This window comes from Vibrio marinisediminis, assembly GCF_014050145.1.
Taxonomy (GTDB): Bacteria; Pseudomonadota; Gammaproteobacteria; order Enterobacterales; family Vibrionaceae; genus Vibrio; species Vibrio marinisediminis.
The window spans coordinates 1-115343 of the sequence record NZ_JACFYF010000011.1 but is presented as its reverse complement, the minus strand read 5'-3'; the positions used below and the strand labels follow the sequence as shown (position 1 = coordinate 115343).

The 115343-nt window shown below is 42.4% G+C and carries 101 protein-coding genes (1 of these 101 running past the window's edge); 34 read left to right on the top strand and 67 right to left on the bottom strand.

Translation table 11 applies throughout. The features are described from left to right. Together H2O73_RS15830 and H2O73_RS15825 are read right to left on the bottom strand one after the other, a co-directional pair. Positions 1-76: the start of a GGDEF domain-containing protein gene (locus tag H2O73_RS15830; RefSeq protein ID WP_182109886.1), read on the bottom strand. It extends 794 nt beyond the left edge of the window; 76 of the gene's 870 nt are visible here — the first part of the coding sequence; the start codon lies at positions 74-76; the stop codon falls past the left edge of the window. 528 nt (positions 77-604) lie between these two features. Then, complete coding sequence (locus tag H2O73_RS15825) at positions 605-1390, bottom strand: helix-turn-helix domain-containing protein (RefSeq protein WP_182109884.1); 786 nt, start codon at positions 1388-1390, stop codon at positions 605-607. Positions 1391-1494: 104 nt separating this feature from the next. On the opposite strand from H2O73_RS15825, the gene H2O73_RS15820 reads away from it, so the two are divergent. Then, complete coding sequence (locus H2O73_RS15820) at positions 1495-2757, top strand: MFS transporter (protein WP_182109882.1); 1263 nt, start codon at positions 1495-1497, stop codon at positions 2755-2757. A 149-nt stretch (positions 2758-2906) separates the two neighbouring features. On the opposite strand, the gene H2O73_RS15815 is transcribed toward H2O73_RS15820, so the two are convergent. The 5 genes from H2O73_RS15815 to H2O73_RS15795 form a co-directional block, all read right to left on the bottom strand. Next, positions 2907-4034, bottom strand: coding sequence for a hypothetical protein (locus H2O73_RS15815; protein WP_182109880.1), 1128 nt, complete (start codon positions 4032-4034; stop codon positions 2907-2909). Next, a complete protein-coding gene (locus tag H2O73_RS15810; protein WP_182109878.1) occupies positions 4035-5447 on the bottom strand; it encodes a DUF6844 domain-containing protein in 1413 nt (470 codons plus the stop codon). A 49-nt stretch (positions 5448-5496) separates the two neighbouring features. Continuing rightward, entirely contained in the window at positions 5497-6099 is a 603-nt protein-coding gene (lpoB, locus tag H2O73_RS15805; RefSeq protein WP_182109876.1) for a penicillin-binding protein activator LpoB, read from the bottom strand. Positions 6100-6108: 9 nt separating this feature from the next. Next, on the bottom strand, positions 6109-7491 hold the full coding sequence (locus tag H2O73_RS15800; protein WP_182109874.1) for a COG3014 family protein: 1383 nt from the start codon (positions 7489-7491) through the stop codon (positions 6109-6111). Positions 7492-8134: 643 nt separating this feature from the next. Beyond that, entirely contained in the window at positions 8135-8581 is a 447-nt protein-coding gene (locus tag H2O73_RS15795) for a GNAT family N-acetyltransferase (protein ID WP_182109872.1), read from the bottom strand. A 759-nt stretch (positions 8582-9340) separates the two neighbouring features. On the opposite strand from H2O73_RS15795, the gene H2O73_RS15790 reads away from it, so the two are divergent. The 3 genes from H2O73_RS15790 to H2O73_RS15780 all read left to right on the top strand — a co-directional run bounded on the left by H2O73_RS15790 (position 9341) and on the right by H2O73_RS15780 (position 14395). Beyond that, positions 9341-12076: a bifunctional diguanylate cyclase/phosphodiesterase gene (locus H2O73_RS15790; RefSeq protein ID WP_182109870.1), complete on the top strand. Its 2736-nt coding sequence runs from the start codon at positions 9341-9343 to the stop codon at positions 12074-12076. Between the two features lie 162 nt (positions 12077-12238). Beyond that, positions 12239-13615, top strand: coding sequence for an NfeD family protein (locus H2O73_RS15785; protein WP_182109868.1), 1377 nt, complete (start codon positions 12239-12241; stop codon positions 13613-13615). A gap of 9 nt (positions 13616-13624) precedes the next feature. Continuing rightward, positions 13625-14395 (top strand): slipin family protein, encoded by a 771-nt coding sequence (locus tag H2O73_RS15780; protein ID WP_182109866.1) that lies wholly within the window; start codon positions 13625-13627, stop codon positions 14393-14395. A gap of 71 nt (positions 14396-14466) precedes the next feature. On the opposite strand, the gene H2O73_RS15775 is transcribed toward H2O73_RS15780, so the two are convergent. From H2O73_RS15775 to ectA, 6 genes are all read right to left on the bottom strand, one after another. After that, positions 14467-15462, bottom strand: a complete 996-nt coding sequence (locus H2O73_RS15775; RefSeq protein WP_182109864.1) for a succinylglutamate desuccinylase/aspartoacylase family protein — start codon at positions 15460-15462, stop codon at positions 14467-14469. Positions 15463-15571: 109 nt separating this feature from the next. Then, the gene (yfcC, locus tag H2O73_RS15770) at positions 15572-17104 is read right to left on the bottom strand and encodes a putative basic amino acid antiporter YfcC (protein ID WP_182109862.1); all 1533 of its coding nucleotides are present in this window, start codon (positions 17102-17104) and stop codon (positions 15572-15574) included. A 360-nt stretch (positions 17105-17464) separates the two neighbouring features. Beyond that, positions 17465-18898: an aspartate kinase gene (locus H2O73_RS15765; RefSeq protein ID WP_182109860.1), complete on the bottom strand. Its 1434-nt coding sequence runs from the start codon at positions 18896-18898 to the stop codon at positions 17465-17467. A gap of 77 nt (positions 18899-18975) precedes the next feature. Next, positions 18976-19362: an ectoine synthase gene (locus H2O73_RS15760; protein WP_182109858.1), complete on the bottom strand. Its 387-nt coding sequence runs from the start codon at positions 19360-19362 to the stop codon at positions 18976-18978. A gap of 14 nt (positions 19363-19376) precedes the next feature. Then, a complete protein-coding gene (ectB, locus tag H2O73_RS15755; protein ID WP_182109856.1) occupies positions 19377-20645 on the bottom strand; it encodes a diaminobutyrate--2-oxoglutarate transaminase in 1269 nt (422 codons plus the stop codon). Between the two features lie 34 nt (positions 20646-20679). Further along, entirely contained in the window at positions 20680-21213 is a 534-nt protein-coding gene (ectA, locus tag H2O73_RS15750; protein WP_182109854.1) for a diaminobutyrate acetyltransferase, read from the bottom strand. A gap of 616 nt (positions 21214-21829) precedes the next feature. Between ectA and H2O73_RS15745 the strand changes: the two genes are divergently transcribed. Continuing rightward, on the top strand, positions 21830-22939 hold the full coding sequence (locus H2O73_RS15745; protein WP_182109852.1) for a GGDEF domain-containing protein: 1110 nt from the start codon (positions 21830-21832) through the stop codon (positions 22937-22939). Between the two features lie 150 nt (positions 22940-23089). Here the strand turns inward: H2O73_RS15745 and H2O73_RS15740 are convergent, their stop codons facing one another. After that, positions 23090-24283 carry an acetate/propionate family kinase gene (locus tag H2O73_RS15740; RefSeq protein ID WP_182109850.1) on the bottom strand — a complete coding sequence of 398 codons (1194 nt, stop codon included), beginning with the start codon at positions 24281-24283 and terminating at the stop codon, positions 23090-23092. Between the two features lie 456 nt (positions 24284-24739). Between H2O73_RS15740 and cueR the strand changes: the two genes are divergently transcribed. Then, complete coding sequence (gene cueR, locus H2O73_RS15735) at positions 24740-25126, top strand: Cu(I)-responsive transcriptional regulator (protein WP_182109848.1); 387 nt, start codon at positions 24740-24742, stop codon at positions 25124-25126. A 142-nt stretch (positions 25127-25268) separates the two neighbouring features. Here the strand turns inward: cueR and vctC are convergent, their stop codons facing one another. From vctC to H2O73_RS15710, 5 genes are all read right to left on the bottom strand, one after another. Next, complete coding sequence (vctC, locus tag H2O73_RS15730; RefSeq protein ID WP_182109846.1) at positions 25269-26024, bottom strand: iron chelate ABC transporter ATP-binding protein VctC; 756 nt, start codon at positions 26022-26024, stop codon at positions 25269-25271. Positions 26025-26031: 7 nt separating this feature from the next. Continuing rightward, the gene (vctG, locus tag H2O73_RS15725) at positions 26032-26982 is read right to left on the bottom strand and encodes an iron chelate uptake ABC transporter permease subunit VctG (protein ID WP_182109844.1); all 951 of its coding nucleotides are present in this window, start codon (positions 26980-26982) and stop codon (positions 26032-26034) included. Next, positions 26972-27907: an iron chelate uptake ABC transporter permease subunit VctD gene (vctD, locus tag H2O73_RS15720; RefSeq protein WP_182109842.1), complete on the bottom strand. Its 936-nt coding sequence runs from the start codon at positions 27905-27907 to the stop codon at positions 26972-26974. Before vctD ends, vctG begins: the two co-directional genes overlap by 11 nt. A 65-nt stretch (positions 27908-27972) precedes the next feature. Further along, a complete protein-coding gene (locus H2O73_RS15715) occupies positions 27973-28878 on the bottom strand; it encodes a siderophore ABC transporter substrate-binding protein (protein ID WP_281364239.1) in 906 nt (301 codons plus the stop codon). Between the two features lie 264 nt (positions 28879-29142). Beyond that, positions 29143-29652, bottom strand: a complete 510-nt coding sequence (locus H2O73_RS15710; RefSeq protein WP_182109839.1) for an RNA-binding S4 domain-containing protein — start codon at positions 29650-29652, stop codon at positions 29143-29145. 328 nt (positions 29653-29980) lie between these two features. Here H2O73_RS15710 and H2O73_RS15705 point away from each other — a divergent pair, with 328 nt between their 5' ends. After that, positions 29981-31759, top strand: coding sequence for an EAL domain-containing protein (locus H2O73_RS15705; protein WP_182109837.1), 1779 nt, complete (start codon positions 29981-29983; stop codon positions 31757-31759). A gap of 17 nt (positions 31760-31776) precedes the next feature. Here the strand turns inward: H2O73_RS15705 and H2O73_RS15700 are convergent, their stop codons facing one another. From H2O73_RS15700 to H2O73_RS15675, 6 genes are all read right to left on the bottom strand, one after another. Next, a complete protein-coding gene (locus H2O73_RS15700) occupies positions 31777-33363 on the bottom strand; it encodes an ABC transporter ATP-binding protein (RefSeq protein WP_182109835.1) in 1587 nt (528 codons plus the stop codon). A gap of 2 nt (positions 33364-33365) precedes the next feature. Further along, positions 33366-34406 carry an ABC transporter permease gene (locus H2O73_RS15695; RefSeq protein WP_182109833.1) on the bottom strand — a complete coding sequence of 347 codons (1041 nt, stop codon included), beginning with the start codon at positions 34404-34406 and terminating at the stop codon, positions 33366-33368. Then, entirely contained in the window at positions 34406-35494 is a 1089-nt protein-coding gene (locus H2O73_RS15690) for a microcin C ABC transporter permease YejB (protein ID WP_182109831.1), read from the bottom strand. Before H2O73_RS15690 ends, H2O73_RS15695 begins: the two co-directional genes overlap by 1 nt. 10 nt (positions 35495-35504) lie before the next feature. After that, positions 35505-37322 carry an extracellular solute-binding protein gene (locus H2O73_RS15685; RefSeq protein WP_182109829.1) on the bottom strand — a complete coding sequence of 606 codons (1818 nt, stop codon included), beginning with the start codon at positions 37320-37322 and terminating at the stop codon, positions 35505-35507. 169 nt (positions 37323-37491) lie between these two features. After that, complete coding sequence (locus H2O73_RS15680; RefSeq protein ID WP_182109828.1) at positions 37492-38010, bottom strand: NUDIX hydrolase; 519 nt, start codon at positions 38008-38010, stop codon at positions 37492-37494. Positions 38011-38191: 181 nt separating this feature from the next. Next, positions 38192-40552, bottom strand: coding sequence for a Lon protease family protein (locus H2O73_RS15675; protein WP_182109826.1), 2361 nt, complete (start codon positions 40550-40552; stop codon positions 38192-38194). 213 nt (positions 40553-40765) lie between these two features. Here H2O73_RS15675 and H2O73_RS15670 point away from each other — a divergent pair, with 213 nt between their 5' ends. Next, positions 40766-41260 carry a hypothetical protein gene (locus H2O73_RS15670; protein ID WP_182109824.1) on the top strand — a complete coding sequence of 165 codons (495 nt, stop codon included), beginning with the start codon at positions 40766-40768 and terminating at the stop codon, positions 41258-41260. 29 nt (positions 41261-41289) lie between these two features. Here the strand turns inward: H2O73_RS15670 and H2O73_RS15665 are convergent, their stop codons facing one another. Beyond that, positions 41290-42189, bottom strand: a complete 900-nt coding sequence (locus tag H2O73_RS15665) for a LysR family transcriptional regulator (RefSeq protein WP_182109822.1) — start codon at positions 42187-42189, stop codon at positions 41290-41292. A gap of 161 nt (positions 42190-42350) precedes the next feature. On the opposite strand from H2O73_RS15665, the gene H2O73_RS15660 reads away from it, so the two are divergent. The 3 genes from H2O73_RS15660 (at position 42351) to H2O73_RS15650 (ending at position 45380) form a co-directional block, all read left to right on the top strand. Further along, positions 42351-44042 carry an L-lactate permease gene (locus H2O73_RS15660; RefSeq protein WP_182109821.1) on the top strand — a complete coding sequence of 564 codons (1692 nt, stop codon included), beginning with the start codon at positions 42351-42353 and terminating at the stop codon, positions 44040-44042. A 242-nt stretch (positions 44043-44284) separates the two neighbouring features. After that, positions 44285-44905: a PGAP1-like alpha/beta domain-containing protein gene (locus H2O73_RS15655; protein ID WP_182109819.1), complete on the top strand. Its 621-nt coding sequence runs from the start codon at positions 44285-44287 to the stop codon at positions 44903-44905. 136 nt (positions 44906-45041) lie between these two features. Then, a complete protein-coding gene (locus H2O73_RS15650) occupies positions 45042-45380 on the top strand; it encodes an ArsR/SmtB family transcription factor (protein ID WP_182109817.1) in 339 nt (112 codons plus the stop codon). Positions 45381-45477: 97 nt separating this feature from the next. On the opposite strand, the gene H2O73_RS15645 is transcribed toward H2O73_RS15650, so the two are convergent. From H2O73_RS15645 to H2O73_RS15625, 5 genes are all read right to left on the bottom strand, one after another. Next, positions 45478-47508 (bottom strand): EAL domain-containing protein, encoded by a 2031-nt coding sequence (locus H2O73_RS15645; protein WP_182109815.1) that lies wholly within the window; start codon positions 47506-47508, stop codon positions 45478-45480. Between the two features lie 288 nt (positions 47509-47796). After that, positions 47797-48651: a mechanosensitive ion channel domain-containing protein gene (locus H2O73_RS15640; protein ID WP_182109813.1), complete on the bottom strand. Its 855-nt coding sequence runs from the start codon at positions 48649-48651 to the stop codon at positions 47797-47799. 63 nt (positions 48652-48714) lie between these two features. After that, positions 48715-49182, bottom strand: a complete 468-nt coding sequence (locus H2O73_RS15635) for a DM13 domain-containing protein (protein ID WP_182109811.1) — start codon at positions 49180-49182, stop codon at positions 48715-48717. Between the two features lie 52 nt (positions 49183-49234). Continuing rightward, positions 49235-50464: a peptidase T gene (gene pepT / locus H2O73_RS15630; protein ID WP_182109810.1), complete on the bottom strand. Its 1230-nt coding sequence runs from the start codon at positions 50462-50464 to the stop codon at positions 49235-49237. Between the two features lie 194 nt (positions 50465-50658). Continuing rightward, a complete protein-coding gene (locus H2O73_RS15625) occupies positions 50659-51867 on the bottom strand; it encodes a NupC/NupG family nucleoside CNT transporter (protein WP_182109808.1) in 1209 nt (402 codons plus the stop codon). Positions 51868-52389: 522 nt separating this feature from the next. Here H2O73_RS15625 and H2O73_RS15620 point away from each other — a divergent pair. Together H2O73_RS15620 and H2O73_RS15615 are read left to right on the top strand one after the other, a co-directional pair. Next, a complete protein-coding gene (locus H2O73_RS15620; protein ID WP_182109806.1) occupies positions 52390-52611 on the top strand; it encodes a hypothetical protein in 222 nt (73 codons plus the stop codon). A 332-nt stretch (positions 52612-52943) separates the two neighbouring features. After that, the gene (locus H2O73_RS15615) at positions 52944-53453 is read left to right on the top strand and encodes a MerR family transcriptional regulator (RefSeq protein ID WP_182109804.1); all 510 of its coding nucleotides are present in this window, start codon (positions 52944-52946) and stop codon (positions 53451-53453) included. 149 nt (positions 53454-53602) lie between these two features. Here the strand turns inward: H2O73_RS15615 and tdh are convergent, their stop codons facing one another. From tdh to H2O73_RS22140, 9 genes are all read right to left on the bottom strand, one after another. Next, positions 53603-54634: an L-threonine 3-dehydrogenase gene (gene tdh, locus H2O73_RS15610; protein ID WP_182109802.1), complete on the bottom strand. Its 1032-nt coding sequence runs from the start codon at positions 54632-54634 to the stop codon at positions 53603-53605. Between the two features lie 165 nt (positions 54635-54799). Beyond that, positions 54800-55993 carry a glycine C-acetyltransferase gene (locus H2O73_RS15605; RefSeq protein WP_182109800.1) on the bottom strand — a complete coding sequence of 398 codons (1194 nt, stop codon included), beginning with the start codon at positions 55991-55993 and terminating at the stop codon, positions 54800-54802. A gap of 474 nt (positions 55994-56467) precedes the next feature. Further along, positions 56468-56839: a VOC family protein gene (locus H2O73_RS15600; RefSeq protein WP_182109799.1), complete on the bottom strand. Its 372-nt coding sequence runs from the start codon at positions 56837-56839 to the stop codon at positions 56468-56470. Positions 56840-56864: 25 nt separating this feature from the next. Then, the gene (locus H2O73_RS15595; RefSeq protein WP_182109798.1) at positions 56865-57713 is read right to left on the bottom strand and encodes a DMT family transporter; all 849 of its coding nucleotides are present in this window, start codon (positions 57711-57713) and stop codon (positions 56865-56867) included. Positions 57714-57758: 45 nt separating this feature from the next. Further along, a complete protein-coding gene (locus tag H2O73_RS15590; RefSeq protein ID WP_182109797.1) occupies positions 57759-58550 on the bottom strand; it encodes a PhzF family phenazine biosynthesis protein in 792 nt (263 codons plus the stop codon). A gap of 90 nt (positions 58551-58640) precedes the next feature. After that, on the bottom strand, positions 58641-59339 hold the full coding sequence (locus H2O73_RS15585) for an aspartate/glutamate racemase family protein (protein WP_182109796.1): 699 nt from the start codon (positions 59337-59339) through the stop codon (positions 58641-58643). Between the two features lie 14 nt (positions 59340-59353). Further along, positions 59354-60112 (bottom strand): carbon-nitrogen hydrolase family protein, encoded by a 759-nt coding sequence (locus H2O73_RS15580; protein ID WP_182109795.1) that lies wholly within the window; start codon positions 60110-60112, stop codon positions 59354-59356. A gap of 34 nt (positions 60113-60146) precedes the next feature. Further along, on the bottom strand, positions 60147-60896 hold the full coding sequence (locus tag H2O73_RS15575) for a metallophosphoesterase family protein (RefSeq protein WP_182109794.1): 750 nt from the start codon (positions 60894-60896) through the stop codon (positions 60147-60149). 82 nt (positions 60897-60978) lie between these two features. Further along, positions 60979-61329, bottom strand: a complete 351-nt coding sequence (locus tag H2O73_RS22140; protein WP_246335951.1) for a hypothetical protein — start codon at positions 61327-61329, stop codon at positions 60979-60981. 317 nt (positions 61330-61646) lie between these two features. Between H2O73_RS22140 and H2O73_RS15570 the strand changes: the two genes are divergently transcribed. Both H2O73_RS15570 and H2O73_RS15565 read left to right on the top strand, forming a co-directional pair. Continuing rightward, positions 61647-62129 carry a putative pterin-binding protein gene (locus tag H2O73_RS15570; RefSeq protein ID WP_182109793.1) on the top strand — a complete coding sequence of 161 codons (483 nt, stop codon included), beginning with the start codon at positions 61647-61649 and terminating at the stop codon, positions 62127-62129. Further along, positions 62113-63228: a GGDEF domain-containing protein gene (locus tag H2O73_RS15565; RefSeq protein WP_182109792.1), complete on the top strand. Its 1116-nt coding sequence runs from the start codon at positions 62113-62115 to the stop codon at positions 63226-63228. Before H2O73_RS15570 ends, H2O73_RS15565 begins: the two co-directional genes overlap by 17 nt. Here the strand turns inward: H2O73_RS15565 and H2O73_RS15560 are convergent. Together H2O73_RS15560 and H2O73_RS15555 are read right to left on the bottom strand one after the other, a co-directional pair. Beyond that, a complete protein-coding gene (locus tag H2O73_RS15560) occupies positions 63225-63662 on the bottom strand; it encodes a low molecular weight protein-tyrosine-phosphatase (RefSeq protein ID WP_182109791.1) in 438 nt (145 codons plus the stop codon). The two genes, H2O73_RS15565 and H2O73_RS15560, sit on opposite strands and share 4 nt — an antisense overlap. Then, on the bottom strand, positions 63655-65061 hold the full coding sequence (locus H2O73_RS15555) for an O-antigen ligase family protein (protein ID WP_182109790.1): 1407 nt from the start codon (positions 65059-65061) through the stop codon (positions 63655-63657). Before H2O73_RS15555 ends, H2O73_RS15560 begins: the two co-directional genes overlap by 8 nt. Before the next feature lie 192 nt (positions 65062-65253). Between H2O73_RS15555 and H2O73_RS15550 the strand changes: the two genes are divergently transcribed. Beyond that, positions 65254-66216, top strand: a complete 963-nt coding sequence (locus tag H2O73_RS15550; protein ID WP_182109789.1) for a porin — start codon at positions 65254-65256, stop codon at positions 66214-66216. Between the two features lie 95 nt (positions 66217-66311). Here the strand turns inward: H2O73_RS15550 and H2O73_RS15545 are convergent, their stop codons facing one another. The 16 genes from H2O73_RS15545 to H2O73_RS15470 all read right to left on the bottom strand — a co-directional run bounded on the left by H2O73_RS15545 (position 66312) and on the right by H2O73_RS15470 (position 84530). Then, on the bottom strand, positions 66312-66752 hold the full coding sequence (locus H2O73_RS15545; RefSeq protein WP_182109788.1) for a hypothetical protein: 441 nt from the start codon (positions 66750-66752) through the stop codon (positions 66312-66314). A gap of 98 nt (positions 66753-66850) precedes the next feature. After that, entirely contained in the window at positions 66851-67507 is a 657-nt protein-coding gene (locus tag H2O73_RS15540; protein WP_182109787.1) for a hypothetical protein, read from the bottom strand. Continuing rightward, positions 67497-68588 carry a hypothetical protein gene (locus H2O73_RS15535; RefSeq protein ID WP_246335946.1) on the bottom strand — a complete coding sequence of 364 codons (1092 nt, stop codon included), beginning with the start codon at positions 68586-68588 and terminating at the stop codon, positions 67497-67499. The genes H2O73_RS15540 and H2O73_RS15535 overlap by 11 nt, the downstream gene beginning before the upstream one ends. Positions 68589-68777: 189 nt before the next feature. Continuing rightward, positions 68778-69860 carry a glycosyltransferase family 4 protein gene (locus tag H2O73_RS15530; RefSeq protein ID WP_182109785.1) on the bottom strand — a complete coding sequence of 361 codons (1083 nt, stop codon included), beginning with the start codon at positions 69858-69860 and terminating at the stop codon, positions 68778-68780. Continuing rightward, complete coding sequence (locus tag H2O73_RS15525) at positions 69857-70819, bottom strand: glycosyltransferase family 2 protein (protein WP_182109784.1); 963 nt, start codon at positions 70817-70819, stop codon at positions 69857-69859. Before H2O73_RS15525 ends, H2O73_RS15530 begins: the two co-directional genes overlap by 4 nt. Next, entirely contained in the window at positions 70816-71853 is a 1038-nt protein-coding gene (locus H2O73_RS15520) for a glycosyltransferase (RefSeq protein ID WP_182109783.1), read from the bottom strand. The genes H2O73_RS15525 and H2O73_RS15520 overlap by 4 nt, the downstream gene beginning before the upstream one ends. A 9-nt stretch (positions 71854-71862) precedes the next feature. Next, positions 71863-73029 carry a nucleotide sugar dehydrogenase gene (locus H2O73_RS15515; RefSeq protein WP_182109782.1) on the bottom strand — a complete coding sequence of 389 codons (1167 nt, stop codon included), beginning with the start codon at positions 73027-73029 and terminating at the stop codon, positions 71863-71865. Between the two features lie 38 nt (positions 73030-73067). Then, positions 73068-74000, bottom strand: a complete 933-nt coding sequence (locus tag H2O73_RS15510; protein ID WP_182109781.1) for a glycosyltransferase family A protein — start codon at positions 73998-74000, stop codon at positions 73068-73070. Between the two features lie 12 nt (positions 74001-74012). After that, positions 74013-76226 carry a GumC family protein gene (locus H2O73_RS15505; protein WP_182109780.1) on the bottom strand — a complete coding sequence of 738 codons (2214 nt, stop codon included), beginning with the start codon at positions 76224-76226 and terminating at the stop codon, positions 74013-74015. A 44-nt stretch (positions 76227-76270) separates the two neighbouring features. Then, positions 76271-76885, bottom strand: coding sequence for a polysaccharide biosynthesis/export family protein (locus H2O73_RS15500; RefSeq protein WP_220457618.1), 615 nt, complete (start codon positions 76883-76885; stop codon positions 76271-76273). 3 nt (positions 76886-76888) lie between these two features. Continuing rightward, positions 76889-78289 carry an undecaprenyl-phosphate glucose phosphotransferase gene (locus H2O73_RS15495; protein ID WP_182109779.1) on the bottom strand — a complete coding sequence of 467 codons (1401 nt, stop codon included), beginning with the start codon at positions 78287-78289 and terminating at the stop codon, positions 76889-76891. A 525-nt stretch (positions 78290-78814) separates the two neighbouring features. Further along, complete coding sequence (gene pstB / locus H2O73_RS15490) at positions 78815-79564, bottom strand: phosphate ABC transporter ATP-binding protein PstB (RefSeq protein ID WP_182109778.1); 750 nt, start codon at positions 79562-79564, stop codon at positions 78815-78817. Positions 79565-79604: 40 nt separating this feature from the next. Continuing rightward, a complete protein-coding gene (gene pstA, locus H2O73_RS15485) occupies positions 79605-80468 on the bottom strand; it encodes a phosphate ABC transporter permease PstA (RefSeq protein ID WP_182109777.1) in 864 nt (287 codons plus the stop codon). Positions 80469-80482: 14 nt separating this feature from the next. After that, the gene (gene pstC / locus H2O73_RS15480) at positions 80483-81415 is read right to left on the bottom strand and encodes a phosphate ABC transporter permease subunit PstC (RefSeq protein ID WP_182109776.1); all 933 of its coding nucleotides are present in this window, start codon (positions 81413-81415) and stop codon (positions 80483-80485) included. Positions 81416-81576: 161 nt separating this feature from the next. After that, the gene (locus H2O73_RS15475) at positions 81577-82398 is read right to left on the bottom strand and encodes a phosphate ABC transporter substrate-binding protein (protein WP_182109775.1); all 822 of its coding nucleotides are present in this window, start codon (positions 82396-82398) and stop codon (positions 81577-81579) included. A gap of 263 nt (positions 82399-82661) precedes the next feature. Beyond that, positions 82662-84530, bottom strand: coding sequence for a PTS fructose transporter subunit IIBC (locus H2O73_RS15470; protein ID WP_182109774.1), 1869 nt, complete (start codon positions 84528-84530; stop codon positions 82662-82664). Positions 84531-84762: 232 nt separating this feature from the next. Here H2O73_RS15470 and H2O73_RS15465 point away from each other — a divergent pair, with 232 nt between their 5' ends. Further along, the gene (locus H2O73_RS15465; protein ID WP_182109773.1) at positions 84763-85062 is read left to right on the top strand and encodes a PTS fructose transporter subunit IIB; all 300 of its coding nucleotides are present in this window, start codon (positions 84763-84765) and stop codon (positions 85060-85062) included. A gap of 12 nt (positions 85063-85074) precedes the next feature. Continuing rightward, entirely contained in the window at positions 85075-85851 is a 777-nt protein-coding gene (locus H2O73_RS15460) for a PTS sugar transporter subunit IIA (protein WP_182109772.1), read from the top strand. A gap of 23 nt (positions 85852-85874) precedes the next feature. On the opposite strand, the gene H2O73_RS15455 is transcribed toward H2O73_RS15460, so the two are convergent. Beyond that, the gene (locus H2O73_RS15455; protein ID WP_182109771.1) at positions 85875-86714 is read right to left on the bottom strand and encodes an AraC family transcriptional regulator; all 840 of its coding nucleotides are present in this window, start codon (positions 86712-86714) and stop codon (positions 85875-85877) included. 375 nt (positions 86715-87089) lie between these two features. Between H2O73_RS15455 and H2O73_RS15450 the strand changes: the two genes are divergently transcribed. The 4 genes from H2O73_RS15450 to H2O73_RS15435 all read left to right on the top strand — a co-directional run bounded on the left by H2O73_RS15450 (position 87090) and on the right by H2O73_RS15435 (position 92749). Next, a complete protein-coding gene (locus tag H2O73_RS15450) occupies positions 87090-88997 on the top strand; it encodes a PTS fructose transporter subunit IIABC (RefSeq protein WP_182109770.1) in 1908 nt (635 codons plus the stop codon). A gap of 80 nt (positions 88998-89077) precedes the next feature. Further along, entirely contained in the window at positions 89078-90295 is a 1218-nt protein-coding gene (manA, locus tag H2O73_RS15445) for a mannose-6-phosphate isomerase, class I (RefSeq protein ID WP_182109769.1), read from the top strand. A gap of 241 nt (positions 90296-90536) precedes the next feature. After that, complete coding sequence (locus H2O73_RS15440; RefSeq protein ID WP_182109768.1) at positions 90537-91349, top strand: crotonase/enoyl-CoA hydratase family protein; 813 nt, start codon at positions 90537-90539, stop codon at positions 91347-91349. A 611-nt stretch (positions 91350-91960) separates the two neighbouring features. Further along, the gene (locus H2O73_RS15435; protein ID WP_182109767.1) at positions 91961-92749 is read left to right on the top strand and encodes a hypothetical protein; all 789 of its coding nucleotides are present in this window, start codon (positions 91961-91963) and stop codon (positions 92747-92749) included. Positions 92750-92791: 42 nt separating this feature from the next. Here the strand turns inward: H2O73_RS15435 and H2O73_RS15430 are convergent, their stop codons facing one another. After that, positions 92792-93712 carry a LysR substrate-binding domain-containing protein gene (locus H2O73_RS15430; RefSeq protein WP_182109766.1) on the bottom strand — a complete coding sequence of 307 codons (921 nt, stop codon included), beginning with the start codon at positions 93710-93712 and terminating at the stop codon, positions 92792-92794. A gap of 192 nt (positions 93713-93904) precedes the next feature. On the opposite strand from H2O73_RS15430, the gene H2O73_RS15425 reads away from it, so the two are divergent. Further along, a complete protein-coding gene (locus tag H2O73_RS15425) occupies positions 93905-94885 on the top strand; it encodes a DUF1254 domain-containing protein (RefSeq protein ID WP_182109765.1) in 981 nt (326 codons plus the stop codon). Positions 94886-95333: 448 nt separating this feature from the next. Here H2O73_RS15425 and H2O73_RS15420 read toward each other — a convergent pair whose 3' ends face one another. Further along, positions 95334-96791, bottom strand: coding sequence for a DUF3360 family protein (locus H2O73_RS15420; protein ID WP_182109764.1), 1458 nt, complete (start codon positions 96789-96791; stop codon positions 95334-95336). A 363-nt stretch (positions 96792-97154) separates the two neighbouring features. Between H2O73_RS15420 and H2O73_RS15415 the strand changes: the two genes are divergently transcribed. From H2O73_RS15415 to H2O73_RS15400, 4 genes are all read left to right on the top strand, one after another. Further along, complete coding sequence (locus tag H2O73_RS15415; RefSeq protein WP_182109763.1) at positions 97155-99716, top strand: DUF294 nucleotidyltransferase-like domain-containing protein; 2562 nt, start codon at positions 97155-97157, stop codon at positions 99714-99716. Positions 99717-100083: 367 nt separating this feature from the next. Next, positions 100084-100524, top strand: a complete 441-nt coding sequence (locus tag H2O73_RS15410) for a PTS sugar transporter subunit IIA (protein WP_182109762.1) — start codon at positions 100084-100086, stop codon at positions 100522-100524. A gap of 11 nt (positions 100525-100535) precedes the next feature. After that, positions 100536-101936, top strand: coding sequence for a PTS fructose transporter subunit IIBC (locus H2O73_RS15405; RefSeq protein ID WP_182109761.1), 1401 nt, complete (start codon positions 100536-100538; stop codon positions 101934-101936). Positions 101937-102219: 283 nt separating this feature from the next. Further along, positions 102220-103599 carry a helix-turn-helix domain-containing protein gene (locus H2O73_RS15400; RefSeq protein WP_182109760.1) on the top strand — a complete coding sequence of 460 codons (1380 nt, stop codon included), beginning with the start codon at positions 102220-102222 and terminating at the stop codon, positions 103597-103599. Positions 103600-103691: 92 nt separating this feature from the next. Here H2O73_RS15400 and opgC read toward each other — a convergent pair whose 3' ends face one another. The 4 genes from opgC to H2O73_RS15380 all read right to left on the bottom strand — a co-directional run bounded on the left by opgC (position 103692) and on the right by H2O73_RS15380 (position 107717). Further along, positions 103692-105251: an OpgC domain-containing protein gene (gene opgC, locus H2O73_RS15395; protein WP_182109759.1), complete on the bottom strand. Its 1560-nt coding sequence runs from the start codon at positions 105249-105251 to the stop codon at positions 103692-103694. Between the two features lie 298 nt (positions 105252-105549). Then, entirely contained in the window at positions 105550-105783 is a 234-nt protein-coding gene (locus H2O73_RS15390) for a hypothetical protein (RefSeq protein ID WP_182109899.1), read from the bottom strand. A 198-nt stretch (positions 105784-105981) separates the two neighbouring features. After that, a complete protein-coding gene (locus H2O73_RS15385) occupies positions 105982-106722 on the bottom strand; it encodes a sulfite exporter TauE/SafE family protein (protein ID WP_182109758.1) in 741 nt (246 codons plus the stop codon). Between the two features lie 152 nt (positions 106723-106874). Then, complete coding sequence (locus tag H2O73_RS15380) at positions 106875-107717, bottom strand: DUF6279 family lipoprotein (protein ID WP_182109757.1); 843 nt, start codon at positions 107715-107717, stop codon at positions 106875-106877. 217 nt (positions 107718-107934) lie between these two features. Between H2O73_RS15380 and H2O73_RS15375 the strand changes: the two genes are divergently transcribed. Next, on the top strand, positions 107935-108297 hold the full coding sequence (locus H2O73_RS15375) for a cystatin domain-containing protein (protein WP_182109756.1): 363 nt from the start codon (positions 107935-107937) through the stop codon (positions 108295-108297). Between the two features lie 202 nt (positions 108298-108499). Next, entirely contained in the window at positions 108500-108862 is a 363-nt protein-coding gene (locus H2O73_RS15370) for a hypothetical protein (protein WP_182109755.1), read from the top strand. Positions 108863-108961: 99 nt separating this feature from the next. Here H2O73_RS15370 and H2O73_RS15365 read toward each other — a convergent pair whose 3' ends face one another. Further along, on the bottom strand, positions 108962-109609 hold the full coding sequence (locus tag H2O73_RS15365; protein WP_182109754.1) for a DUF8692 domain-containing protein: 648 nt from the start codon (positions 109607-109609) through the stop codon (positions 108962-108964). Between the two features lie 351 nt (positions 109610-109960). Next, positions 109961-110161 (bottom strand): restriction endonuclease subunit S domain-containing protein, encoded by a 201-nt coding sequence (locus H2O73_RS15360; protein ID WP_182109753.1) that lies wholly within the window; start codon positions 110159-110161, stop codon positions 109961-109963. A gap of 472 nt (positions 110162-110633) precedes the next feature. On the opposite strand from H2O73_RS15360, the gene H2O73_RS15355 reads away from it, so the two are divergent. From H2O73_RS15355 to H2O73_RS15335, 5 genes are all read left to right on the top strand, one after another. Next, positions 110634-111590, top strand: coding sequence for an AAA family ATPase (locus H2O73_RS15355; protein ID WP_182109891.1), 957 nt, complete (start codon positions 110634-110636; stop codon positions 111588-111590). A gap of 9 nt (positions 111591-111599) precedes the next feature. After that, positions 111600-112517 (top strand): DUF58 domain-containing protein, encoded by a 918-nt coding sequence (locus H2O73_RS15350; RefSeq protein WP_182109752.1) that lies wholly within the window; start codon positions 111600-111602, stop codon positions 112515-112517. A gap of 4 nt (positions 112518-112521) precedes the next feature. Continuing rightward, positions 112522-112983: a DUF4381 domain-containing protein gene (locus H2O73_RS15345; protein WP_182109751.1), complete on the top strand. Its 462-nt coding sequence runs from the start codon at positions 112522-112524 to the stop codon at positions 112981-112983. Then, positions 112984-113955, top strand: a complete 972-nt coding sequence (locus H2O73_RS15340; protein WP_182109750.1) for a vWA domain-containing protein — start codon at positions 112984-112986, stop codon at positions 113953-113955. Beyond that, a partial coding sequence (locus H2O73_RS15335; protein WP_182109749.1) for a VWA domain-containing protein occupies positions 113948-115343 on the top strand: 1396 nt, incomplete at its 3' end. The genes H2O73_RS15340 and H2O73_RS15335, both read left to right, overlap by 8 nt.

Sequence of the window (115343 nt, the reverse complement as noted above, 5' to 3'; positions counted from 1 at the left end):
GTTGGCTATCTCTAATGCTTAAGAAACCTGGGAATGATTCGAAAAAGTTCCTTTGCAATTGTTTACTAAGTTCCATTGAACCCTCAAGTTCTATCAAAACGAATCTGCAATGTTTGCAACCGTTAATTTACTACTTACAAATGATTATATTCAGTAATCGTTTAGTCCTGTTAAGACCATTGCCCCTCTCTACGAGGGAGCGTGTTCATTCCCTTGATCCATTTATCTCAGAAATAACGGCTCACTTTTCCATTTAGTCGACTAGAGATGTTGCGTCCAATGCTCTTGATATCTTGCTTATATCCTCATCACGACCCGACCTATATGGCGATGAAAATACACAACTACGCCTTGTAGTAATGATTACCACTAGATACGCATCTACCAATTAGAATCAATATACCAAGAGTGTGATTTTATACCAAAAAACCGAGTAACGTTGATTTCCTTTTCACAAAAAAACGTTAATTATCCGATGTATACCTCAATAATCTATTCAGTGTGGCTAATGCCGTAGCATTAGATCGGCAGCGTCATCTGCAGATGAGCAAATGCAGCTAATTTTACCTTTAAACGCGGCGACGTTAGAGAAGTGACATGGGCTTTACACTAGACGACTTCGAAGCGAATCATCTACTCGCGGAATCGCTGCTAGCTGCTCATGGAACGCACCTTTTGCTGCCATAAAACCAAACGTATAAGGCTGAGTGTTTAGCCCTTGCCGAGAACTCACGGCTTGACTCTCTTTTAACTTGTTAAACATCCACTCGTCTAGCTGGTCATTAATTTCTTGAAACTCTTCAGCGGTCAGCTCGGCTTTCATGCTCAGTAAAAATGCACTTCTGTCATTCGCTTCTATATTTAGCACCCTATCTTTTAGCCGAGATAGCACATCCTCGACAAAGAATACTGGGTACTTAGCCCCTCTCTCAAACGCTGTATGGCTTGGTTTTATCAATTTACAACGATTACCGCTGTCCAACTCAATAAGCTCCAAATGCTCTAACTTTCGCAAATAAATATAGAGTGAAGCCGGATCTAAGCCATGACGGTCTGTAATTTGCTCAACTGTTCTCTGCTCTGCCAACTCACTCCATAACGTAAATAACGGTGGAAACTCAAAAAAGGCGTCATCTTGCTGCTCAGTGAAGAAACTTAACTGATTAACGTTTTGTTCGGCTTGAGAGATCAGCTTTGATAAGGAAAGGTCTAAATGAGCGGTCACAGCCAGTATTCTCTGTAATGAAATTGCCTGTTGCCCATTGAGCAGCCGTTTTACACTGACTTCAGAAATATTCAGTACCAGCGCAATGTCTCGATACGCCATATTGTGTTTCTTAAGCTCAACTTTTAGCAATCTTGTGATTTCATTCAGCAGTTGTATTTCCATAACCATCCACGACCAGACACCTTAAGTATCACTATACTACCCATATTTTAAATATCTTGCCATAAGGGTGCATATAAGACACTTTTTCCTTAAAGGAGTCTCATATGTCTAAAGAAAAACTGACACTGTTGTATGCAATGCACCAAGCATTTCATTGGTTTATTGTTGGCTTAACCATACCCGTCATCATTTTACTGTATCAATCTCGCGGTTTAACGCTCTCAGAGATAGGCATTGTTATGACCGTTTGGGTGGGATGCAGCGCATTACTAGAAGTACCCTTAGGTGGTGTAGCTGATCAATACGGCCGAAAACGGGTCTATCAAATCTCTTTGGTAATTACGATACTTGGCTCTGTTGTGACACTCTATGCCAATAGCTTTATCAACTTGATGCTTGCTGCGGCTCTATTGGGTTCCGCTAGAGCCGTTTATTCCGGCACATTAGACGCATGGTTTTATGATGAATTCCATAAGCTAAAGGGAAACCTCACCTACCACCAAGCCTCAGCAAAGATCAACGTCTTGCTTACCTTGGGTATTGGTATTGGCTGCTTTTGGGGAGGGCAACTACCGTTTGTTTATCAAGCATGGTCAACCACCGAGAGCGAGCCATTTAATGGCAACGTGATCATGACTATCTTGCTTTCGTTGGTCCTTCTGGTACTCACTAAGATCGCCATTCACGAATCTGACGTCAAAGCAGATAGCATTATAAACAAAGCTTCTTCACATCAGACTGGTGTAATCAAGCACTGCATCATTACTCTACAAGCAAGTCTGAACCACGATACGTTAAGACCATTGCTTTTGACTGGTTTCGTGTATGGCTTAGTCCTCAGTACAGTAGAAACCCTATGGCAACCTCAGCTTATGTTGTTGCAAGTGAATACAGAAATCGCTCGTTTTGGGCTTATTTCATCGCTTTACTTTGCCATGGCGGCATTGGCATCGTTTAGCTCCGTCAAAGCCGTCGCTTGGTTTCAAGGTTCACATCGCTATTTGCTTTTTTCCTCACGAGCCCTTGCTGGAGCCGTGCTATTGCTTCTTTCGCAGACACGCTCCCCTGAGGCTTTCACTCTACTTTATCTGTTATTTTTCTTTCTATTCACCCTTGGATATAACTCTGAGCGGATCTTAATAAACCACGCCGTTGAATCAAAACAGCGCTCAACGCTATTGTCTTTGTACTCCTTCACCATATCAAGCGGTGCTATTTTTTCAGCCGGGCTACTCAGCTATATTGCTGATATTTATTCAATTAGTACCAGTTGGACCATTGCGGCGACAGTGCTGATCATGAGCTGCTTTTGGTATTTAAAGATGCCGCAATCATCTACTTCAACCAAAGAAAAGTTACTCAACTAATATTTCGTTAGCACTGGAGGATTTCAACAAAACACAGTATAACGCTATATTAAGCCGCTGAATTTCCCAATTTCAATTATTAAGCAGTCAAAAGAAAAGCCCCAGCCAATTAAGGTCTGGGGCTTGGATTATTCTCTTTGGATCAAAGCCTACAAAATGATTCCGACCGATTTCTCTTCCACCGGTGCCGCCTTAGGTTTTGGCTTGCTTGACGAAGTTTTCTTCGTAGCAGGACGATAAGATGACTTACGAGCAATACTGTTCGTTTTAACAGCAGAACTCTCACCTTTAACCACTTTTACGTATGATAGCTTAGACAAAACTTTCGTTACTTTTACCGTTGCAACTTTGCTTTCATCACGCCCTAGGCTTTCTTTGGTGATAGGATCAACAAACTTCTCGCCCAAGGTAAATACATCGTAGTACTCACCCGTTTTGACCGTCTCACCACCGGAGTTCAGCACTATCGAACCATTGTCTCCAACCAAAACAACTAAAGGATAAATGTTATCTTTAAGCTGATTGAATACCTTCTTAGCTGCTAGGTCGACCAGAAGAGAGAGGTTGTTACGGCTCGAAGTCGTTGGAATTGTCGCAGACCACTTAATTTGATTGTGCATCACATCAAGGATTTTAAACTCAATAACAACTTTAGAGTTGTAATAGGTTTTCACATCTTTGATTTCTTCACCAGTCAACTCGACGGTACGAGAATTATCAACAACTCGCTTATGAGTATTGGCAGTCACGACTTTACCTGTTACCAAGTACTGAAGTGAAGGGTCTGACTTGTCGTTCAGCACCTTAAACTTACGGTCTTGTACCAAAAGGTCTTTCACTTTATTAGTGATAGTCGCTCCCTTTGGACCGGTGAAGTTGCCAACAGCGATCGTTCTACGATTTGCGTTTTGATCTTTAACTTTATCTCTTGGGTCAACTTTTACGCTAACTTCCAAGCGAACGTTGCAAAAATCATTTAAACACTTCTCGCTCAGTACACGGTACTTAACGTCGCCCTTCGCCGACATATGCGTACCATCGATCATCGCTTCCTTGGCACTACTACCTTTCTCATCTGAGCTATAAGTCGTAGTGGAAATCCGCGCACTATCGATAGACACGCCAGAAACTTGCTCAACAGCACGGCGTAGACCGACATCAATTGCCTGATCAAGTGTCTCACCTTGTCCGGTCGTTACCACTGTCTCATAGCTGGTCGCCATAGCCATTGAAGAAAACAAACATAACGCCGCTGACAATAACAGTTTTACTTTCATTTAGAAGTCCGCCGCGTCAAACATATCTTCTGACTCCGCAGAATTGATTGAATCACTTGGCTCCGCCACTTCCATATCTAATTGCGCTTCACTCTTACCGGTGGCAAGGTTAATCGCATTAGTGACTTTCTTAGGGTGCCAAACTAAAACGGTTCCAACCATTTCATGCCCAGTAATTGGGTGTTTGCGGCGCCATTCGAACTCAGGGCTTACGCCTGTCATGTTTTGGATAGACGAGGTCATTGCAGTGCGCTCGTTCAACTGCTCAATCAAATTCTCAGTAAGACCCGTTGAAGTCTGACGCACAGAGTCAACGATAAGCTCAAACTTCTCACTTTCGCTTACTTGATTTTGGGTTGATGTTGTTGATTTAAAGTCACCACTTAGATTGTAAGTTCTTGCTAAGTTAGCCCACGCATTATTAGTGGCAAATTTCTTAGCTACTTTGCGTTCAATCTTTTTCTTAGCCGATGAGCTCGAATAAGTCACACCAGATTGACCATATGCAATGATCATCGGGTAACCTTCTGCGTCATACATAATCTGAGTACCTGACTTTAGGTACAAACTGTCTTTCTGTGCAGCAAGCATCGCATGAATATTACTAAATTTCGCGTTCGCTTTATCAGCTTGTGCTGGAACTTGCCCATCCGATTCGATCATCGCTCTAACTTGGTCACGCTTATTTGCTGACAGCACCATTGCAACACCAATTGTGCCCTGACCCGAATCACGAACTTCTTCAAATACTTTCACAACCATCATACCGGCTAGGTCGCCATATGAAGTTCGCTCTGTTTGGTCAACAACCGACTGCTTATATAAGTCACGCTTGATGTGCGGAGGCGCAGCTTTGTATTGGTCTGGGTTAATACCCATCTCTTCCAGTTCTTTGTCTAATTTACCATCAACTACCGCAATAATTTTGTCGATAAAACTTGCAACTTTATCATCAGACTTAAAATCCGAAACGGTCGGCACTGGTAAGCCATTATTGTATGACATTGTCGAGATAGTACTGTTTTCAACGCTGCTGTTTAGCGTTTCCAAATACTCTTTTCGAGCATTAAATACCGCTTCTTCTAAAGCACGTTCACGTTTTTTCGACCAATTTGGGTCATTGACGTCAATGCTCAAATCTGCGGTGCCAGAAAAAACAAACACTTTATGTTGCTTACCCTGTTTCTCAAGGCTTGCTTTGACTTTACCTACGTAAGCATCCAGCTTACTTTCCACCAAATCTAACGTGTCAGCCTCAGGTTCTGCTTTGACTACGTCTTGGTCCGATTGTTGACCAATAACCTCTTGAGAGACTTCCGGTTCTTTTGGTAGTTGTGATGTTGTTTCAGACGCGAGTACTTGAAATGAACATCCCGAAATTAGCATAGCTGCCAGTAACTTATTTAATTTCATTTTGTTTTCTCATATAAACAATGGGCAGCGAGGCTGCCCATTTAATTCATTACCAGCTAACGCTGTCGCCGTCTGCAACTTTGCCAACTACACGCTCACCTTCCCAGTACGCCAAACCATTTTCAATGTTTGTCATCGACATCTGGAAATAGTACTCAATACGAGTATCGCCGCTGTCTAAAGAAGCATTACGTTGCATAATTTTGCCAGACAAGCTGAAATCAGGTGCAAGAACTTGATTATTCCCTTTTACGCTTGATTGCTTAACCATTTTCGAATCTTTCAGCTCACGCATTTTTGTCGTAGCGTCGTCTTCACCAAATGCTGTCGTAATTAGGAACTTTCCTGATTGCAGCAATTTCACTCGTACAGATTTAGTTAACTGATCAGTATCTAAACGTTGCATGGTGTCATTTTCAATGTTGTTTACATAAACAATGTAACGACCACCAGCATCTGCCTGTGGATGAGTCATCAATTTACTTGCGATGATCTCATCTGCCAATTCATTTGCGGCTTTATTAAAATCCGCATAAGAAAGAGCCGCTACGATATTGGTTTTGTCATCAGCTGCATCAATATAAGCCGTCGTTGTTTTACAACCAGCCAGTGTTGTCGCTGCAATTGCGAGTGCTAGAGCGTATTTTTTCATGTTTGCCTCTTAGATATTTACAACTTTAATAGTTGGTTCAATGACTGGAGATACAGATTTCACATAGATAATGTGCTTTTTAGAATCTTTAGGTAACTCTACTGGCATGTCGAAGTTACCTGCTTTTATCGTAACCTTGTTACCTTTTACATCAACGCGAGTTGCTTGATATTCACTTGGTAAAGCTGAAAAAGAACGAATATCTGCACCGGTTGTTGCGACTTGCAGAACTGCAAACACATTACCTAATAATTCGTTTTCATCTTTAATTTGCTTTTGCGCAATCGTTTTAACTGTTGCACGAGTTATTTCACGAGCAAGGATATATGGGAACTCTTGGTCAAATTCAGCACCAATAATTTTGTCCATATCAGCAATTGTTTCAGTTTTAACGTTATTTACAGAAATATTGTTAAAAACAGTTCCACGCTCTTTTAGTGTTGGTAACGCAATACCAGAATAAGCTACGTTATCTGAAAGAAGGAAAATTGGTAAATCCACTCGCTTCTCTTCTTTAACAACAGATTGACCATTCTCAAAAATAACCCAAACTTTATTGTCTAGCTTTTTAGTCGTCGTGCCTCTTGCCAATGAACGTGCTAGTTCATAGTCTTTTTTAGCAACACTTGAATTGGTCATTGAATAAACACGTTTAAAAGAATCAGCCGCTTTTTGGAAGTCTGATTTATTCTTACCTGTTAGCATTACATGAAGGGCATAACTGTACGTAGTAAAAGGGTTTACATAACCTTCATATGGCTTCCATTGACCTTGTTCAATACCTGCTTTTGCTAAAGCAGTTTTCGTTTGATCAGACTCAACGCTTTGCTTAACTAAAGCACCAGACTCGCCAGCTTCTTCTTTTAATTCATCACGACGTTCTTTAATCACATCGGCAAAGTGTTGTGCGGCGCGGCGTTGGCGCTCTTCCGCTCTATTAAACTCTACGCGGGCGTTTTGCATGTCGTTTTGTGCAATAAAGTTCCAAGCTTTAATGGTATTAGTCATTACACCATCATACTGAGCTTGCTCATAATCAAGCATGGCATCATTACCCGCAATCGAACCCACGAGTTCAGCAGTTTCAGTTACCGTGCCTTCAGTATCTTCACTCTTCATCATGTGCTCAGTAGAGTCTAATAACTTTGTAGAAAGCTCGTATTGACCAGCATAATTTAATGTTGCGCCTGCCTGAAGAGTCCAAAGAAGATCATCTGTAGTACCCTCTTCTTTATCATAACCTGCGTGCTCTAATGCCACTTCAGCAGCACCATCAAAATCACCGGTATTAATCTTACTGTTAAATGCATCAAAGTCATTTTTTTGCATCATACTAGTACAGCCAGAGAGTAGAGTAACCCCAACCAAAGAACTAATCGTTTTTAATTTCATTTTATCGGCTCATATAATTAATTAGTATTATTTAGAGAGCGCGAAACTAGCAGATAAGCACTACCCCCTCAACTGATGAATTACAAAAATAAGATTTATTTCAACATCAAATTAGTGATAAAAATAACGATTACAAATCGAGACATTAATTAATCCACAATGCAACAGCCACCACCAAAATAACACCGCAAAACATCACAACTATACATCACCAGACTGACAAAAACATCATTAAGATTAATAATACAGCAAGTGGCGTAGCTCGCAAATCTACGTAAAAAACACCAAATAAACATTAATTTTCCATGCAGACTTAGATGCTATTTAAATCACAAAGTAAATTTATTGGTAAGAAATTATAATTTTGTTAATAAACAGAAACACAAGTTTAACGGATGAAATTTGAACTAATAGAGGAAATAGAGATATAGCCTCCAATATGGTCATTAGAATTTTGCATTTTAGATATAGGAAGAAAGGTGTGTTGCGAGTAGAACAAACCTGTCTGATTACATCAATAATCGAATTTCAAAGCTTTGTTGCTTTTAAAATAGAGGCGGTCAAGTATTCTTATTTCAATCAATCATATTGTTGAACAGCCTTTATAGAGTATCGGTTTCCCCATACCAGTAACTCAAAAAATTTAAGAAGAAGCACATGACTCTTGCTGTTTTAGCCAAAAACGCATTTGGCAAAAACCTCCGCGGCTTTTTCCATCACTTTGTTCTACATGTGCAAAACCTATATGTTGAAAAAATGTTTTCAAGTTATTGTTCGCATCAATATCTAACTGTCGCGCCCCTTGTCGACGAGCGTATTTGATCAAGTTATCAAACATAAAGCAGATGTTCTCCTCTACTCGATATTTGTCGATGATATCGAGTCGTATAAGCGTCACGCATCCCTCTCGAAATATAAGATGTGCGGTTGCTACTGGTAACACTCCCTCATAAAGAAGTGCATATTGAGATGAATCCTCATTCGAGCCTTGCTTAATCCCAGGGGTAATCGGTTGATCGATCGATACTTGCTCTGTAATCCACTTCGATTGTTCAATAAGTAAAGAGTCACATCCTATGACTAGATTCATAATAAGTCCGTTCTTTCTGTTGGTGGTCGTTCTATCTTGTCGTCTTAAGATGTGCTACTTGTTCAGACTCATCAGTATTCTTCTAAATGCACTGAATTGCATTAGACTCCCTCCATCACGCCACAGAATGAGTATTCTCTCAATTCAGGTATTGGTGACGTGTAATGTAATCTAGCCGACTAAATTAAATCGCCAGTAGGAACCAGCAAGAGAAGAAACTAAGTAATATTGATAGCCAAACCGATAAAGTTGCACAAATGTTAAAAGCAGACGATACCTTGACTTGGAAAGGGACACCAGAGAAATATATATGCTCAGTTCTCAAAAGAGCCAAATGAACAGTGCCACTTGCCTCTTCAGATATCGATGATAATGCCTAAGAAACACCGAACAAACGATATACCCAAGTAATTTCACCATATGAGATAAAGTCAAAAATAGTTAGAAAGACAGCGGTGATGATGGCCAACTTGATCAAACGTTTTACAATAAACATACGACATTCCGATTATTTACTACCGAACAGAGCATAATGATTAAACTCTGATAAACAACCCACTGCAGATAAATGTTAGTAACAAAAAGTATCTAACCACATTTTTACCGTACATTTTCGCTAAATATACTCAATTTGGAAAAAATCTGGTTGTACCAGCAGTTTCAGTCGCCTTTATGTATTCACATTTAGACACATATCAAAACTATGGTAGAAAAATATCACTAAAATTCATTATCAGAACAATAAAAGATTTCTATTAAATGCATTCATTTCGCCTTTTTAACTCAAATTTGCGCTACAAGACCGTCATGTACTTCAGTTTGGGTCTAGCTGGTATGATCATCAGCTTCTTGTTTATCAGTCGATACTTTTTTTTGTACAGTCTCAATGAACTTGAAAATATGGAAATCAAACGGGCAAGTCATCAAGCTCAATCCGTCATTCAAATGATGGTTCACCAACAAGAAGAACGATCTTATGACTGGGCAGCGTGGGATGAAACCTACTACTTACTTAAAGACCATGATGTAGCGGCTTATCGAGCTCGTAACTTGTACATCGAAACCCTCGATACACTTTCGGTCGACCTAATGGCGTTTGCCACATTAAATGGCGAAGTGCTGGACTACATATCACGAGAAGACATTCTTGGTAGTTCAACAGCAAGATTATCCTCGTTGATGAATAATCAACATATTGCCAATCACATCGAAGAGATGAATGCCGGTGCAGATCATCTTCGCAAAAGCCTATCGGGTTTATTTAAGGTTAACGACGATGTGTGGGTAGTCAGCCTTACTCCGGTAAGAAATAGCGAAGAAACTCTTCCCTCTTCTGGATGGCTACTTTGGGGCAAAAACCTGACTTCTCGTTTTCCTGGTGATTTTCAGTCAATACTCACCACGAACAATGCCTTAGTCTTTAATCTTCCTGGCAAAACATCCTCGCTACTGGCAGCATCACGCAATAATGCGTTGATCTTAAGAGAAGCTGAACAAATCACTTTGTTAACCACTATTCATGGCATCGACAATGGTACGATAGCCTACCTAAAAACCGACATTCCTCGTGAACATTACAACAAAGGTAACTCTCTTTTTTCTTATCTTTTTGCCGCCGTTGGGTTAAGCACAAGCCTAGTGGCGGGCTTAACCTTTTTTATGTTTAGAAAAGGGGTCACAACACGCTTTAATACCTTTGAGCAAGGTATTAATCGTTTGGCTAGCAAATATCAATTGACCGCGCCGTCCAAAGGTCAAAACGATGAGCTAGACCGAGCCACGCAACTGGTCGAATTGCTCTCCAATAATGCTTTGATAGCCGAAGATATCGCACAAGACACTCTGCAAAAATACAGTGCGCTTTACGATAGCCGATCGATTGGCGTATTCATCATCCTCGACGGCTTAATTATGGATGTTAACCACAACGCACTCGAACTTCTTGGCTATTCCAAAGAAGGGCTAATTGAACACCCATTGTCAAAACTTTGTGCTGGAGATGACCCCAAATGCCATGTGGATCAGATGTACCAGCAACTCAATCAAGGGCAACTCAACTTCGAAGCCACATTACTAGCTAGCAATGGTGAAGAGATTGAATGCCATCTTGAAGCCGCAGTGATTCAACAAAATGGGCAAAGCGCTTTAATGCTGTTGATACACGATCTAAGAGAGCAAAAAGAACAGTTAAAGCTAATTAGAGAACTTGAAGGACGAGACCCAGTTTCAGGGTTAAATAACCGCCCAGCAATTCTAAATAGATTAAGAGACTTAACGGATACAAAGCCGAACAAGTTTTCTTTTATGTATATCTCAATAGGTGCTTTGAAGCAGGTATCAGAAGTGTATGGACATCTCATATTTGATGATGCTATCCGCCATATATCCAGCGTATTCATGCAGCAATTACCACACTATGAAATTGGGCGAATTAGCGAATATGAATACATCGCAATCGTTCCAGAAAATAGTGATGTAACAAGTGCTCTCAGGTCAGCCAATAAGCTGATCGACAATTTTTCTATCAAGACGGAAATCTCTGGTTTATCAATTGACCTAAACTGCAAAGTTGTTCTAGTCGATTCAAAACTGACGCACAACTCACTCGAGTATCTACTGCAAGCCGCCTACTACTCGTCACAAACTGAATTGGACTCTCAATGTGATGAAGTTCTTTTGATGGGTGAACAGCTTTCGCAACAAGCACAGATATCTCTCGTGATCAGTCGAGAGTTAAATTCAGCGATTGACTCAGGGCAGATTGGTGCCTACTACCAACCAATTGTGGATACTCAAACCGGAGAAATTAACGGTTTTGAAGCTTTAGCTCGCTGGTTCCATCCCTCTTTGGGCATCGTCTCACCCAACGTATTTATACCGCTTGCTGAACAAAACCAACTGATTGTTAAACTTGATGAAAGCATTCTTTATCAAGCCTGCGAGTTTATTAGCCAGCTAAATCAACGTCGTGCAAAAGAGGCAATGAAAACACTGTCCATTCACGTTAATTTAAGCGCAAAGCATTTCTACCATGCTCAATTGACCGAACATCTAAAAGAGGTAATGGCTAAATTTAATATTGGTGCTGGGCAGTTAGTACTTGAGTTAACGGAAAGCATGTTGATGGGGGTCGAGACAGAGACCATACACCGAATGAATGAAATCAAGAAGCTCGGCGTCCAACTGGCACTGGATGACTTTGGTACAGGTTATGCCTCGTTTGGTACTCTTTGTGCTTTTCCTTTAGATGTGGTCAAGCTCGATAAATCCTATATTGACCAGGTTGAAACCAATGATCGTGCTAAAACGTTACTTAGAAGCATCGCCAACATGGCTCATGAACTGGGGCTAGCTACGGTTGCTGAAGGCGTAGAAACCTCAAGCCAAGTGCGCAAATTAAAGGTGTGGAATATTGATGAAATCCAAGGCTACTACTTCCATAAGCCCATGAGTAAAGAAGATGCATTAAAGCAGTTTTCAGCGTTGAATTCTTAGTATCACTTTTTGATCAAAAGCTATGTCGAGCACTGTGTTTCGGCGTAGCTTTTTATTTGCCTGACAAACTCCATCCTTCACAAGCCTGCCGGTTAAAGTAACTAGGTATATACTTTAAACAAAGTGTTTAACTATGCGTCAGTCACTCCATAAGGAGGCTGTATGAAAAAGTTATGGATATTGTGTCTTTCTTTCCTGTTTTCTAGCTTTGTATGCGCTCAAACAGTTTGGATTGTGCCGCTTAAAGGCGCGATAGGTCCAGCAACCAGTGATTATATTAGCCGTGAAATAGAACTTGCCCAAAACTCGGGGGTAAGCCTTGTCATTTTAAAAACGGACACACCCGGAGGGCTTGATAGCGCTATGCGTGACATCATTCGAGCCATCACCACATCTCATATCCCTGTTGCTACTTGGGTAGGACCTTCAGGTGCAAGAGCTGCCAGTGCTGGTACTTACATTTTATTGGCAAGTCATATAGCCGCAATGGCTGAAGCCACCAACTTAGGGGCGGCAACGCCCGTGCAACTCGGAGGTGTAAGCCCAACAAAACCGAACGACAGTGCGCCTACGGACTCCGATAATAAAGATACCGCCTCGCAAGATTCAACTGAAAATTCAGACAAAGTCCCTGCTAAAACTGCGATGGAAAAAAAAGTCATTAACGATGCGAAAGCGTATATAAAAGGGCTAGCCAAATTACATGGTCGAAACGCTGAGTGGGCAGAAAAAGCGGTGAGCGAAGCGGCAAGTCTTGACTCTACTGAAGCGCTCTCTCTGAATGTTATTGACTATATTGCCTCTTCGCCGGAAGAACTGGTGAGTTTAATTAATGGCAAAACCGTATCGCTCAACGATAGCCAAAAACTTCTTACATTCGACACCCCCATATTTGAACAACGGCACCCTGACTGGCGTGCAGAGATGCTTGCCGTCATCACCAACCCGAACGTCGCTTATATTTTAATGTTGATCGGTATTTACGGTCTATTACTTGAGTTCTACAACCCCGGCGTCGGCTTGCCAGGCGTATTGGGGGGCATCTGTCTGCTTCTTGCCATGTACGCTCTACAAATGATGCCTGTTAACTATGCAGGTCTAGCATTGTTATTGCTCGGAATCGGGTTAATGGTTGCAGAAGGCTTTAGCCCAAGCTTTGGCATATTAGGCCTTGGGGGCATTGTGGCATTCATTTTAGGTTCGATCTTTCTTATGGACAGTGACTTACCTAACTTTCAAATTGCACTGCCGTTGATTTTTGGTATCGCTGCGACCTCCGCACTGCTGATCATTTTAACCATTGGATTGCTGCTAAGAATACGCAAAAAAGGGGTCACTACTGGCGTCTCCACCATGCTGGGTAAAATAGCGACTGTCACTGACAATTTTATGCATGGGAAAGGACGAGTACAGCTCAATGGCACACTTTGGTCTGCCGTCAGTGAGAACGAAGAAGCACTCAATACGGGAGACAAGGTGGAAGTCATACAAATTCACGGCTTAACTTTAACGGTTAAGCGACAACGCGCTAATGACTAGGAGGCGCTTATGATGCTTTATACTATTGCGGTTGTAGTCGTTCTATTACTGGCTCTTGCGACCCAAGTTTTCAAAGTACTACGCGAGTATGAACGCGGCGTGGTTTTTTTCCTTGGGCGCTTTCAAGAAGTAAAAGGACCGGGTTTGATTATTTTGATTCCCTTTATTCAACAAATGGTTCGCGTTGATCTTAGAACCATCGTTTTAGATGTACCAACACAAGACTTAATCACCCGCGACAATGTTTCTGTGCGCGTCAATGCGGTGGTCTATTTTCGAGTGGTCGACCCTCAAATGGCCATCAACAACATAGAAAGTTACAACGACGCCACCAGTCAACTGGCGCAAACCACACTACGATCAGTACTGGGTCAGCACGAGCTTGATGAGTTGCTAGCAGAACGAGAAAGACTTAATAAAGACCTGCAAGCGATACTTGACCAGCAAACTGATGATTGGGGGATAAAAATCGCCACCGTCGAAGTGAAGCATGTTGACCTGAACGAAAGCATGGTTCGCGCCCTCGCAAGACAAGCAGAAGCAGAACGTAATCGCCGAGCGAAAGTCATTCACGCTACTGGGGAGTTAGAAGCATCAAGTAAACTAAAAGAAGCGGCAGAAATGCTCAATGAAGCACCCAACGCCCTTCAATTGCGTTACATGCAAACACTCACCGAAATCGCCAATGAGAAAACATCCACGATTGTCTTCCCTATGCCAATGAACTTAGTGGAAAGCCTATCAGAGTTAAGCAAAGTCAAACTCAGTGATGACAAATAACTCAAAAAATAAAGGTCTAAGCATGCTTAGACCTTTACCATTTAATATTGAACACTTCATTTTAGGAATGGTTAGTTGATCAGACGTACAACCAACGAGCCTGGTGCGCGAATTGATTCAATATTGTGGCTCAGTACTGTGCCTGCAACTGGTGCATAGTAACGCATTAACTCATCACCAAAACTGTCGTATTGAATCGCGACAAGTTGTTGCTTTTCAACTTTATCCATCATTGCAACTTGCGGAATGACAAAACCACCGATTTCAGCACGAATGCTGACGATGTCCTGCCCTTCTAAGCAAGGCTCAATCGCATCGACATCACCAGTCAATACTTGATGTCGTTTTAAAATATTCAAGATGCCGACCACAGTACGGTCAATCAGGTTTTGCTCGGTATAGCGCCCCATTCCAACTTCAATCGTAATGCTTGGAATACTATGACTGTTCCATACCGTCTCAAGAACACCGGCATCACCTGGATCATTCAAAATAGCATCTGGGTTTACCAAACGCGCCATCTCAAGCGCTTGCTCTAAACGAAAATCTGCAAACACATACAATGGGTAAACCGTACCAGATGTTTGTGTATGAAGATCAATCGCTAAATCTGCATTCGCTTTTAGCAAACCATTCCAAAGAGTATGAATAAATCGATTTGCTTCATTGCCATTTGCATCCCCCGGGAAAAAACGATTCAAATTGCATGGCGAAGCGTCAGGGTCAGCAGAGAAAAAGTCTCGGCTATGATTAAGCATACCGGTTAAATTGATCATAGGAACAATCGTCACTGTTCCCGCCAACTCTTTGTTGACCAACTCACGTGCCGTTTTTTGTGCCGCAAGCACCCCATTGTATTCATCACCATGAACACCAGCCGTGATGATGATTTTTTTACCCGGTTTCACGCCTTTAAATACGAGTACAGGCAAATGCTGCCACTGCGAAATTGCATTTGTTGCGATTTGGAACATAAATTTATGTTCGCCCGCAGGTAAGTCCGCTACATCCAATGATTGGATAACACGGTGACCTTGAAGTACGTCATCTAAGAATTGTGTCGCCATATAAATGGTTTCTCCAGAACAGTTGAGCAATCCCAATGGAAAGTAAAATAGAGAGCAATAAAAAATGGCGAGATTTTACTCTCGCCATCGTTTCAATAACGCTTGTCGGTTATGAGAAGCCCATCAACTGAGCAACAATCACCACAACACTTGAAATCGCGAACAACACCAACATGAAGCGCCAGCAGAATTTCGCCCAATCACCCCAATCGATACGGCACACACCCAGTGTCGCCATCAATGGTGCTGAAGTAGGTACGATTACGTTAGTAAAACCATCACCAAGCTGGAATGCTAACACGGCAACTTGACGGGTCACACCTGCAATATCAGACAATGGTGATAGTAGCGGCATAGTAAGCGCTGCTTGACCTGAACCTGATGTCACGAAGAAGTTGAATACCGATTGGAACACGTACATTAACCAAGCAGAAGCCACTGCAGGTAGACCACTCAACATACCACCGGCACCGTTAAGGATCGAGTTAAGTACACTAGGCTCTTCTGAAGAACCGCCACCAAGCAGTAGTAGTACGCCTTTCGCACAACCGACCAACAATGCTGGTGCTAGCATAATACTCGCACCTTCTTTGAATGCGCCAGCCGCATCATTTAGCGTCATGCCATTTAATCGGAAAAGTGTACCGATAATTGCTACCACAAAGCCCATTGTGAAGAACTGTGATGCAATTTCTGGAATGTACCAAGCGTGTGCAACTACACCCCAAACAACCCACGCTGTTGAAGCAATAACCGTCAAAATAACTAACGTATCACCTAGATTCCAACGAGATGCTGTTTCAGACAGCTCTTGTGAGCGGAAATGCGCGTCAGTACGGCGGCTGTAAGACAATTCTGGGTTTGCTTTGATTCGAGCAGCGTACGCCATAGTAAAGCCGATACCAAGCAGAGTGAATCCCGCCCATAGGCACATACGCACAGTCATACCAGAAAGGACTGGAACACCGGCAATACCTTGAGCAATCGCGACTGAGAATGGGTTCATCCAAGACGTTGCAAAACCAATCTGGGTTGCAATGTAAGTCACCATTACCGTTGTGATACCGTCGTAGCCAAGTCGAACCATAAGTGGTGCGATGATTATTGCAAAGGCTACCGCTTCTTCACCCATACCAAATACAGCACCACCGAGTGAAAACAGTAAGAACAATACCGGAATGAATAACGATTCATTGCCTTTTGTTTTATCGATCAAACGTAAAATACCGTTATCGATAGTGCCCGTGCGCATAACGACGCCGAACGCACCACCAATCACAAGCATAAACATAATTACGCCGATCGCACTGCCCCATTTAGAACCAGAAACAAGACCTTCAAACGGGAAGTTCATCAGTCCAATGCCGCCGCCTGACGCAAACAGACTAACAGTATTGTAAACGAGCTCGCCTTTGTCATCGGTTGCATAAGCAAATGAATTAGGGTCAATAACCGTACGTGTCTTTTCAGCACCATCGACCATGTATGTCACCTGCTGGCTATCAAAAGAACCTGCAGGGATTAAGTAAGTTAGAATCGCAGCAAAGATACCAACAATAAATATTAGGATCAGGGTATCTGGCATTTGCCAAGATTTCTTCGTTACAGCCGCATCCGTTGGCTGTGCATGTGTATGAGACATAACCATTTTAACACTAAGAATTAAGATGCGTGGAATATCGCAAAACACAGCATAAAAAGTCAATATAATAGTTAGTTTTAGACTATAAATTCACTACTGACGCATATGGTGGGCATAATTTAAACAGAAGCGTATAAATTAAGTTAATTAATCTGACGCAATATTAATCTGCATAACAATTTTCTTACGTTAATAATTCACAGCAAAATATATCAATATTACTGCGCCTTTAAGTACACCAAAAGTGCACCAATTTTCGATAATAATCAGTACAGTGAATCTTCGAAGTTTTGCAAAAAAAGACAGGCACCATCATAGGCACCTGTCTTCAATATATTTAGCGCGCTTTAACGATTTCAGCTAACAGACTTTTTTAACCACTAAATCACTGTCTTTTTTAACTGTTTGTTTGCAAAAAACTTTATGCAAAGCTCGGATAGACTGTTGATACTCACCGTCCGTCACCACAAATTGGACATTCACATTGCGCATCGATGAATGGACCGCAATTGGCGTTACTTCATCTTCCATTAAAGATAGTACCCCTTTGGTTAGGGTTTTATTTGTATCGATCTGCGACCCGATGACCGAAATCAATGCTACCATTCTTCCTTTAATAGAAGCATTAGGGTAACGTTTCTCGGCGCGATACAAGACTTTATTCAGTGCATCTTCACTACCGCCTAGATAATAGGTAATCGAGTTGGCGTTCATCTCCTTACCGATCAGATTAACTCGAGCTTCAGCGATAATTTGCATTAGGTCGTAGCTGACATTATCTACTTGTCCTACCATGGTTTGGTCAAACAAATGCAACGCAAATACCTTCTCTTTGCCTGCAATTATCTCAATCTTATCGGTTTCTGGGCTGTAATCTGATGAGATAAGTGTACCTTGATGTTCTGGCTCGAAGGTATTTTTGATCTGCAGCTCAATACCACTTTGTCTTAGACCTGCCGCCGCATTGGGATGAATCGCCTCCATACCTAAACTGGCTAGTTGATCCGCAACATCGTAATTAGTACGCCCAATTGGCAATACTTCATCTGTTCCCACAATTCGAGGGTCCGCAGAGCTTAAGTGGTACTCTTTATGAATAACCGCCAAATCTGCTTTCGTAATAGAGGCAATTCGGCTGAAGGTCATTTCGCTATAGCCTCTATCATAGGTTTTCATTAATCCATCTTTGGTATAGGCGTAACCCGTCACAATTGGCAGCTCTTGAGCAACATTAATATCAACGAACGCTTGTTCAATGGTTTCATCCAATGACAATGGCTGTTTTGAGTCCCAACCAGAGAGGTCAACAAACCTAGAATTAATGCCCATCGTTTTAAGCTTTAACGCCGTGTTGTAAGCACTGTGAACTTCACCGATGGAAGACAAAAACTCTCTGATCTGTGGCAAGTAATGACGCAGGGAGAACTGCCCATAACGGCACGTATCTAATATATTGCTAATGCAATTCTTTGCTTCTGCAATACGAGAGCGAATGTACTTATCAGCGCGCATACGGTTCATCGGATCAGCAAAAATATTCTCATTGACTAATAACATCTGCCTTTCAACTTGCGCCAATGCCTCACCCCATGTGTCATCGCGCTTCGCAATGAGCTGATACACACCTGGCTTATTGGTTTTCTTATTTTCAAGTAACACATCGGTCATACCGCCATAAGCGGATACTACGAAAACGCGATTATAAGGCTGTTTAGGTCGAAGGATGATGTTGTCTAGCACTGCATCAAATGCAGACATAGAAGTACCGCCGATTTTTTCTACGGTATAAGTCATGGAAATTCCTTGGTCGAAATGAGTTGCTGGTAGCTGAGCGCAGAAGAAGGCGGGACAAGCGCCCCACCTAAGCATGATTAATCAACAAGCGGGTAAACGCCGTTCTCATCATGGATTTCAGCGCCAGTAATCGGAGGGTTAAATACACACGCCATTACCATTGGCGTATCTTTGTAAGCGCGTAGATAATGCTCATCGTGCTTATCAAGGATATACAGCGTGCCAGGTTCAATTTGATAGGTTTTACCACCAATCACTTCAATCTCGCCAGTACCACTCATGCAATAAACTGATTCCAAATGATTTTGGTAATGGATATGCGTTTCGGTATTCTCGAAAATCGTAGTGATGTGGAAAGAAAAACCCATATTGTCGTCTTTCAACAACATGCGAACGCTTTCCCACGTTTCAGATGCTACACGTCGTTCACTATTACGACACTCTTCCAACGTTCTAACAATCATGCTACTTCCTTGTCCTAAGATGCTTTTTTGAAGTGTTTTTCTGCAATTTTTTCTACAGCTTGTTCAAATATCGTTAATCCTTGCTCCAGCTCAGATTCTGTGATGGTGAGCGGACAGAAGAACTTAACCACCTCATCATTAGGTCCTGCCGTCTCAATAATCATACCGTTGGCAAAACACGCCTTCGCGATATCACCCGCTAGCGCACCATTTTGGCACTCAATACCAATCATCATGCCTCGCCCTTTCAGCTTGACAAATAGTTGGGGAAAACGACTCACGCACTTATCAATTACGTTGGCTACCTTGTCCGAGCTATTTTGAATATGTTGCTCGAAATCATTGTTAGACCAATATATTTTCAATGCTGTTGCGGCTGTAATAAAGGCATGGTTGTTACCACGAAACGTGCCGTTATGCTCGCCAGGCTTCCAAATATCGAGTTCTGGTTTAAGTAAAACCACTGCCATTGGTAATCCGTATCCACCAATAGATTTTGAGAGGGTTACGATGTCAGGCGTGATGCCTGACGGTTCGAAACTGAAGAAGGTGCCAGTACGTCCACAACCCGCTTGTATATCATCCACTATCAGTAGAATATCGTGAGCTTTACAAATCTTACTTAGACGCTGTAACCATTGATTAGAAGCAACGTTTAACCCACCTTCACCCTGTACCGTTTCCAGCAAAACAGCAGCGGGTTTGTCCATTCCCGCAGAGTTGTCATCTAGCATGGTTTCAAACAGAGCCAAGCCATCAACGCCAGCATACCCCTCAAAAGGAAGACGCGTGATACCACTTAACGTTCCATCAGGAGCACCCTGACGATGATGCTGGTTACCTGTCGCGGCAAGTGCCCCTGCGGTACAACCATGAAAACCATTGGTAAAGGCGACAACGCTGCTTCGACCCTTGACCTTTCTCGCTAATTTAAGCGCAGCTTCAACCGCATTCGTGCCTGTAGGTCCAGTAAATTGTACTTTGTAGTTCAATTTTCGTGGCTCAAGGATGTACTGATTCAAAGCGCTTAAAAACGTCGCTTTTGCTTCAGAATGCATATCAAGACCATGGGTAATGCCATCCATCTCGATATATTCAAGCAATGCTCGCTTCAATACAGGGTTATTGTGTCCGTAATTTAAAGAACCCGCTCCAGCAAGGAAATCCAAGTAACGCTCACCATTATCAGTTTCTAGCCAGCAACCTTTTGCTTTTTGAAACACAACTGGAAAACTATTCGAGTACGAACGAACTTTAGATTCTTGCTTGTTAAAAATGTCCATAATAAGACCGTATATTTCCTATTTGATTTGGAGGTTATTTGGTGGGGATACGATAGAGATATTCAGTATCGTGCTTACCATTGAAATGCGCGTGTTGGTCTAAAAAAACATCAACGTCGCCTTGATTTCCTCTGGTCGCATCGAATTTTTCAAATAGCGCCCATGACGCTTTATTTGACTTAGTAATGGTGGTTTCTATCGCTTTAATATTCTGCAAATGGTCCCTGTCTAACAGAGCATTTAGCATGCGGTATGCAAGGCCTTGACCTCGGCAATGTGGAGATACGGCAACCTGCCATACAAATAGAACATCATCTTCATCGGGTTTTCTATAGGCTGAAATAAAACCACCAACCTTGCCGTTATGTTCTACCAATACGCACGTTGCGCTAAAGTGTGTTGCCTGAAGAAAGTTACAATACGATGAGTTGAGATCCAGTGGCGGGCATGCCGCAATCAAACTGAAAATACTGTCGCCATCGGTAACTTTGGGTTCACGAAAAATCAATTCTTTACTTAAGTTGGCTTCGGCATCCGGTGAAGCAACCCAAGGTTCAATCGTAATCATGTTAGAAACTTTCCTTAGAGTTCTAATCAAAATTCCATTTATTATGAGCATTTATCGTTACTGAAAATCAACGAATAGATTCAACCATCCCTATTAATGTGATCCAACTCGCAATAACACAAGTAATTTTAGTTAGAACTCTAACGTAAATTAAGTCTAAATCATCCAAACACGTTGTCAGTATTCGTCATTGAACACCACTTTGATGGCTTCGCCACAGAGTATGAGACAACACGCACAAATGATGTAATAACCTATCAAGCCGTAAAAATGTCCAGTTCAAGCCGTATTGATCACTATCGATCAAAGAGCTATTCGTTAGTTAAGCCACTTCTTTCTGCTATTTCTCGATACAATCATGTTGATTCAATTGCTTTGTGGGAACGCGCAAACTTCACCAAAAGGTAAGCGATGGTTCTGTATAAAACTCCAAACTTTCCACGCGTTGAAATTAAGTGACGTAGAGCACATTTCAACTTCAATTTTTTTGAATTGATATCACGAAATCCTGAAATTAATTTAATCTATACCTGCTATGAAAATAGATACATAGCTTGCTGTTTATTTATAAAATATAAATTAATTAATAAAATAAGAACCAGTTAGGTCAATTTTCATGAGTACAATAAAAACTCATTACAATAAACAAATAGATGTTTTGCATGACATCGCTTACCTATTAGGACGAGCGAAGTCCAATGATGAAATGTATAAAACGGCTGTTGAGCAATCAATAGTAAAACTAAACATCGATAGAATGGCTATATTCCTAATCACCGGGGAAAATTCAGTGCAAGGAACCTATGGCACTGACACCGAAGGCCATGTTGTCAATGAAAGTTACTTTAGGTCGACAATTACCGAGCACGCCTTTGCGTCGGAGATGATCAGTAATCGAACTTATATTGGCTTTCAGAAAAAGACCGCATTACTGCACAACTTTAGCAATGTTGGCATTGGTTGGAACGGTTACGTGACTCTTTGGGATGGCGCGGACCCAATAGGGTGGATTGCATGTGATAACCTACTGTCTGGCTCTCCTTTACAGCCATCACAAATTAACACTCTAAAAATGTTAGGGTTTATTATTTCTCAAAATATAGTTCGAGCGAAATATCAAGATCAATTAATCTTGGCAAATAATGAGTTGGAACTTAAAAATAGAGAACTAGAGTATTTAACGGCTCGTCTCGAGGAACTTGTCTTTATTGATCCATTAACACAAGTATTTAATAGAAGATCGCTTGAAAGGTATATGACCGAAGCATGGGATTTTGCTGCGCAAGAGAACAAGTCATTGTCCATATTAATGATTGATCTTGATAATTTTAAATCAATAAATGACAAACTAGGTCACTTAGAAGGCGATAATTGCTTAAAGGCAGTTGCTGAACTTTTAACGAATCTTATCAAAGAAGATCATTTCATCCTCGCTCGTTATGGTGGTGAAGAGTTTATATTCTCATTTGTCGGCATCTCTCGTGACAAGCTTAGTTACAATGCACAATTGATTCTCGATAATGTCAAAAAGCTCACTGCACATGAACCAAATGGTTTACCAGAACACCCTCTTACAGTAAGTATTGGTGGTGCATTTACCCTTGCCAATGACAACATCGGCTATATAGAACTTATCCAACATGCTGATAAAGCACTTTATGCCGCCAAATCGGAAGGCAAAGATCGCTTTTTTATGTCTGATTTTGCTCAGATGCACATTCACTAGACCAGTAACTAGGTCAACATACTCTTAAACGCTCTCAAGCGTCTCATAACACCATGTTCTACGAGTTGGTAATAACTTTGCTTGTTACAAAAGAAAAGCCCCTTCCAAATGGAAGGGGCTTCGACTTATTTCCCAAAAATGAGTAGATTTTTATAGCAGTTCTACTGACTGCTGAGCGATTACGAACTCTTCGTTGGTTGGAATAACTACAGCCACTGCACCTAACATGTCAGATTTTGCAATTACACCAGCGTTACCAAAGCGTGCGTCTTCGTTGCCCTTTTCATCTTCTACAAAACCTAGAAGTTTTAGGTTTTTCAGAATTTCACGACGAATCGGTAATGCATTCTCACCAATACCACCAGTAAAGATCACAGCGTCAAGGCTGCTTAATGGAATTAGGTAAGAACCAATGTATTTAGCGACACGGTAAGTGAACACTTCGAACGCCAGCTTAGCGCCTTCGTGACCCGTTTCCATCGCTTCAAGAACACCACGAGCGTCAGAAGTTAGACCGGATACACCTAGGAAACCAGACTTCTTGTTTAGTGCTTCAAATACTTGCTCTTGGCTCCAGCCTTTCTTCAATAGGAACTCAATGATACCTGGGTCAAGGTCACCACAACGTGTGCCCATCATTAGACCTGAAAGTGGAGTAAAGCCCATTGAAGTATCAACAGATTCACCATTTTCGATAGCACAAACTGATGCACCGTTACCTAGGTGAACAGAAATGAAACTACACTCTTCAACTGGCTTGTTAAGCATTTTTGCAGCTTCACGGCTTACGAAGTAGTGGCTAGTGCCGTGGAAACCGTAGCGACGAATACCGTATTGCGTGTATAGCTCGTTAGAGATCGCACCTGTGAATGCTTTTTGAGGCATTGTTTGGTGGAACGCAGTATCGAATACAGCGAACTGTGGCAAGCTTGGGAAAGCGACCATAGCTGCTTGAATGCCAATCGCACCAGCTGGGTTGTGGAGCGGAGCTAGATCAGAAAGGCTTTCGATTTCAGCTAATACTTTATCGTCGATACGAACAGTAGAAGTAAACTTCTCACCGCCGTGAACAATACGGTGACCGACAGCAACCAAATCAGAAGTGAACCCTAGAGATTCAATTAAGTCCACAATGCGGTTAATCGCATGTTGGTGATGATTGTCGGGAGCAGAGATCGCCTCTTCGGTTTTCTCACCATTGAACTTCCAGCTAATGACGGCTTCCGGTAATCCAAAGCACTCACCTAAACCGCTAACAATCGCGTCGCCAGTTAGCGAATCGATTACTGCAAATTTTAATGAAGAACTACCTGAGTTAATCACCAATACAAACGAATTAGACATGTGGTACGTATCCTGTTTCATACTTATTATCGAAGCTTTCGCTCCATTGTGTATTAAGTTTAATTATTCAAATTTTTTTTGAATCTTTCAACTTTGTTTTAATTTTTAGACCAAGAGAAACGTTTGTTTGTTGATCTAGAGCAATATTCGATTTTTTTCGCAGTGGGAAATTAATCAAAATGGTAGGTCTATCAAGATAATGAACTATATAAATTTGCCTACAGCCTATTCTACCCCACTTCAGCCCAGAGCACGTACAACAATGCATAGAATAAATTCACAGTCATTCTTGTCGACCAGATCACACATTTAAATCTGTTCCCAAATGACCACTCACTGCCTAAATTTCATTCCATTCCAAAATATTTTAATGATTTCACTGAGTAACAGGGGCAAAAATAGGTAAATGCCCCTAGACGCGTTAAACTAGCGATAGCACGACTAAGAGGCTCAAACATGAATATTGGTGAAGTTGCAACATTAACTGGCTTATCAAGCAAATCTATCCGACTGTACGAAGATAAGGGCATTATCACCCCTCCTCATCGCAGCGATTCTGGTTACCGCGAATACACAAGCCAGCATTTGCAGGAATTGAACCTTATCTCTCGAGCAAAAAATGCAGGGTTTTCACTTGCGGAATGCAAAGAATTTGTTCAACTCGCACAAAATCCGGCGAGAAAAAGCAGTGAAGTTAAGGCTAGAGCAGAAGAAAAACTGAAAGAAGTTGAAGTGAAAATAAAGCAATTGCGTGAGATCGAGCGCCAACTTCAACAATGGGTTAGCGCATGCCCAGGCAACTCGGACAGTAAATGCCCAATTATCGAAGACCTGACGAAGTGACACAAGGCGTAATTGGAACAACGACCAATATTAATAAGTTCGGTAGAATCCAGAAAAATTCAGTGTCTATGACAATTTTCGAACAAAGCTTCTCTGTTTCTGCGAATAGGAAACGCATAGTGACAGGGAAGCTTGTAGACCCTTAGTAATAGGTACACATACGTTTGCCATCTCTTTCTATGATATTAAATGGCGTTTCATAAATACTTTCTAAAACATCAGCTTGAATTACAGACTCCACATCCCCTTGAACCACGATCTGACCTTTTTTTAGTGCGATGATCTTATCGGAATAGCACGCCGCAAAATTGATGTCATGAATGACCACGACCACTGCTTTGTTCATTTCTCGCGCTAGTCGCCCCACATTGCGCATGATTTGCAAAGAGTGCTTGATATCGAGATTATTCAATGGCTCATCCAAAAAGACATAATCGGTGTCTTGCGCAATAACCATGGCAATAAACGCCAATTGACGTTGACCACCACTGAGCTCATCGAGATACTTATGCTGAATTGCCACGAGATCAAGATACTCAATCGCCTGATTTATAATAATTTGGTCTTGTTCTGTTAGTTTACCTTGGCTGTAGGGAAAGCGACCAAAAGAAATCATTTCACGCACCGTAAAGCGCATGGTGATTGAGTTTGCTTGGCGCAGTACCGCAAGGCGTTTCGCCAACTCTTTACTATCCCACTCAGCAATCTCTTTACAGTCGATAAAGACTTGCCCTTCGTCTTTACCGACTAAGCGGCTCGCCATCGACAATAAGGTACTTTTCCCCGCACCATTAGGACCAATAATCGATGTCACTTTGCCTTTTTCAAACTCGGCACTCGCCTTTTTGACGACTGCAGACTGGCCAAAATATTTGGTTAGGTTTTCTAACTTAATCATAATGATCCTAAACGATTTTATTTCTCAGCAGCATTGATAAGAAGTAAATGCCGCCAATAAAATTGATAACGACACTTAACGTCGTCGAGAAGCCAAACAGATTTTCTACTACCCACTGCCCAGCAAGCAACGAGCTTACCGACAGCAATGAAACACCCAGTAACAGAACTCTATGCTGGTAGCTACGCAGCATTTCGCGGGTAAGGTTGGTAACCAACAGACCAAAAAACATTATCGGGCCAACTAATGCGGTTGAAATCGCTACCAGACAAGCCGATAGCACCAACACTTGCATGGTGACCTTTTTCACATCAATGCCAAGACTTGTTGCGTTGTCTTTATCAAGCCAGAAAACATCCAAAACACGATTTAATCTAAACAAAAGCGCACTGATAACAAGCAACAAGGGAGCACATACGTAGACGAGTTCGACTTTTATATTGTTAAAGCTGGCAAACATGCTTTCTTGTAGCGCTGCGAAATCATTCGGATCCATCAGCATGGTTAGAAAGGATGAAATACTGCCAAATAACTGACCTAATATGACCCCAAGTAGCAACAACACCATTAAGTTTTGCTTACTACTCTTAAAGTAAAAGCTGAACAGCAACATCGAAAACGCCAGCATGACGGCGACTGAGACTGAAAAATTCAAATAGTCATTAAGCACGTAACTGCTCATGCTACCGAACAACACAACCACTAACGTCTGGGTAAACATATACAAGGCATCGAAACCCATGATACTTGGTGTCAAAATACGATTATTGGTAATGGTTTGGAACACCAAAGCCGATTGACCAATCGCGACGCCAGCCAATATCATTGCTAGCACTTTTGGCACTCTGCGGGACAAGAAGTATTGATAATTATCGGCGTTTAAACCAATACCGATAAACAATCCGGCAAATAACAAAGCGATGACCAAGAGAGCCGCAAGTTTACTTCTATCCTGCATGTTTTTGACCTCGCAGGATGAAGAACACGAACACACTGCCACCTAACATACTGATAATCATTGAAATTGGGATCTCATATGGGAATATGATCACACGCCCAACAAGGTCACAGCACAACACAACCAAGGCACCCAATATGGCGGTAAGTGGGATATTTCGGCGTAAATTGTCACCATAAAACTGACTGACAAGGTTAGGAACTATCAACCCAAGAAATGGAAGTTGACCAACAATCATCACCACACTGGCGGCCATAATTGAAACTAGCATCACCCCAACTACCAGTACGTGTTGGTAGTTCAAACCCAGATTGATTGCAAAGTCTCTACCTAGCCCGACCGCAGAGATTCGCGTCGCGTATAAGTAGCTAAAAATCGCAATAGGAATGGCGATATAGAGCAGTTCATAGTCACCTTGCAGTAAGTTTGCAAAGTTCGCTACCGTCCATCCTGAGAGGTTTTGTAGCGCATCATACTTATAGGCAATAAACGTCGCGAGTGAATCGACCACATTGCCGAAAATGATGCCAATTAACGGTACAAAAATAGCGTTCTTAAACTGAACACGATTAATAAACTGCACAAATAACAACGTACCTAGAACGGATACTAAAAAGATTAACCAGATTTGCTGTGTGCCAAAGAAGACAAGGCTCAATATATAACCCAGCATTGCACACTCAATCGTGCCCGATGTAGAAGGTGCGGCAAAGCGGTTTTGACTGATTTGCTGCATGATTAAGCCCGCAATACTTAACCCTGCACCCGAAAGTAATACCGCGACTAGCCTCGGAATACGACTAGTGAACAACAAATGCCAGCTCGCAGCATCTCCCGCAAGCAAAGTCAACGGACTTAGCTTACTAACCCCAACAAATAATGAACCAATACTGAGTAAAATCAGTATCGGAAGTAACTTCTTCACAGCATGCCTCTAACGCAAAAAAGCCCAAACAAAATTCATTGTTTGGGCAAACAATATAATTATTTTTATTTTCTAATCGATGACTTAACATCGTTGATCATTTTTTCAGTCGCTTGAATACCTGAGATTGCCAAGTACCAGGCATTGATATCTAGATAAGCCATTTGCTTGTTTTGATATGCTTTGGTGGCTTTAACTAAATCATTTTCAAAATCACGTTTCACCGTGCTTTCACCTTTGTTGACTAAGCTATCTTTATCAACAATAAGCAATGTTGATGGGTCGATTTCTCGAATAAACTCATACGACACCAAATCCCCATGCCTTTTCGCCTGAATGTTTTGTACCGTAGGCTTAAATCCAAAATCTTGGTAAATCGCAGAGAAGCGTGAGTCAGCACCAAATGCGGTAATGTTGCCGCCTGAGCTCATCACAGTTAGAGCATCTACATTTTGGCTTTGGTTGTAGGCACGGATCGCCTTAAAATCTTTATCCAATGCGGCGATTTTTTCCTCAACAAACTCTGTCTTGTCAAACACTTTACCCAAGTTTCGCCATTGTTGTTGCGTGCTCTGCCAGTAACCTTTTTTATCATCTGCGGCGAAAACAATCGTCGGTGCAATTTTGCTCAACTCGTCATATTGCTTGACGGCACGAGGACCAATGATGATCAAATCAGGCTTTTGGGTGTAAATGGTTTCAAAGTTTGGCTCGGATAAGCTACCCGCGGAAACAAACTTATAATCACGATATTGAGCAAGATAATCTGGGAACATACTAACGGTTGAAATCGCCACAGGTTCAACGCCTAAAGTCACCGCCGCATCCAATGCCCCAACACCGATCACCACTACACGCTCAGGGTTGGACTCTAGTTTAGTGATGCCCTTTTGGTGTTTAACTTCAATCATCTCTGCGTTTACAGAAAATGCGACTAAACCTGTTAATAAGCCCAAAACAGATGCTTTCATATCCAACTCCATAATTACTAATGCAATGCATTATCATTTAGATTTAGAGTTAAGTCATCGCTTCTTTACGTTTTTTACATTAGTTAATGAATTGGTAAGCGCGCTATTGAGATCAATCGTAGAAGGTTGGAAAACGTTAAGGTAAGCAATATGAGATAGAAGAGTTTATTAAGCAGCACAGCCTGCGAGGATAAATGGAGGAGAAAGGCACCGCATTTAGCCGCGATGCCGTTTACTTTCGTGTTAGTCTAGTGCAATCAACAATTAGAAAAAATCGATGCTGCCACGACCATTGGTTTTACTTGGTTTTGGCGTATTATCAGTTTTCCCTTTTTCAACGGATTTCGAACTTTTCGCTGGCGCAGAGTTCTTTGAAGACTTAGCTGGTTTATCCGCTTTAGCTGGCTTTTCTTTTTTACTCGGCTTTTTAGCCGCCTTAGTCTGCGGTTTCGCTTCAGGCTTGCTTGGCGCCACTTCTTTCTCTTTAGGTTCAGAGACCGGAGCGTCACACACTACAACATAGTATTCTTGGTTAAACTCAAAGAAATCACCATCGTACATTTTCCGACGTTTGCGAGTTTCTAATTCACCATTAACCGCGACATAACCTTCAGAGATAACATGCTTTGCCTCTCCGCCACCACTGACTAAATTGGCAATTTTAAATACTTTATATAGTTCGATAGGCTGAGACGATACATCAATACCAATCGCTTCTATCTCAATTTCTTCGCCTTGATCTTCCCAATCGTCAGGTTGGTTGTAGTCTGACATCTGCTTACCTCTACTTGAAAACGTCGAGTCTGCCTTGTCTTTGTCATACTCTCAAGCTCTTTATTTGGCAATTAACACCAGCAATCTCTCTCTACAAAAAATCTAAGGGCAAAAAAGATCTGTATCAATCGATCGCAAAATTCGATTTGAATTGGTTATTAATATCACATTCAAATGCTTAACTGATATTGATTAGTCAATTTAATGAATGTTTTATAGCATTATGTTCAGTAATAATGTAAAACCAGTAGCCTAATGGAAGTGTTGTACCTAGTCTCGATCGCGTTTAGTGCGTCGTTCGCAGAGGTGAACCAGGTGTTTCTAAAAAATGTCCGAAAATATCGTTACTCTCTATCCGCATCTAGATTTAGAACTCGAGCTCTATCATGAAATAGAAGAGAGTTCTGACGCCCATAGCGAGCGTCCTGCTCCTTTATCTGGTGCGCAGCTCGATCTCATCATGAACAACCATTTCAAGTACATTTTCGATGTACTCAATGATGGTTTGTTTTACATGACGGGTACTGACCATATTTTTTTCTATAATCCTTCTTTCTATCAGCAATTTGATATTGAAAGCGGACATATTCCTTTCGAACAATGGCTAGAAAAAGTCCACCCGTTTGACCGTAGTTTGCTAAAGACCAGCGTCGCACAACACATACTGACAGAGAACAACCGTGATTCAGTTCAGTACAGAGTGCGAAACAAAGCTGGGCAATATATCTGGGTCGAAGCCACAGGTATTACCAAAACGATTGATGGCAAAAAGTTTATTGTAGGGCTGCACAGCGACATTTCCGATGCCAAGCTAATGGAAACCTACATTCATCAAACAGCGTTCCAAGATGGTGCCTCAGGGCTTGCTAACGCCCAGAAACTCGCGGTTGATATCAAAAAGCGTTGCAAAAAAAACGGACCATCCTATTCACTTATCTACGCTCATCTCGAAGACATTCGCACTTATTTATCTCTATTTGGCGCCCACACGTTACATGAACTCATGGCGCACCTACTAACATCCCTTAGTAGTTTGCCAGACACCTTTATTGATATTTATCGCATACGCTCCGATGATTTCGCTATCTTGGTCAAAGGCGAATACACCGCTGAAGAAATTGAAACATTAGGCAAGCAAATCCTTTCGACCTATCAAAAATCGATTGAAGCAAATGGTTCGCTATGGGGTAACGACATCAGTCTTGGTATCTACCCAAACTTCTATCCGAATCAATCCAGCGACGAAATACTAAAAATAGCGTTCCGTACTTGTCAGTTTGCGCGTGAAAAACAAGATAATCGATTAGCCATCTATCACGATAAAACACAAAAAAATGTCGACCGTCATTTCTATATTGAACGAGAGTTATCGCGAGCGGTTAAAAACGAAGCGCTTAGCGTTCGCTTTCAACCAATCATTGATGCCAACTCCAATAAGATTGCCAGTTTTGAGGCTTTAGTGCGTTGGAAAGATAAGCAATTAGGGCAGATCTTTCCTGATGAATTCATTCCCGTTGCCGAAAAAAATGGTTTGATTATCGAACTCGGCTATTTAGTTTTTCGTAAAGCGTGCAAATTTATCCAACATTACCAACAGCAACACAACAGCAAAGTCCGCGTTAATATTAATGTTTCAGTCCTACAGTTGCTCAACAGCCAGTTTCCAGAGCAAGCCAAAAAGCTAGCTGAACACTATCAAATCGAACCCGATCAGATCGTGTTGGAGCTAACAGAAACCGTCATTCTTGATGGGAATAAAAACGCGGTATCACAGCTGTGCCGCCTCAATCAATTTGGTTTTTGCCTATCGCTTGATGATTTTGGTTCAGGCTACAGCTCTATCAACAGCTTTTTTGACTTACCATTAAAGCAGATCAAGGTTGATAAAAGTATGGCGTGGCGAGCGTTAGAGAATCCATCCACATTCGAGTACCTACAATTTATTGTTAATTTGTGCCAATCAAATCAGGTCGATGTGGTTATAGAAGGGATAGAGAGCGCAGATATGCAGCGAAAATTCACTGCAATCGGCGTCAACTATTTGCAAGGGTTCTGGTTTAGCAAACCGCTATCTTTAGCCAGCGCTAGCTATATAACTCAGGTTTAATTCAACTCGTGTTCAAGTTAAGAAAGCGCCACCAACTCTTGGGTGTAACTTTGGTTTGGTTGGCTAAATAATTTCTGGGTTTCACCTTGTTCGACAATTTCGCCATTGCGCATCACGATGGTGTAATGACAAAGCGATTTCACCACGTTCAGATCGTGGCTGATAAACAAATATGTTAAACCATATTTGGCTTGTAGAGACTTCAATAGCTGCAAGATCTGCGCTTGTACCGTTCGGTCAAGTGATGAAGTAGGTTCATCCAGTAGTATAAACTCTGGCTTAAGTACCAAGGCTCTCGCAATCGCAATACGTTGTCGCTGACCACCCGAAAATTCATTAGGGTAACGGAAACGTGTTTCAGGGTCCAAGTCGACTTCTAGCATCACCTTAACAATCGCCGCATCTACCTCTTTGTCACTCATTTGTGTGTGTACTTGCAGACCTTCACCAATCACTTGTGCGACCGACATTCGAGGATTTAACGCCGAAAACGGGTCTTGGAATACCACCTGCATTTTATTGCGATAAGGCAGCATTGCTTGTCGGTCCAAGCCTTGCAATTCATTACCTTGATAGCTGATCGAACCGTGAGAATTGACTAAACGAAGGATCGCCATGCCAGTGGTCGATTTACCTGAACCACTCTCGCCCACCAGCCCAATCGAATACCCTCGCTTGAGCTCAAAGCCCATATCCGTCACCGCTTTTACATGCGAAACCACACGTTTAAATAAGCCACCAGTGATTGGAAACCATACTCTTAACTGCTCAACACTCAACAATGGCGGCGAATCAGGCTCGACTTCGACCGGCAAACCTTTCGGATCAGAATCAATCAATTGTTTGGTATAGGGGTGATTCGGTTGCGTAAACACTTGCCGGCATTCACCCACTTCAACTAGTTCACCGTTGCGCATTACCGCTACCCTATCGGCAATCCGGCGCACAATACTGAGGTCATGAGTAATAAAGAGCATTGCCATGCCCAACTCTTTTTGTAGCGACTTAAGTAAATCTAAAATCTGCGCTTGTACTGAAACATCAAGTGCCGTCGTCGGCTCATCGGCAATCAGCAATTCAGGCTCATTAATTAACGCCATCGCAATCATAACGCGCTGGCGCTCACCACCAGATAATTCATGTGGGTAAGCGTTGATCTTAGCTTCAGGCTGCCGAATACCAACCTTCTTAAGCCATTCAATTGCCAGCGCCTCTGCTTTCCGTTGGCGTAAGCCTCGATGAATACCGACAATCTCCACCAATTGCTTACCGATTTTATGTAATGGGTTAAGCGATACCATAGGTTCCTGGAAAATCATGCCTATTCGCGCCCCGCGTATGCCACGCAACCGACGCTCTGTACATGCCAACATATCAATGCCATCAAACTGAATGTGACCGTTAAGGTAATGCGCCGATCCTCGTGGCAACAGCTTCAAAATGGCATTGGCAGTGACCGATTTACCCGACCCACTCTCACCGACCAACGCTAATGTTTCACCACGCTTAATATCAAGCGATACATCAAAAGTGACTTGTTCTAAATCCTTTGTTCGACCAAAACCAACGGACAAAGAATCAATCGATAATAAGTTGTCTGACATGATTATTTACCCTGTTGGTGTGGATCAAACGCATCGCGCACAGCTTCGCCGACAAAGACAAGCAGTGTCAGCATCAGAGACAACACAACGAAAGCAGAAATACCCAGCCATGGGGCTTGTAAGTTCGCTTTACCTTGCGCCAATAGCTCGCCCAATGACGGTGAACCCGCAGGCAAGCCAAAACCAAGAAAATCTAACGATGTTAGCGTGGTCACCGAACCGGAAAGAATGAATGGCATCATAGTCAACGACGCCACCATGGCGTTAGGTAGCATATGACGCAGCATGATACGCTTATCATCAACACCCATCGCCTGAGCAGCGCGAACATAATCAAAGTTACGACAGCGCAGAAACTCAGCTCGGACAATACCCACTAGGCTCATCCAGCTAAACAGCACCATAATGCCAAGTAACCACCAAAAATTCGGCTCAACAAAGCTGGATAGGATGATCAGCAAAAACAACGTCGGCATGCCCGACCAAACCTCAATAAAGCGTTGCCCAAGCAAATCAAGCCAACCGCCGTAGTAGCCCTGTGTTGCCCCCACAACAACGCCAATCACACTGGACACAATGGTGAGCACAAAACCAAAAATAACCGAGATACGAAAGCCATAGATAATACGCGCCAGTACATCACGCCCTTTGTCATCCGTGCCAAGCCAGTTAACGGCGTCAGGTGCCGAAGGTACGGCACCAACAACGTTGTAATTGATCGTATCGTAACTAAAGCGGATCAGAGGCCAATAGATAGAGCCGCTCTCTTCTATCAACTCAATGACATATGGGTCGGTATAGTCCGCTTCGGTTTCAAATTCACCGCCAAACTCTGTTTCAGTATATTGGTGAAATACTGGCATATACCATTGCTGCTCATAGTGAATCAGCAGTGGTTTATCATTGGCAACAAATTCAGCAAACAGACTGAAAATAAACAGTATCGAGAACAACCAAAGTGAGAAGAAACCACGTTTATTAGATTTAAAACGCGCCCATCGAGCTTGATTCAAAGGGTTGCGCATTTTCGTTTTTTTAACCATTAACGGGCCTCAAAATCAATACGAGGATCAACCCATGTGTAGGTCAGATCAGAAATAATGCTCAATATTAAGCCCAGTAACGTCATGATATATAGTGAACTAAACACCACGGGATAATCACGCTGAATGGTTGATTCAAAGCCAAGTAAACCAATGCCTTCAAGGGAAAACATCACTTCAATGAGCATTGAACCAGTAAAAAATATACTGATGAAAGCACTAGGGAAGCCCGCAATAATGATCAACATGGCGTTACGAAAAACATGGCGATAAAGAATGCTTCGCTCATCCAAGCCTTTCGCGCGTGCCGTCACCACATATTGCTTATTGATTTCATCTAGGAAAGAGTTTTTGGTTAACATACTCAATGTGGCAAAACCACCGATCACCATGGCAAAAATAGGCAAAGCCAAGTGCCAAAAATAATCAATAATTTGTTGATACCAAGTCAACTGTTCAAAATTACTCGAAACTAAACCACGTAAAGGGAACCAGCTAAAATAGTTACCACTCGCAAACAAAATGATCAGAATAATGGCAAAGAGAAACCCGGGAATGGCGTAACCGACGATCACCAAAGCACTCGACCAAATATCAAATCGGGAGCCATGATGAATCGCCTTCATGATGCCAAGAGGAATCGAAATTAAGTAGATAATCAAAGTGCTCCAGAGCCCAAGAGAGATGGAAACAGGCAATCTTTCAACGATTAAATCAATGACATTGCCACCTTTAAATAGGCTCTCACCAAAGTTAAACGTGGCATAGTTTTTCAGCATATCGAAGTAGCGTTCGTGGAGCGGCTTATCAAATCCAAACTGCTTTTTGATCTCTTCAACGACTTCAGGGTCTAGCCCTCGAGAGCCTTTATAACCTGTCGAGTTTGCCTCTTTTGAAATTTCCAACTCAACTTCTGTACCACCGCCGGAAAAGCGTTCCATGATACCTGAAGATTGACCTTCAATTTGTGCAATAGCCTGCTCTACCGGACCACCCGGAGCAATTTGAATGATAAAAAAGTTGATCGTGATTATTGCCCATAATGTGGGAATAACCAGAAGCAAACGACGAAATATATAAGCAGCCATTTATCCCTCTTTAACGGCGTTTTTCAGGTAACAGGTGCGTTTTGTCTTGCGATATCCACCATGTATCAATCCCCAGCTCATAAGTTGGCATTACCTCTGGACGTTCAAACTTATCCCACATTGCGACACGGTATTTACCAATATGCCATTGTGGAATGATATAGAAATTCCACTGCAATACCCGATCTAAGGCACGACCTAATGGCAATAGCTTCTCTGGATTCTGCTGATTCTTAACGATTTCTTCCGTGAGTGCATCCACCACTGGGTTATTGACCCCTGCGGTATTGTAGGTTGAATCCATGTAATTGGAGTTCCAGATAATCATCAAGTTCGGGCTAGGATACGGATTAGCGGAATACGGTGACGAAAGCATGTCGAAATCACGGTCACGTAGACGCTTAATATATTGGGTCGTATCTACCGTACGAATTTTCATCGCGATACCCATGCGTTTTAAGTTCTTCTGCATAGGAATGGCAATACGCTCTGTCGTTGGGCTATAAACTAAAAACTCAAATGCAAGAGGTTGCCCCGTCTCTACATTGGTCATCACTTTATTGTTTAGTTCCCACCCAGCTTCTTTAAGTAATTTAAATGCACTGCGCATTTGCGTACGAATACGCCCTGAACCATCAGTAACAGGTGGCTGGTACTCATCAGTAAAGACTCGCGCAGGAATTTGGTCTTTATACTGATTTAAAATGTTGGTTTCTTGTTCATCAGGCAAGCCCAGTGCTTCATAATCTGTATTTTGAAAGTAACTGCGGGTACGCGAATACTGACCATAGAACATATTGCTGTTCATCCATTCAAAATCCATCGCATAGTTAAGCGCTTCTCGCACTTTAGGATCTTTGAAGAACTCGCGTTGAGTATTGAAGACGAATGCTTGGGTCGATTCAGGCTTATGGTGTTGTATTTCTTCTTTAACGATAAAGCCTTTGTCAAAGTTTTGTCCGGTATAGGAATTCGCCCAAAACTTAGCCGACGTCTCCAAACGGAAATCAAATTCGCCCGCTTTAAACGCTTCAAGCATTACCGTATCGTCTCGGTAATAATCGTATTGTGTTTGCTCGAAATTGTGTCGACCTATGTTCACAGGTAGGTCTTTTGCCCAGTAATCTTCAACCAGTGAATAGGTAACGCTTTGCCCCACTTTAAAGTCTGTGATCTGATAAGCGGAGCTACCGACTGGTGGCTGAGACAAAGGCTCTGAAAAGTTCTTATCTTGCCAAAAATGCTTAGGTAGGACTCGAGTAGATTGAGCAAAACTAAACAATTTCTCACGATTCAGTTTCGCCATTTCAATGCGAACTAGATGGTCACTTTTTGCAGTGACGGATTGAATATCTTGATAATAAACACGGTATTGGGGAACGCCCTCTGTCATGAATTTCTCAAAACTAAATGCAACGTCGTGTGCCGTAATTGGTTGCCCATCATGGAAGCGCGCTTTGGGGTTGATCTCCACTTCCATCCACGAATAATCATCAGAGTATCGCACTTTTTGCGCAATTAGAGGGTAATAGGCGTCAATCTCATCACTTGGGCTAAACATGAGCGTATCGTAGAGCTCACCGGCGCCTTGGGCTGATACACCACGCGATGCAAAACGATTGAAGTTATCGTAAGTACCAACCACCCCATAAGTGATCTTGCCAAATTTTGGCGCGTTAGGATTCACATAATCAAAATGGGTAAAGTTGTCGGGGTATTTGGCAGTACCAAACCCAACAAGAGAGGTGCTTTCAATAACGGCTGAAAGTGCGGTTGAACTGACAAGCGATAATACGCTTCCTATCACTAGGCGTTGAAAAATCCCCATAGCTACTCCCTTAGCATTTTATTCTATTTTTATAATTCAATTACTTGAGTAAGTATATACTGAAAAATCCGTTCGGACATAAATCATACAAGTTGCCGCTGTTAATAATTTTATTAGCTAACCTTCAAAAACAACAAACCCGCGATTCGCGGGCTTGTCTTCATTTTGGTTACAGCATCTCTTTGGCTATCAAGTGCAGCAGAAATGTCTCCCGCTCAATACTCATGCCCTTCTTAGGACTTTCTGCCATCGTTTTTTCATTGTGTGCGATCGCGTCATGGATGTTTAGCCACACTGGCTTCATACCATTTTTAATCTCATAATCTTCGTAATCGGTTTCACCCAATTCACGGTCGATTTTGCAGGTATAACAGTAAGACGTCATATGCATAATATCTGCGTCGTCTTTGTACCAAGGACGAAACTCTTCAAAAATACCAAATGGTTTAATGTTGTGAATGTTCTGCGCGCCGGTCTCTTCTTCTAGTTCTCGCACTAATCCAGCAATAACATCTTCACCGTCATCTAGGCCACCACCAGGAATGGTATAGTCGTGATAGCGCTCTGTATAAAGCAATAGAATATCTTCGCCATCAATCACAATGGCTCGCGCCGCTTTGCGTTGAAAAACCGTTTTATCGTCGAGGTGATCAATATCAGGGTGAATGGTTGTTTTTAGATGTCTCATTATTACTACTGATAGTCCAGAAAGGCGGCGATATTATCATAATACGCATTAACGAGCGACCCACTCCATCGCAGCCATGTACTTGTATCGACAATAGCAAACGCTCAATCAACCTTATTCAGTATTTGAGCTTGCATAGAAAAAAGGCTCTCCAAGGAGAGCCTAACTCTGTTTCTGAGTACTACTTCCGCAATGCATTCAATTTAGCCTGCGCAATCCCATAGATGGTATCAATCGGGTAGCTACCCTCATCACTTGGTGTTCCAGCTGGTTTACCAGAGAAAATTTCAATCGCCTCTGTAACATGGTCTATCGCCCAAATATTAAACTCGCCTTTCTCTACCGCTTTAACCACGTCAGGGCGTAACATCAAGTTATGCATGTTAGAGCGCGGAATGATCACCCCTTGCTCTGATGTCCTACCTTTAATGCCACAAACGTCAAAGAAGCCCTCTATTTTTTCGTTCACGCCACCAATCGGTTGCGACTCACCAAACTGATTCATAGAGCCCGTAATGGCGATATCTTGTCGATTGGGTTGTTTAGAAAACGCCGATACCACCGCACAGAACTCGGCCATACTGGCACTGTCACCATCCACCCCACCGTAAGATTGTTCAAACGTGATAGTAGTCGTTAATGGCACTTTGGCTGTTTTGCCAAATACAGAGGAGAGGTAAGCGGTTAGTATCATCACTCCTTTTGAGTGAATACTGCCACCTAAGTCAACGCTGCGCTCAATATCAATCACATCTCCGTCGCCATAACATGTCGTGGCAGTAATGCGGTTAGGAGCACCAAACATGTATTCACTTGTGCTCAACACCGACAGAGCATTCACTTGCCCTATAGCCAATCCTTCGGTACGGATTAAGGTCGTTCCATTGATAAACCCTTCCATGACCGCATCTTTTAAGCGACTCACGCGTAATTCTTGGTTAGCCAGCGCCTCCTCAACATGACTTGAGCGAATCATATTTGCATTGGCTTGTTTTGCTACGTAGTTTGATTCACGGAGTAAATTGGCGATATTTGCCGAATGCAGTGACAATTTATTCTGATCACCTGCCAACCTCGAGCTGTGCTCAATAATTCGAGCGATGGCTTTCCGATCACAATGCAGCATATTGTTATCGTGAACGACGCTTGAAATAAATCTCGCGTAATGCATTTCTGAATCTGATGTACGCTTCATCTCATCTTCAAAATCGGCGGTAACTCGGAATAGTTCACTAAATTCCGGATCGTAATGCTGCAACAACTGATAAGTGCGGTAATCACCAAACAGAATAATTTTCACATCCAATGGAATGGGTTCAGGATCAAGTGAAACGGCGCCAGTCAGCGTCAGTTCTTTCTCTAACGAAGTGAAGCTCAATTGGCGTGAGCGCAACGCGCGTTTTAAACCATCCCATACGTATGGCTGCTCTAACACCTTCTGCGCATCTATCAGCAATACGCCACCATTGGCTTTGTGCAAACTGCCTGCTCGAATCAATGAAAAGTCAGTGAATACCGTGCCTTTATAAGTCGCTGTTTCAATGTAACCAAATAAGCTGTGGTAGTTTGGATTCTCTTCCACTACAACAGGGAATTCACAGGCTTTGCGATTGACCAAAATATTGACTTTGTAGCGACGCGGCAATTTCTTATCTAATGAGGCTGCTGCTATTTCAGCTTGTTCATTCCCTTGCTCCAAAAAGATCTCAGCGTTTTCAACGATGTCTTTTTGTAGCTCTGATAGGTAAAGCTTAATTTCAGGGTACTGTGAATAGTCCTCTTTCAATTGCTTGATAAAGTGGGCAATCACATCCAATGTTACGTCGTCATTCAGCTTTTTAATTTTCTCACTGAAGGTTTCTTCCCACTCGGTTAGCTCTCTAACCATATTGCGCAATTTAACTTCTAACTCGTCGATCGTAGCACCAAATTGTTCTTGCTCTTTTATCGATAACTCATCAAAGCTTTCTTCTGTATGTAACTCTTCCCCATCCATAGCGACAAATTGATAATCACCTTGCGTCGTCATGGTTAAGCTGATGCTTTTCTCTTGCGCTTCTTTACTGATTGATTCCAGTTCAAGCGCTTGTTTTTGTGCTAACTGAGACTTTAGCTTCTCTGCTCGACTAATATACAGCTCATTGTCAAAAGCCAATGGCATGGCAAGAACGAGTTTAGCGATCATTTTTTCAATATCGTGCTTAAACCCTTTGCCAACACCACAAGGCAACTTAAGCACCTTCGGCGTTCTATTATTATGAAAATCAGAAACATAACACCAGTCATACAAATCAGAGACATTGGTCTTATGTCGATGCAGATAGCGCAAAATCATGGTGCGCTTACCTAAGCCATTTTGACCGATGGCATAGATGTTATAGCCCTTCTCTTTGATCGACATAGCAAATTCAACTGCTTTTTGCGCGCGCTCTTGACCCACTATTTCATCTATTGGCGGCAAATCTTTTGTCGACTTGCTTGGTAACTGATCGAGTTCCGTTGCGTGGTAAAGTTGACTAGCCACTAGCTTTTCTATCGTCATCTTCATTTCCTTATCACTGCGCGTGTCCTAATTCACAGTGTAGTTGAATTCCATTTACATTTTAGTGACTTAGACTGTAATCAGGTTTAACCGCTCAAATAATAGTCAAGTTGTATTTAATAACTTTTTATTTGCAATTGATATTCATTTGCATTTAAATGAGTTTCAATCGCGTTGAGCGTAAATGTAATTGTAAGTGAGGAGTTGATCAGTATGGATCTTCCACAGTGTTGGAACCACTACCTAAAAGCACAACAGTTGCTTGAACAGGGGCATTGGCCTGAAGCCCAGTATCTATACGATCAAGTGCTGCCACAGCTACCCATTCATATCCAAGCCGCCATTGCTGACGAAAACACCAAACCTTGTCAATTTGTTTGCATGATCACAACCTATCGTGATGCTGCGGTTTCCCAGTCACAAATATTGAATCGTATGGGTCAATATCAAGCCGCTTTCGATTGTTTAAATAGAGCCTATGCGTTATTTCAATTTCTGACTATCGAGCGATGTGAATTGATTAACTCTCTCGAGCATCTGATTGCCAAAAGCAATCATGACCTACTTAATCACATCGGTGCATTCTGCTGTTCACAAAGAAGCGCAAGTTGGATGTTTGAATATGAGTTGCTGCAAAAAGCTCAACACTATTTCGATACCCTAAGAGGCGCTCAGCCAATGTCGACGCCAGTAGCGCTGGTCAATTAACTCGCGCGCACAGTCCTATTTCGTCAAAGTTAAAAATAATGAGCATTTTCGAGATAGCGCGTCTTAATGTGTTCTATTAACAACTTAACTTTCTTAGGTGGTTGGCGGGTAAAGGGATAAACCGCATAAATGCCAAGGCGTTTACCCACTTGTTCGGGAAACAAGTCGATCAAGTCTCCACTATTTAAATCATGATAGACCAAGCAACGTGGCATATAGGCAATACCATAACCGCCTAATGCCGCTTTTCTTAGCGCCGTGGCGTTATCTGTTGAGAAGTTTCCGGTCACTCGAATAATCTTATTTTTTTTGCTGCCTTTAAATTCCCACTCGCTTGCGCCCGTTGTTTGGTAAGCATATTGCAAACAATTGTGTGTCAGTAGATCATTCGGACTTTGCGGTTTGCTGTACCTTGCAATATATTCTGGTGATGCACACACCACCCACTGCGAATCAATGATATGGCGTGCAATCAGGCTCGAGTCTTCTAAGTATCCGGTTCTAATCACTAAGTCATATCCACCATCCACTAAATCCACAAAGCGGTTGTCTAACGACATATCGACGGTTAAACCTGGGTGCATATTGCAAAATTCAGCAACCGCTTGAGCTAATAACAGATCCCCAGAAATCGTAGGAACCGACATTTTTATATGCCCGGTCACTCTCTCACCAAATCCAGAGACTGAATCGACGGCTTCTTGAGTGGCTTGCTTCACATTTTTGGCACCCTGTAACAAAGCTCGTCCTGCTTCGGTTAAGGTCAACTTTCGTGTGGTTCGATAGAGTAATTGGACACCAGCCTGCTCTTCCAAACGAGCGATTCTCTTGCTAACCACTGAGTTTGTAAGATTATTTTGCTCCGCTACCTTACTAAAACTGCCAAGCTCAAAAACTTGAGAAAACAAAATTAAATCATCGGCACGCATCTGATTACACCATTTTTGGAACTAATAATTTTCATTATCTCTCTATATCAACAAAAAATAAAGCGTAAGATTCACATCGAGTTAACAATAAAAACACAAATATTCTAATAAAAAATCAACCGTCAGCCTTTGTTTGTTCTGCCCGAGAAAGGAAGTACTCCATGAATGAAACACTCTTAGCACTTGTCGCATTTTCACCGATACTGGTGGCAGCGATACTTCTTGTTGGTCTTGATTGGCCAGCAAAACGCGCGATGCCTGTCGCGTTTGGTCTAACTGTCGCCATTGCCCTATTATTTTGGGACATGTCGACCACTCGAGTCATCGCTTCTATATTTCAGGGGCTGGGGATCACCGTCTCTGTTCTTTGGATCGTATTTGGTGCCATCTTTTTACTAAACACCCTTAAACACACCGGTGCGATCACGACCATTCGCAATGGTTTTACGGATATATCAGAAGACCGTCGCGTACAAGCCATCATTATCGCTTGGTGCTTCGGCTCATTCATTGAAGGTGCATCAGGCTTTGGCACACCGGCAGCCATTGCTGCTCCTTTACTGGTTGCAATTGGATTCCCTGCCCTAGCAGCGGTATTAATGGGGATGATGATTCAATCGACACCGGTATCGTTTGGAGCGGTAGGAACACCTATCATTGTTGGGGTAAATAAAGGGTTAGATACGCACCTCATCGGCAATGCGTTAATCGAAAATGGTTCTAGCTGGGATATCTACCTACAGCAAATCACTTCTAGCGTTGCGCTAATCCATGCTTGTGTTGGTACGCTAATCCCAGTGCTAATGGCAATGATGTTGACCCGCTTCTTTGGCAAAAACAAAAGCTGGCGTGAAGGTTTAGACATTCTTCCGTTCGCGCTATTCGCAGGTGTTGCTTTTACCATTCCTTACGCGCTAACCGGTGTCTTTTTAGGTGCCGAGTTCCCTTCTCTAATTGGCGGTTTGTTTGGCTTAGCCATCGTGGTATCAGCGGCGAAGAAAGGATTCTTAGTTCCTAAAACTAAATGGGATTTCGAATCTGAAGATAAGTGGCCAGCAGAATGGCTTGGTTCACTGAAGATTGAACTGAAGAATGACACAAACAAACCAATGAGCTTAGTTCGCGCATGGGCACCTTACGTACTTTTGGCAGTTGTGTTAGTTGCTAGCCGCGTTAGTACACAATTTAAAGGCATGCTAACGGATGTGAGCTTATCGTTTAGCAACATTCTGGGCGAAGTCGGAATTAGCACCGCAATTCAACCGCTCTACTTACCCGGTGGTATCTTGGTTTTTGTTGCGCTTGTTGCTGTGTTGCTACAAGCAAAAAGTATCAAACCACTTGGTGCGGCTTTCACTGAATCGAGCAAGACTCTTGTTGGGGCGGGCTTCGTGTTACTTTTCACTATTCCTATGGTACGTATCTTTATTAACTCTGGTGTGAACGGTGCCGATCTAGCCAGCATGCCGGTAACGACAGCGAACTTTGCGGCGAGCACTGTTGGCAGCGCTTTCCCAGCCCTAAGTGCGACGGTTGGAGCCTTAGGTGCGTTTATTGCCGGATCAAATACCGTTTCCAATATGATGTTCAGCCAATTCCAGTTTGAAGTAGCCCAAACGCTTACCATCTCTAGCGTAGTGGTTGTCGCCCTGCAAGCCGTCGGTGCAGCCGCAGGTAATATGATTGCGATTCACAACGTCGTCGCGGCGTCAGCGACGGTCGGACTGCTTGGTAGAGAAGGTGCAACGCTACGAAAAACCATAATCCCAACATTCTATTACTTAGTAATGACAGGAATTATTGGTCTAGTGATCATCTATGGTTTCCAGTTCAGCGACGTATTAATGAAATAGACCATTGTAACGAGTGGAGCCCCAAAAGCTTCGCTCGGTAATGATTGACAAGTTTTACCGCTTTTGGCGTTGATGTTCATTATGTCCGACAAGACTGCGATTGCGCTTATGCTGATCGTTCCCTCCCGAACATCAACGCCAAATTCTAGACAAATCAATGTCAAAAATGACAAATCACATCGTTTCCTAGCTTCAAGCATGCCATTATAATCGCAGAGACTAAACGTAACGCGGGGGCAGCAATGAAGATCATCATATTACATGGGTTATATATGCATGGTTTAGTTATGCAACCTCTCAGTCATAAGCTACGTAAGTTAGGGGCTCACACCCAAGTAATTACCTACAACACTCTAGCGATTGAAAAACAGCGTGTTTTTAATAAGATTGATCGTGCTCTATCGCCAGATTGCACAAATATACTAGTTGGTCATAGCCTTGGTGGCTTAATCATTAAAAGCTATTTAGCTGAAAGGCAGAGCAATACCAAGGAGATTAGCCATGTTATCACCATTGGAACCCCAATTAGGGGCGCATCGATAGTACATCGAATTAGAGAGTTGGGTATTGATGCGATACTCGGCAACTCACCCGAACATGGGCTGAATATTCATGAAGACCGATGGGATTTCCCACAAAAACTAGGCTGTATTGCAGGCACACTCCCTGTCGGTGCCCGAGCACTTTTAATGATGGATAGAACCATAATGTCTGATGGCACGGTGACCGTAGAAGAAACTCGAATTGACGGTATGACAGACCACATTCAAACGCCTAGCTCGCACACCAGTCTTATCTATAATTCGTTTGTTCCTCAGCAGATCGAGCACTTCATTCATCATAATCGGTTTAACCACGGTTAAAGCATCCCCCTCTTTATGATTCGATAACAAAGAACACCTGTTTTCATGCTGGGGTGCTTTCAACAGGCAGGACTTGATCGAAGAACGGTATGCTCCTATCATATCGTCAATTAACGATTAACTGTTTAGACTGAATATGGACCTATGTAATTCGACTGATGCATCTTTACTGCAAGCCAACCAACAACAGCTCGAATTGGAGCAACAATTTGCCACACAAGCAAAAGCACTTTCGCATCCCGCTCGTGTACGTATTTTAAAAACACTGCTGGTACTAGAAAGAAAGGGTGGCTGCTTAAACAGTGAATTGGTATCTCAACTTGGTTTAGCCCAATCGACCGTTTCTGAACACTTACGTATTCTAAAAATGGCTGGATTTATTATTGCCGAACCTAATCCACCCAAAACGTGTTACCGAGTGAATACAAATTCTGCCAAGCAATTTATTCAGCTATTTGAGCAAATCATCGAGTAGCCAAACCTTGCATCCTTCCGTTTAGGCAAACCTAGAGTTCAAAATTCAAGCATTAAAAAAGAGGGCATCACGCCCTCTTCTTCTTTAAATGTTCACACTAGCAAAATAGACTTTTCTCAACCACTTCTTCGAATGGCATCGGTTTGTAAAAATAGAAACCCTGGATTAGATGTATATTTTGAGCGACCATAAAGTCAATTTCTTCCTGCAGTTCAACACCTTCAACCACAATCTCAGCACCTGTTGTTCGCACAAGTTGGCTGGTTAAACTGAACATCTCTTTGCCGTTTTTCTGATTTAAGTTAAGCACTAAAGAGCGATCGATTTTCACTTTATCAAACTCGTAACGGCTCAAGTAACCAATTGAAGAGTACCCAGCACCGAAGTCATCAAGAGCAATTCGAATACCCATTCGACGCAATTCTTGTAGTACTGACCAGGTTTTTTCTTCATCTTGAATCAACAAGTCTTCGGTGATTTCAAATTCAACTTGGCTGAAAGATAAGCTACTTTTCTCAATTAAATTGGTGACTATTTTGGCAAAACCTTCAATCAGAAATGTGTCTGGCGAAATATTAATTGATACTTTAAAGTTTGGGTTTGCAGCAAGCGGACTCACTTCGTTTAATGCTTGCTTAACCACCCATAGATCCAATTCTGAGGTTAACCCCAGTTTAGCAAAGTTGGACAAGAAAATTGGTGGTGTAATTTTTCCATCGTAACTACGGTGGCGTATCAACACTTCTAATGAGTTCACACAACGACGAGTCATGTCATATTGAGGTTGATAAAACAGAACAAATTCACCGGTTTTCTGTAGCTGGCTAATATCACGCTGCGCAGCTAAATTCGAACTCATTTGGGGCAGTACGCCCATCACCGTACGGCTATTGCCAAGATCACGATAGTTAAAAAAGTTATCCGACAAACCTTTGGTAAAAATAGCGTTAGAACCGACAACCTTGTCCATTTGCTTGAAGAAAGGCAGATAAATAGCAATGCCTACTAATACGATCACTAACTGCAAAACAGACGCCGAAAGATCATTACCTGTTGCTAGATAACCACTAAAGAATGCCGGTGTCATCCAACTGACAATGGTTGAAATTGGGTCAACCCAGCCGAGTGACGTCGCAATGTACGCCAACGTTAAACCAGCAATGGGTGCCAACAAGAAGGGAATCACCAGTACAGGGTTAAAAATGACCGGCAATCCAAACAATATTGGTTCATTAATATTGAAAATACTAAGGAATAATGTCGCGATAGCAAGAGCGCGATAACCCTTATTTCGAGTAAACAGTAACATACACAAAACTAAGCTTAGCGTATTGCCCGCCCCGCCTATCCCTGCGTAAATATCGTAAAAATTGCTCGTCAAAATTGGTAACGGTGTACCAAACGTTGCGTAGAGCTCAAAGCTTTGATTGGTAAATTCGTACAGTTCATTTTTTAGCGGTGCCAGAATAATATGGCCGTTTACGCCGATACTCCAAAATAAGTTACGGACCAATTCGTATAGTAGAGCGTCACCCAATGAGTATTCATCAAGGCTAGGAATGAGTCGAACAAACTCACCGATTGATTGAATCCAACCTTTGAACAAGAAGCCTGCTCCCGCGAACAACACCACCATGAAGATACAAGCGCCAACAAGGTTAATGGTCTGGTCAACTACGTTAGGTAGTTCACTTTCCATAAACAACTTTTTGCGCTCTAAAATCTCTGTCGTTTTACTGACGAGCAGCGGGATAAAAATGGCTAAGGGATAATTGGTTGGAATCATTGAGCCCGAGTGCAGCAGACCCCACTCGTGACCAAGTAATACGTAAATAAGTAGTGAAGGGGTAATCACATTTGTACGGGATGTTTTGTGCAATGTTGCCAAAAACTGCGAATAATAAACCACCAGAAGAATAGGAAAAAGCTTCCAGATCAAAGTACTAATCAATAGAACCTTGTCTGATAATTCCATCATGCCGATCATGGTTAAACCATTACCAATGAGCATACAAAATGCTGAAAGTAAGCTGATCGGCAGAAGCATCAGAAAGACATTACACAAGCCATTAATGTAACTATTTTCTGATGTACTCGCTATCACTCGATAGAGGGATTGAAAATTCATGTGAGGGTTTTATCTCTTATATTTGCGTTTTTATAAGCCATGCAAATAGAAATGCCGCCCCTAATAATCCCTTGCGGAGTCCCTCATTGCTGAGGTCGTTGTTCTATCAACTGCGCCAAATTCCAACGTACCTATGCCATGACTTAGTATCCGATAACAACAAGCCGTGACATATAAGCACGTAGGCGCACATTACTCCCTATGAATACAAAGTTCCATTGGGATTATTTATGGTTAGGATTAATCTTTTACATCCTAACCCTTATTGATAGATGTAGAAATTATAGGCTATTGTTCTGTTTTCACTTTCTCAGCGAAACGTTCTTCATACAGCTCCATAAAATCTCGACGAATAAGCTGCTCGATATGGTTAGCCTGCTCCGTTGGGCAAAAGATCATCACATGTATCGCTTGTTCACCCGTAGGAGTGCTATTGATGTGAATATGAGGTTCTGAACCCGGTAAGTCGACTCCGGCATGTCGCTCAATAATAGAATTATAACGACGAGCGACCTCAATAAAATCCATACAATGGTCTTCAATTTTACCAATCATCTCAGGTAGCATTGGGTAAAGGTTGACAAAGTCCCGCACCACAATAGAAAAATCATGGTAGACAAAACGCTTCATGAAATTTAAATTTTTAACTGGGTATGTGAAGAACATACTGTTTGGCAACGTCGCTGTTTTCCCTGTGAAATGATATTGCCCATGGTATAAATCGATTTCTTGAATGACGGTGGCCATCATATTGTGCTCGATGACTTCACCGCACAACTTACCCACTTCAATCCAGTCACCAATTCTAAACGAGCGTGAACTCGCTCTTTGAATTGAACCAGTAAAACAAAGAATAATTTCTTTGCTCGCGACAACAACCGCAACCGCAATGGCAGTTAAAGAAAGAGCAAACTCATTGAGTTCGGATTGCCAAAGTATGAATAGCAATAAAACGATAGTCGTAAATGAACCATTTTTAGTTCGAGACATCCATTTACGTTGGTCTTCAGAGACAAATGCAACATCACCGCGAATCTTGGAAAGAGTAAATCGACGGATTATGGAAATGATGGTGATGATAACAACAGAAAATATAACTTTATGAGCAAGAAGAAAATCGATAACTGCTTGTACTTTCTCCACGTGTTACTCCTGTAATCAATTGTTTTAGTGACTCTTTTTCTCAATCGAGCAAATCAAAGTGCGTCAATTATAGCGAGCGGATGTAATAAACTCTGCAAAACTTTCACACCATACTACTACTGTATTGAACTCCGCAACGTTTACCCCTGGAGGTAAATCCAGACTGAATCGATCAAAGGTTTTGATGTCCCCTATTTGGATCATCGTATCTTTATACTGTTCGAATGATTGCTCAGTTTCAACAAAGACAGGTGAAAGATACAACTTGTAATCTGGCCCTGGAGCAAGTTCGCCTATAAAAACAATCTGAGTATCGCTGATCGCTATAGAGCCCTCCCCCCAATGAAGAAAATCACTATCCAATCTTTCTCGTTGAAACATGCCGTTGTAGAGCGCGTGCTGAGAAATATTTTGTATTTCTTGCATCGCAGGTGATTTGGGCTGAGTCAGTATGGGCAATGCATAAATACCTAATGCAAAGCCCACCACTGCGAAGATAAGATGGGAACCTAAAAGTAGCAGGATTCTCATTAGAAGCTCCTAAGAATGAAGTACTTACCTCAATCGTAGAGCATTTCGCGTATTATCGGTATTCCAATGCCGTTTTTTCTGACAACTTCACAATAACCTTTACCGCTTGCGACATCCCTTCCACGGTAATGAATTCATGTATGCCATGGAAGTTGTAGCCGCCCGTAAAAATATTCGGGCATGGTAGCCCCATAAAGGAAAGTCTCGCACCATCTGTACCACCGCGGATTGGTTTAATCATCGGCTCAATGTCACATGCAATCATTGCTTGCTGAGCCAATTTGATAATGTGTGGATATGGCTCGACCATCTCTTTCATATTGAAGTAGCTGTCAGTCATTTTTAGTTCAACAGAACCTTGAGTTAGCTGCGCATTCAGTGCATCAACGGTAGTTTGCATAAACGCTTTGCGCTCAGCTAAACCTTCACGGTCAAAGTCACGAATAATGTAGCCGAGTTCACTGCGAGCTACCGACATTTCCGCTGATTTAAGATGGTAGAATCCTTGATAGCCTTCTGTACATTCCGGAGTTTCATCCGCTGGCATCATTGCTTGGAAACGAGCGGCGATGTTCATTGAGTTAACCATCTTGCCTTTAGCCGTTCCCGGATGCACGTTAACGCCATGAACAATCACATCAGCACTAGTTGCATTAAAGTTTTCGTACTCAAGCTCACCTACAGGTCCACCATCAATGGTGTAAGCCCACTTGGCACCAAACTTTTCAACATCAAAGTAATTAGCACCACGACCAATCTCTTCATCTGGCGTAAAGCCAATACAAATGTCACCATGGGGAATGCTTGGGTTCGCAATTAATGTGGCAACGGCGGTAATGATCTCAGCAATACCCGCTTTGTTATCGGCACCTAACAGTGTTGTACCATCTGTGGTAATTATGCTGTGACCATGTAACTGATGAAGATCTGGGTATTGAACTGGAGATAAAACTTGTTCACCTAGCCCCAAAGCGATGTCTCCACCTTGGTAGTTCTCAACAAGTTGTGGTTTTACATTTGCTCCCGAAGCGTCTGGTGCCGTATCCATGTGAGCAATAAAGCCTATTGCTGGAACCGCATAGTCAACATTGCTCGGCAGACGAGCCATTAGGTAGCCGTTATCATCTAAGCTGACATCACTCAAACCGAGAGTGATAAGCTCACTTTTCAACTGATCAGCAAAGGTAAATTGCCCTTTACTGCTCGGGCATAGTGGGTTTGCAGGGTTAGATTGCGTATCAAAAGTGACATAACGCAAGAAACGGGTTACCAGGTTATCCATAATTACTACATCTCTTAAAGTATTTCTAAATATCGCTTCAATTCAGTCAATCTTGTTGCCAGAATTCCACAATTCAATGATTTACTTCGTAGTATTACAGCTAATCCAGTGCTTTTTGTTGTTTGAAAGCATAGTTTACCGTTTGAGAGATAAAAAAAACGCCATCAAAGATGGCGTTTCATTCAATTTTCCACTTAAAGCAGAATAAAAATACCCGCTAAGCAGGCGCTCATTAAGTTGGCCAGCGTACCTGCCGCGACGGCTTTTAAGCCTAAATTAGCCACTTCTGAACGACGTTCTGGTGCAATAACACCTATCGAACCAAGCTGAATAGCGATTGAGCCAATGTTCGCAAATCCACATAGAGCAAAAGTCACGATAACTTGTGAATGTTCAGAAAGTAATTGCTTGTGTTCAACAAAGTCAATAAATGCAACAAACTCATTCATCACAACTTTTTGACCAATGTACGAACCCGCCATCAATACTTCATTTGATGGTATACCAATCACCCATGCCAGTGGTGCAAATAAATAACCAAAGACGCTTTGTAAAGTAATACCCGAGAAACCAACCAGCTCACCAAGGTTTTCTAAACCCGTGTTCACCATTGCGATAACAGAAACAAAGGCGATCAGCATTGTACCTACCGCAACTGCGACTTTCATACCGTTCATCGCGCCACTAGCAAGCGCATCAATCACGTTGCTATCTTGTGCTTTATCCATTTCAATGTCAGTTTGATCTACAGGCGTACCACGCTCAGGCACGATGATCTTAGCCATCATCAAGCTACCTGGTGCTGCCATAAAGCTCGCTGCAATCAGATACTTAAGATCAACCCCTAAACCAGCATAGCCACCTAGCACACTGCCCGCAACAGATGCCATACCACCAGCCATTACAGCGAATAGTTCAGAGCGAGTCATGCGAGAAAGGAAAGGGCGAACAAGAAGAGGCGATTCACCTTGTGACAAGAAAATATTACCTGTCGCTACGAGTGATTCCGCTTTACTGGTGCCTAGGAATTTTTGGATCCCACCACCAATAAACTCAATTACACGTTGCATGATACCAAGGTAGTAAAGCGCTGAGATAACCGCACTAAAAAAGATAATAATAGGGAGAACGCGGATAGCAAAAATAAAACCGGTATTAGCAAGGTCACCAAAAAGGAATTTGATGCCTTCATCGGCAAAAGATAGAAGACTAGCAACACCACCACTTAAACTGGCTAATGCTACTTGTCCCCAAGGGAAGTAAAGAACCAAGGCGGCAAAGCCCACCTGTAGAAGCATCGCTCTCGATACTGTTTTCCAATTGATTGCCTTGCGGCTCTCTGACAACAGTACTGCGCATCCAATAAGGACGAGGACACCGATCAAACCAAAAATCACATTCACTTAAGATTACCTTATACAAGCATTGAATTAACAGCTGGTCCTGTCCTTGGGGTCATTCACTCGTCCATGTGACGGCTTGTATTGGTTGGGTTTTTACCCATAACCGGGCGGCAAGTATAGCGATAGAATCGGGATGTTCATCACATATTTTCACGCAAACGTTCAACCGAACAAATTTTAACCACGCAATCGGTTTGTCCGTTTGCAGTATGAGCCATATTTTTGGAGCAAGATCCCGTTGCTGACTAGAAAACAAACTAAACACATAATCTCAATGGCAAATAAATAACTTCATTTCTACGCTTAAAGAAGTTTAAAAACGTGTTCACAACAATCGTCAGTTGGGCAATAACAATTCTAACAACCTTCTTGCCCCGCTTCCTCGCGGGGTTCTTTTTACCTTCAGCGTAGAGATGAGAATTCATTCACAACTCATGTTCAATCTACTCGATCTACACTCATTTTGTTGGTAATTTGTACAGTGTACGGTTGGGCAAAACTTTGAATATAAATGGTGAATGCATGAGAATCCAAAATGCCATCTATCAACCCCATATCCAGCAAGATTTAAAGTCAGCAACAAAATTTATCGACCAAAGCCTGCAAACGCAGGGCAATAATTTGAGTGCGTCTTTAAACCAACACAATCAAATTCAAATTCGAAATGAAGACGGCATGGTTGTAAAAACCTTCCAAGGTGAAAACGTCATACGCAGAATGAATAGAGTTGATGAATACGTATAAATATGGGACCAAAGAAAAAGCCGAACTTCATGTTCGGCTCTAAAGCTTCAGTGACGACCAATTTCGTATTCCCTGCCAAATAACCCCGTTACGCATGGCATCTAAGCCACTTTGGAAGTGCTTCAATAATAAAACTAGTAGTGAGTCCCAGACTAGGTCCACTGAGAATGCGTATGCGCTGCCCTAGGCGGTCTATATCAACAGAAATGTATCGAAAAAAACCAAAGCTTATTACGTGTATAAGCCATACCAAAGAAATGTACAATTAGCGTATTGACCCGTCTACAGGTGTAAGGTTCATGATATCTACTCGGTCAAACAATGGGGTTTATATGTTAACTGTCACTCAAATCGCCAAACAATTCGGAATTTCACGTACAACCATTTTGTACTACGAAAAAGAACAACTGCTCATGCCAGCTTGTCGTTCTGAAAATGGATACCGTTGGTATGGCGAAAACGAAGTAAAACGCTTAGAAGCGATTACTTCTTACCGTTCATACGGTTTGTCAGTTTCAAATATTCACACTTTGCTTAGCCGGAACGGGGAATCTCAAGCACAGATATTGAAAGACCACTTCAATGAACTGGAGAGAGAGATCCAAAACCTAAGGGCACAGCAAAAAGCTGTCGTCTTGTTACTTCAAGAACCGAGCCTATTAGAGGAACATATTGTGAATAAACAACGCTGGGTAGAAATCATGGTTGCCGCAGGATTCACTGAAACAGATATGGTTAAGTGGCACCAAAAATTTGAAGAACTAGAGCCAATGGAACACCAAAAGTTCCTTGAGTCTCTTGGTATTTCGAGTGAAGAAATCACTAAAATTCGAGCTTTATAATGACACAGTAGCCTCAAGGAAGAGGCTATTTTCTATAACACAGCACGACGGAGCGAAATATATTTACAACCTAAGGAACCATGTAGCCTATCAAACCTTTTCGCTAATCATAATACTGTACTAACACTGCGTTTTAAGCCCTACTCTTCCTAATTCCAATCCAGGATAACTTTGCCAGACATCCCACTACGCATGACGTCGAAGCCTTTTTGGAAATCATCAACTTTGAAGTGATGGGTGATCACTGGCGTTAGATCTAAACCCGACTGTATTAAAGTCGCCATTTTGTACCAAGTTTCAAACATCTCACGCCCATAAATACCTTTTATCTTCAATCCTTTAAAAATTACTTGGTTCCAATCAATCCCCATATTTGATGGTGGAATTCCTAACAAGGCAAGATGACCACCATGATTAATGGTTTTCAACATCGAGCTAAATGCCGAAGGGTTGCCTGACATCTCCAAACCAACATCAAAGCCCGCTAACATGCCTAATTCAGATACCACGTCTTCTAATGACTCACTGGCAGCATTAACCGCGCGCGTTACGCCCATTTTTCTCGCCAAATCAAGACGGTACTCGTTAACATCAGAGATCACCACATGACGAGCGCCGGCATGCTTTGCTACCGCAGCCGCCATGATACCAATAGGTCCCGCCCCCGTTATCAGCACATCTTCGCCAACCAAGTCGTATGAAAGTGCGGTATGCACTGCATTACCAAAGGGGTCAAATATAGCGGCGAGATCATCTGATATTTCGTCTGGGATCTTAAAAGCATTAAAGGCAGGAATCACTAAATACTCTGAAAAGCAGCCAATTCGGTTTACACCTACGCCAATCGAGTTACGGCAGAGATGCTTGCGACCCGCTCGGCAATTTCGACAATAGCCACAGGTTATATGCCCTTCACCTGACACTCGATCACCAAGAGCGTATCCACGCACCTCTTGCCCGATATCAACCACTACACCTACATACTCATGGCCTACGACCATTGGTATTGGTATGTTTTTTTGTGACCATTCGTCCCAATTGTAGATATGCACATCTGTACCACAGATAGCGGTTTTGCTAATTTTAATCAGCAAATCATTGTGACCAAGCTCAGGCTTGTCCACTTCCGTCATCCAAATACCTTCTTCAGGCTTTAGCTTTGCTAATGCTTTTATTTTCATACGACACTCCTGAAAATGCCTTTAAAAACTTAGAGCCAAAAGATTCTCTTTCTTAAAACTAATTTTTTAGTTCGGTGATTCATTAGCTCTACTCATCATTTTATTATACGTTGATTAAGTAAAGTGAAATGTGCTGTCACTGCATAAGATTAGAATAATAAAAACTTAAATGATGCCCATATCTTGACCGACTTCAATAAAGACATCGATTGCACGATCTAACTGTTCACGCGAATGTGCCGCGGACATTTGTGTACGGATACGGGCCTGCCCTTTTGGCACAACAGGGAAAGAGAAACCAACGACGTAAATGCCTTTCATCAATGATCGTTCGGCAAACTCCGCCGCCAATTTTGCATCACCCAGCATTATAGGAATAATGGCATGATCAGCCCCTGCGAGGGTAAAACCAGCTTCAGACATACGCGTACGGAAATGTTCGGCGTTTTGCCATAAATGTTCACGTAGATCACCGCTTTCTTGCAGTAGCTTCAGCACCCGAATTGACGCATTAACAATGGCAGGCGCAACAGCATTTGAAAATAGATAAGGTCGAGAACGTTGGCGTAACCAATCGATAACTTCTTTTTTTCCAGACGTGTAACCACCCGATGCCCCCCCCATCGCCTTGCCCAATGTGCCAGTGATGATATCAATTCGATCAATCACATCATGATATTCATGAGTGCCCGCGCCATTTGGTCCCATAAAGCCAACGGCATGAGAGTCATCGACCATGACCAATGCGCCGTATTTGTCCGCGAGATCGCAGATCGCAGGCAAGTTTGCAACAACACCATCCATTGAAAACACACCGTCTGTCACTATCAATGTGTTACGAGCACCCGCCTCTTTAGCTGCGAGCAATTGTTGCTCAAGATCATCCATATTGTTGTTTGAATAGCGATAGCGCATTGCTTTACACAAGCGCACACCATCAATAATTGAAGCATGGTTCAATGCATCTGAAATGATTGCATCTTCAGCATCTAGAATGGTTTCAAACAAACCTGTATTAGCATCAAAACAAGAGGTGTAAAGAATGGTGTCTTCTTTGCCAAGGAATTGAGATAACTTCTGTTCAAGCTGCTTATGGATATCTTGCGTACCACAAATAAAACGTGCTGACGCCATACCAAAACCATGTTTATCCATACCGGCTCTCGCGGCTTCAATTAAAGATGGGTGGTTTGCAAGACCTAGATAGTTATTAGCACAAAAGTTGAGAACTTCTTGACCCGTCGAGATTGTCACTTGAGCTTGCTGCTGAGAAGTGATGACACGTTCAGATTTATAAAGACCTTCAGCCTTAGCATCTTCAAGTTGTTGTTGAATCTGTAGGTAAAATGCAGATGACATGTTCAATTCCTTCCTATCTTTATAGTTTTCATTGTACTCATCGACACTTCATCATTGAGCGTCTAGTGATGGCAATGGGTTATAACAGGCTTAACACCAATGTAACCTTTTCCATAAAGTGTAATCTAGATGAGAAGGTAAAATTATCCTACTAGGTGGAAATACATTATTGAAGCACAGGCACAAATTCGTTTTACTTAGAGCTGTTCATCGTCAACTGGATAGCTGCAACGACAAAAATAGCTGACGTTAACAACATAATGGTTTCGAGCGTCGACCAAAGGTCGAGCACCGCATCGGCATAGGGCATCTTGGTCTCTTAACGGGTTTTCGTTGTAGGAACATTACCGTGCTGTGGCGTCGTAAACCGCGAGCTAAATCTCAAAAAACCTTTATTTTCATATATATCAAGATGTGAAGAATTATGGCAAATCGATCTCCAATCTTGAAACGCATTGGGGGATAACAAAAGTGTTAGCCAATAAAAACCGCTTCAAGTTTATTGCCGTCTCTGTCTCGAATAAAGGCGGCATAGTATCCTTCCCCATATTCAGGACGCTTACCCGGCTTACCTTCACATATCGCTCCAAGTGCTATTGCCTCGGCATGAAAATCAATAACGGCCTGTTGAGTCGCAGCATTGAAGGCGATATGCGTGCCATTGCCCGCCGATGAGCGGTTTTCACATGGACAACCAATCCAAAACTCGAAACCCTCACCATAAGCTGCGGCGACATTTTCAATCATGTGGCTACGCTTGATACCTAAAGTCTTTAATACATTGTCATAAAAACGAATCGATGCGGTAACGTCGCTCACACCGATTGAGACATGGTTTAGAATCATCACTATTCCCCAGTTAAAAGCTTATCTAGCTATTGCCAATTCGCTGCTTGATTCTCTCACGCTTAGGTTGATATAAGTTGACCACGTTACCAAACAACATCAATAACGCGCCTAAAAATAGAGTCAGTTCAATCTTTTCCGCATAAAACAATGCCCCCACGACAGCGATCGCAGGCAAACGCAGAAAATCCATCGTCACAACTACCGCAGCATCGGCATATTTCATTGCGTGAGATAAGCAGTAGTGCGCCGTTAATGCGGTAATGCCAATAATCAGCAACCATAGCCATTGCATACCCTGTGGTGTCTGCCAGTCAAACAAGGCAAAAATCAACGTAATTGGAAATTGAATCACACACATATAAAACAGAATAGTGATTGGCGCTTCTGTTACCGCTAACGCCCGCGTGCTGATGTAGGCAAAGCTATAACAAATAGCGGCTAACAATATAACCAGCACACCACTGTCCATTTGCTTGAATCCCGGTTGAACAATCACCATTACTCCAACAAACCCAAACACTATCGCAAACAACTTACGTAAGGATATTGATTCTTTGAGGAATAAAAATGCCAATAGAGCGGTCCAAAATGGCACCGTAAATTCAAGCGCGAATACCTCAGCTAATGGCAGCATTCCGATTGCAATAAACCAACCAAATTGCCCTGCTAGGTGGCTTATATTGCGCAGTCCATGCCAGCCGAACCGCTTGGTGTTCATCCAATGCCGGTTACCGCTTAAAACAATAATTACTACCACAATCAATAGGCTAATTGCGCTACGAATAAACAGTACTTGAAACGTAGAAACCGCACCACTTAACTCTTTTGCAGCTATTGCCATTAAACAAAATGATACTAGTGCCCCTACCATCCAACCAGCTGATTTATAGATAATAAGCTCCTAACGTTCGCCGCTTTATAGATATATCGTGCCGCGCAGATAAATGACCGCAAAACCAGAAACCAATACCCGATCCCCTTTGAGTCGACAATAAAGCATGCCACCACGCGCGGAGGCTTGGTAAGCGATTAACTCTTGCTTAGACAGCTGATTTGCCCAATACGGCACTAACCCTGAGTGAATGGATCCTGTCACCGGGTCTTCTTCTCCACCATTTGCTGGCCAGAAATACCGAGAGACGAAATCGTATTGCGAACTTGGCGCGGTAACGACCACATCCAATGGCGCGAGTTGTTTGAGCAGGTCAACATCATAGGTGACGTTTTCAACATCTTGCTGCGAATCATAAACAGCGAAATAAGCTTGGCGGTTTCTCAACACTTCGACAGGTAAAATAGAGAGACCATCAAGTATCTGCTGTGGCGGTTGATCAATAAGCTCTGGAGCTTGTTGGGGAAAGCTCATTTCTATTCGCCCATCATCCCGACAATTGACGTAAATAGAGCCAACCTGTTTGGTGATGAATTCAAGCTCTCCCTCACTCTCATACAAGTTATAAAGCACGTATGAAGAAGCCAATGTGGCATGACCGCAGAAATCAATTTCCGTTAATGGCGAGAACCAGCGGATCTCGTACTGGTTGAGCGACTGCTGCTTAATAAAAGCGGTTTCAGAAAGGTTGTTTTCCTTGGCAATACTTTGCATTAAATCATCGTCAAGCCACTCTTCGAGCGGGACCACAGCAGCTGAATTGCCTTTAAACTGTTGATTAGTAAACGCATCAACGACGTAGACTTGTAATTCCATGCATCCCTTCATGAATAATAAATCATCCAATAATATAAGCCTTAAATAAGACTTACCTCCCTATGCGTAAAAATGCCTCAACTTTGCTAATCAATCCTGTTGCAATGCTAACTTAACTGCAGCGTTGGCATGAATTTGGGTCGTATCATATAGCTTTACTTTGATATGCTGCGGCTCAACTAACAACGCGATCTCTGTGCAGCCTAAAATAACCGCCTCAGCCCCTTGTTTAACCAAATCTTCAATCACCTTCAAATAGTGGTTTCGCGACGATTGACTAATTTTACCCTTACAAAGCTCTTGATAGATGACCTCATGAACTATTGTCCTTTGCGCTTCGTTTGGAACCACCACATCAATGCCGAATTTGTCTGTTAAACGCTGCTTATAGAACGATTGCTCCATCGTGAATCTTGTGCCTAACAATCCAACTTTAGTGATCCCATCAGCTATCAACGCTTCAGCAGTTGCATCAGCGATATGTAATATTGGCTTAGAAATATGCGGCTCGATTTGTGGTACCACTTTATGCATGGTGTTGGTACAGATAAGTATGAAATCCGCACCTCCCGCTTCAACCGCTTGGGCAGCACATGTCAAGATCTGTGCAGTCTCGTCCCACAAACCATCGTGCTGCAGTTGTTCAATCTCATGAAAATCAACGCTATATAAGCAAATTTTAGCTGAGTGAAGACCGCCTAACGTAGACTTAATACCTAAGTTAAGCGCTTTGTAATAACTCGCGGTTGACTCCCAGCTCATCCCGCCAATTAAACCGATCGTTTTCATACGCGTGTTTCTCTCTAATTATGAATAAAGTAAGTGCGACCGACGATCTGATTACCCGTCATCTCAACTAAACCTAAACAGGTTTTGGTATTGTCCACCGCAAACGCCACAGTACCGTCTGCATTCCAAACTGCACTGTTCCCCGCAGCTTGCCAACCACCTGTGTCGCTGATGTGATTTGAAAGTAAGACTGGCATTCGATAAGTAGCGGCAAGGTTCGCGAGGATCTTAGCATCCTCACTATAACCCGTTGCCGAAATCAACGCGCTTGCGAGGTAAATATCAGCCTCATCTTCTCCGGCATCACGACCGTGTTGTGGGTTTGAAAAATCAGCACAAATTGCTAACGCCAATTTGTATCCTTTGAGTCTTAAATAGTGGTTATGCTTGCCTGCCGAGCAATATTGCTCTTCGCCAACATGAAGATACTGCTTGGCATAATAATTTAACTCTCCGGTTGGGTTGCAAATAACCGCGCTGATCGTCGGCTTTTCCGTCCCATTTTGCAAAAAACAGCCGACAATAATGGTGATTTGGTGCACTACCGCCTGTTCTGATAGATCGCGTAACACACTATGCTTGCTATCCAACGCCAGTTCTTCAGCTCGCGACAAAGCATAGCCACTCAATGAAAGTTCAGGAAACATGACTAAATCAGCACCCTGCTGCGCTGCCTGTTTAATCGCGCCTAAATGTTGTTTCAAATTCGCTTCTAGTTCACCATCCATAACCGAAATTTGAGCTAGAGCAATGGTGAGGTTATTTGAATTCATAATCATCCTTAATTTAATCGATTTCCTGCATATATTACTTGCCACGCCCTGTGGTGAGGAAGTGCACCCAGTCATGGCGCCCTCTTAGTGCCGCGAGTTTGGCTGCTGCCGCAACGTCATACCGCACTTTATGGAAGGCAACATCCCATTGGTTGTTATCAAGCTCAGTCAAAAGTGCGTAGCTTGCCAAAGAACTGTATGTTTCCATCGAATGTAAATGTGGTTCGTCGTCGGTATAGGCTGGCATACCTACACTACCCGGATTAATAATTAGCTGCCCAGTGGAGAGTTCCACACACCGAGGGAGATGGGTGTGTCCGCATAATATAATCGGTGAGGCTTTGCCGGCTAATAGCTCTATAATGGAGCGATCGTCACGTAGTTTTGGTGAACCACTGCCCGTTTCCTCCAACAAATAAACAAGATCATCGCTGGGTGTGCCATGGCAGGCATAGATGTTGTCACTAACCTGTAGATCAAATGGCAAGGTTTTCATCCAATCTATTGGTTCATCACCAAGGTCATGAAAAATAAACTGCATGGTGGGGTTAGTATCTATCTCAACTTGCGAAGCTTGAAATATCTGCCGATCTTGATTACCACAGATGGTTAACGCGTTGAGCGTTTGCAGAAGGTCGTAGGTTTGCTTAGGGGCAATCGGTCCATAGAGAATATCACCTAAGTTGATAAACTGAGTGGCACCTTGCGCTCGGGCATGCTCAATGACCGCTTTTAACGCAAAGCTATTGCTATGAATATCCGATAGTATGGCGTACTTGTGCATCTCACTCATTCCTTGAGTTACGACTTTAACGCCAATATAGCAGTAAAAAGAGCGGGAAAACAAACTGTTAAATTTTTATATTTCATAATAGCGCTGAGATTGAATCCTTCCTAGGCGGCGCTCGAGGTATTGCAAGTTCAAACCGTCCGCTTAGAGCCAAAAAAGCGTATACGGGGTCTCTCACAATGGAAGTTCTAGTAAAGTATAGTGTTGGAGACGTTGAAAAGTGGTGGAAGTTCGAAAAGTGAGTAAAAGGACAAGGCTTACTATGTTGTGTAGTTGGATGCTCATTTGTCTGGGTCGCATCAACTTGAACGTACTCAAATCCATTAATAGTACAAAGTCTTACCCATACACCTGCGCTATCGCCATGTGCATTAATCACCGGCATCAACGTTACTAATAACCAACTCAGTGCGCTGGCAAGTAACATTTGCTGTTGAAACACGTTACTGTGTTTTGGCGTTGGTGATTGCATTGTTGTCCTCTTAACTAGAGAAACAAATATATAACCAACTTGAAACACATTCAGAAAAAGTATTTAGAATTCATTCATAGATCATAGAATTACGCAAATCAGTCCTTTTCCCAACAAAGCTTACCAGTCCCCTCCATCCGCTAGTCCTTGCCATCGCTCTATTTCAGTTCTAGAAATATCAATTCTATTGATAAAAATAATTTAATTTACATTACTCTATACATATAATTATACGATACTGATCAGTATTAGATTTAACACAAGGAATCGATATGCGAAGCTTGGTTACCTTGCTTGTTTTTTTCTTTAGTCCCGTAGTGTTCGCATCACCACTAAAGATCCATCTCACTGATGGGTCGACTGTTGAAACAAATATGGTAAGTTTACTTGAAGAATTTCCAACTACGACTTTCAAAACACAGTTACCGTGGTTTCCAGACCAGCGTTCATTCACCGGTATACCAGTGACTAAACTGCTTGAACAATATGGGGATGGGGATACTTTTGCGGTCACCTTCCTAGCACTAAATGATTACGCAGCCACCAGCACGGTAGAAGATATTCGAAATTTTTCTCCTATCATCGCGGTCAAGATGAATGGGAAACCTATTCAAGTAAGGCACAAAGGTCCATACTGGCTAATTTTCAACCTTAACAAGTACCCTGATATAGACAACATTAACTACCATTCACAAATGGTATGGCAAATAGATGAGATAATTCTACACAGTAAAAATAATGACGAAAAAAAATAACAATGATTTAGTGACCCATCTATTCAATCGTTCTAAGGCACTTTTAATTGTCTTATCCGTCGTGCTCATCGCCGCCAATTTTTACGTTTTATCCGAGACAAGAAAGCTCACTAGTGCATTTTCTGAACAGCAAAATCAAGCCACTTGGTCTTTGTTCCAGCTAACGAAAGAGTTTTCTTCTCTGGTTGCTATTACCCCCCTGGCGCTTACTGATGAGAAATTCAAACGACGTACAGAACTTGCGTATGAATTAACATGGAGTCGTTTTGACCTGCTACTCAATGCTAAAGAGGCTGATAGTTTCATGCAAATTGAAGGTGCTCGGGAATTTTTTAGCCATCTTTTTACACGCTTCAACCAACTAGAGCCGCTAGTTTTTGAGCTAAAAGAAGAGCATCACGTTACCAATTTGAATAAACAACTGACTATCATCTACAAAGAAATGTTGGGGTACGTCAACCATAACTTTCGGATAAAAAACCCGCTTTACCAAAAGCAAATGCAGCAAGCACAATTATTAGACCATACTCAAATCGCCTTGATGTTACTGTTATTTTTATGTGCGGCATTAGTCGGTTATGTTTTACATATTGAGTCCAACACCAATAAAAGACTTGCTACAACAGACTACCTAACTCAGATCCCGAATCGTTTAGCAATGATGCAAGACGTACAGCAATGTATTGAGCAGAATATGCCTTTTACGCTCTGTTTGTTGGATTTAAACGGTTTTAAACAGATTAATGACCGCTTCGGTCACCCTGCTGGCGACAAGGCGTTACAGACATTGGCTCAGCGGTTCAGCAATTCCCAAAATAGCGCGCTATTCGCTTCCTACCGCATAGGTGGAGATGAGTTCGCCCTCGTGTTGTTACAACAATCGAGCGATCAAATGGAACACGCTCTAAATTGTGCCCTTGACTGCTTTGCAGAAGAAGTCGAGATAATTAACGACTTTCGTTATGCACTGTCTGCCAGTGTCGGTTTAGCCAGTTTTCCTAGCCAAGCCAACTGTTACAGCGATCTGATTAAAATCGCCGATAAGAATATGTACCAAATGAAGTTTGCAACTCGTACCGCACATACTCGTCAGACTTAAACCTTCTTACTCCAAGACTCACATGCCGATTTGATTTGTGTTGCAGACGCTCGGTAAACAACTTCACTCTGCTGGAACGGATCATTAATGCTCCCCTCTCCCCATTGCCCTAAAAGGAACGTTTTTCCTCGCGAGCGTGGGCTGATCTCACTCACTTTGGTTATGTGCTCAGGCTCCATCACTAAAATTATATCGCTCCACTCGCAATCATCCTCTGTCAGCTGTTTAGCTGAGTGTTGAGATAAATCGAGTTCTAATTCTTTAGCCATTGCCTGCATCGTTGGGTCTGCAGGCATTCCAACCAGCTCACTCTTTTTAGCTAACGTACCTGAAGAGCGTATATCACTACCAGGAAGTATGCTGGACAATAATTCAGCTGCTAGTGGGGAGCGACAAATATTGCCACTACAGACGATCAGAAAACGATTAAACATGCGCAACAACCTTTCGGCGAGGTGGAGAAGGGATAGAGTAACTGGCGCCAATAAGGACCAGAATAAGGAGAAATGTCACTGTATTTGCTGGAGCTTGCAAATTAAAATCAACCCATATATGCACAAGCATTGCGCACAGTGCTATCAAACCACCGAATGCCGCTCCCTTACATGTCTGACTATTGCGATGGCTCATCACCCATATTGACAGACCAAAAGCCCATAACAGCATCCCCCCTAGCATCAATGTTGCGGGCAACCCTGCTTCAGCAACAAACTGAACGTACTCATTGTGGGCATGGTCATAGTAACCAATTGCTTGTTGGGTATAGCTTGGAAATACACCATAGAAGCTACCTAAGCCAGTGCCTGTTAATAGATAGTCTTTTATCATTGGAATACTCCACGCAATCACTAGATGGCGAGTTCCTTGTTCAATATGAGACTCGACAATACGCTGCTGAAGTTTGTCTAAACCAAACAAAGAACCCATGATCACGATATCCACAACCAGCAAGCTCAGTAATAACCAAGTCAATTTCGTAGGTCGATTCTTGTAACATGTAATGGCGATAAACCCGACTACTAATGTTGAGCCTAAAAACGCAGCGTTGCCCATTCTTGATCGCGTCATTACTAAGGCGACCACCATAATAACCAATGCTAAGCGAATGAGTGTCTTCTGTGATGAAAAGAGTTGCAACCATTGCTGTAGACGATGCTGCCATGAGTTGTAGCTCGCAGAGTAGCTTTGCATGTCGACAACGATTAAACCAATTCCCATACTCAAGCAAAGTACCAAGTAATTGGCGAGATGGTTTTTGTAAACAAAAGACCCCGTTGCAATACCTGTTTCTTGTAAACCGAAAACTAGCGACTGCTCGATACCAAGTAGTACATTGATGGCAGCATAAAGCGCTTGCAACGTACCGCTCACTATCAGTGCCAACATAGCCATGCGTATCCGTTCTCGGCTATTAATGAGTAGTGTGCAGCACAAAACAAAAATTAAATAGAACAAGCCTTTCAACAGCGAAATATAGGTGGCTCGCGGATCTAGAGAGACATAACCTAGATCTGCACCAGTTGCCTGATAGGCTTGTGATGCAGCGGGTGATAACCACCCTAGCCATGACAACGGTATAGGTATAATTTGGCATAAGGTCCAAAGTTGAAAGAGAGCAATAGGTAATAGAAGCCAAGAAAACTGTTTAAGCCTAGTTAGCACCTGACCCTGTTGGTACTGATATAAAGACGTCAGTAACACAAGGGCTGATACGCCAATCCATACCTCTGCAATCGTCCAAGCCCAAACCCTGTTAGAACCCAACGGAATAGGCAACCAGATCAGCAGCCCCATCAAACTGGCAAAACACATTCGCTCGCGTCGACTAACCACTATTTCCCTACCCTAGAGACAAGCACTGTTAAACTGCCATTGAGTGTCGATATTCGCCCTAATCAAGTCAAAGTATTCCTTATGGAAATAGAGCATTTCTCAAACTCAAGACATACTTAACTCCCTATTTATATTATATTTTCTGATTGTCACAAGGTAGTCTATAGCCATACATCGAATTACGGATGAATCATGCCAAAATACATTCTATCGCTTCCTGCTTTACTGTTATTCAGTACACCTGCAATCAGCTACGAAGTTATTGACAATGATCTTGCCTATTTACATTTTTATGGCGACATCAAAGCCAGAGCACTGATATTGGATGAACAAGACAATGACTATACGTTTGGCGACTCAAAAGTCGGTGTCTTGGGACGATATGCCATGACAGATATGATCGCTATAGCTAGTGGATTGGAAACCCAAGTTAACTTTGATGCTGATGAAGATAAAAACGAAGATGATGTTATTGTCTCGCAGTACTTTGTCGGTTTATATGCGGAAGCGATTGGACGGCTCACCTACGGTAAACACAACACTTCATCTGATGATCTGAATGGCATTGATTACTCAGAAGCTTTTGGTGGTGATGCAAACCTTAATGCTGTAGGAGTAAAAGGCGATACCATCAAGTATGTTTACAACAATGAACTTTTTACTGTCAATGCAACCTATGGCTTTGAAGACGGTAAGCAAAGGCGAAAAGTCCGAGAGCTATTTGGTCAATACAACCTTGCCGATCTTGTTATTATTGGCGGCATAGGTAAAACATCAACCAATACTCAACAAAGCCAGACGGATGCGACCTACTTCCAAACCACAGCACGGATGGAAATGGGAGACACCAATCTTGGTATGACATACTATCACCAAGATTTTAAAAACCACTTGAAACCAAGCCAATCTGCAGATAAAAATGCTATTGCTGTTGCTGGTCAAATTGCGTTTACTGAGGGGCTTACAGGCTATCTTGGGCATGAAGTGATTAAGAAAGACTCATCTCAATCCAATGGAACGCGCAATAATTCCTACCTCGGTATTTCCGTGGTACCCATCGAATATACAAAACTGTTTGCCGAAATGAATTACGACGCCCCTGCAAATTCAACTGATGAGCTGAATTTCGCATTTGGCGCGGTGATTGTGTGGTAGGTCCATGCTAGAAAAATAGTTACTCAAGATGACAATCATCCAATAATAAAGAATAGACACATCGGGCTTGCTTTAAAAACAAGCCCTTTTGCTAGCTAATTGGCTGAAATAGGATTTTTTTTAGTCGGAGCATTCGGGATAGGTTGGGCGTTAGCTATCTCCGGACCCGCTGCCGTAGCCTCCGCTATAACAGTAGGGTCTATTCCTGCCTCAATAGCAGCAATGGTTATGGCTTGGTTGGGTAATCCCAGTTCTCGCGCTATCTGGGCAATTAAACGAACGTGTTGGGGGTACTGAATAAACAATTGTGATATAACCTGCACCAACTCATCAGGTCTTTTTTCTGCTGTTGTTGTTAAAAATACGGTTAAATTTTCTTCCACCGAATATTGGCTAAACTGCTTAACTAAAGCCGTAGGTTTCGAAGTTAAATCTTGAAATAGTAAATTGAGCTGTTGCTGAGATATCGGCTCAGCATTCGCTAAATGAGCGAAAGGAAGCATAACACCCACACCTATCCACTTTATAACTTTCATTACTTATCCTTAATTTTAACCCGTACTAATATCGTATAAACAACAAACAAAAAGCACAATTCAACATTAGTTTATATTTCAATAATATTGCCTATTATTTAACGGCAGTAATAGGGACTTATATCATTAAAACTAAAGACCGCGCATACTCTCTCACCGATAACTGGCTTTTTTAGTAGTGAGTCATACTGCCACATTTTCATCGCATATTTCTCATGGTCTAACAGATATGAAACAGCGACTTTTTTATCTCTGATGGTCAGTAAGGTCCAATTGGCAAAGTAGAAGTTTAATGATTCCATTAAGGTCAATCTCTCAAAATGCCCTAACTTTTGAGCTAAATGGAATTGTTCTAGAACATCACTATGACTGTATTTACTTCGCCACATTTGATTCGCTTTATAGACCACCACTTGTGAATCCAGCGGTTTAGTGACTTGTTGTAAATAAAACTCTTCTAATGATTTGCTGTTTAATTTGTTAAACGAATCGTAGCTATCTCTACCATAGTAAGCTAACCACGAGTAATACAGACCATATATCTCATGGTTTGGAAATGGTGTCCAAGCAAAAGGTATCGGTTCAATTTCCCTTAAAGTCGCCTCATTTATTTCTTTTTTTACTGTATCTTTCATCTGACTTATTCGATGTTGATACACCTGATTGGTGTAGTCATCAGCACCTTTCAGTACCGCTAATAGAATGCAAAAAGCAATAAAGATCGACAGAGCAAACAAACCCATTCTATAAGGCATAAAATTCCTTAACCTTAGACTGAATCTGTTGTCTCTCTTCTGCGTGTTTTTTTACGACGATAGAGTAACGAAGAACCAAAAACCCAAGTGCAAACGGAGCAATATAGCGAACTTCGATCGACATAAAAAATGTGGTCGCCAAACTCAAAAATAACAAAATAGCAAAATCATAAGGCATGCGGTTTCTGATGAAAAAACCAAATAACCTCCCTACAAATTTGAAGTAGAAATACACAAAAAATACGCCACCGAAAATGGTCCAATCAAAGAAAAACGACTTCGTAGAAACACTTTTTGTCTCCCCTACCACCAAATACCCTGCAAATTCAGCAAAATTAAATAGACGAGGGGCAAGACTATCCATGAACTCCATCGCCACTACACCATACTCATACATCGAAGGTAAGTAACCAAAGAAACCACCTCCAAGCGGGTTGTGTAGTAGAGACATTATTGCTGTCATTACTGCCGTTCCCCTAGTCGCAATACTCGAGTAACGCTCAACATCATTAATAATGGAATCGCCAAGAAATACATACAAAAATGCCGTACTAAAGCCAATTAAAATGATCGACGCCAGCATCTTATGGAACAAATTAATACGGCTAAATACAACAAACGTAATAAGCAAGGTAATAAAGAAACTAATTAATGTCCCTTTGGAAGTAATAAGAATAATGCTGACAACAATAAGCGGCGCCAATAGCAGCAGGTGAATTCGATAGATTGCCGCAACCATTAAGAGCACTAGTACATATTGGAAACCGAATGTGCTGGCTTCCAAAGTAAAGCCCCGCATACGATGCGGGGACAAGGCATAATTTTGATGCAAAAACGATGGGCTATTAATAAACCCTCGAGCAACTAAGTTGAGCACAAATGACATGATGATCACTGATGCCATAACCATCACACCTTGATAGACCAGTTTTTCGTCATGGCGCATCACGGTTAAAAATACAACGATCAAAGGAATAAATAACAGAATAAATCGCAGACCACGATCTAATAAAAAAACCTTATTGTAATCACCATAAAACAGCGCTAACACTGCAAAGGAATAGACAAAAAACCCGAACAATAGCTTTATCGCTCCAATCTCTACCTTTGACAGTCGCTGGTATGACAGGACAACCTGTAAAGCGAGCAGAGGGATAAGCGTTATTCCCAGAGGCGCAGTAAAAACCCCTCCAATAGAAGCAAGTGCTGTATTCTCAAAAGGAATCATAAAACAGAATAATAAAAACAGCCCTCTTTGCACTATTAACTCCTAATTAAGCTCAATGAAAGAGTGGTAATAATTTTCATTCATGACATCTTCATGAAAATACTGGTTAAAATGGGCGATACAATCACTTCGTTCAATATCTTTATACAGCTTATCATTAAGCAAACGAGTCGTTAGATTCAGCAGACTGTCCGGTTGTTCTTGTTCAAATACCCAGCCAGTTTTATCTGTCACCATATCCACCAAAGAGCCTGCGTTCGATGCCAAAACCGGAGTGCCATTTCTAAACGCTTCAGCAACAATAAGTCCAAACCCTTCCCATAATGAAGGAACAACGACAAAATCAGCTTGTTGAATATGACTATCTAATTCGGTATTTTTTACCCAACCAAGTTGGTGAATCGTCACCTTATCTATCGGCTCATTGAGTAGAGTTGTTAATTCTGGGCAATCGTTTCTAACTGGCTCACCAATAACACTGAGCTCTATTGGTGATAACCATTGTTCGGTATTTTTTAATGTATCAACAAACCGGTCGAGTCCTTTTTGTTTGTCTAAACGACCAACAAATAGAATACGTGTCGTTTCATCATCATTACGAACCAAATCAGTAACGCGTTCACTACCCTTTACACCATTCCAAACCAAAGCGACTTTACTCGCACTCATTCCAATATTTATTGCCGAACGATACTCATGCAGAGAGATGCAGTAAATCTTATCGCAAAACAGCGCCAATATTTTTTCGACAATAATGTAAACCGTCTTGTAAACCCGCTCTTTCCACAAAGAATCATAGTGAATATCAAATGCCCAACCATGGCTGCAGTAGACCAATTTAATATTACGCCACTTAGCTAACGGCCAAAGAAATGGACGAAGAAGACCAGCAAACGTACTATGTAGAAATATCACCTGATACTGCTTGGTATCCAATTTAAAATAGAGCACCCACAATAAAAACAAAACATTAAAAGGGCGAAACCCTTTGTCATTCAACACTAATTCAGTACGATGGTAACCAAATGCCAAAAAATGGTTTTCAACAAATTGAGAACGAGATAGAGATTCAAAAAACGTCTCAATACCTCCCTGGGTCGTTTCAGCAACATTCAGAATTTTCATACTTGCCCCATAAAACTGAGTTTGCGCAGCACTCGGTAATTACAAAGTCCATCTATTTTAAACAATAGCCGAGTAGCATAGACAATGACGGTATATTTACTCAAGGTAGGTGACATTTTATTAAACAAGAAGTGGCTATTATTGATGATTTTATTAAACACAGCTTCATCTGCTGTTTTGTTCTTAACCAAAAATTTAATTAAGTTGATATAACAAGTCGATATGAAAAAGTTTACGTCTTCTTCTACTGCATTATTCTTTGCCAGAGAAGAGATCCTCTCAAAGGCATCAATATGCGTGGTGTCTTTGTCTGTCAAAGGACTATTGATTGCGGAACCTGAACGCATAATATGGTTATAAAGCGAAACTGAACTGATAAAGCAGTGCTGGGCAATAGCGAGATACTCAATAATAAAGAGTACATCTTCACTAAAATGCAATGCTTCATCAAAGCGCAAATTGTGCTCATTTAAACAAGAGCGTGATACAACCAATCCACAAATATGCAAACGAATATTTTTGGTGAGAAACTGTGAGAGAGCTTCTCGACCAGTCACATTTTGTTCTGCATTCAATACTTGATCTACTGCACCATCGCGCAACTTTCTGAACGACAATAGGATGCTATTAAGGCGGCTGTCGCTTGCAAACACTTCGTCTAGATAAGTAAAAATTCCAGATTCATAGCTATCATCTGAATCCAAGAACAGAATGTAATCTCCTTTAGCGTGCTCGATGCCAAAGTTTCGTGCACTCGAAACACCACCATTCTCTTTTCTAATCAGTCGAATTGCCGAAGACTCAATATGGTAACTAGGACCATTCTTAGATCCATCATCAACGAGAACAAGCTCAATATCCTTTTCTGGTCGCATCGCTAGCTCGAGTAAAAACCAGTCGACAATCGTTTTAGCGTAATCAAAGGTATTATAGATAGGCACAATGACTGAGTACTTCATGCGAGCGCCTCCTGCCATAATTGATTCACTACTGAAGCTTCTGTCTGCTTTGCTTTCTCCAATGCCTTACGCGAGAATTGTTCGTACAAAGCATTATCTTCACAGATCTTTAATACTCGATCCGCAAATTGATCAATATCTCCGGGTTGAACTTTATAGCCATTTTCCCCTTCGCCTACAATCCAAGGTAAAGCATCAAAAGTATTGAATGCCACTATTGGTAAACCTTGGCTTCTCGCTTCAATCAATGTTTGTCCAAAACCTTCATAATGTGAAGTCATAATAAACACTCCACAATTGCGCAGCACCGAAGCAACATCACTGGTTGGTCCTTTAAATGCCACTTTGCTGTTATTAGCAATAAGCTTGTTCAATGCTGCTAATTCATTTTCAGAACCATCACCATAAATATCTAAACTATAACCCTCTGGTAACGCCGCCAATAGCTCGACCATTGCGGCAAAATTTTTCTGCTCTTCATCGATACGAGCAACGGTGACCAGCTTCTTACTTAGCATTAATTGAGTCGTCGCAGTATCGATCTTGCAACCGCGTGGAATGACTTGAACCTTAGTATGAAACTGAGGAAACAGAGCCAAAAGAGCTTTTTTGTCTTGCTCGGTATACACAGTAAAAACATCAACGTATTGATGAAATAGCGATACGACCAATTTTGAAAAAGGTTTGAAAAACACTTCAAATTTATTGGTTTGAACAAGTACAACCTTAGAGTATTTTCGAACTTTTCTTGGCAAATACAACAAGTCATTAGGGTGAAATAGCACAACAACATCTTGTGCAGTCAACGCCAAATTTTTAAGATATTTAACCTGGCTCGACTTAGTTTTTAACTTACTGCCCTGACCAAAACACTGATAACTCACATATTCAATTTCAGCATAATGCTCTATATTTGGGCAATGCTCGAACAACTCATAATTTTCGCACTCAAACAGCCCATGCAAGCTACGAATCAAGGTCTCAACGCCACCCATTGTTGTCGATTTTTCCGGATTTACCGTGACTAATTTCATTGCTATTCCTTAGTCACTACCAAACAGGTCGCGGGTATAAACTTTATCAGCAACGTCAGCGAGATCTTCAACCATTCGGTTGCTAACTATCACATCACTAATTTTTTTAAACGCTGAAAAATCGTTAACCACTTCAGAATTGAAAAATGTTGATTCTTTCAACAACGGCTCATAAACCACCACTTCAATACCTTTAGCTTTAAGACGTTTCATGATGCCCTGGATACTAGAAGCACGGAAATTATCTGAACCAGACTTCATGATTAATCGATAAATACCGACTACCTTTGGTTTCTTAGCGACAATGGCATTGGCAACGAAATCCTTACGTGTTGTGTTGGCATCAACAATCGCTTGAATAATGTTGTTTGGCACATCTTGATAGTTTGCTAAAAGCTGCTTGGTATCTTTAGGTAAGCAATAGCCACCATAGCCAAATGATGGATTGTTGTAATGTGAGCCAATGCGAGGGTCAAGACCAACACCTTCGATAATCTGACGCGAATTCAAACCATGGCTTTCGGCATACGAGTCCAACTCATTAAAATAAGCAACACGCATAGCAAGATAGGTATTAGAGAACAGTTTAACCGCTTCAGCCTCTGTTGAATTGGTAAATAATACTGGGATATTTTCCTTTTCAGCCCCTTCAACCAATAGGCTAGCAAACACTTCTGCTCGTTCAGAATGCTCCCCAACAATAATGCGCGAAGGGTGCAGGTTGTCATACAGAGCTTTTCCTTCACGCAAAAATTCAGGCGAGAAAATGATATTATTAAAATCAGTCTCTTTTTTTACGCGTTCCGTATAACCCACAGGGATGGTTGATTTAATGACAACCACACTATGTGGCGCGTACTCCTTCACCTCGCGAATGACTGACTCTACTGTACTGGTATCGAAATAATTATTTACTGGATCATAATTTGTCGGCGTTGCCACAATGACAAAATCTGTATCTTGGTAGGCCAAATTTTTATCTGTCGTCGCCAATAAATCCAACCTCTTTTCTGCTAAAAAGTGCTCAATTTCTTGATCAGAAATTGGAGACTGACGACGGTTTATTTTCTCAACTTTCGTCTCATCGATATCAAGCGCTACAACTTGATGATTCTGTGCAATGAGCACTGCATTAGAAAGCCCAACATAACCTGTGCCAACAATAGTGATTTTCATAATTTGTCCGTAAAATGATGATTCGATAAATAAACGGTCTAAGCCTGATATCTTTGGCTAGAAATAGAGTCTCTTTTTTTAGAAATGCGTGCTATTAATGCTCTAGGATTTTTCAGATAATAATAGGTTCTAGCAGGTAGCAATGTAATTTCCCCAGCAAAGAGTAACTTTGCCGCATGTAAATGTTCAGCTGCTGTCATAACATGCCTAAAGTTTTTAATTATTTTGTAGAGCGACATGACTTCAGTATTTATCTGATGCTTATTTATATAATTGATTCTGTTCATTTCAACTAAATAGCGAGATTTCATCACTTCTGGTTTGAAATTGACTGTCAAGGTTCCTTGCCCCCTAGTGACACAGTATATAGGGGTTGTATAAGCAGCTATATGACAAGCCTTTCTCCCAGAGACTAGAGAGAACATGACATCATTTGACGCAATCACTTGATCAAAATAGAGCCTATTCCTCTGGATAAAATCAGTCGCGTAAACTTTGCTCCAAGGAACAGCGAAGTGATACTTAATTTCTTCATTTTTTTCAGCTAGATAGCTACTAACTAAATTGGCATATAAAAAATGGCGATCTGAACTATCGCCAGTAACATCACACTGACTGGTTGGCGAAAAATAAACAATGTCTTCGTTATTCATTACTGAGTCCAATAACTCAAATGCCCCTTCACAATAAAAATCATCAGCATCAGCAAACAGAGTGTAGCGAGAATTCAGTAGCTCAATACCAATATTACGAGAGGAACCCGCGCCTTTAACTCCAGAGTCATTAGTAGAGAAAGTAATGTTGTGCATCGGAAACTCTTGCTCAATTTTCTGTGGTTCAAAACGTTCCGTACTATTGTCATCAACGACTATTACCTGAATATCGTCTCTAACCGGAATCGAACGAAGTAGTCGACTTAATCCGCTGAGAGAATTGTAGTGAGGGACAACGATGCCGTAAGTAAAATCCATTTCATCCACCAATTAAGCTTGCTGACTTTGAGTTTCTTGGTCTAGGTTATTAATATAATCACCGTATACATATGCTTGATTACTCTTACTTTCAGTAATCTGATTCAAAATAACCCCTTCAAATTGCACCTCGTTTGTCATAAACCGAGAGATGGTGTTTCTAAGCGTTGTAATACGTGTACTTGATGCTTTCAATACAACAATGACTTTGCCTGTAATCTTGCTCACGATCATGCAGTCGTTCACTACCAAAGCCGGCGGAGTGTCAATTACAATACGGTCAAAGCGCTCTGCCAATTGATTCAACAACGCAGAAAAACGTTCAGAACTCAGCAATTCTTGTGGGTTTTGCGTTGGCATCCCAGCTGGAAGAATCGTCAAACCCGTACGCTCGTCAACAATCCAACACTCTTCTAGATCTGTATTCATAAGCAGGTGGTTCGTTAAGCCCGGTTTATAGCGTTTGTGACCGAAGCGCTCAGCGATTGCAGACTTACGTAAATCACAATCTATTAATAAGGTTTTTTCCACTTTAGAAAAAGCTAAAGCAAGGTTAATCGAACAGGTCGTTTTCCCTTCATTGGGTAGTGACGACGAGATCGTAACGAATTTATTGTCACGATTAGTCAGAGCCAATGCCGTTCTTGCTGAACGAATCGACTCATTAAACGACATATATTTGTCACTAAAGAAGACATCGCTACCTAATGTCTGATTTTTATTATTGCGTAGCTTCGGAATTCCCCCTAAAGGGATTAAACCGAGTTTTTCTTCACAATGCTTGATTGAGTTAATTGTGTTATTAAACAACTCAATCAATAAAACTACAGAAACAGCGATGAGTAGAGAAGTAATCAAAGCAAAACCCACAATCAGCTTTTTACGAGGTTTCGCTGGATATTGAGGTGCAATAGCTTGGTCAGTAAATCTCGCATTACGCGAATCAAAATCACTGGTCGCTGTGGTTTCTTTTTGACGATTTAGAAATATATTTAATATGTTGCGGTTAGTTTCTGCCTCACGAACTAACGCATCATACTGACGTTTTTTAACCGTCAAATTTTGGAATTCTTGTTTTTTCTTATCAAGCTCTCGCGAAAGCAGTCGCTCTTGTGAACGTGCCGTTTGCAACTCTTTACCTATTCCACCCACTAATTGATTTATCAACTGCTCTAATTGAGCTTGGAGATTTCCTAATGTCGCAGTCACCGCTATCATTTTCTCATGCTTAGGCCCATAAGTTTTTGATAACTCACTCTGATCTCTTTTCGCATCTGCTAAGAGAGCATGTAAATGAATAATTTGAGGGTGCTTAGAGATTTCAGGCACAGAAGATGCACTGGCAGATGAAAAAGCAGCGCCTGTATTTAACGTACTATATGCAGACTCCAATTGGATTCTTTTGTCTGTGACTTCACTCAACCTAAGAATTAAATCGTTAATGACCGTACTCGCTTGAACATCGATTCCACTGTCATCTACTAGCTTCTCTTGTGCTAGGAATTCAATAAGCGCATTTTCAGATTGCTTGAGCTGCTCTTGTAATTGGGCCATACGTCCTGAAAGCCAACTAGACGCATGTTGTGTCGCATCCAATCGCGCATCCAAACCTTCCATGATAAACGCCTCGCCTATCGCATTAGCAATATTTGCGGCTAATTGCGGGTCTAGAGATTCAAAAGTAATACGCACCAACTGTGTTTTACGAATCGGAGAGATAGATAGCTTTGAATTAAATCGGCTCAATACTGCATGTCGTGTTTGCTCCGCAATTTTCTCTGCAGAAGGCGCTGCCGCCTGTTGCTCCGATTTAAACATCGCTAACGAAAACAAGCTCTCCTTTATTGAGCTAAACAATGATGTTTGGGGTGCAAGATAGGGATTAAATTCCGGTAGGTTTTCCAACTCAAGTTTATTTATTACTCGCTCCGCAATGGTACGTGATTTAAGTATCTCAAACTGAGTTAAGTAGTACTCTTGTTGAGTCGAATCAATACCAACAACCTCTTCAATAGAAACAGCTTTTGTCGTGTTTGATTCAATAAGTAATGTGGCGGTTGCTTGGTAAACAGGCTTGATAGATAAAGCAAACAACACCGAAATAGCGGTTATCAAAGTAGTAAACAACGCCATCTTGAACCAGTTTTTCTTTAGCAAGACTATATACTTACCAAAATCAACTGAATCCCCTTCCGTAGCTTGCTTATTTTCACTTAGTAATTTCATCGTATTCCTATAAATCGACAACTTTGAATTGCTTACTTTGACTATTACCAAAAAGAAGCAACAACATAGATAGTGTCACCAGGTTGGATCACTTGATAAAGCTCGACTTCAGTTTTAGTATTCTTTTCAAATTCGTTCGCTAGCTGCTCTGCTGTAAGATCAGCATATTTGTTTTCATCACTTAATTTCGTTCTATAAGCTCGGGCACTACGGCGGTATTTGCTCATTACGCCACCAGCTAAAGAAATCGCTTTCTGCACTGTAAGCCCCGGTTCATACTCATAGCCTCCGGGTTTATTAACCAAGCCATTTATATAAACATTACGGTACTTCACAATCGCAACATTAACTTTAGGGTCTACTAAATAGTCTCCCTTTAGCCCCGCAGTGATCTCAGCTTGTACTTGATGTAATGTTCGACCACCCAGTTTAATCACCCCCAAATAGGGGTAATCAATAACCTCTCGGTTATCGATTTTTTGCTCTTCAATCGTCAGATTTTCTTCGCCATAAACTTTTATGCTAATAACATCACCAGCCGACAGTTTGTATAGCTTATATAGATCATCGGAGCTTGCCTGGGCCCCTCCTATATAAAGGCTGACTACTACAATAATTCTCAACAAATGATTAATCACAAATACACCTAATATCTTCATTGATTAGTAAGCGGTCTTACTAATAAAACCCTTAAAAATAGTCAGGAAAATTATTTTCAAATCAAGCCACAGTGACCATTGGCGAATATAATTAAGGTCATACTCGACACGTTTTTCCATCTTATCTAGTGTATCTGTTTCACCACGGTAGCCATTGATTTGCGCCCAACCTGTTATGCCCGGTTTAACTTTATGACGCATCATGTATTTATCGACAATTTGGCGATACTCTTCGTTATGTGAAACGGCATGTGGTCGAGGACCGACTATCGACATACGCCCTTGCAATACATTGATGAACTGAGGTAATTCATCAAGAGACGTGCGACGGATAAACGCACCAAACTTAGTCACGCGAGGGTCACCCTTGGTTGCTTGCTTTACGATCTCACCGTTGTCCATTGAGCGCATCGAACGAAATTTCCAGACCTTGATTTTCTTGCCATCAATGCCATAACGATCTTGCTTGAAAATAACCGGTCCAGGAGAAGATAGTTTTACTCCAATTGACACCACCATTAGAACGGGACTTATCATTAGCAAGATCAGCGTTGAAACAACAATATCTTCTAAACGCTTGATAAAAGTAGACATGCCATAAAACGGAGTATCATGGATACTCAGTGTCGGTATATTGCCTACGTTGCGCCAACGAGATTGAATCAAGTCATAGGTAAAGAAATCCGGTACGATATAAACGCGAGCGGTACTATCAGCGAAATAGTTAATCACTTGTTTTATTCGACTACTCGCTTCCATTGGTAACGCAACATAGACGTGTCGAAAATTACGCTCTTTCGCCATCACTAGCGCATCATTAATTGAGCCATTAATGCGGATCGCACTCATTTCATGCGACAAACGCTCTTCACTGCGATCATCATAAATCCCGACTAAACGCAGACCATGTTCTCGCTTCATTTCTATTTCTTTAGCCAATGCAATGCCCGCGGGGGTCGCACCAATAATGATGGTTTTTTGCGTATAAGAATCCGCTTTCGTCATTGAGCGAACCCTAGTTGTAATTAAACGATATAACGTCAAAGTAATTGGAGTGGCTACAAACCAAACAGTCAGTGCTATACGTGAAAAAACATCGGTAATTTTAAAGCCAAACGCTAATACCAGTACAAAGCCAATCGAACACAGCCATGACAATAGTATTGGCGCTACAGTCTGGCGTAGTGAGGATACAAAGGAAGGGTTATATACCCCTAGAAGTTCAGCCAAAATACCGAAAGAGACAACTGCGACACTGGTAGCGAGTACATAGTAGATATCCCATGACCCGACATACAAATAAGAGGACGTGACGATGGTGATAATAATCATCGCAATATCCATCACTCTATAGGCGGTAATATGTTCATCACCATGCCTTTTAATTATCCCACTTTCTCTCATGGCTTATTCCTTGCTTTTTTAACGCCACCCTACAGGCTCAGAGTAGAGCCTCAATGCAGAGTATTAAAAACTGAACCGCTAACTGACAAGATCATAGTTTGAATTTTTTTAGGAAAAAAATAACCATAATTATTTCTATAATTACTTCGTTCCACATGATGAGATAGCAATATGTCTCAATTCTGAGAATGAATAATAGAAGGTCGTTTTTACTGCCTCAAATTTGAGAATAACCTTTAGATATAGCGCTAGAGTTTGATAGATAAAATTCAAAAATAGCATTTTTGGACCAGACATTTTTCCAACCACCAACTTTATAATGAATCTCAACCGCTGATTTAATACCCACGATGAGAAATAAATCTATCACTCTGGCTTTCAGATATAGTCTTTAATCCTGTTCGGCATCATTCACGTGCTAGGTCGACTCGTATTTTTCCGAAAGCGAGGCAAAAAAAAGCCCCTCTTACATAGAGGGGCAACGGTTCCATCGCTTATAGTTATAATCTGATTTTAGAAAATGCGTTAACCGAAATCACCGTTCACGTATCCTTGAGTTCGATCATCACGAGGCGAACTAAAAATAACGTCCGTTGCATCATGTTCAACCAGTTCCCCCATCAAAAAGAAGGCGGTACGGTCAGAGATTCGACGAGCCTGCTGCATTGAGTGCGTCACAATCACAATGGTAAACTTCTTCTTCAACTCTTCCATTAATTCTTCGATTTTATGCGTTGCAATTGGGTCAAGTGCTGACGTCGGCTCATCCATCAGAATTACATCCGGTTCCATGGCAATCGTACGTGCAATACACAAGCGCTGCTGCTGACCACCAGAAAGACCAAATGCATGAGATTTAAGGCGGTCTTTTACTTCATTCCATAGTGCCGCGCCACGCAAAGAACGCTCAACCACTTCATCAATGTACTTTTTGTCTTTTATTCCTTGAGCACGTAAACCGTATGCAACGTTCTCATAAATACTCATTGGGAATGGATTTGGCTTTTGGAACACCATACCCACTTTGATGCGTAGATCCGCGACATCAATGTTGCCATAGATATCTTCATCATCCATGGTTAAGTTACCTGTGATTTTTACGCCTTCGATTAGATCATTCATACGATTCAAACAACGAAGCAGGGTTGATTTACCACACCCAGATGGACCAATTAGTGCGGTTACTTGACGCTCTGGAATTGGTAGGTTAATTGATTTTAGCGCCTGATTTTCGCCGTAAAAAAGGTCTAGGTTTTCAATGCTAAACTTGTTCATATTCTTTATCTCTTAAATTCTTGTCTTGTGCTGTAGTAATTCAGTAAGTAGCAGTGTTAAAGCGGCTAGCAATCAATTTTGTTACCGTGTTAATCAGTAATACCACTACAATCAGCACTGTCGCTGTACCGTATGCTTGGTTCCACTCTTCAATAGTGAATAGCTCGGTAGTCAATTTATAAAGGTGTACTGTCAAGGTTCGACCTGAATCCAAAAGCGAGTCAGGAATACGCGCAACCATACCTGCGGTTAAAAACACTGGTGCAGATTCACCAATTACACGCCCAATACTTAGAATGACCGAAGTTAAGATACCTGGCATTGCACTTGGCAAAATTAAGCGCCAGATAGTGTAAATTTTTGAAGAGCCTAATGCGTATGCCCCTTCACGATAAGTCTGAGGGACTGCCATCAATGCTTCTTCAGTGGTACGAATAATCACCGGCAAAATCAAAATACTGAGAGTCAGCGCACCCGATAAGATCGAGAAACCCAAACCTAATATGCCGACAAAGAAAGTCATACCGAACAGACCAAAGATGATCGATGGAATACCCGCTAAAGATTCAGTACAAAAACGAATCACTTTAACTAAACGGCTACCTACTTTCGCATACTCAGTCAAATAAATTGCGGTCATAATACCCAGAGGTGCTGCCACTGCGATCGATGCGAGAACCATATAAATAGTAGAGACAATCATTGGGAATATACCGTGCTCGTCCCCTGTACGAGTATAATTATCGGTAATAAAATTCCAATCAACATGCTGTAAACCATTGGACAATATGTACCAAATAATCCAGAACAGAAAACCTACGGTTAAAGCGGCCGCGCCCCAAATAAAGCTGACTAACACTTGGTCTTTAATTTGGCGAGCTTGTTTTAGTTTTGCAAAATCCATCATCGTCACCCGTCTTATTTCGCTTTTTGGCGGTTTAGGTAAAGCAGAGCAGCATTCAATGCCATGATAAACACTAGGAGAACCACGCCTGTTGCATAGAGTGCATTAGCGTGTACGCCACTTGCGTAAGACATTTCAATCGCGATATTAGCCGTTAGCGTACGTGCCGAATCAAGAATGCCTTGCGGCATGGCTGGAGCGTTACCCATTACCATGATGATTGCCATGGTTTCACCCAGTGCACGACCGATACCTAAAATTACACCTGTCATAATGCCCGAGCGAGCCGCAGGAAGAAGAAGCTTAAAAATGGTGTAGATTTTCGATGCGCCAAGTGCCAGTGAGCCTTCTTTGTATGTGCGTGGCACTGCGCGAATTGAGGTTTCTGAAACCGTAATAACCGTCGGTAGAATCATCACACCCAGCACAATGATACCCGCTAAAATCGTGTTACCCGCAGGCACATTAAATACGTTTTGGATTAAAGGAACGATAATCACCAAACCGAAGAAACCGTATACTACCGATGGAATACCCGCTAAAAGTTCAACTGCTGGACGAATAATATCGGCGACACGCTTAGGCGCAATTTCAGCGATAAATATAGCGGTAAGGACACCAACAGGCACACCCACAACGACAGCGCCAAAAGTAGACACCATAGAGGCGACAATCATAGTCGCAACACCATATAATGCGGGTGGTAGCCAATCCTGCCCAAATACGATGCCTGTGACACCTACTTCTTGGAATGCAGGAATAGATTCTCTTACAATGAAATAAGCAATAACGGCTAAGGATAAAATGCCGATAACAGCACTGGTTAGAAATAATCCATGAAAGATGCGCTCTCTCCAATCTACACGTTTTTTAGCACGTAGACCTGACTTAGCAATTTGAGTCGCTTCAGTGTTCATAAGCTCTTCACTATTTGTTGCGATGGTCATATATAAATCTCACTAAGCTAACTCCCCCGAATCAACTAAACGCTTTAGTATCATTCCGGAATGTATTATTAGCTGTGAAAGAAGAGGCTCAGCCCAATCCAGGCTGAGCAAGGGTATTTCTATATACTCAGATCTTATTGTTCTCTAAGAGATTGAATATATTAGTTAATTGAGATGTAACCTTTTTGGTCTACTAATGTTTGTGCATCAGCAGATACCATCCAATCAAGGAACTTCTCAGCTTCAGCTGAAGGTTTGCCTTCCTTGTATAGCACTAGGAAAGGACGAGCTACTTGGTAAGAGTTGTTCTTAACATTGTCTACTGTTGCTTCTGTGCCGTTGATTGCTAGCGCGTTTACCGAGCTATCCACTGTACCTAGCGAAATATAACCAATTGCGTAAGGATTAGATGCCACCATTGTTTTAAGAGCACCGTTACCATTGGCAACTTGAGCACGTTGAGAGATAGCTGACACTTTCACATCACCAATCTTCTTCTTAAGCTTCATGATGTCTTCGAATGCGCCGCGAGTACCAGAGGCGGTATCACGAGTGATGGCAACGATTGGTTTATCTGCACCCCCAACCTGTTTCCAGTTAGTAACGTCACCTTTATAGATAGCTGTTACTTGTTCAGCAGTCAGACCTTGAAGGTCATTTTTAGGGTTAACAACTACCGCGATACCGTCTAGAGCAACCGTTAGCTCTTTAAGTGCTGGCTCTTTCTCTGAATCTTTTAGGTTACGTGAAGACATACCTAAGTCTGCACTACCATTTTTCGCCGCTTTAACACCTGCTGATGAGCCCGGTCCTTGGACTTCAATGAATACGTTTGGATTTGTCTTCATGTATGTTTCTGAGAAAACTTCCATTAGCGGAGTTACACTGCTAGAACCTACTGCTGAGATAGTTTCTTTCGCTAGCGCTGGAGTTACTGTCAGAGTACCTAGTAGTGCAATTGCACCGATAACTGTCTTTTTCATCACAATTTCCTTTAGTGGCTTTATTGCCGTCGTGTTTTATTCAACGGTTGTCACTTTAGAATCCGAATATGACAGTTGTGTTTCACTTAATTGAAGCCTGTGTGACAGTTGACGAACTAGAGCAGTTAATGACCGTTTTGATGTCATAGAAGCGAAAAAGCCAGTCAGAAAACCTGACTGGCTTAAGCCCAGCTTACGCTGATTTGCAGGAGCACAAGTGTCTAGGGGGATAGACAATTATACTTTGGGGGAACTGTTCTCTATTATCGCGTCGATTTTAACAACGCTATCGAATTTAACATTGCGTCTTTGGTACTGACATCAATGGTCTTGATATTACTAAACCTTTCAGGCTCTTTAATCGCTACATCGTGAGCAAATATCACTACTCTTGCTCTTCTTACATCAGCAGCGGTTATACGATTATTAATCCCGTTGGCACCTTGCGTTTCGACTTTAATTTTCATTCCTAACGAATGAGCTGCCTTCTCCAGCGATTTTGCCGCGAGGAAAGTATGTGCAACGCCAGATGGGCATGATGTGACTGCCAATACATCGGCTTCGCCCTCACCTTCAACTGAACTATTTAAATACTGGCGTGACTGTATCTCATCTTCTTCTGTGACCGTTTTCTTTAAAAAGATAACCAGAAAGGCTGTTGTCAACGCGCCCGCTAACGTGCCAACGATATAACCAAGCTTGCCATCAACTACAGGCAATACGATCCAACCTCCCCATGGGGCATGGTTCAACACATGGAACATAAACCCTATTACGTTACCGACAATGCCACCAGCAACAATGGCTGGTAGAACTCGAGCAGGATCCGCCGCCGCAAACGGTATTGCACCTTCGCTTATGCCAATCATGCCCATGATGCCCGCTGCCTTACCCGCTTCGCGTTCATCACGCTTAAATTTATGCGGTGCCAACAGTGTCGCAAGCGCCATACCAAGAGGCGGCGTACAAATTGCAATACCCACCCCCCCCATCAGCCAAGGCTGAGTATTCACCTGTGTCTGAGCAAAAAGTGTGGCGACTTTATTGATAGGTCCACCCATATCAAATGCCGTCATAGCACCAAGCACCGTACCTAACATCATTTTGCCAGAACCCGCTAACCCCGCGAGCCATTCATTTAGCCAAGCCATAGCGTTGGCAATAGGTGCGCCAATCAACCACATGACCGCGCCACAGGTCACAAAGGTGCCAACCAGTGGGTATATAAAAATCGAACTCAGCGAACTCATGCTGTCTGGCAGCTCAATTTTCTTTAATGTGCTCACGGTATAGCCCGCAATAAAACCGACAATAATCGAGCCGAGAAAACCCGTGTTATAGTGGCTAACCGCTATCCATGACCCAATCATGCCGGGTGCTAGTCCCGGCTTATCAGCAATGGAATAAGCAATATAACCGCCAAGAACAACGGTAAAGAGCGTAAGTCCTGCAATACCCATTTGTGCCACATCAGCCAAGAACCCATTCTCGGGTAACGCGCCCTGCCCTGACAGCATCACTGACAGAGACAACAGCACCCCGCCCGCAACGATAAACGGGATCATGTGCGATGTACCAAATAGTAAATGTTCTTTGACTCGTGCCAGCTTCTGTTTGCACGGGCTCATCGGTTCTGAGATAAATTCAATACTATTATCGTAATCAGAGCCAGCAGCATGAGAGTCAGTACCCATCAGCAATTCAAGTGCTTCCTGCTCTGATTGCGCGGCTTTTAACTGCTCAACAAACCCATCTTCAATCAATCTAGAAGAAACTTGTGCCAGCACTTCAATATGGTGGTGATCGTTACCATCAGGTGACGCGAGCATGAAAAAGACATCAGACAGTTCACCGTCTTCAGCACCATAATCAATGCCACTACGGCTAATGCCGATAGCAACCGCAGGCTGAACAACGGCATTACTTTTTGCATGTGGAATTGCAATACCTTCTTCAAATCCAGTATTGCCAATTTGCTCACGCTTCCAAATGTCTTGTATAAACTGATCTTTGTTGGCTAATTTACCTGTGCTATCGAGTATGTCGACCAACTCAGATAACACCTCTTCTTTAGTTTGCGCTTTAAGATTTAAACAAATGGTGTTGGATTCAATTAGGGTGGTTATATCCATTTTTCATTCTACCTAATACTTGATCATTCACACTCGTCGATATGGCTTGAAAACTTGGTCTATAGGTTAACCACACAAACGACTGCACGATATAGTACGAAACGAGCATTAACTGGAGTAATGTAACACAGCTTTTAAACTGTGATAGAGCTCTTACCTTTATTGGTTTTAGATCAAGGCTTCCCAACACTGATATGCTAGTATCCTGCCAAACTAAAAGCCGAGAATTACTATGAAAATTGTAGCGGTGACAGCATGCCCTACCGGCATTGCTCATACTTATATGGCGGCGGATGCGCTGGTAAAAGCAGCCCCTAAATTCAACGTTCAAATCAAAGTCGAAACTCAAGGCGCGATGGGCATTGAGAACCCCTTAACTCCTCATGATATTGCCCAAGCCGACAAGGTATTGATTGTCTCTGATATCAATATTGAGCAAGCCGCGCGCTTCGAAGGGATGAATACCGTGCATATCCCTATTGAAGACGTGCTCCTCAACGTAGACAAAGTGTTTCTTGTTCATTGCCGCTAAACACCTAACAAGATGAACGAATACCAAATTACCTTTTTAGTTGATGATGCCAGTAACAGTGCTCATATTGCGCAGCCTCTGTGTCGGCTGGCAAAAAAATTCAAAAGCTCTCTACACATCATCAATATCACCCAAGATCGGTGCGCAATGCTGACAAAATCGTCGGCAATGCTTCGCGTAGGTTTGCAGCAAGGTGATATTTGCCAAATTACCGCAATCGGAATTGATGCCGAACTCGCCTGTTTTGTACTCAAAGATATTATTGCTGAGCACTTTAGCTTGATTGGCGCACATATTAACTATCAATTCTCCAGTCAATTAGCCAAGCGGTTACCGCAGCTATCTCCGCCCTGTGAGATCCAATGGCACTATGCAAAGGCACAAACAGAGTTAACTAAATTTGAGTGTTTAAAAGGACTTGCTCAACTAATCTACCCAACATCACCTGATGATTTGATCCTCGCATTTGTAAAGCGTGAAGAGCGCTCATCAACGTGCGTGACACCAGGTATTGCCCTACCTCATGTGATGTTTGCCGATGTTAGCGATATTTCGATTGCGGTGATCAGTAATGATAAATCCATTGATTGGGCATCTAAAATGGGGCAAGTTCACCTCGCAATTGCACTGGTGATGCCTCAATCGCCAAGCCGTGAACAAATTATTGCCGCCACCAATCTCACTCGTAATCTACTCACCGGTCAAATTGCTCAGCGCCTACTACTGACTCGCAGTAGCGTCGACTTGCAAGCCCTGCTTATGTACGCAATGTCACGCTTACTGGCGTGACATTATTTGCCGCAAAAAACAGTTTAGATAGAACCGCGATACTCTGACGGGGTGCGCCCGGTTTTATTTTTAAACACTCGGCAAAAGTAGTTCACATCTTTAAAGCCACAACGAATGGCGACCTCATTGAGTTTAAAATTGTATTTCTTGAGCATAAATTTAGCTCGGTCGACTCTTACCCAAGTAATGTAGTCCGCCAATGTCATATGCCCTTGCTGACGGAACAAGCGCGATAAATGGTTGGCTGAAATACTAAAGCGATCAGCGATGCTATCGCGAGTAATTTGACGATGAAAATTCTCTTGAATATAGATACAGATGCCTTGATAAAGATCCTGAACTCGACTGTGTGATTGCTCTATCGGTTGGTCGAGCATGGTTTTGCTGTATTGTAACAAGGCTTGTAACAGCAACTCATCCATTGGCTTCTTGTGGCTTTCACGGGCTAATGAACTCAACGCTTCCAATATATTATCAATCGCAAAGCCTGAGCGAGTTTGGATACTGTGTTTTTGAATATCATAAAAACCCGCTTCACCTTTGCGCTTGCTCACCAAACTCAAGCCAAGTTGTCGACGTCCAAACAGCATACTGAGCACAGAGCAGTTAGTATCCCAATCGGGTTTATTCCAACAGTTAGGCGGAATAAAAATCGCATCACCCGGCTTGGCAACTATTTGAGCCACTTTACGCTCATGGTCTTCAATTTCATTGATGTATTCACCATCTAACACCAATTCTAAACGAGGAAAGTTAACCTGATAGCTGCATTCTGGGGGAGTATGAAAATCACCCGCGAACCAGATATTGTGAAATGGTTCTCGCTCACTCAATACTGAGGAAATCAAATCATGGAAAATCATTCTAATTACTCTAGCAATGCACGTTTGGTGCTATAAAAATAGGTATACATCGCTCTATTTGAATATGCCACAGTGTGAAATCACACTTCAAAAATCAGGTTACAATTTTACAGTAAAAGCATTAATTTTCCACTCAACGAGCAACACTATGCCTTACAAAGTCTTTGTTTATAACAATTAGTGCTGATTTCCATTTTTCCAAGCAAAACTACAACAAGTTACATATCTCTAACTCTCACTTTCAAAACGATCAATGTCACACCCTGAATGTTAGGTTACAAAAATCCAGTAAATGCAATTTTTCTTCACTTCATCGTTTTTATAAAACGGCTCAAACTGCGCTTATAGAGAACAATAAAACCGAAGGGGTGTGAGATGATCACAAAACTTATTAATCAAAATTTGATTACGCTTGATCTTAAAGCGACCACTAAAGAAGAGGTATTCTTTGAGCTAATTGACGTATTACACGCTCAAGGTCGAATTTCAGACAAAGAACAATTCCTCGCTGATATCAAGGCTCGTGAAGAGCTAGGTAATACTGGATTTGAAGAAGGTGTTGCTATACCACACGCGAAAAGTGCAGCTGTGATTGAACCAGCGGTTGTTATTGGTGTCAGCCGAACCGGTATTGAATACGGCGCTGAAGATGGCTTGCCATCTACCCTATTCTTTATGATCGCCTCCCCTGATGGTGGTGACAACCACCACATTGAAGTGCTTGCAGAACTGTCTTCAAAACTGATTGAAGATGGTTTTATTGAGCGTTTCTTGGCTGCACAAAATAATGAAGAAGCGCTAGCGCTATTACTAGAGAAACCGGAAGAGATCTCAGCACCAACAGAAACGGCGGCAAGCAAAGGCTTTGTCATTGGTGTGACCGGTTGCCCAGCAGGTGTTGCGCATACTTACCTAGCAGCAGAAGCGCTTGAAAAAGGCGCGGCTGAACTGGGTTACCAAATCAAAGTAGAGACTAATGGCTCTATCGGTGTAAAAAACAGCCCAACAGACGAAGAAATTGCCCGTGCAGATGCCATTATTGTCGCTTGTGATAAGCAAGTAGACATGGCACGCTTTGCTGGTAAACGTTTAGTTGAAACCAACGTTAAAGCGCCAATCCGCAATGCAAAAGGGCTGATTAACGAGGCGTTAAACGCCCCAACGTATCAAGCTAACACCGTACAAAGTAGCCAATCAAATAGTGAAAAAGCGTCGCAAACTCGCTCAGATCTATACCGTTACCTAATGAATGGCGTATCACATATGATCCCATTCGTTGTCACCGGTGGTCTATTAATTGCGCTTGCACTGGCAATCGGTGGTGAGCCAACAGAAGCTGGTATGGCGATACCTGATGGCAGCATGTGGAACCAAATCCTCAATGTGGGTGTGGTTGCCTTCACACTGATGATCCCTATTCTATCGGGTTACATTGCCTATGCGATTGCTGACCGCCCTGGTCTTGCTCCAGGCTTGATTGGTGGCTGGATCGCCAACAATGGTTCATTCTATGGTGCAGAAGCGGGTACTGGATTTATCGGTGCTATCATTGCTGGTCTACTCGTCGGTTACTTTGTGAAATGGGTAACATCCATTAACTACCACAAATTTATTCAACCACTTGTGCCAATCATGATTGCGCCAATCACAGGTTCGTTATTTATTGCTGGTCTATTCATTTTTGTTATTGGCGCGCCAATCGCAAGCTTAATGGATGGTCTAACCGCAATACTAACTAGCTTAAGCACTGGCAACGTTGTACTGCTAGGCATCGTATTAGGTGGCATGGCCGGTTTTGATATGGGTGGTCCATTTAACAAAGTGGCATTCCTGTTCTCAGTAGGCATGATTGCAAGTGGTCAAACACAGTTCATGGGTGCCATGGCGTGTGCCATTCCTGTTGCGCCACTTGGCATGGCAATGGCGACGGTATTAGGTCGTAAACTTGACCTGTTCGAATCATCAGAAATTGAAGCAGGTAAAGCTTCTGGTGCTATGGGTTTAGTGGGTATCTCTGAAGGTGCCATTCCATTTGCCGCGCAAGACCCTATGTCTGTAATCCCAGCCAACGTGCTAGGTTCAATGGTCGCTGCCGTAATGGCATTCTCTTTCGGTATCACTAACAGCGTGGCGCATGGCGGTCCAGTAGTCGCTCTACTTGGCGCAATGAACTTCCCATTACTTGCACTTCTTTCTATGGCTGCAGGTGCAACTGTGACGGCTATCACCTGTGTTACTCTTAAGAAAATCCGCAAAGCGAAACAAATTGCAGCCACTGCATAACTCGCTATAAACTCTCATGACCTAGGCAATTTTGCTTAGGTCATGTTGCATTACAGCCTGCAAATTTTATGGTGACATTGATGTCTGATACTCTTTTTGAAAACAATCAAAACCTACATTCTGTATTCTTCCCGATGACCAACGTCATCCAAAATTACGCATGGGGCAGCACAACCTCAGTCAACCAGCTTTTTGGTATTGAAAACCCAACTGGCGAACCTCAAGCTGAAGTTTGGATGGGTGCGCACCCTAATGGCTGTTCTATGGTTGAAAGCCAAGGCGAAACGACGAAACTGTCTGAACTGATTAGCAATGACATGAACGCTTTTTTAAGCGAAAAAGTTACGCAACGTTTTGGTGAACTGCCTTACTTATTTAAGATCCTAGCGGCTGAAAAAGCGCTTTCAATTCAGGTGCACCCAAATAAACAGCAGGCAGAAACCGGTTTCGCCCGTGAAGAACAACAAGGTATTGCTCTAACAGCGGCTAACCGTAACTACAAAGATCCAAACCACAAGCCTGAGCTGGTTTACGCACTAACCTCGTACCAAGCGATGAATGGATTCCGCTCGACTGAAGAGATCATTGCCAACTTCTCTCGTTTAGACATCCCTGAACTGGCAACGTTACTTGCGGCTCTAGTTGAAAACCAAACCGCTCAAGGGCTGAGTGATTTCTTCTCTGCTCTGCTCTCTCTAAATGGCGAGAGTAAAGATAACGCACTAGCTGCGCTAATGGCTTACGCAAACAACTCTCAAGATCCATTAATGGCACTGATTGTTGAGCTAGAGACTCAATACCCAGGTGATATTGGTCTGTTTGTACCGCTAACACTCAATATCATCACTCTTGAGCCAGGTCAGGCAATGTTCCTAGATGCGGAAACACCACACGCTTACATCAAAGGTACTGGTCTTGAAATAATGGCGAACTCAGACAACGTACTACGTGCCGGTTTAACGCCAAAGTTCATGGATATTGATGAGCTAGTTGCGTGTACGATTTTTGAAGAGAAACCTTTCGATACGCTACTGTTAGAGCCAAATGTGAATGATGAAGTACTGGAATACCCTATCCCAGTAGAAGACTTCAAATTTGCGATTATTCCAAGCTCTACTGATCGTGTAATAGAGATCAACACGGCGGAGATCTTGTTAGCACTTGATAGCTCAATGACGCTGACTCACAGCAATGGTCAAAGCTGCGCAATTGAGAAAGGTCAGTCTGTATTTGTGCCTGCTTACGCACAAAGCTACACCCTAGAGTGCCAAGGTCGAGTTGCGCGCGCTTACAGTTAAATCTAGCGAGTTTCTAAGTACTTAAGCCCTGCCATGCGGGGCTTTTGTTTGTCTGAGTTAAATTCTCAGCCACATTCCATTTATACGAGTTCTTACTACCAAAAATAATCTGAAACATCGTTGCCGTTTTTACATTTGGATTAACCAAAGCTGCATAACTCTCTCATTCTAAACAACTCTACCTTTAAAAATATCAATTCATTGCCTACGTTAGTGGTATGACCACTATTCGGAAGCCACTATGCCAACACAACCTCGTATTACATGCGAAATTGATGAAAACCAAATTGCAATTGTTACGCTAAATCGCCCCGATAAGCTCAACGCTATTGATATGGAAATGTTCCAGCAAGTGAATAGATTAACCAAAAAGCTTAAAAAGGAACGACTAATTAGAGCCGTTATTGTACAAGGTGCTGGCAGTGATTTTTGCTCAGGTTTGGATGTAAAATCTTTATTGACGAACAAAGTGGATGCTCTCAAATTATTGTTCAAATGGTGGCCGACAATGCCAAATAGCGCGCAACGTTTCTCGTTGGGCTGGCGTGACATCCCCTGCCCTGTGATCTTTGCCATCCATGGTCGTTGTTGGGGAGGAGGTTTACAATTGGCGAGCGGTGGAGATTTTCGTATCGCATCTCATGATGCAAACTTTTCGATCATGGAAGCAAAGTGGGGGTTAATCCCAGACATGGGCGGAGCCGTCGCATTTAGAGAAGTAATGCGACAAGATCATACTCTTGAATTAGCGATGACGGCGAAAGTAATTGATAGTGACGAAGCACATAGAATCGGCTTGGTCACAAAAGTCGCAGCCGATCCCTTTAGTGCGGCTTACGAGTTAGCATTGGAATGTATTAATCGCTCACCCGACGTATTAGCGGCAAACAAAAAGCTTTATAACCAAACCTGGTGCTCATCTGCCGGCAAGGCTCTATTTTTGGAAACTTGGTATCAAATTAGAGTGGCTTTGGGGAAAAACCGAGCGGTTGCGATCAGCAGAGAACGAAAACCGGATTCCAAGCGTGACTATTTACCGCGTAAGTTTGAGTGATCGCCTCATAAACTGTATTTTTTAGGTCGCACGCATGCCTTAGTGCTACCTTTTAAAATCCCCTCTACCAACACCGAGCTAGCTAATCTTGCTAGCTCAGAAATGCCCCTCGGTGAGTCAAACTAACTTAGAGCTCGCTTTTGCGTTTAGTTGTTGATATGTCCCGCTTTTAAGTCTGCTGATTTCTTTGCCCTTACTGTAAGCGGTCCAGTCACTCTTTGTCTTGCCAAAGAGTAAACAGAAAGGCGCTTTACTTTCTTTGTCGCTGTCCGGTCGGTTTTAGGCGTTCCCGACGCCGAAAACCTAAAAATTCTGTCCTGAATTTTTACCTAATGAGGTGTTTGAATTGGCGAGCTAATCGTTGGGGGGGGATTGACTAAGCAAAAAGTAAGACCTGACCCCGTTGAACCCATACTTTAGAGCTAATAACCTAAAATGTATGTGCCCCAAAATGTGTTTTGATTTTCCTATCGGCTTCACCTTCATTTTATGAAGCCCCACTTAACACCTGATTAAGCAATTGTGAATTCCGGCATGCAAAAACTATTTGTAAAGTCTTGGTGAGTCTTAATTCTACAAGGACGTAGACCTACCATTTAACGAGGTTACAAATGTTTATACGCAGGTCTATCTTCGCTCTAACATCCCTTTCTATTGCAACAGCATCCTTTGCTCAAGAGTCTGAAATTCAAGATATGTCGGACCCGCTTGCGGTCTATACACAGGCAGGTTTTGGCTACACCGACAAAGGACTTAACGTTAAAGTCGGTCAAACCTATGATACGGGTAATGATGTCACGATGGGGATGAATGTTTTCGAAATCAAAGGTATTGCAGGCGACACTCTGGGGTGGAACGATCGAAACAACGATGACAGCATCGACTCAATTCGATTTAGAAATTTCAGCGTTGACCTAACCAATGGTCGAGGATCTCAAGTTGATGTGAATTGGAACTTTGATAGTAACCAAGGTTCAGCATCTTATAGCTTCATCCAAGCGCTGCCGCAGATGGGCATGTTCAACTTCTACCCGCTTGCTGGCTTAGGTATTGCCGCAGGAGAGGAGTTCGAGGGGACAACGGGTGGAGATTTAGACGCTAGCCAAGTTCGAGACCGCTACAACCTACACGGAACTTTTTACGTGGCTGGTATGTACGCAAAGATGCAAATTACAGACAAAATTTGGCTCAATTATAACCCAATGTACATGGGCACAATTTCGGGCTCATCTGATTACAAAGAGCAAGGTTTTCAGCAAGGTGACTCTATCATGACCCATGAATTTTCGTTAGGTTACCAACTAATTCCAAGAGCAAATGTCCGCTACTATGCCAACTGGAGTGAAAACACCCACTACTCAGATGGTGATCATCGCATTGAGTTCAATTACCAATTTTAATTCATAGAATAAGAGTTGGTTTGCAATTTGCCGAGCCAACTCTTACGTATTGATAAGTGATTTAATCATCTCATATAGCCACAAGTGTTTTTTACTCTTCCTGTTCTTCTTGTGGATATAGGCACATAAACGCAACGTAGTAAGTTCTTCAAAGTTCGTGACCTTTATCGCCCTGAGCCCTTCCCCACAATGCTGCACAAAGTTTTCTAGAGCCGGAGCAATCAAGTCCGTCTTCAACACAATTTCACGAATGCTGATCGCTGATGTACTTCTATGAACAACATTAATGTCTAACCCTTTTTTGGCTATCACTTGTTCAATAAGCGAAGTATGGAAAGTATTAAAAAACGGCATTTCTATCAGGGCAAAATCGTATTCTAATAGCTCCTCAATCGTCGCCGTTTCTTTCTTAAAGGGGTGATCTTCTCTCACCACCGCAACGAAGCTCACATCATCTAGAGGAAGCTCGTAGATATCTTTTGTCGTACTAGAAAACTGAAATTGGACAGCAATGTCGACTTGATCAGTTTTCATCATTGCGGGTGTTGCAGTGGTCATATTGTGAGAAGCAAAAGTAACGTTCGGGCATAACACTGAGATTTGCTCAAACATCATCGGCGATAACCAAGGAATGATCTGTTGCCCCATATCGACCGTGATAGTGCCATCAAGCTCGCTAGGCTCAAATTCACCATGAGTATTCACCGCGTGGGACAAATAAGTTAACGCTGGAGACAAGGCCGAAAAAAGACTGTCTGCAAACGGAGTCGTATCAAACCCCTTTGGGGTTTTAACAAACAACTCATCCTCAAAGTGGTCACGTAACTTATTAATATTTTGGCTAACAGCAGGAGGTGAAATAAAGAGCAACTCAGAAGATTTCTTTAAGTTACGTTGTTGATAAACAACAGAGAATAACTTGAGTAGGTTGAGATCAAGGTTCTTAAACTTATCGTTGCTCATTGCTGTCCCTTTATAAGCTGTATTAAGTTCAGCTTAACAGCAAGGTAACTAAATTCAAATATTCGAATCTCAATTGGATCTTTATCATCACAGGCATAGGTAATGGAATACGAATCAGCACGCAGTTAACGCACTGATTCGGCAAAATTTTAGAAGGACGATAATTAAACCTTCGAATAAGCGAGTCAAAATATGAAAAAAACGATTCTATCTTTATCTCTAATCAGTGCATTTAGCTGTGTTGCGGCCCCTGTAACAATGGACAGCTACGTCGTTGCCGAATCTGATTGGTACTTCACAGGCGTGCAAGAAAAAGTCGGCGTGAACAAATGGATGCATGATGATCCCGTAAGTATCGATAACCAACAAGTCATCCGTTCTAACCGTGATGTTGTGTACTCCATTGCTATCGTTGATGTGAGTAAAGGTGCAACATTTACTGTCCCTAAATCTGATGAATTTCAGATCATTCACATCATTGACGAACACCACCTATTCCACCAAGTTGTGAAAAATGGTGAAACCCTAAAAGTGACAGCTGATGACATTCAAGGTGAATATGTTTACCTACTGGCGAGAACCCGTGATAACGGTGACTACGCCGATACCAAACATCGCCAAAGTCAGTTGAAGTTTGAAGCGAACGCCGCAAGACCCTATCTTGCTAAAGGCTTTGATGCAGATGAAGTGATTGCATTCCGTGATGAGTTAGTGCGTCAGGTTAACTCCGGAGAGCAACCTATTGCCGGGCACAACGCCTTTGGAAAAACGCTAGATGATGTGGATCCTCATAACTACCTATATGCGGCAGCTTATGGATGGGGCGGACTACCTATGGATACTGCTCAATATGTTCCCCTGCAAGTCACTTCAGACGAATGCCAGACGTGGACCATTGAGAAGCCGTCTCTAGATTGGAAGAATAACGGATATCTATCTGCTACTTTCTATGGTGCTGATGGTTGGATTCATGAAAGTGATTTTTATATTCCGCACAGTGAGATGAAAGATAATGGTAATTCTTTCTCATTCACGACCAACTGCGAGCTGGGTACAGGTAATGCTACAGTAGAAAAAGGCGGTAATTTCTTAGTAAGAATGTACCTTCCAATTGATGCCGAGACCGTCAAAGAGCAAGCAGACAACATGTACAACGTAACTGGTAAGCAATAGGGTTCACAATCAATTTGGATAGTGTGCCTAGTTAAAAATAGGGGTGATCTCCTTTTGCCTTTTTGCTTATCTGAATCAATGGTCTAGTTTGACGCTAGACCATTTCTATATAATGCATTTATTTAAGAGGTTTAGGCTGGGGCATATTTAAGCTAATCGGGAAGTTCCTAAATTAGTCAATGCGCTAAATTGTTTCTGTCCAAAAACTTCTTAAGCGGTAAAGCCCAAGAAATATCTTGGGTTTGATCTAGAGAGACGACCTCCCCTCGCCCGCTCAACTCTTTCTCTATCTCTCAACTCTTTCTCTATCTCTCAACTCTTTCTCCATCTCTCAACTCTTTCTCCATCTCTCAACTCTGCATTCACAAAAAAGGGTCAGGTCTTACCTTCTGCTATTAATACAACTGACTTGTATTGCAGAAGAAAGAGCTGACCCATATGATATTGGTTAGCCGATCAGCGCTGGAATACCAGGTAATTGCCCAACAACAGCCAGTGAACCCACACACACAACAAATGCTAGTCCAGGAATAAGATATTTATCTTTTGCTGATAGCTCTTTTGCACGTTCATGGTCACCAATTAGACCCATGTTATCCAGTAACATAGTTGTTGCCCAACCAAATACTGGGTTCACGAAAGCACAAGCGAAGATACAGATACCTGCACTGAGTGAGTCTTTGTGCTTGTGGATCATCTGCATACCCGCTTCAAGCAACGGTAAAAATACACCAACAATCAGAGCAACGCGCAGTACCGGTTCCCACATGGCAAGATCCATTGGGTAGCCAATAACGGCGGCAGCAATACACATAATACCGGTTAGCAGTGCACCACCAGGGATAGGACGTTTAGCGATAGCTGCTGGGATCATGTAGGTACCCCAAGAAGAAGCTAGGTTACCACCACCAAGGAATGAACCAATACCTTGACGAATTGACGCAACCATCATGGTGTCATCTACGTCCATTAGAACGCCTTTCGCTTCTTTCGGATAGTTCAGTTCTTGGAACACGCGGTGACCAAGGTAATCAGGTGACCACATCGCAACAGCTAATAAAGCAAATGGTGTTACGGCGATGAAGTGTTCTAGATTAGGCCAGCCTAATTGCCAACCTGTGTCTTCTCCCCACCAGTAGAATGGACTGAAGTGTGGAAGCCCAGGTTCGGTCGTAAAGGCGAATTCTGCCCCTAAAACATAGGCAACAATACCAGCAATGAGAGAACACAACGGGATAGCTAACCAGCGCTTATTGACTTTAGCAAGGTAAGCGTAGACTGCTAGGGTCACGCCAATAACTGCAAACGAAATGTAGCCTTGATCGGTACTTGAAGCCCAAGCTTCGGTTTTATTGATCTGACCAATCAGACCGACAGCCCCTAAATAGATAAGCAGGCCGCCCCGAACGCCAACCCCCGTTAGTGTCATCAGTTTTGACCCACCTTTGGTATAAGCGAGGATAAAACCGAACATACAGACCATGATGCCCAAAGCCAACGGATGTCCCCCAGCAGCAGCAATCAAGGGGATCAATGGAATCATTGGGCCGTGAGTACCCGCTAAGTTAGAGTTTGGGTTCAAAATTGCAGAGAATAGGATTACAAACAGAGCACCAGCGATCAGTAGCTCATAACGCACGTTTTCTGCAACAAACTCTGGCGATAACCCAAATTGTGCCGCAAATACAGCCACCATCGCGGTTACCATGACCACTTTACCGATCGTTGCCGCTAGTGCGGGTACTAAGTCTTCAAGCTCGACACTGTAATCGCGTGAAGGTAAGTGAATACCCCAGCGGCGAAAACTCATTATTTTGAGATCGTGGTTAAGGAACTCTTCACGGTTCTCAAATTCGTGTGCATTTTTACGCATTTCCCTATAGAAGGGCTTACTTTTCTTAGACATTTCGTCTTCCTTTGTATTGAGACGAAGTTGAACTATGTCAATTAGCATTCCGCTGACACTTGGTATACTGACCTTCGATCAGTACTAGACGACATCCCAGACGCTACCAATGCCTTATCCTATTGAAAAGATAAGAAAAACATAGAACCACTTCGTTGATGAAAACAAGACAACTCTTGGGCATCTTGTCAAAAATCACGTCAAAACATTGGGGCCATACTAGGAAAGAGGTATTGTCTGATTATTGATTTCGATTAAAAAAGCATCCAATGCATTAGCTAATTGAATACTTTGTAATAAAAATGCTACTTACGACACGTTATTGACGCAAATATCAATATGCAAGGAAGTGACTAAAACGCCATGAGAATTTCTGAACACGCAGATCGAACCGAACACTTATTCGGAGTCAGAGCTGAAGATATACATCGTTGGATCGACGGCTTTTTTGATTACAATGGACAAGACCACTGCGAGACAATGGCAAAAGAAGTGGAATTTGACCCGTATTCACATCGTCGATTTCGCCATTGTAAAGAAGCCTTAGCAGAGGCGATTCTGGCGTTTGGTGACAAGTACACAAACCAACAAATCAAAGACGTTCTTGAAACGCATATTCGAGATGATTATCACGGGTATTTACCAACAAGAGCAGACTTCGAAAATAGCTCGTTCATTGCCAAATATCACGATACCAGTCACGAGGCTCAATTAGGTGACGTGCTAGACGAAAGTGAGCTAGCCGATTATTTCAATGGATTAAGCGCGGTACAAAGTGAGCAAGATTCACCGCTTAATCGATTCGGGCTACGGATCGTATTACCCACCATCAGTGCGATTATTTTGTTTGTTACCGCGATAATCTATCTTATTTTGCCTCTGGTTGAAGACTCGATGGTGGGGCAAAAACAGCAGATGCTTAAAGAGCTAACGTCTACTGCGGTAAGTGTTGTTGACCGGTATGTCGGTATGGAAAAAAGTGGCGCCCTCAGTTTAGAAGAGGCGCAACACAAGGCGGCGATTGACATTCGTTCAATGAGATACGGCCCTGAAAATAAAGACTATTTCTTTATCACTGATATGCATCCCCGCATGATCATGCACCCCTATCGAAGCGACTTAACCAACCAAGATTTAACGCACTATTATGAGAGCGGTGAAAGCTCTGATTTCCCAATTTTTGTTGAGCTCGCCAAGTTAGTAAAATCCTCCCACGAAGGTTACTTAGAGTATCTCTGGCAATGGAAAGACGACGCGACAATTACTGCGCCAAAAATGACCTATGTAGAAGGGGTAGAAGAATGGCAGTGGATAGTGGGTACAGGCGTTTACCTTGAAGATGTTCAACAAGAAATCGAGCGCCTAGAAACCACCCTTTACCGAGTGTTTGTTGCTATTACTTTGGGTTTAGCCCTGATCATGCTTTATGTCATTGCTCAATCAAAAGCGATTGAGAAAAAGAAAATGCGCGCTGAAGTTGCGTTGCATGAAGCTAAAAACCGTTACAAAGCGTTGGTTGAATCTTCCAATGAAGGCTACATTTTGGAAGCCGATGGGAAAATCGTTTTTTCGAATACACGATTACATCAACTTCTTGGATATACAGATACAGAGCTAAAATCACAGACGATTTGGCAAGAGCTGTTTTCAACTGCCGAACAAAACAAGCGAGTATTGCAACATCTGCTACAGTTGTTTACCCATGACACCGAACCAAGTGAATTTGAGGCTCAAATCGTCACTAAGAGTGGACGGGAGATTGATATTATCTTGAGTACCTCTCGTATCTTCCTCTCAGAAAAATTGGGGCACGTCATCTCTTTCCGTCCTATCGTTCGCAAAGTTTACGGCGCCAGTTTTAACTCCACGATCTCAAATTCGTCATACCATAAAACAAGCAGCAGCATAGTCGCAGATATTGAACAAGGTGAAAGCCACTCTCATGTGATTGAATCGCTAAATCGACTTACTGATTTAATTCGTGAAATGATTGCTTCGGGGACACGCCCTGAACATTTAAGAAGACTGATTGGGCAAACTTATGATGCGGCTATCTGTCGTTTTATTGAGTTGACCATCGAAGAAATCGGCGAGCCTCCGGTGCCTTTCTCATTCTTGTCTTTTGGTAGCAATGCTCGACACGACATGACGCTTTTCTCTGATCAAGACAATGCAATTGTGTTTGAAACGCCTGATGATCAAGACTTAAAAACCACTCGACGCTATTTTTTGCATTTGGCTGAAAAGGTCTGCGCTATGCTAAATCAAGCAGGTTATAGCTATTGTGATGGCTTGATTATGGCTTCCAACCATCAGTGGTGCTTAAGTGAGAAAGAATGGAGAAGCAACTTCACTCGCTGGATAGAAGAAGCGACGCCAGAAGGGATTCTAGAGCTCAACGTTTTCTTTGATATTCGCTCTACGTTTGGTAACGCGAATCTGGCTGATGGTATTCAAGCCCATATTCAAAAGCAATTAGCGATAAAGCCGGAGTTTCTACGCGTATATGCGCAAAATTGTCTCAACCATTCTATTCCATTAGACAGTGACGGACAGTTAGTCACGGAGAAAAGCGAAGGCTTTGAAGTAATAAACCTGAAAGATTGCTTAAGACCAATGGAGATTTTCTGTCGTCTCTATGCGCTCAAACATGACATTCGAGAAAGCAACACCATTGAAAGGTTAAAAGGGCTGCATGCTGTGGAAGAGATCGACGCCACAACCTACCGAGAAATGGTCTATATCTTTGATCATATCTGGCAGCTTCGTTTTATGAACCAGATCATTGAGTACAGCGATCTCAGACAAATCAACGACATGCTGACAGTCAGTGAGTTAACCGTCTTAGAGACTCAGAATCTGACCAATGTTCTGAGCCGAATTTCGATGTTTCACTCAAAAGTACAGCAAGATTTCTTGTCTTAGGCAGTAACATTCACTTTAACAGGCAGACACTCTAAAATACTATGCAACCCATAGAATCTTAGAGTGTCGCTCAGTTAAGGTTTCCATTTAGCGAAACCGACCTAGGACTGGTGAACGGAAAATCGCCGCCTCTATTCTCGCTCTCTCAGCTCTTTCTCCTTCCCTACTCTCAATTCCAGCATATGCGTTAAAGTTTCAAGCGCCCGCCAACACCGCTGCAACTGAAATTAGCCAAAATAAAATAATGACCGTTATCACACTCAGATTGCTTTGATACAAAAGTATAGTGATTGGATTTTTTTTGCTATTTCGCTTATTCAACGCATGGATTAATTTTAACTCAGAACATTAAAACCATGAGTTAAACATGATTACACAACTAACAAACGTCAATTTAATTAAACATCAACTTCAAGCAAATAATAAAAAAGAAGTGTTTGAAGAGTTGGCTCAATTACTATTAAACGACAACCGAATCAGCAATAAAGATGCCTTTTTATCAGACATCGAAACTCGTGAATCTGTCAGCGTTACATCCACTGATGGTATCGCTTACCCGCACGCTAAAAGCAAAGCAGTAATTGAACCTGCAATCGCTGTTGGTGTAATGCGTGACGGTATTGAATATGGTGACGAAGACGGTATTAAACCTACTGTATTTTTCATGATTGCTTCACCAGACAACGGCGCTGATCATCATATTTATGTACTACAAGAATTATTCGGAAAATTCAGCGATGAGTTTATCGAAGAAATTAACAATGCACAGAATGAACAACAAATTCTAAATATTTTAATCAATTCATAGGTGGATTAATTATGAGTACCCTAACAGCTCAAACTACCAATAATAAGAGTGATCTAAAAAAGACACTTAGCACTTTAAAAGGACACCTACTTTTTGGTACGTCACACATGTTGCCTTTTATCGTTGCCGGTGGTGTTCTACTTGCTCTAGCGGTAATGGCATCAGGTAAAGGCGCGGTTCCAGCAACTGGCATCTTAGCGGATATTTCTAATATCGGTATCAAAGGTCTGGTTCTATTCCCAATCATCCTTGGCGGATTCATTGGTTACTCAATCGCTGACAAACCAGCACTTGCTCCTGCGATGATTGCTTCAGGCATCATGGCTGATATGGGCGGCGGTTTCCTAGGTTGTATCGTAGCGGGTTTCATCGCAGGTGGCGTGGTTTTCCAACTTAAGAAAATTCCACTATCACCAAACATGACGGCACTTGGCGCCTACTTCATCTACCCTCTGATCGGTACACTGGTTTCTGCTGGTATCGTTCTATGGGGTATCGGTGAGCCAATCAAATTGTTCATGACGTCTATGAACGAGTTCCTAGCTTCAATGGCTGGTGCATCTAAAGTGGTTCTAGGTACTATCCTAGGTGGTATGACTGCATTCGACATGGGTGGTCCAATCAACAAAGTAGCAACGCTATTTGCCCAAACTCAAGTTGATACTCAACCATGGCTAATGGGTGGCGTTGGTATCGCAATCTGTACACCTCCTCTAGGTATGGCTCTAGCGACTTTCCTATTCAAGAAGAAATTCTCTAAAGAAGAACAAGAAGCAGGTAAAGCAGCAGCAATCATGGGTTCAATCGGTATCTCTGAAGGTGCTATCCCATTCGCAGCAAACGACCCTATGCGCGTTCTTCCTTCAATCGTAGCGGGTGGTATCGTAGGTTGTGTATTTGGCTTCCTAACAGATGTTCTACTACACGCACCATGGGGCGGTCTAATTACTGCGCCAGTATCAAGCAACATTCCAATGTACGTAGTGGGTATTGCACTAGGTTCACTAACAACGGCACTTATCGTTGGCTTCTGGAAACCAGTTGCTGAAGAAGAAGCAGAAGAAGAGCAGACAGCAGCGCCAGTTCAAGCAGCAGCGGCTCCAGCAGCAGGCGAAGGCGAGTACGACGTAGTAGCAGTAACTTGTTGCCCTTCAGGTGTAGCACACACGTTCATGGCAGCAAAAGCACTAGAAAAAGCAGGCGCAGCAGCGGGGATTAAGATCAAAGTTGAAACACAAGGTCAAAACGGCATTCAAAACCGCATTACTGACCTAGATGTTGCAAACGCGAAACTGGTTATCCTTGCGCACGACATTCAAGTGAAAGACGCACAACGATTTGCTAACTCAAAAGTAATTGAGTGTTCAACCAAAGAAGCGATGAAACAAGCAGCGACATTAATCGTAAGTTAATGACGACTCAAATTCTACCAGCTTAGTTCCGACATCTAAGCCGGAGATAACAAAAAGCCGATACTCTCACCAGTATCGGCTTTTTACGTTATTGATGCAGTTTATACTCTCTTGCCTCTGGAATCTAACCTTCTGCTCTTTGTATACCACTCCTTGCCAACAGGCTATCTACCATTGATAACGCGATTCTCTTCGCAACAATTACTACCAAAATGGCTCTAACGTTTGCTTGGTTTGGCTCAAATAATAGAGTAACAGCATTGCCTATTTAACCCTGCCTAACATGAATCAAACTCTTATTCTGAGCATTGTTGAACTCATCGAAAGCCAACTGCCTAAGCTTCTAAGCATTAACGAGATAGCCAAACAATCTGGCTACAGTCGCTCTTATATTCAACATCAATTTAAAGCAACGACAGGCTATTCCATCTCTTACTATCAGCGTGCTCGAATTTTAAGTATGGCGGCAAGTCGACTAGCAGAAGGAAAATACCGTGTTCTCGATGTCGCGATTGAATTTGGATTCGAGTCTCAAGAAGCGTTTGCTCGGGCTTTTCGCCAACATATGTCAGCCACGCCTTCCTGCTTGTTAGGACAAAACATATGGGCAGAGCGAATTCATTTTAAACGGTTGTGTGCAGAAAGAGTTCAGCAGCTCTCCACCTTACAATCACTATCAATCTCCATATTTGAACAACCAGAGACACGTTGGGGCTGTTTTGTTTTTTCAGTCAGCAGCCCACAACGCGATATTGATGTCATTTTCAATACCATCGACCTTGCTTATCGCGAGTTACTCGCCATGCCTAATGCTGAGTCCTTAACGCTGCATCGGGCACAAATACTCGAATTTCGAGAGCACAACCAAGAAGCAACAAGCACATACCCTATGTCTATTGCAGTCCCATTTGCCAAAGGAGACGCCATTCCAGGCTATCTTTTGGAAATTAGACTACCTAGTTGCCAACTAGCGGCTCTTTCGTTGCCTAGTCCAAGCTATGTGCCAGCTGTTTTTTATCCTTTAAATCAACGCCTTTATCAGGAAAAACAACATTACTTTGCGGGTTTGCCTTCTTTTTGGGATTACGACTATCAAACGGGTCAGTTGCATCACAAGTGTCAAATAGAGCCTATTGAAAACAGCCAATCAGACGCTACTTGGGATTTGTTTGATGAACACAATGAGATCAGCCTTAACCACCACTTATGCTCAACCATTTCCTGCTCAATTCCAGTGAATAAGAGAGCCGGAACTCGCAGGCTATCAACCCTACTCGAGCAATGGGACTCTTGTTATAGCAACAATGAAGATGTGTCTGTTGTTTTCCACCACCCTATGGAAAAACCCAATAGCCAGTACCATTATTCACTGGGACTTCTTTTCGCTGAGTCTAGTAAACAATTTCCGGCGGACAATGAGAATGACATTTCCTGCCAAGGGAAATATTTACTCACTCAATGGCGTGGTAACGACGTATGGCAACTGGAAAATCAACTCGAAAAATTCTATTTACGGCTCTCGCAGCATAGGCAATATCAATACCGCGTAGCACCTGAAATATTTCAGCAATTCGCGTTCAATGATGGCTACATCGAGTTTGAGCTGCTCACGCCGATTAAATACCGAAGAGCCTCAAGACAAAAATCCAGCTGGGCTGTTTGAGTCCCCTAAACCATCGCCAAAAAAGAGCCTCTGTCTCGATAAATTCGTAGGCAGAGGCTCTTTTTACACAATTAGAACTCGCTGGTCGTTAGCTAAAAATTAACCAACTGTATCGTTTGGTGTGCTTTGTCGGGATGAGCAAACTGGATTTGTGCCTTGTTTGGAGGTCCTTGCAAGGCAGGATTGTTGGAATAGCCGAAACCTTCAACCGGCATACCACTAGGTCCCATCGTCAGTTGGTTGTCATTATCATCATCTTGAAAAGCAAATATCGCATATTTACCAACTGGTATTCCTTCAATAACCACCCCTGAGTTTGCAGTCTGTGGAGAATAACCTTGAGCATGAATACTCGGCATTCCCATTAGATTGTCCTCTTCGGCATACACTAAAATCACTACCGCGCCATCACCTTGAATATTTTCAATTTTCACCGAGAGTGGTGCTAACCCCTTACTATCAGCCTCCACTACTGGCACCGCTTCAGGTGTAAAAGTTAACGACAACATCAAAGCCACCGTGATGGCACCGCCCCCTCCTAAGCTCCAACGCTTCGTTGTCGAAAAGTGCTCGCTGTGCTCTCGCATCCATACTGGAATCCAAATTGATGCCGCGCATAAAAAAACAAGCCATTCATAATGAGGTTCAAAACGTTGCGACATCAGCATCGGAGCCATTAAGTAGATCATGACGGTATGCCATGCAAATACTTGTAAAGAATGGCGCCCAATGTAACTTAGTGGTCTAAACACCAACCAATTCGGTCGAATGCGGATCAAAACAGCCGTTAGGTAGGCCCAAATAGCGATATTGAGAACACGGAACCAACCTAACTCAGGTTTATCTGCCAATGAATAAAGTATGCCTTGATGGAGTCCCCAGCGAGTGAAAGTACCGTGGTGAGCACACAAAAAGATAACCGCGATTATCGCTGCGCCAACGGCAAACGTAGCCGAGTACCAGCGAAAATTAGCCTGATTTGCGGCATAGCCAAACGCCGAGGCAACAACAAACAAAAACTGCCAAGCAAATGGGTCAAAGTAGCCAGTTTGCAATGCTAAATCAGGGAAAATCGGAGAGAGCAAACCAAGTAAGAGACTATCTGATATAGACCCACTCATACTCCATACTATGGTGCTTATCACGATCACCCCTATCATCCAACCTCGACGATAGGCAGCAACAAGCGCCGGTAGCAACAGCATATACATGATATACAGAGGAAGGATTTCAAGATAATTAGGCTTATTGATCAAGAGTGCACTCAGCACGGTAGATGACCAAGGCGCCTCGACAAGACTTGTCAAATTAGGTTGTATTACTTGCATTGCCCACGGTAAATAAGCACTGCACAAAGCAAACCAAACAAAAACAATTGCCAAGCAGACGATATGATATCGGAAGATCGTCAAAGCTCGACCCCAAGCTTTGGTTTTAACTTCGGCGTTACTTAATTTCTCTCGGCTGTAGATTGCGCCAGCCAAAAAGCCTGAAACCAAGATAAAGCATTCAGCCGCACCAAATTGTCCAAAAGGTTGTAGAGTAAAAAATTGTACGATTGAGTTACCACCGCTGATCCAAAACAAATGGTTCAACGTCATGACGATGAGCAATAGCCCTCGAATTGAGTCCAACGCAGGAATGCGTTTCATGATCAAAATCCTTCTAAAATTGAAACCAGTTATCCAAATATTTTCAGTACTTGGTTAATGGTATTTTGAAAGATTTTTCATAAATGCTTCTGACCAAATGTGCTTTCTATATGATCTGCTTCCATTTTTAATCAATGTTCTCAATGGAAACACCGTATCAAAATATGGTTAATCATATATTTCGCACACTATGTCATTGTCGAGAAGCGCCAATACAACTTCTCGACTGGCGTATTAATAACAGCAGATACGTGAGTTTACGATATAGAGCACGTAAATACTTACCCTACTATAAACCCTACTCGTCAATATAAATGGCGACTTTCCCCGCATGAATTCTGACCATCTCATGTGCGTGCATATATTCCGTAAACTTGTCTTTAATGTAGACATAAGCCGCACACAGTAGAGCGATCACGGTAAATGAAAATAGCGCGTGCATGTTAAGAAACCATGCAAAGATAGCGGCCAAAAATGCGAAAAAGGTGATCATGCGACTGCTTGTCATCACCTGACCTAACTTTTTATTCATAACTCCTCCCAAATAGAAAAGCACGAACAAACCGTAATTAGTTTGGTTAGTGGCAATCAAGTATTACTTGGCTTGCATGGTTATTATCCAACCATTATTTAGCCAAAAACCATCCTTAGATCTCAATTAGAATAAAATACGATAACAGGATTTCAATCTGAGATACCCAGCACAAAAGCCACTATGATTTGCAATCGATCAACCATATACATCAATAAAAAAATACATCGTCATCGCGATACTCGATAAGGTGACAAAATGCCTTACGTAGATTGGATTAATCTGCCTCGAAACCCGCGCTGCAACATAACCACCAATGACACTGCCCACTAACACGGCAAGACCCGGCAGCCAGGCGATGACCCCTTGTGATAGGAATATGGCAATAGCACTTAATGAAACACAACTTGAAACCAACAGCTTTAAGCCGTTCATTTGATTAATGTCGCTGTATTTCGCCAACACTAAATAGCTCAAAACAACAATACCTAAACCTGCATTAAAAAAGCCACCGTAAGCACTAACAAACAGCAGCACTCCCCCAAGGAACACCGCGGCATGTTGAGTTTGTGGTAGCTTACGGCTTAATTTTTCGCCTGCAACAAACAGTATTGTTGCGAACAACAATAGCCATGGAATGGTTTGATAAAAGAATTGCTCTGAAATATTTAAAAGTAGAAAAGCGCCACAACCACCGCCAACCAAACTCAGTAGCACAATAGGCAGCACAACCTCCGGCTGTTTAGCAATGTCTTGCCGGAAACCATAAGCCCCACTGAGATAACCAGCACTTACAGCAAAGGTGTTGGTAGCGTTTGCCCCTATTGGAGGAATACCCACAAAAAGCAACGCAGGAAAGGTAATAAAACTTCCCCCTCCGGCGACACTATTTAACACCCCACCAATAATTCCGGCAACAACGAGTAACCACCAATCCATACTGCACTCCTTTTAGTGCATGTATTCTAGTTGATAGCGCAACCCATCACTATTCAACTTTAGCCAAATCTATACCCAAGTGACTTCAAGATGCAAGATTCAGTGCCTTGCCTGTAAACCTAATAATTCTCGCTGAACTAAGCGTCTTAAGGTTACTTGGGTATAAGCGTTAATTGATAGGCAATATCACGCCAATCGTTCAGCTCTTCCCTTAATGTCTCAGTCTGCTTGGCTGTCATTAAATTGATAATCTCAACGATATAACGACGACTAATTTCCGAGTTATGTTTGGTGCGTATTTCCAATGGTAGCGAATAGTATTGTTGGGGATGATAAAGGATGTTGCGCAGCGACACCTCCAACTGATCACGTTGTGCTCTGCTTGCAAACATTTTGCCTAGTTCAACGCGAATTTGCGTCTGATATTCAAACCAAAACGGTGTCGTTACTCTTAAGTCTTGAGCCCATAACTCAACTAATGATTGCTGCTGTACCGTTAATGGACCAATCCACTCCGTTAACGTCTCTTCAATCCGTTTTTGATAGCGTATTCGAAGTTCTAACTCCGTGGTGTCGAGATATTGCTGCTTAAACTCTATATGACGTACACGCACAGTATTCATCAACTGCTCCACCTGCTCATCACTCATTTTCGCGACGATATCGACAATGGCGGGGAAAAAGTGATCAAGCAACCGTTGCGTATGCTCTCTAAGCTTTTGTTCCTGTAGCTCAAACTGCTGTTGATTTAGCGTTGCGGGCGAAAGGAGTAACAACTCATCTAACTGCGAAAGATACGCAGGAATTTCAGAGGAACGATGCCAAACAGCAGCGCTTTGAATCGATTCACTGATCAAGTTCTGCTGCCGATCATTTAGCTCAACAAAGTCTTCGACGTATTCGATTGCAATCCAATCTAAGTTGTCATAGATAAACTTCGTACCACAACCGATTAGCGTTAACGACATAAACACTACAATTAACCATCGCTTCATATCTTCCCCTGCTTAATACTCACTAGTTAGTACGAACCAACCTTTAAAAAGCACACTACCAGTTCAGCATTAAGCAAGAGCTAGTGCAATAAAAGCGAGTAATTTGACGTTTGCCTGACGATAGAGCTCCGATTGTTTTTGACAATAAAGCAAACTCCAATCAAATTAGATTCAACCAAAAATAAGCTCGAAACAAAAAACGAGTGAGGAGAAATAAATGAGTCGATACATCGTTGCCGCGACGCTTACAGCCACTTTACTTAGCGGTTGCGCCTACAACACACAGCCAGAAAAACCCGTCCCTCCAATGTGCCAACAGCAAATGATGCCAGGCAGTTGGCATGACGCCACACTAACCCCTGAAGTCCAACAAGCCGTTAATACGTTTATGGATCGCTTGAACAATACTTCACCTCTAAAAGCGGTCACTGATGTCCGAACTCAGATTGTCAATGGCACTAACTATGCGATTGAAGTTGAGTTAGCAAACGGGGAGTTTTGGCATGGTATTGTCTACCGTAATATTAGAGGTGACTACTTGATTGATAGCCTGGCAAAAGAAGGCAAACTCTGCCCTTAGCCGTATTCTGAACTCTTATCGACCAGCAAACGGGGAAACCAAGTTTACGTTTGTTGGTCATTTTAGCTAAACCGTCAGATCATACTCATACCGACATTAAGCTGGTTAAAAAACACCCTCCATTTTTTGACAACTCTGCCAATAGCGACCACATTCAATTTTGTAAAAGACAAATAGATGGTCGTAAAACGAGGGGAAAGGCATGATAAAAATACTACTGGCTATTGGCGTCAGTGCAATAGCACTTAACACCTATGCTACCGAGTCAGAAACGTCAGATCTTGCGATGAGCAAATGCAGTACTCACGAGAAATACGCAAACTGGAAAGAAACTGAGATCACCTCTGATGTTCATCAAGCACTTAATCGATTTATGCAAAATGTTGATTCGTCTTCCCCAATCAAACAAGTATTGGAAGTACGCGCACTAAATGAAGACGGCCGCTACATCGCGTTTGAAGTGGAATTAGAAGATGGTGAAATTTGGCATGGAACCATTCACCACAATCCACGCGGTGATTATTTAGTCGACAGCATTCCCCATAAAGGCAAACTCTGCCCTTAACTCGTCTCATTTTAGCGATTATTAGACCCAATAGATTAGCCGCTATCAGTCAACCAGTATTATGGCGTATTACAATTGCCATAATACTGGATACCTATGTTACAACGAATTTTGTACTAGCCTAATTTCAACCATGCACGTGGTAAACTGATAGCCAAACCAACTCACTATACCGAGAAATTTAGGCCCATCTTCAAGTAAATAATGCCATGTAAAATAGGTGTCTGGAACCATATCAATCAATACTGATATTGCTAACCCCACAAAGAAAAAAAGCAATAGCGTAATATCTCGGCTTAATATTCTTCCTCTAAATGCGACAACGTAATAAAGCAGTAGAAATGCGTAGAATATAAGTACTATTTTTTCATTCAACCCCAAAAGCTTGGGAAATATCCACTCATGCAACATGAATAAATCATCAAACAAAAACGCACAACTGATTATTGCCCCCAACAAAATAAAACGGTTTCTTGCACGGTCAATGCTGCTATTTTTTAATAAACAGTAGGTAAAAATACAGACGGAGCCAGAGAAAGCCCAAAGGACAATACCTAGATTTGAGATTGCTCCGGTGAAAGGATGTTGACCAGTCGATGACAAGGGGTCTTGCGTCAATACGGAGATTGGCACCCCCATTTTCACACTGACAACAACAGCACCAACCAAGATGCATAAAGCTGGAAGATAAAGAAACGAAAGCGTTTTCTTGGTGGGGTTGAACCACTGTCTTATGTCAATATACATTTTCACCTAAACTTTATTATTAGAATATCTGCTAATTTATTTAATCTAGAATATTAAATAAATTTATCTTGCGTAGTTTCCAAGCAACATGCAGCGCAATAATATTCAGTTACAGTTCAATGTCTAGAGTAAAGCTACAAAGTGAAATACAAACACTGCCTCGTTCAAAATATGAGATAACAATCACTCTCATAGTTGAGAATTGACAAAATAACCCCCTATCTATGGCGATGCTTATTGAAAAATTGGTTATTAACTTTCAAAAGATAAAACAATTTATTTGTATACCATTCGTTATGTAATCAAAAAAAACGCTGCCATGGGCAGCGCTTTTCAATTCTATTCACTTAATCAATGTACTGGCGTGTCAGATTTGCTGTAAAACTGACCAAAATATTGCTCTAGTACTTCAGGTGTAAGTTCACCCGCTTCTTCTAAACGCTTAAGCTCAGCCGCTATCGCTTTCTGTTCTTCAATAGAAGGCAATTTCACTTCTGGCTCATCAGCCATTTCTTGTGACAGTGCCTCTAGCTCTTTCTCAAAATCATTCATGGTGGTACTTACCTATAAACATCAAATCTCGGGTAAGTTTACTCATTTCATGACACTTATTCTAGGCTAACCTTACTCATGCCATCGCTATACCATTATTCAGCTGTAGCACATCAAACAAAACTAAGCACCCATTTCAACACCCTTTAACCTTCGGCAAAAGCCGTCTAATTCTCGTTTAGTTATTCAGGGAAAACTGCTGGTAAGTTCATCTAATCGAACTGGTTTTAAACAGCATTGATTTATTACCGTTACTATTGCGTAAAATAATGGAAAGACAGCCCATTTTTCGTACTTTTACTATTGCTTAACTAGCTGATTATGATATCAAATCATCCTTGATATGTTTGGTGCAAAACATCATCATAGTTTTTCAAAGCGGCATGCGCTAATTACAGAATTTAATGTTCAATTATTCTGAAGTAAAATCGCTCCTAAATGTAAGGAGTAAATGACGGAGTATAAGTACCTGATGACATCGACAGCATTTACCAATCTACGTGAGCATCTCGAAAGCCAAGTAGTCGGCCAGCAAGAGTTGGTTAAGCAGTTACTTGTCGCCCTATTGGCGGACGGTCATATTTTAGTTGAGGGTCCCCCGGGGTTGGCAAAAACAAGAGCTGTGAAGTCCTTAGCTGATTGTATCGAAGGTGATTTTCATCGCGTTCAATTTACCCCAGACTTGTTACCCGCCGATCTCACAGGAACGGACATTTTCCGCCCAGAATCTGGCGAGTTTACATTTCAAGCCGGCCCTATTTTTAATTCGCTTATTCTTGCCGATGAAATAAACCGTGCACCCGCTAAAGTTCAAGCCGCCATGCTAGAAGCAATGGCAGAGAAGCAGATCACCGCAGGGCGACAAACGTATAAACTTCCTGAATTGTTCTTAGTAATGGCAACGCAGAACCCAATTGAGCAAGAAGGAACATACCCATTACCCGAAGCGCAATTAGATCGATTTTTATTGCATCTCAATGTTGAGTACCCTGATGCGCAAAGTGAACTCGCTATCTTGCGCTTAAACAGAGGGGAAGCTATGGGTGAATGCGGGGCAACGCCGCCATGTTTGACTCAAGAACTCATTTTTCAAGCTCGACAAGAAGTATTAAACATTCACATGGCTGAAGGGGTTGAGCAATACATCGTGCGTCTAATTATGGCGACAAGACAACCTCATCAATACGATACTTCACTCGCGGATTGGATAGAGATCGGTGTTAGCCCAAGAGCCACCATTGCCCTTGATCGCTGTGCAAGAGCGCATGCATGGTTAGCCGGCAGAGATTTTGTTTCCCCAGAAGATGTTCAAGCGATGATTTATCCAGTGCTTCGCCACCGCTTGATGCTCACTTATCATGCTCAAGCCGAGGGCATCACCCCAAATCAAGTGATCGATAAATTGCTTTCATTAGTTGGAAGTGCGTAGGGTTTGCCGATGAAAAGCGAATTTGTCCCATTTTCGAACGGTGTCGATTTGTCCTTAGACGAACTACTCTACTATCAAAAGCAAAGTGTGAAGTGGTTACCTCCGGCAAAAAGTCTCTGGTCGCAGATGTTGGGGCAACACCAAAGCCGCCAACTGGGACGCGGTATGGATTTTAGTGAAGTGCGTCAATACCAAGCTGGCGATGATATTCGCGCGATTGATTGGCGTGTTACAGCTCGAACGGGAAAAACACACACCAAGCTATTTTCCGAAGAACGAGAAAAACCGTTAGTACTCTACTTGGATTTGAGCCCTAGCATGCTATTTGGCTCAAAGTTGATGCTGAAATCTGTCTTGATGGCGCATATGGCAAGCCTTATCGCTTGGCTCACTGTCGCGCAACGAGACAGGATTGGTGCGCTGATTGATACCGGTTCACAGTTAATCGAGTTAAAACCAACCAGTCGTAATCGAGGTCCACTACTCATTTTGCAAAAGCTTGTCACATTGCATGCGCAATTGTTATCGCAGCCGCGAGTAACGAAGCCGCATAGTTTTCAACCAGCAATACAAGCATTGCGTCGACTAGCGCCTAAAGGAGGACAGGTAGTATTCATTAGTGACTTTGTGCGCCTCAATGAACAAGAGAAACAGTCACTGTCACAATTAAGACAACACAATAGCGTTCGCTTTATTCATATTTCCGACCCTCTTGAAGCTGGTTTAACCCAATTTAGAGGCACCGAAAAAGTAACCGATGGGATCCGAAACCAGTGGTTAGATTTTTCATCAAAACAATCTCGCCAACAACTTGAATTGGCGTTTAATCATCAACAACAAGGCTTAAAAACACTTGCACAAAAAACAGGGATGAGTTTTTGCGCCTTGAGCAGTGATCAACCACTGCTAAACCAAATTTCTGGATGAATGTATGACCAGCACTAACAACGAATCAATTCTACCGCTTCAAGATATGGCTTTGCCGCAAATCCCTGACTGGTTTCCACTCGCATGGGGATGGTGGGCGTCGCTCGCTGGTATTGTACTCATCTTCGCCTTACTGCTTTTCTACCTTCGTTGGAAAAAGAAGCGTCTTGCACCTAAAAAGACCGCATTGCATTTAATCCCTAAAGAGAAACCTGCTGCGGCACTTGAGCTCGTTCGCCAAGTTGCGCTTTGCTACTACCCTCGTGAGCATATTGCCCAACTCACAGGCAAAGATTGGTATATTTTCTTAGACTCACAAGTCTCAACGCCAATTTTTGAACAAAACTATGAGCAATGGCAAAGCGTTCTGTATAGCAAAGAAGCCATTCTAAATAGCGAACAGTTAGTGCAAGACTGTTACCAATGGGTAGAACAAGCTCTACCGCCAAAGAAAAGGAGAGCATGATTGGCTAATTTAGAGTTTATTTGGTGGCCGATGTTCTTGCTAGTACCTTTGCCTTTGGTAGCCTATTTTCTGCTTCCTGCGGCAAAGGCGGCTGCACCACTCTATTTACCTTATCTGCCGACTCAAACGTCGCAAAATATCGCCAATAACAGCACTGCGATAAAAGTCCTCGCGGGATGTGTTTGGGTTGCGTTGCTATGCGCCGCTGCGCGCCCCGTTTGGTACGGCGAGCCTGTCATTCATCAACCAGAGCATCGCGATATGATGCTGGTCGTTGACTTGTCAGGCTCCATGAGCCAAGAAGATATGCTCTATAACGGCGATTATATTGATCGTCTTAGTGCCGTAAAACATGTTTTAAGCGATTTTATCGAGCAAAGAAGTGGTGACCGACTCGGTTTGGTATTTTTTGCCGATCACGCCTATTTGCAAACGCCACTCACACTCGACCGCCACGCTATTGCGCAGCAACTACAACAAATAGTGCTCAATATTATTGGTTCAAAAACCGCCATCGGTGAAGGGATAGGGCTCGCAACTAAAACGTTCGTTGACAGCGACGCGCCGCAACGGGTGATTGTGTTACTTAGTGACGGCAGCAACACCGCAGGTGTATTAGACCCGTTAGAAGCGGCGAAAATTGCCAAAAAGTACGGTGCTACTATTTACACGGTTGGTGTCGGTGCGGGAGAAATGGAAGTGAAGCAATTCCTTTTTACTCGCAAAGTAAACACAGCTCAAGATCTTGACGAAGTGACGCTAAAACAAATCGCTGAGTTAACTGGCGGCACCTATTTTCGCGCCCGAAATAGCGATGACCTAGAGAGAATCTATCAAACAATTAATCAACTAGAACCCATAAGCCAAGCCACGCAAACATGGCGACCACAGCAAGAATGGTTCCGTTTTCCTCTCGCCACGGCACTTTTGCTTGGGTGTGTGCTCATTATAGTGAGAAGAAATCATGTCTGAATTTGTTTTTCTCTACCCTGCATGGTTTTGGGCTTTAATACCGATTGCCGCGATGGCAATGTGGCTGCTAAGACGTAAGCGTCATCAAAGCCTCATTGCGCCACATCTCGCAAAAGCGATGGGGACCAGTTCGAGCCACTCGACTAAAAATGTTGCTCAACTGTTCGCGATAACAGCGAGTATCACCATAGTCGCCCTTGCAGGACCAAGCTTTTCCAAAATCGAGCGACCTAGCTATAGTAATTCAAGCGCACGCATTCTGATCATGGACATGTCTCTTTCGATGTATGCCAATGACATAAAGCCCAACCGACTTGCTATATCTCGTTATAAAGCCATTGACCTACTCAAATTATGGCGTGACGGACAAACCGGTCTGGTTGTCTATTCTGGTGACGCCTATTTGGCGAGTCCACTCACAAGCGATAGCAACACTCTCGCCAGCATCGTTCCCAACCTATCGCCGCAGATTATGCCTTATCAAGGTGCGAACGCTATTTCTGCTATTCAGCTAGCACTTGATACCATCACTAGTGCTGGATTTGCTCAAGCAGAGATCATTCTGTTTAGTGATGACATTGACGTGGCAGAAGTCAATGAAATAGAACAAATGGTCAACGACGCAGGTTATCGACTCATTATCCTAGGTATTGGCACTCAATCAGGTGCCCCCATCCAATTAGAAGATGGCTCGCTTATGCGCACCAATGAGGGTGCGACACCCGTGGCGAAAGTGCCTTTTAAACTGATGCAGCAATTGGCGCAATCAACAAATGGCATTTTTGTTCCCGTACAACCGGACAATAGCGATATCGAAACGATAGCCAAATTAACCAATCAAGTGACTGACGCGCAAGCAAACCCAAACAGTCATACGATCAGCGACCGAGCTAATCATGGTTACTGGCTAATTTTGCTATTACTTTTACCCACCTTGTCGATATTTCGTCGTGGAGCGATTATTTCTGTCACTCTCGTTTTCATGATGGTCTCATACCCAAAACCAGTGCTGGCGAATCCGTTTGCTACTAATGATCAACTGGGTTATCAGATGTTTGAGAAACAAGAGTACCAGAAAGCCGCTGATACATTTGAAGATACCCGCTGGAAAGGGATCAGCCAGTACTACTCTGGAGACTACTCAGCCGCGATTCACTCTCTCAAAAACTTTGACGATATCGATAGCCGTTACAACCTCGCTAACGCCTATGCGCAGAGCGGTGAATTTGACCAAGCCATTGGGCTATATCAGCAAGTACTCAACACAGATCCAAACTACCAAGATGCCCGCACCAATCTTGATATCGTTAAGCAGGCGCAACAGCAACAGCAACAGCAACAGCAACAGCAACAGCAACAGCAACAGCAACAGCAACAGCAACAGCAAC

Excerpts from the sequence above, each read along its gene's own strand:
- H2O73_RS15615 (WP_182109804.1), top strand. The coding sequence starts at position 52,944 with ATGTTAACTGTCACTCAAATCGCCAAACAATTCGGAATTTCACGTACA.
- H2O73_RS15440 (WP_182109768.1), top strand. The coding sequence starts at position 90,537 with ATGCCAACACAACCTCGTATTACATGCGAAATTGATGAAAACCAAATT.
- H2O73_RS15510 (WP_182109781.1), bottom strand. The coding sequence starts at position 74,000 with ATGGATTTTACTTACGGCATCGTTGTCCCTCACTACAATTCTCTCAGC.
- H2O73_RS15635 (WP_182109811.1), bottom strand. The coding sequence starts at position 49,182 with ATGAGAATCCTGCTACTTTTAGGTTCCCATCTTATCTTCGCAGTGGTG.
- H2O73_RS15775 (WP_182109864.1), bottom strand. The coding sequence starts at position 15,462 with ATGGCGACACAATTCTTAGATGACGTACTTCAAGGTCACCGTGTTATC.
- H2O73_RS15365 (WP_182109754.1), bottom strand. The coding sequence starts at position 109,609 with ATGTATATTGACATAAGACAGTGGTTCAACCCCACCAAGAAAACGCTT.
- H2O73_RS15590 (WP_182109797.1), bottom strand. The coding sequence starts at position 58,550 with ATGGAATTACAAGTCTACGTCGTTGATGCGTTTACTAATCAACAGTTT.
- H2O73_RS15810 (WP_182109878.1), bottom strand. The coding sequence starts at position 5,447 with ATGAAATTAAATAAGTTACTGGCAGCTATGCTAATTTCGGGATGTTCA.
- H2O73_RS15540 (WP_182109787.1), bottom strand. The coding sequence starts at position 67,507 with ATGCCTTATAGAATGGGTTTGTTTGCTCTGTCGATCTTTATTGCTTTT.
- H2O73_RS15825 (WP_182109884.1), bottom strand. The coding sequence starts at position 1,390 with ATGGAAATACAACTGCTGAATGAAATCACAAGATTGCTAAAAGTTGAG.
- H2O73_RS15355 (WP_182109891.1), top strand. The coding sequence starts at position 110,634 with ATGACATCGACAGCATTTACCAATCTACGTGAGCATCTCGAAAGCCAA.
- H2O73_RS15460 (WP_182109772.1), top strand. The coding sequence starts at position 85,075 with ATGAACGAATACCAAATTACCTTTTTAGTTGATGATGCCAGTAACAGT.
- H2O73_RS15570 (WP_182109793.1), top strand. The coding sequence starts at position 61,647 with ATGCGAAGCTTGGTTACCTTGCTTGTTTTTTTCTTTAGTCCCGTAGTG.
- vctG (WP_182109844.1), bottom strand. The coding sequence starts at position 26,982 with ATGCAGGATAGAAGTAAACTTGCGGCTCTCTTGGTCATCGCTTTGTTA.
- H2O73_RS15380 (WP_182109757.1), bottom strand. The coding sequence starts at position 107,717 with ATGAAGCGATGGTTAATTGTAGTGTTTATGTCGTTAACGCTAATCGGT.
- cueR (WP_182109848.1), top strand. The coding sequence starts at position 24,740 with ATGAATATTGGTGAAGTTGCAACATTAACTGGCTTATCAAGCAAATCT.
- H2O73_RS15375 (WP_182109756.1), top strand. The coding sequence starts at position 107,935 with ATGAGTCGATACATCGTTGCCGCGACGCTTACAGCCACTTTACTTAGC.
- H2O73_RS15760 (WP_182109858.1), bottom strand. The coding sequence starts at position 19,362 with ATGATTGTTAGAACGTTGGAAGAGTGTCGTAATAGTGAACGACGTGTA.
- H2O73_RS15780 (WP_182109866.1), top strand. The coding sequence starts at position 13,625 with ATGATGCTTTATACTATTGCGGTTGTAGTCGTTCTATTACTGGCTCTT.
- H2O73_RS15585 (WP_182109796.1), bottom strand. The coding sequence starts at position 59,339 with ATGAAAACGATCGGTTTAATTGGCGGGATGAGCTGGGAGTCAACCGCG.
- manA (WP_182109769.1), top strand. The coding sequence starts at position 89,078 with ATGTCTGATACTCTTTTTGAAAACAATCAAAACCTACATTCTGTATTC.
- H2O73_RS15360 (WP_182109753.1), bottom strand. The coding sequence starts at position 110,161 with ATGAATGATTTTGAGAAAGAGCTAGAGGCACTGTCACAAGAAATGGCT.
- H2O73_RS15515 (WP_182109782.1), bottom strand. The coding sequence starts at position 73,029 with ATGAAAATCACTATTGTTGGCACAGGTTATGTTGGGCTTTCTAATGCA.
- H2O73_RS15390 (WP_182109899.1), bottom strand. The coding sequence starts at position 105,783 with ATGAATAAAAAGTTAGGTCAGGTGATGACAAGCAGTCGCATGATCACC.
- H2O73_RS15370 (WP_182109755.1), top strand. The coding sequence starts at position 108,500 with ATGATAAAAATACTACTGGCTATTGGCGTCAGTGCAATAGCACTTAAC.
- H2O73_RS15740 (WP_182109850.1), bottom strand. The coding sequence starts at position 24,283 with ATGTCTAATTCGTTTGTATTGGTGATTAACTCAGGTAGTTCTTCATTA.
- H2O73_RS15650 (WP_182109817.1), top strand. The coding sequence starts at position 45,042 with ATGGACCTATGTAATTCGACTGATGCATCTTTACTGCAAGCCAACCAA.
- H2O73_RS15525 (WP_182109784.1), bottom strand. The coding sequence starts at position 70,819 with ATGAAGTACTCAGTCATTGTGCCTATCTATAATACCTTTGATTACGCT.
- opgC (WP_182109759.1), bottom strand. The coding sequence starts at position 105,251 with ATGAAACGCATTCCTGCGTTGGACTCAATTCGAGGGCTATTGCTCATC.
- H2O73_RS15430 (WP_182109766.1), bottom strand. The coding sequence starts at position 93,712 with ATGAGCAACGATAAGTTTAAGAACCTTGATCTCAACCTACTCAAGTTA.
- H2O73_RS15605 (WP_182109800.1), bottom strand. The coding sequence starts at position 55,993 with ATGTCATCTGCATTTTACCTACAGATTCAACAACAACTTGAAGATGCT.
- H2O73_RS15345 (WP_182109751.1), top strand. The coding sequence starts at position 112,522 with ATGACCAGCACTAACAACGAATCAATTCTACCGCTTCAAGATATGGCT.
- H2O73_RS15660 (WP_182109821.1), top strand. The coding sequence starts at position 42,351 with ATGAATGAAACACTCTTAGCACTTGTCGCATTTTCACCGATACTGGTG.
- H2O73_RS15385 (WP_182109758.1), bottom strand. The coding sequence starts at position 106,722 with ATGGATTGGTGGTTACTCGTTGTTGCCGGAATTATTGGTGGGGTGTTA.
- H2O73_RS15435 (WP_182109767.1), top strand. The coding sequence starts at position 91,961 with ATGTTTATACGCAGGTCTATCTTCGCTCTAACATCCCTTTCTATTGCA.
- H2O73_RS15420 (WP_182109764.1), bottom strand. The coding sequence starts at position 96,791 with ATGTCTAAGAAAAGTAAGCCCTTCTATAGGGAAATGCGTAAAAATGCA.
- H2O73_RS15765 (WP_182109860.1), bottom strand. The coding sequence starts at position 18,898 with ATGACTTATACCGTAGAAAAAATCGGCGGTACTTCTATGTCTGCATTT.
- H2O73_RS15715 (WP_281364239.1), bottom strand. The coding sequence starts at position 28,878 with ATGAAAGCATCTGTTTTGGGCTTATTAACAGGTTTAGTCGCATTTTCT.
- H2O73_RS15665 (WP_182109822.1), bottom strand. The coding sequence starts at position 42,189 with ATGCGTGCCGATGATTTAATTTTGTTTTCTCAAGTTTTTGAGCTTGGC.
- H2O73_RS15695 (WP_182109833.1), bottom strand. The coding sequence starts at position 34,406 with ATGGTTAAAAAAACGAAAATGCGCAACCCTTTGAATCAAGCTCGATGG.
- lpoB (WP_182109876.1), bottom strand. The coding sequence starts at position 6,099 with ATGAAAAAATACGCTCTAGCACTCGCAATTGCAGCGACAACACTGGCT.
- H2O73_RS15600 (WP_182109799.1), bottom strand. The coding sequence starts at position 56,839 with ATGATTCTAAACCATGTCTCAATCGGTGTGAGCGACGTTACCGCATCG.
- ectA (WP_182109854.1), bottom strand. The coding sequence starts at position 21,213 with ATGATTACGATTGAACCTTGGGTTGCTTCACCGGATGCCGAAGCCAAC.
- yfcC (WP_182109862.1), bottom strand. The coding sequence starts at position 17,104 with ATGTCTCATACACATGCACAGCCAACGGATGCGGCTGTAACGAAGAAA.
- H2O73_RS15450 (WP_182109770.1), top strand. The coding sequence starts at position 87,090 with ATGATCACAAAACTTATTAATCAAAATTTGATTACGCTTGATCTTAAA.
- H2O73_RS15705 (WP_182109837.1), top strand. The coding sequence starts at position 29,981 with ATGTCCGAAAATATCGTTACTCTCTATCCGCATCTAGATTTAGAACTC.
- H2O73_RS15410 (WP_182109762.1), top strand. The coding sequence starts at position 100,084 with ATGATTACACAACTAACAAACGTCAATTTAATTAAACATCAACTTCAA.
- H2O73_RS15350 (WP_182109752.1), top strand. The coding sequence starts at position 111,600 with ATGAAAAGCGAATTTGTCCCATTTTCGAACGGTGTCGATTTGTCCTTA.
- H2O73_RS15520 (WP_182109783.1), bottom strand. The coding sequence starts at position 71,853 with ATGAAATTAGTCACGGTAAATCCGGAAAAATCGACAACAATGGGTGGC.
- H2O73_RS15565 (WP_182109792.1), top strand. The coding sequence starts at position 62,113 with ATGACGAAAAAAAATAACAATGATTTAGTGACCCATCTATTCAATCGT.
- H2O73_RS15400 (WP_182109760.1), top strand. The coding sequence starts at position 102,220 with ATGAATCAAACTCTTATTCTGAGCATTGTTGAACTCATCGAAAGCCAA.
- H2O73_RS15785 (WP_182109868.1), top strand. The coding sequence starts at position 12,239 with ATGAAAAAGTTATGGATATTGTGTCTTTCTTTCCTGTTTTCTAGCTTT.
- pstB (WP_182109778.1), bottom strand. The coding sequence starts at position 79,564 with ATGAACAAGTTTAGCATTGAAAACCTAGACCTTTTTTACGGCGAAAAT.
- H2O73_RS15470 (WP_182109774.1), bottom strand. The coding sequence starts at position 84,530 with ATGGATATAACCACCCTAATTGAATCCAACACCATTTGTTTAAATCTT.
- pepT (WP_182109810.1), bottom strand. The coding sequence starts at position 50,464 with ATGGATAACCTGGTAACCCGTTTCTTGCGTTATGTCACTTTTGATACG.
- H2O73_RS15505 (WP_182109780.1), bottom strand. The coding sequence starts at position 76,226 with ATGAAATTACTAAGTGAAAATAAGCAAGCTACGGAAGGGGATTCAGTT.
- H2O73_RS15560 (WP_182109791.1), bottom strand. The coding sequence starts at position 63,662 with ATGTTTAATCGTTTTCTGATCGTCTGTAGTGGCAATATTTGTCGCTCC.
- tdh (WP_182109802.1), bottom strand. The coding sequence starts at position 54,634 with ATGAAAATAAAAGCATTAGCAAAGCTAAAGCCTGAAGAAGGTATTTGG.
- H2O73_RS15550 (WP_182109789.1), top strand. The coding sequence starts at position 65,254 with ATGCCAAAATACATTCTATCGCTTCCTGCTTTACTGTTATTCAGTACA.
- H2O73_RS15530 (WP_182109785.1), bottom strand. The coding sequence starts at position 69,860 with ATGAAAATTCTGAATGTTGCTGAAACGACCCAGGGAGGTATTGAGACG.
- vctC (WP_182109846.1), bottom strand. The coding sequence starts at position 26,024 with ATGATTAAGTTAGAAAACCTAACCAAATATTTTGGCCAGTCTGCAGTC.
- H2O73_RS15595 (WP_182109798.1), bottom strand. The coding sequence starts at position 57,713 with ATGGTAGGGGCACTAGTATCATTTTGTTTAATGGCAATAGCTGCAAAA.
- H2O73_RS15415 (WP_182109763.1), top strand. The coding sequence starts at position 97,155 with ATGAGAATTTCTGAACACGCAGATCGAACCGAACACTTATTCGGAGTC.
- H2O73_RS15575 (WP_182109794.1), bottom strand. The coding sequence starts at position 60,896 with ATGCACAAGTACGCCATACTATCGGATATTCATAGCAATAGCTTTGCG.
- H2O73_RS15500 (WP_220457618.1), bottom strand. The coding sequence starts at position 76,885 with ATGAAGATATTAGGTGTATTTGTGATTAATCATTTGTTGAGAATTATT.
- H2O73_RS15700 (WP_182109835.1), bottom strand. The coding sequence starts at position 33,363 with ATGTCAGACAACTTATTATCGATTGATTCTTTGTCCGTTGGTTTTGGT.
- H2O73_RS15815 (WP_182109880.1), bottom strand. The coding sequence starts at position 4,034 with ATGAAAGTAAAACTGTTATTGTCAGCGGCGTTATGTTTGTTTTCTTCA.
- H2O73_RS15495 (WP_182109779.1), bottom strand. The coding sequence starts at position 78,289 with ATGAGAGAAAGTGGGATAATTAAAAGGCATGGTGATGAACATATTACC.
- H2O73_RS15795 (WP_182109872.1), bottom strand. The coding sequence starts at position 8,581 with ATGAATCTAGTCATAGGATGTGACTCTTTACTTATTGAACAATCGAAG.
- H2O73_RS15710 (WP_182109839.1), bottom strand. The coding sequence starts at position 29,652 with ATGTCAGACTACAACCAACCTGACGATTGGGAAGATCAAGGCGAAGAA.
- H2O73_RS15680 (WP_182109828.1), bottom strand. The coding sequence starts at position 38,010 with ATGAGACATCTAAAAACAACCATTCACCCTGATATTGATCACCTCGAC.
- H2O73_RS15405 (WP_182109761.1), top strand. The coding sequence starts at position 100,536 with ATGAGTACCCTAACAGCTCAAACTACCAATAATAAGAGTGATCTAAAA.
- H2O73_RS22140 (WP_246335951.1), bottom strand. The coding sequence starts at position 61,329 with ATGTTACTTGCCAGCGCACTGAGTTGGTTATTAGTAACGTTGATGCCG.
- H2O73_RS15800 (WP_182109874.1), bottom strand. The coding sequence starts at position 7,491 with ATGAAATTAAAAACGATTAGTTCTTTGGTTGGGGTTACTCTACTCTCT.
- H2O73_RS15580 (WP_182109795.1), bottom strand. The coding sequence starts at position 60,112 with ATGAATTCAAATAACCTCACCATTGCTCTAGCTCAAATTTCGGTTATG.
- H2O73_RS15670 (WP_182109824.1), top strand. The coding sequence starts at position 40,766 with ATGGATCTTCCACAGTGTTGGAACCACTACCTAAAAGCACAACAGTTG.
- pstA (WP_182109777.1), bottom strand. The coding sequence starts at position 80,468 with ATGGATTTTGCAAAACTAAAACAAGCTCGCCAAATTAAAGACCAAGTG.
- H2O73_RS15465 (WP_182109773.1), top strand. The coding sequence starts at position 84,763 with ATGAAAATTGTAGCGGTGACAGCATGCCCTACCGGCATTGCTCATACT.
- H2O73_RS15645 (WP_182109815.1), bottom strand. The coding sequence starts at position 47,508 with ATGAATTTTCAATCCCTCTATCGAGTGATAGCGAGTACATCAGAAAAT.
- H2O73_RS15455 (WP_182109771.1), bottom strand. The coding sequence starts at position 86,714 with ATGATTTTCCATGATTTGATTTCCTCAGTATTGAGTGAGCGAGAACCA.
- H2O73_RS15685 (WP_182109829.1), bottom strand. The coding sequence starts at position 37,322 with ATGGGGATTTTTCAACGCCTAGTGATAGGAAGCGTATTATCGCTTGTC.
- ectB (WP_182109856.1), bottom strand. The coding sequence starts at position 20,645 with ATGGACATTTTTAACAAGCAAGAATCTAAAGTTCGTTCGTACTCGAAT.
- H2O73_RS15675 (WP_182109826.1), bottom strand. The coding sequence starts at position 40,552 with ATGACGATAGAAAAGCTAGTGGCTAGTCAACTTTACCACGCAACGGAA.
- H2O73_RS15545 (WP_182109788.1), bottom strand. The coding sequence starts at position 66,752 with ATGAAAGTTATAAAGTGGATAGGTGTGGGTGTTATGCTTCCTTTCGCT.
- H2O73_RS15475 (WP_182109775.1), bottom strand. The coding sequence starts at position 82,398 with ATGAAAAAGACAGTTATCGGTGCAATTGCACTACTAGGTACTCTGACA.
- H2O73_RS15425 (WP_182109765.1), top strand. The coding sequence starts at position 93,905 with ATGAAAAAAACGATTCTATCTTTATCTCTAATCAGTGCATTTAGCTGT.
- H2O73_RS15745 (WP_182109852.1), top strand. The coding sequence starts at position 21,830 with ATGAGTACAATAAAAACTCATTACAATAAACAAATAGATGTTTTGCAT.
- H2O73_RS15820 (WP_182109882.1), top strand. The coding sequence starts at position 1,495 with ATGTCTAAAGAAAAACTGACACTGTTGTATGCAATGCACCAAGCATTT.
- H2O73_RS15655 (WP_182109819.1), top strand. The coding sequence starts at position 44,285 with ATGAAGATCATCATATTACATGGGTTATATATGCATGGTTTAGTTATG.
- H2O73_RS15690 (WP_182109831.1), bottom strand. The coding sequence starts at position 35,494 with ATGGCTGCTTATATATTTCGTCGTTTGCTTCTGGTTATTCCCACATTA.
- H2O73_RS15790 (WP_182109870.1), top strand. The coding sequence starts at position 9,341 with ATGCATTCATTTCGCCTTTTTAACTCAAATTTGCGCTACAAGACCGTC.
- pstC (WP_182109776.1), bottom strand. The coding sequence starts at position 81,415 with ATGACCATCGCAACAAATAGTGAAGAGCTTATGAACACTGAAGCGACT.
- H2O73_RS15620 (WP_182109806.1), top strand. The coding sequence starts at position 52,390 with ATGAGAATCCAAAATGCCATCTATCAACCCCATATCCAGCAAGATTTA.